We start from the raw sequence: 112655 nt of genomic DNA on the forward strand, positions 1-112655 counted from the left end.
GGGCAGGGCCGTACGGTGGACTTCCGCAACGCGATCCTGATCCTCACCTCCAACCTGGGCTCGTCGGTGATCGGCGACCTGACGCTGGCCGAAGAGCAGCGCCGGGAGGGCGTCCTGGCGGTGGTCCGCTCGCACTTCAAGCCGGAGTTCCTCAACCGCCTCGACGACATCGTGGTCTTCGCCGCGCTGCTCGGGGACGACCTGCGGGCGATCGTCGACATCCAGCTCGACCGGATGCGCAAGCGTCTCGCCGACCGCCGACTCGGCCTGGAGATCACCGAGCCGGCCCGGGTCTGGCTCGCCGAGCACGGGTACGACCCGATCTACGGCGCCCGCCCGCTGCGCCGCCTGGTCCAGACGGCGATCGGCGACCAACTCGCCAAGGCACTCCTGTCGGGCCAGATCCGCGACGGCGACACGGTCAGCGTCGACCTGACACCCACCACCGACGCCCTAACGATCACCCGGGCCTAACCCCACCCCCCACCCCCCACCCCCCACCCCCCACCCACCCCCCACCCCTTCACCGTCGCGTTGATCATGAAGTTGTTGTCGCGACACGCCGATTCGGCGGGCAACAACTTCATGATCAACGGGGTGGGGCGGGGGTGGGTGGGGAAGGGGGTGGGGGTTGGGGTGGGGAGGCGGTAGGGGGAGGGGTGGAGGATGTTCGGGATGGGGCGGAATAAGGATCGGGAGGTCGAGGCGGCCTTCGACGAGCTTCGGCGGGCCGAGACGGTGGCGTTCGGCGGGGTGGGGATCGCCGGGACGCTGCTGCCGGTGACCGAGGCGTACCGGCGGGTCGAGGCCGCGCTGGGCGACGATCCCGAGGATCTGCGGGGACAGCTCGACCGGCTGCTCGCCGAGGGCACCCCGGCGGGGCGCGTCTACGCCGCCACGCTGCTGGAGAGCGTGGACCCGACCGCCGGGCGCGCCGCCTGGACGGCGTTGCGCGACGACCCGGCCGAGTTCGGCACCTTCACGGGCTGCGTCATGGGCCGCACCACCCTGCGCGAGTACGCCACGGACCGCCCCGACGGGCCGTAGAGGCTCGAAGAGCGGGCCCGGGGGAGGGCAGTCGCCGGGCACGTGGGGTAACCGGCCTCTCACTCCCCGACCAGGCATTTTCCCCAGGTGCGCGGGGTTGTTACCGTCTGCGCCGACGTACCTGGGGAGGTGGTCGGGTTGAGCGGAACGCTCGCGTACGTGCTCGCGGCGATGGGTTGTCTGGTCGGAGTGGCGGGCCTGGTGGTGGCCGCGGTCGCCTGGAACCGGACGCGTTCCCGCCCGCAACGACGGGCCAAGGGGCCGGGTGACCCGCTGCGGGACCGGGACGCCGACGCGCTGCGCGGTGACCCGCGCCGGCTGAAGCCCGGCGACATCGTCGAGATCCGGGGCGTGTCGTACGCGGTGCGCGGCTCGATCCGCCTGGTCGAGGGCGGCTGGAGCTGGGCCGAGCACCTGCTCGACGACGCCGGCGGCGTGCGGCGCTGGCTCTCCGTCGAGGAGGACCCGGAGCTGGAGCTGGTGCTCTGGGGAGCCGAGCAGGGCGCCACCGTCACCCCCGGCGCCCCGACCATCGACTTCGCCGGCCGCCGTTACAACTGGAACGAGTCCGGCCAGGCCCGCTTCACCGCCGTCGGCAACACCGGGCTCGACCCGACCGGCACGATGCGGTACCACGACTACCAGGCCCCCGGCGGCGCCCGGCTCTCCTTCGAGGCGTACGGCGAGGCGGGCTGGGAGGTGGCGCTCGGTGAGCTGCTGCACCGCGGCGACGTGATGATCTATCCGCAGTCCGAGGTGGGCTGATGCTCGTCACCCTCGACGCCCCGTACGTCGACACCAGTGCCGCCGACCTCAGCCTGGCGCTCGACGACGTCGAGCGGCCCGCGCTGCACGTGCTCGACCTCGACCTGCCCGACGGCGTCCGGCTGCGGCTGCGGCTGCTCGGCGCCTCGCACCAGGTGGTCCTGCACGCGCCCGGCGCCGCGCTGACCGAGACGGTCGCCTGCCTGCCCGGCCGCCCGCCGGAGCTGCCCGGTGCGGTACGGGACGAGGCGAGCGGCTACCACTTCACGGCGACCGTGCTGCGCCCCGCCGGCGCCGGGCTGAGCGAGCAGGTCGCCGCCCTCCGCGCCGACCTGGCCGACGACCCGTACGCGCTGGTGGGCGTGTTCCCCGGTGACGTCGACGCGGTGACCGCGCTGGCGGTCCGCCCCGACCCGCCGGCCGGCACCCTCGCCTGGCGCACCTGGCACGCGTATCCCCAGACCAACGAGCTGGTCCTGACCGAGACGGTGGTGGCACTGCGATGACGTACCGACGCTGGTTCGTGGTGGGGGTGGCGTTCGCCGTCATCGGCGCCCTGGTCGCCGCCTTCGCGATCTTCTACGGCAGCTTCTCGCCGCGCGGCTACGTCGAGGACAAGTACAAGCGGGCGGCGAGCCGGGACATCGGCCGCAACGCCGTCGCCTACACCTCGCCCCGTTCGCCGAGCCAGGTGGCGAAGGAGGTCACCGACGCGTGGCAGCCCGCCGACCAGTACGTCGACGGCAGCGGCGTCTACCTGCGCTACGACGACGACTCGGTGGTGATCCTGCCGATCGCCGCCGGCTCGGTGATCCTGCTGGAGCGCATGAGCACCGCCTATCCCCGCTACCACTCCACGGTCGGCTCCCACTGGGGCTGGGGCCGTGGCAGCACCGTCCGGGGCGGCGGCCCCGGCAGCGGCAAGTGACCGCACCGACCCCCTCACCCTGGAGCCTCCTGTGCAGACCCTCGTCACCGATCTGCTGGTCACCCTCGCCTACGGGGCGGTCGGTGTCCTGCTGATGGGCATCGGCTACGTCCTGGTGGACCTCGCCACCCCCGGCAAGCTCAACCAGCTGATCTGGACCGAGCGCAACCGCAACGCGGCGCTGCTGCTCGCCTCCAACCTGGCCGGCGTCGGCATCATCGTGGTCGCCGCGATCGCCGCCAGCGACGACGACTTCGCGCTCGGCATCGTGGGCGCGTCCGCGTACGGGATCCTCGGCCTGGTGATCATGGCGGCGGCCTTCGTGCTGCTCGACGTCGCCACGCCGGGCAAGCTCGGCGAGATCCTGGTCGACCAGCAGCCGCACCCGGCGGTCTGGGTCTCCGCCGTCGTGCACCTCGCCACCGGCGCGATCATCGCCGCCGCGATCAGTTGATGGCGACGGCGAAGAAGCCCGGCGGGCAGCAGGCGGCGGTCGCGAAGGCGAACCAGGGCACCTGGATCGTCTGGGTGGTCGTCGGGGTGGCCGTCCTGTGCTGCGTGGGCATCGGCGTGGTCAACCGCAGCGGCGGCGGGGACGACGTGCTGCCGCCGACCTCGCAGGAACGCGGCGACACCGTGCCGATCCTGCAACGCTCCAGCGCCAGCCAGGGCATCTGCTACGGCTGGGTGCTGCGGGACTTCTACGAGTACACGGACCTCAGCGTCGGCTCGAACCTCGGCGAGGGGGTGGCGGTCGAGGAGAACGCGGCCTGCCCGCGCTGGGTGCAGGTGGTCGCCCAGGTCGCGTACACCTCGGAGAGCAGCGAGAGCAACGACTTCGCCCGCATCACGGTGGAAGCCTCCGACGACGTCTCCGCCACCGCCCAGCTGCGGATGGAGAGCGGGCTGGAACGGCTCGGGCTGACCGAGGACGCCTTCGTCGACGAGCCCGGCTGGGCGGTCACCCGGGCCGCCGTCTCGCTGCCGTTGCTCGCCGCCGAGGCGGGCCTGGTGGAGCCGGCTGCGACCCCGGCGGCTGCGACGGCCGACGCGCCACCGCTGCCGGACGCCGGTAGCGACCTCTGGCGTGACCGCTGGGGCTACCTGCTCGCCGCGGTCGGCCTGCTGCTGTTCACCGCGCTGCTGTTCGCCGCCGGCTTCTGGCAGCGCGGCCGGCAACGCCGCGAGGAGGCCCAGCGGCAGGCACAGGCGGGGGCCGGGATGCGGGACTTCAGGGTCGCCCGGCAGGCCGCCGCGCGGGACCCCAGGCGTACGCCGGAGGGCCGGTGACCGTCGACGCGCCGGCACCGCCCGCGCGGTGGCGGCTGTCCCGCGCGGCGGTGCTCGTCGCGGTCTTCGTCTGTGCCGCCTGCGGCCTGGTCTACGAGCTGGCCCTCGTCGCCCTGGGCAGCTACCTGATCGGGGACACGGTCGGGCAGGCGTCGATCGTGCTCGGCGTGATGGTGTTCGCGATGGGCGTGGGCGCGCTCGCCGCCAAGCCCCTGCAGCCCCGGTCCGCTCCCGCGTTCGCCGCGATCGAGCTGGCCCTGGCCCTGCTCGGTGGCCTCTCCGTGCTCGGCCTCTACGCGGCCTTCGCGTGGCTGGACCTCTACGGCCCGGCGCTGGTCGCCACCGCCTTCGTGCTCGGCCTGCTGATCGGCGCGGAGATCCCGCTGCTGATGGTGCTGCTGCAACGCATCCGGGAACAGGCGGCCGGCAGCGCGGTGGCGGACCTGTTCGCCGCCGACTACGTCGGCGCGCTGCTCGGCGGGCTGGCCTTCCCGTTCCTGCTGCTGCCGGTCTTCGGCCTGCTCAAGGGCGCGCTGGTGGTCGGGGCGGTGAACGCCGTCGCCGGGCTCGCACTGGTCTGCACGGTCTTCCGGCGGGAGCTGAGCCGCCGGGCGCGCGTCGCGCTCGGCGCCGGCAGCGTCGTGGTCTTCCTCAGCCTCGGGTACGCGTGGGTGACCGCGCACGACTTCGAGCTGACCGCCCGCCAGCAGCTCTACCGGGATCCGGTGGTGCACTCCGAGCGCAGCCGCTACCAGGAGATCGTGCTGACCCGCTCGGTCGCCGAGACCGGCCGCGCCGGCACCGACCTGCGGCTCTTCCTCAACGGCGACCTCCAGTTCAGTTCGGTCGACGAGTACCGCTACCACGAGGCGCTGGTGCATCCGGTGCTGAACGGCCCGCGCGGCGAGGTGCTGGTGCTGGGCGCCGGGGACGGTCTCGCCGTACGCGAGCTGCTGCGCTATCCCGACGTCCGGCGGATCACGGTGGTGGACCTGGACCCGGCGGTGGTGGCGCTGGCCCGCAGCGAGCCGCAGCTGCGCCGGCTCAACGGCGGGGCGCTCGACGACCCCCGGGTCCGGGTGGTGCACGCCGACGCGTTCGCCTGGCTGCGTACCGCCCCCGAACGGTTCGACGCGGTGGTGGCGGACCTGCCCGACCCCGACGAGACGGCCACCGCCAAGCTCTACACGGTCGAGTTCTACGCGCTGGTACGGGCGGTGCTCGCCGAGGGCGGGCGGCTGGTGGTGCAGTCCGGCTCGCCGTACTTCGCGCCCCGGTCGTACTGGTCGATCGAGGCGTCGCTGCGCGAGGCGGGCTTCGCCACCACGCCGTACCACGTGGACGTGCCGTCCTTCGGCGACTGGGGTTTCCTGCTGGCGGCCCCCGGCCCGACCGCGCCCGCCCTGGCCCTGCCGCCGGACGCGCCCGCGCTGCGCTTCCTCGACGCGGCGACGCTCTCCGCCGCCGGGTCCTTCCCCGCCGACCGGGGCCGGGTGGACGTGCCGGCCTCCACCCTGCTCCAGCCCCACGTGCTGGAGTACGCCCGCGCGGAGTGGCGCGGCTACTGAGGTGCCGCCCGTGGCCCGCGATCGCCGCCGTCCCGGCGGGTCAATGCCCGTCTGACGTGCCGGACTGGCTCGACCTGGATACGGTGTGACCGCGATCTAGGGAAGGAGAATCATGGTCGATTCCCACAACACGCCGGCCCGCACCCGGCCGGGTGTGGTGACCATATCCACGTATCTGCTGTGGCTGTTCGCGCTCACCCAGCTGATCGGCCTCATCATCACGCTCTCCACCGTCGGCACCATCTCGGAGGTGCTCGACGAGGCGTACCGGGGCACCGACGCCAACGGCACGCAGAACCTGGCCGACATCACCACGATGATCACCATCGGTGGCGCCGTCTTCGTGCTCCTGCTCGCGGTCGTGCTGGCCGTGCTCGGGGTGTTCAACAACAAGGGCAGCAACGGATCGCGGATCACCACCTGGGTGCTCGGCGGCATCATGGTCTGCTGCATGGGTGGCGGACTGGTCAGCGGAGTGGGCGGCGGCATCGGCACCGGTCAGACGACCGGCGACGCGCCGAGCCCGGAGGAGATCCAGCGCCGCCTCGACGAGGCGCTGCCCGGCTGGTTCACCCCGGTCACCACGCTGCTCAGCGTGCTCGGGCTGCTCGCGCTGCTCGCCGCGCTGATCCTGCTGGCGCTGCCGAAGGCCAACGAGTTCTTCCGCAAGCCGAAGCAGGGCTGGGAGCCGCCGGTCCCGGGTGCGGCCTACCCGCAGTCCGGTGGCCAGCCCGGTTACCCGCAGTCCGGCCAGCCCGGCTACCCGCCCACGCCGGGGTACCCGCCGACGCCGGGCCAGCCGCAGGCCTCCGACCAGCCGGGCTACCCGCCGGCCCCGGGCGACCAGCCGCCGTCCACGCCGTACGGCGGGGACCAGCCGGGCCAGCCGGGGTCGAACCCGGGTGGCGAGCAGCCCGGGTCGGACCGTCCCGGACCGACCCCGCCGCCGGTGAGTTGACGGGTCGATAACAGCGACGCCGACAGTCCCTCCGAGTAGGTTGCAACCCGACGCCTACCGGAGGGACTCGTCGTGTCGCACCCCGATCGGGCACCGGCCCGCCGCCCGGCCGTCGTCACGGCGGCCGTGGCGCTGCTGGCGCTGATGGCGGTCGCCGCCCTCGCGTACGCCGCCGCCGGTGTGGCGATCCGGGGCGGCACCGTCGACCGGTTCCGCGCCGCCGCGGCGGACACCTCGGCACTCCCGGACCAGATCGACGGGACGGTCACCCTGCTGAGCGTGTCCACCGTGCTGACGGCGATGGTGAGCCTGCTCGCGGGGCTGCTCCTCGCCGGTCTCGCCCTCGGCCTGCGGGCCGGCCGGGACGGCGCCCGCACCGCGACCTGGGTGGTCTCCGGGCTGGGGCTGATCGCCGGGTGCTGCGGGCTCGCGCTGCTGGTCGGGCAGCGCGCCACTCCGCTCGGATCGGGCGAGGACGAGCGGGCGACGGCGGAACTCCTCGGCCTCCTCGCCGACGCCTACCCGTCCTGGTGGATTCCGCTGGGCGCGGGGCTTTCCGTCGGCCAGGTGCTCGGTTACCTTGTGGTAGCCGTGCTGCTGGCACTGCCGGCGGCGGGCGCCTGGTTCCGTCCGCGGCCCGCGTCGTCCGCCCCGCACCACCCTCCGGCGTCGCCCGCGCCGCCACCCGTCCAGCCCCCGCACCAGCCGCCCGGGGCGCCGCCCGCGCCCCCGTACCCGCCGAGTGAGGACCGCCCGTGACGCTCGACCAGTCGGCCAACGAGCGGCGGGCCCTGATCACCGGAGCGACCGCCGGCATCGGTGCCGCCTTCGCCCGCCGGCTGGCCGCCGACGGTTGGCACCTGGTGCTGGTGGCCCGGGACGCGAACCGGCTGGCCGCGACGGCCGCCGAGCTGACCGGGCGGCACGGCCGGGAGGTCGAGACGATCCCGGCCGACCTGTCCACCGACGACGGTTGCGCGACGGTGGAGCGGCGGCTGGCCGAGGGCCCGCCGATCGAGTTGCTGGTCAACAACGCCGGGATCAGCCTGAACACCCCGTTCCTGCGCTCGTCCGCCGAGGACGAGGCGCGGCTGCTGCGGCTCAACGTGCACGCCGTGATGCGGTTGACCCTCGCGGCCCTGCGTCCGATGACCGAGCGGCGCCGTGGGGCAGTGATAAATGTCTCTTCGGTGGCGGGGTTCGGCGCGGTCATGCCGGGTTCGACATACTCCGCCAGCAAGGCGTGGGTCACCAACTTCAGCGAGTCCGTCGGCCAGTCCGCCCGGCCCTTCGACGTGCGCGTGATGGCGCTCTGCCCCGGCTACACGCGTACGGAGTTCCACGAGCGCGCCGGCATCAACATGTCGAAGACGCCGGAGTGGATGTGGCTGCGGGCCGACGACGTGGTCGACGAAGCCCTGCGTGACCTGCGGAAAGGCAAGCTGGTCAGCGTTCCCGCGTGGAAGTACAAGCTCGCCGTGGCGGGGCTGCGGCACGCGCCCCGGCGGCTGCTGGAGGCGGTGTCCCGGGACACCCGGGGCCGGATCGGCCGCGACGGCGGCTGAGCGGCGGGTCGGGGCCGGCTCGGCCCGTCGACCTCCGTCGATCGTCCGATATGTCCGGCTGAACGGTCGCTCAGCGTAGCCGGGCATCGCCACCCGTCGGTCGCCCCCAGGGCTGATGCCGGTGGACCCCGCACACGACTCCCAGACTTGAGCAGTACCCTCTATCGGCATGGGGGACCACGACGACCTGCGTAAATTCATCACTGACCTGGCGGTGGTCCACGGCCGGGTGGTGCTCTCCTCAGGCCGCGAGGCCGACTGGTACGTCGATCTACGTCGCGTCACGCTCCATCACCAGGCCGCTCCGTTGGTGGGGCGCGTGATGCGCGACCTGACGGCCGACTGGGAGTACGACGCGGTGGGCGGGCTGACCCTGGGTGCCGACCCGGTGGCGCTGTCGATGGTGCACGCCGCGTCCGGGACCGACCGTCCGGTGGACGCGTTCGTGGTCCGCAAGGCGGGTAAGACGCACGGTCTCCAGCGTCGGATCGAAGGGCCGGACGTGGCCGGCCGGCGGGTGTTGGCGGTGGAGGACACTTCCACTACCGGGGGAAGTGTGTTGACGGCGGTCGAGGCCCTTCGCGAGGTCGGGGCCGAGATCGTGGGTGTGGCGGTTATTGTTGATCGAGGCGCCGGCGACGCGGTGCGAGCCGCCGGATTGCCGTATCGAGCGGCCTATACGTTGGCTGACCTCGGCCTTGTGGCGTAAAAGTCTGCCGATTCGGATCCGCCGATATGCAGGCGGATCGATGCTGCTGGTGGAAGGATGGAATACGTGGGAACTGCGTTGGCCGAAATGACTATGCCTCAGATCTCGCCGCTTGCCGGCGAGCCGATCGAACGTGCCGATGCCGAGCGTCTGGCGGGGGTCCTCAAGGCCCTCGCCGACCCTGCTCGACTTCGGCTGCTCAGCCTGATCCAGTCGGCGCCCGAGGGTGAGGCGTGCGTGTGCGATCTGACCGCACCCCTCGGCCTCTCGCAGCCGACGGTCAGTCACCACCTGCGTATCCTCACCGAGGCCGGCTTGCTGGAGCGGGAGAAGCGCGGTGTCTGGGCGTACTACCGGCTGGTGCCGTCGGCGATCGCCACGATCGCCGATCTGCTGACCCCGCCGCGCAAGCGCGCCACCAAGAAGGCGCGCTGACCTTCACCGATCGTCCGGTGCCATCCCCCACCGGGGGCGGCACCGGACGGCCGGTCGGTCAGTGCTTGCCGTAGTGCTCGCGGGTCTCCCGGATCGCCTCCTCGGCGGCGGCCCGTTCCTGCGCGCTGGTGCCACGCTTGGCGGCCATCCGCGCCCGCAGCAGCTCGACGGCGATCGGGACCACCGAGATCAACACGATGGCGATCAGGATCATCTCGATGTTCGCCTTGACGAACGGGATCTGGCCGAGGAAGTAGCCGAGCACGGTCACGCCCGTGCCCCAGAGCACGCCGCCGATCACGTTGTAGATCACGAACGTGCGGTAGTTCATCCGGCTGACCCCGGCCACGATCGGCGTGAACGTCCGCACGATCGGCACGAAGCGGGCCAGCACGATGGAGCGCGCGCCGTACTTCTCGAAGAACTCGTGCGCCTTGAGCACGTTCTCCTGCTTGAACAGCTTCGAGTTCGGCCGGCGGAACAGCGCCGGGCCGACCTTGCGGCCGAACGCGTACCCGACCTGGTCGCCGGCGATCGCCGCGATGGTGATGAGCAGGCAGACCAGCCACAGCGGGTAGGTGATGTACTTCCCGTCCGCGGTGAGCAGCCCCGCGGTGAACAGCAGCGAGTCGCCCGGCAGGAAGAACCCGATCAGCAGGCCGGACTCGGCGAAGACGATCACCAGGATGCCGATCAGCCCGAACGTCGAGATCAACACCTCTGGATCGAGCCAGCTCGGCCCCAGGGCCAGGGTGGTGGTGGGCGTCGGCACGAGGCGACCTCCGATGTATGCCGGTCGGTGACGGAACGTCCGTAGTCTAGGTGGCCGCCGGCCGGCCCGGTGCTCGACGTCACAGCGCGCGAGGCGGCGCCAGCCCGGTCGGGCAGGCACATCCGGCACCGGGGCCCGACCCGATGCGCCGCCTCAGCGGGGAGCGACGACGAGCGTCTGCACGGCCCCACCCACGGTGCCGTCGGCGTCGGCCAGCCGGCTCGCCGCCACGCCCGAACCGTGCGGCCCGATCGTGGTGGCCGAGTCGAGCAGGAGCCACTCGCCGCGCGGCGGCCGGTGCAGGGTCACCGTCAGGTCGACGTTCACGAACAGCCACCGGGCCAGGTCCAGGCGGGCACTCACCCCGCTGCCCGAGTCCGCCACCAGCAGCGCCAGCTCCGCCGGGCCGACGGGCTCGCCGGGCAGCAACGGGATCCGGGGCCGTACCCACACCCGGGCCGGGCCCGGCTCGACGAACGCGCCGGAGACGAAACGCCACTGCATGGCCGACAGATAACCGGCGGAGTGCGCGGCGGCCCAGTGCTCCGGCTCGGCGCCCGCGTCCGGCCCCGGCACCGGTGGCCCGTCGTCGGCCGTCGCGGGCGTCGGCTCGGCCGGGGCCAAGACGCGCCAGCCCCGGGCGTGCAGCACCTCCTGCCCGCCGGCCTCCGCGATCCCCTCCACCAGCGTGATCCGGCGGCCGGCCCGGACCGTACGGACCCGCAGCGTCACCTCCGCCACCGGCACCGGGCGCAGGATGTCCACCGACACGCGGGTGAGGAGCTGGCCGTCGACCGGGTCGTGACCGGCAAGCGCCCGGGCGAGCAGGGCCGACGGCGGGCCGGCGTGCTGGGCGGCCGGATCCCACGGGCCGGCGGTCGCCGGCGTCGACCCGAACCGACCACCGCCGGCCGGCTCGTAGAACGCCTCGTACGTCATGGCCGGCGACCATACCCGCGGTCACCGACAGCCGCGGACCGGCGGTCACGGGTGACGGCCGCCGTCGACCGCCGTCACCCGTCACGCCTCGTCACAGCCGGGGGTCGACCGGCTCGGACTCGCAGGCCAGGATCGCGAAGACCAGCTCGTGCCGGCGCCACAGCGGAGCACCGGCGACCAGCGCGTCCAGCGCCGCCAGCCCCAGCCCGTGCTCGCGCAGCGCCAGCCCCCGCTTGCGCCCCAGCGACCGGCGGCGCAGCGCGGCCAACTGCTCCGGCTCGTCGTAGCCGGGACCGTAGATGATCCGCAGGTACTCCCGGCCCCGGCACTTGATGCCCGGCTGAAGCAGCGAACCCCGCTCGGTGCGGGCGGCCGGGCCGGCGTACGGCTTCACCACCATGCCCTCGCCGCCGGCCGCCGTCAGCGCCAGCCACCACTCGGTGGCCGCCGCCTCGGCGGCCGGATCGGCCAGGTCGACGACCTGGCGGCGCGTCGGCGTGAAGAACTCCGGGTCGGCGGCGCAGAGCCGGTCGGCCAGCCCGAGGTGCCAGCCGTGGTCCCGGTCGGCGTAGCTGGCCTTCGCGCCGGCCAGCACCGCGAACGGGGCCAGGGTCACCCCGCGCAGCCCGTCGGTCGGCCCCACGTACGCCCGGTAGGCGTCCGAGTAGGCCATGATCTCGTCGCGGCGACGGGCCATCCGGTCACGCAGCTCACCCACGGGCAGCCCTCGCCCAGCCGCCGCCTCCAGCGCGGCCAGCGCCGCCGGCAGGGCGGCCCGGCCGGCGGCACCGACCCCGGCGTACTGCTCGCGGATCAGTCCGCCCGCCTTCGCCGACCAGGGCAGCAGCTCGCAGTCGAGCAGCAGCCAGTCCGTCCCCAGCTCGTCCCACAGCCCCGCCCCGCCGACCGCCGCGCGCACCCGGTCGAGCAGCTCGTTGTCGAGCGGCGCGCCGAAGAACGGGCGGCCGGTGCGGGTGTGCACCACCCCGCCACCCGGACCGAAGGGCCCGCCGTCGGGCTCCCGGCAGACCAGCACCACGGCCCGCGAGCCCATGTGCTTCTCCTCGCAGACCACCCGGTCCACGCCCGCCGCGCGGTAGTCGGCGAACGCCTGCGCCGGGTGCTCCAGGAAGCCGCCCGACGTCGCCGTCGAGCAGGGCGCCATCGTCGGCGGCAGCCAGGCCAGCCAGCGCGGGTCGACCGCGAAGCGGCTCATCACCTCCAGCGCGGCGGCCGCGTTCTCCGCCGGCACGGTCAGCGACCCGTACGGGTGCTCGACGTGCCGCCGGCCGGTCACGTCGGTCAGCTCCAGCACCTGGTCGGGTCGGGCCGGCGCGGCGGCCAGCGGGCGGGTCGGCGCGTACCACTCCCGCTCCGCCGGCACCGAGACCAGCTCCTTCTCCGGGTAGCGCAGCGCGGTGAGCCGGCCGCCGAAGACGCAGCCGGTGTCGACGCAGATGGTGTTGTTCACCCACTCCGGCACGGCGGCCGGGGTGTGCCCGTAGACCACCATCGCCGAACCCCGGTACTCCCGCGCCCACGGGTAGCGCACCGGCATCCCGTACTCGTCGGTCTCGCCGGTGGTCTCGCCGTACAGCGCGAAGGAGCGCACCCGGCCCGACGCGCGGCCCTGGTACGCCTCCTTCAGCCCGGCGTGCGCAACCACCAGCCGGCCCTCGTCGAGCACGAAGTGGCTGGTCAGGTCGTCGATGAAGCCCGCCACCTCGGCCACGAAGGCGTCCGGCTCGGCCGCCAGCTGCTCCATCGTCTCGGCCAGCCCGTGGGTGAGCCGCACCTCGCGGCCGCGCAGCCGGCGCAGCAGCTTCTGCTCGTGGTTGCCGGGCACGCAGATCGCGTGCCCGGCGGCGACCATGCCCATCACCAGGCGGAGGACACCGGGGGAGTCCGGGCCGCGGTCCACCAGGTCACCGACGAAGACGGCGGTACGCCCCGACGGGTGCGTCGCGTCCACCGGCCGGCCCCGCTCGTCGCGGCGCAGCTCCCAGCCGAGCCGGACGAGCAGCGCCTCCAGCTCGGCGCGGCAGCCGTGCACGTCCCCGACGATGTCGAACGGCCCGGTCAGCTCCCGCCGGTCGTTGAACAGCTTCTCGTAGCGGATCTCGGCGGCGTCGATCTCCTCGACGCCGCGCAGCACGTGCACCTTGCGGAAGCCCTCCCGGGCCAACAGCTTGTACGACCGGCGCAGGTCGCGCTGCATCCGGGCGAGCACGTGCCGGTTGAAGGTGCGGTCGGCGCGACCCTCGGTGCGTTCCCACGCCAGCGCCTCGGGCACGTCCAGCACGACGGCCACCGGCAGCACGTCGTGCTCGCGGGCCACCCGCACCAGGCCCGCCCGGGCGTGTGGCTGGAGGTTGGTCGCGTCGACCACCGTGAGTCGGCCCCGGCGCAGCCGCGTGGCGGCGACGTGGTGCAGCGCGTCGAAGGCGTCGGCGGAGGCGGACTGGTCGTTCTCGTCGTCGGCGACCATCGCCCGGAACGTGTCCGAGGAGAGCACCTGGCTGGGCGCGAAGTGCCGGCGGGCGAAGGTGGACTTGCCGGAGCCGGAGACGCCGACGAGTGCGACCAGGGCCAGCTCGGGGATGTCGAGGGTGGTCACGGGTTCTCCTTCCGGGTCAGCACGACGAGCTGGGTGGGGGCGCCGACCTCGGGATCGTCGTCGCCGACCCCGCTGATCGCGGCGGTGTAGCCGTACGTGGTGGACACCCGGTCGACCCAGGCGGCGAACTCCGCGCGGGTCCACTCGAAGCGGTGGTCGGCGTGCCGGAACCGCCCGGCGGGCAGCCCCTCGTAGCGGACGTTGTACTCGGCGTTCGGCGTGGTCACCACGACGGTCGCCGGGTTGGCGTGACCGAGCACGGCGTCCTCCAGCGCCGGCAGCCGGGGCGGATCGACGTGCTCGATCACCTCCATCAGCACCGCCGCGTCGTACCCGCGCAGCCGGTCGTCCCGGTAGGTCAGCGCGGACTGCCAGAGCCGGATGCGGTCCCGCTGCCGCTCGGGCAGCCGGTCCAGCCGCAGCCGCCGGGCGGCCAGGGTCAGCGCGTGCGTGGACACGTCGGTGCCCACGATCTCGGTGAACCGGCGGTCGCCGACCAGCGCGGCGAGCAGGGCACCGCCGCCGCAGCCGAGATCCAGCACCCGGCTCGCACCCGCACCGGCCAGCGCGCCGAGCACCGCCTCCCGCCGGCGCGCGGCCAGTGACGCCCGGCGGGCCGAGACCCGCCCGCCCTCCCCGGTCGCCCCGTCCGTGGTCGTGCCGTCCCCGGTCGCCTCGTCCGCAGTCGCCTCGTCGGCGGCCGGCTCGTCGGTCGGGCGTCGCTCGGCCAGGCGGGCCAGGGCCAACCCGGCCAGCGCCCGCCGGTGTGCCAGGTAGCGGCGGGTGATCATGTCGCGTTCCGGGTGGTCGGCCAGCCAGCCCGCGCCGGCCCGCAGCAGCTTGTCGACCTCGTCCGGGGCGACCCAGTAGTGCTTGGCGTCGTCCAGCACCGGCAGCAGGACGTAGAGGTGGTTGAGCGCGTCGGCGACGCGCAGCGTGCCGGTCAGCGTCAGGTCGACGTACCGGCTGTCGCCCCACTCCGGGTGCCGCTCGTCGAGCGGGATCGGGGCGGCGGTCACCGCCCAGCCGAGCGGGCCGAACATCCGGACCGCCACGTCCGCGCCACCCCGGCAGCGCAGCACCGGCACCCGCACCTCCAGCGGGATCGGCGTACGGGCCAGCTCGGGGCGCTCGCGGGACTCGCCGCGCAGGGCCGAGCGGTACACCTTGGACAGCGCGGAGGAGAGCAGGCTGGACGCCGCGTAGGGCCGGTCGTTGACGTACCGCCCGAGGGTGAAGCTGTCCGGGGTCGGCGCCTGCTGCCGGCCACGGCCGCGCGCGCCGGCCAGCCGCAGCGGGTCGACGTCGAGCAGCAGGGCGGCGGTGCAACGCTGCTCGTCCGCCTCCGGGTAGAACACGTGCGCGGTGCCGACCGGCACGTCGAAGGCGTGCGCGCGGTCGGGGTGCTTGATCAGCAGGTGTCCGAGGTCGGTGGCCGGGCGGTGCGTGGTGGTCAGGGTGAGCAGCACGCGCCCAATGGTGTCAGTCGCGCCGATCTTGCGTCGTCCCGTTTTTGGTTGCTCGTGGGTCGGTGGGTTCCGGGGGGTTCGCTGGTGGGGCTCCCCGGAAACCCGTTGTGGTTGCGGTTCGTCGGCCGCTCGGACGGGGGCGCGTGCCGTCGGTGGGTGTCTGTGGGTGGGCGGCGCGTGCCGCGTCGGGGTGGGTGGCTGGGGGTGGGGCGTGGCGTCGGGGTGGGTGGCTGGGAGTGGGGTGGGGTGGGTGGAAATGGTGGTGCCCCGCCGGCCAGGGGTCGGCGGGGCACCGGGGGTGCGGGTGGGTCAGGCGACGAAGTGGGTCTTGCGGCGCTTGGTGACCACGTAGCCGCCGACGCCGGCGACGAGCAGCAGCCCGCCGATGCCGGCGATCAGGCCGGTGGACTCACCGGTGATCGGCAGCGTGCCGCCGTCACCGTCACCGTCACCGCCTCCGCTGCCGCCGCCGTTGCCGGCCGCGTTCACCAGGAGCTTGGCGGTGTCGTTGGCCGGCTTCAGGTCCTTGGAGAAGCCCCCGTCGCACTGGCACGGGATGTTGATGTCGACGGTGCCGGTCGCGTTGGCGACGACCTTGTCGATCCGGAGTCCGAACTCGAAGGTCTCCGCGTCGCCGGCCTTGAGGAGCGGCTGGGCGTAGCAGAAGTAGGTGCGGGCGCCCGGCTCGCCCGGCTCGCCCCGGTCCTCGCCCTTCACGGGCATGCACTCGTCGGGGGCGTCGACCACGGTGGTGCCCTCGGGAATCGCGACCTCCATGTAGGTCACGGAGGACCCGCCGCGCTGGTAGTCGAGGGTGGCGGGACCGTTGTTGCGGAAACCTACGGTCGCGGTGACCCGCTTGCCCGCCTTCGCCGTCACCGAGTCGCCGACGGCTTCGAGGTCGGTGCCGTTCGTGCCGGTGGCGGTGACCTCCAGGCTCGACCAGTTGTTCTCCGGGTTGATGTCGACCTGGGACGAGCGGGCCCGGACGTTCGGAGCCGAGAGGCTCAGGGGCTCGCCGTCACCCGGCTTGCCGACGGAGACGCCGTTGTCGGTCAGGTACTTGCTGAAGTCCTCGAACTCGGCGACAGTCATCCAGTTGTAGTAGCCGTAGTCCCTACCCGGGGCGTAGGTGTCCGCGCCCAGCTGGTACGCCAGGGAACCCGAGTGGACGGCCCCCGGGGCCACGTCGGCCGAGAAGCGGCAGGTGCGGAGGTAGTCGCCCTCGTAGGTGCAGTTGCTGTGCCGCTTGTCGGCACGGATGGCGTGGTCGTTGTCGAAGACGGCGACCGCGCCCTTCGCGGTGGTCTGACCGGCGTTGCCGAGCACGATCGGCGCGGTGAACCGGCTGCCCGGTGCCACCGAGACCTCCGTCTCCGTGCCGCCGGCCAAGTCGACGCCCTCACCGATCCGGATCTGCGACGTGTGGCTCGTCGGCGCCAGGCCGTCGGCGCTCACCGTGACCTTGACCTTGCCGGCGTCACCGTCCTTCGCCTCCGCCGTGGGCACGACGGCCACGTTGAAGTAGCCGGAGGCCCAGTCGTACAGGTCGTGCTCGAAGAGGTCCGTGCACACCAGGACGCCCGCCTCCGGCGACGTGCACTCGGACTCGAACTCCGACTTGATCTGCACCTTGTCCGCGAAGTCGCGGTAGTCGAACCGGGCCGTCAGGCCGAACACGGTGACGGGCTCGGAGGCGAACATGAGGGGCGATTCGTACTTGCCCTCGGATCCCGCCGCGACGGTCAGGTCGCTGAAGTAGACGCCGAGCTCGACATCGGTGTCCTCGGCGGCGGCGGGGGAGGCGGAGGCGGCGACGAGCGCGCCTGCGACGCCCAGCCCGGCCAGCCAGCGCCGAGTGGAGTGCTTGAGCATGTGGGGGGTTCCTCCCGTGGGAATGCCAGGAGTGGCCAGCGGATCTTAAGGACTCCTTAAGAACCGCCGCTGCCCGGTCGGCCTCCGGCGGGCAAACATCGACCGAACGGCTGAACAGGATCGCCGCAACGTTCCGGCCGCCCGCATCCGTCATCAGGAGCAGGAGTCCGGGAGGTGCAGTGACGTACGAGGAGTTCGCCGACTCACGGCTGGCCGCGCTGCTGCGGTACGCGGTCATGCTGACCGGCGACCCGCACCAGGCGCAGGACCTGGTGCAGGACACCATGGTCCGGGTCCAGCTCAACTGGCGCCGGGTGGCCCGTGCCGACTCGCCCGAACGCTACGTCCGCCGGATGCTGACCAACCAGTACGTCGACTGGCGGCGGGGCTCCTGGATGCGCCGGGTGCTGCTGCGCGCCGAGCCTGACGACGCGGTGCCGGCGCCGGCCGACCACGCCCAGCACGCCGTCGACCGGGACCAGATCTGGTCCTGGCTGTCCGGACTGCCGCGCCGGCAGCGGGCCACGCTGGTGCTGCGCTACTACGAGGACCTGCCCGACGCGGAGATCGCCGACATCCTCGGCTGCGCCGTCGGGACCGTCCGCTCGTCCATCTCCCGCGCCCTGGCCACGCTGCGCGCCGAACACGTGGAGGCCTGCTCATGATCGAGGACGAACTGCGGGCCGCCTTCGCCCGGCACGAGGCCCTGACCCCGCCCGCCGGCCCGCTGCGGTCCGCCATCGACCGGCTCGCGGCTGCCCGCCGCCGTCGCCGGCTGCGGCTCCGGGCCGGCGGTGCCGCGCTGGCCCTGCTCGGCGTGCTGGGCATCGGGGTGCCACAGCTCACGCCGGACCGGGTCGCCGAGGACGCCACCCTGCTCGCCGAGCCCGCCGGACCGGCACCGACGGGCGCGCTGAACATCCTGCTGCTCGGCGTGGACGGTACGGCGAAGGAGCCCACCCGGCTGGCGGACTCCGTACTGCTGGTGCACATACCGGCGGACCGCAGCCGGCCGTACCTCATCTCGCTGCCCCGCGACCTGGCGGTGCCGATTCCCGGTCGCGGGATCGACAAGCTCAACGCCGCCTTCCTGTACGGCGCCGGCAAGGGCCGGCCCGACCTGGGAGGCGGCTACCTGCTGACCCGCCAGGTGGTCGCCGACCTGACCGGCGTACGCGTGAACGCCGGCGCGGTGCTCACCTACCCGGTGCTGCGCCGGCTCACCGACGAGGTCGATGGCGTGGAGGTCTGCCTGCCGCGCGAGGTGCGCTCCTTCCACACGGAGCGGGTCTTCCCGAGCGGCTGCCAGCGGCTCGACGGCGCCGCCTCGGTCGACCTGCTGCGGCAGCGGCGGGAACTGCCCGAGGGCGGGCTCGACCGGGACCGGCACGCGCAGCTCTTCGCCGCCGGGCTGATCCGGCGGGCCGGCGAGCAGGGGGTGCTGACCGACCCGGTCAGGCTCCTCGCCCTGGTCGGCACCGTCGGCGCGGAGCTGGTCGTGGGCAGTGACGGCTCGCCGCTGGTGGATCTGCTGAAGGTGCTTCCGGATCTGAGGTCCGTCGACCCGATCGGGCTCAGTCTTCCGGTCGGGCCGCCGGAGGGCCTCGGCTGGCGACTGTCACCGGACCCGACGGAAGCCCCCGCGTTCCTGGCCGCGCTGCGGGAGGACCGGCTGGCGCAGTGGGTGGCGCAGCATCCGGAACGGGTCAACCGCATCCGCTGACGCGCGGGCCGGCCGTCACCGGGATCGTCCGGAGGCGGCCGGCCCGCGTACGACTCAGCGGTAGTCCTCCTCGTCGGGGGCGACCACCCGGGCCTGCTCCATCGCGTCCCAGTCGTCGACCTCCAGGCCACGGTGCGGCTCGGTGTCGGCGTCGCCGGGGTCGATCGCGGCGGCCTGCTCGATCGCGTCGGCCGGCTCCGCCTCCATGTCGCGTTCCTCGGGGCTGAGGTGGTCGCTGGGTGCGAAGTCCTCTTCGGGCTGACCCATATCAGTCCCTCCCGGGATCTCAGCGGACAGTTCCCCACACACCGTACGGGTTGCGCCCGCTCGCCGCTCGGAAGCCGAGTCGACCGAATCGACCCACCGGCCGCCGCCCCCGGTGCCAGGATGGGACGGTGGGCTTCCTGATCCGGTCGGCCGCCGCCGTCGCGCGGCCGCGTCCCGGGGTGCCGTCGTGCTGGCCGTGGCGACCTGGCTGATCGGCGTCTTCCGCGCCCGACAGGTGGGAGGGGCGGTGGGGCGGTGGCCAGGGACCGGGCGCGTACCGGGTCGGTTGTGCCGGCACCGGTCTTCTACGGGATACTGCCGACGGTGGACAGCGCGGTCCGGCGCACCCAGGGACAACAGCGGCCGGTGACGGCCGACAGCGGTAAGTAAGGAGCGTTCGACATGCCCATCGCTTCCCCCGAGACCTACGCGGAGATGCTGGACCGCGCCAAGGCCGGCCGGTACGCGTACCCCGCGATCAACGTGACGTCCTCGCAGACCCTGAACGCGGCGCTGAAGGGCTTCGCCGACGCGGAGAGCGACGGCATCATCCAGGTCTCGACCGGTGGCGCGGAATACCTTTCCGGCTCCTCCGTCAAGGACATGGTCACCGGCGCGGTGGCGTTCGCCGCGTACGCGCACGAGGTGGCCAAGAAGTACCCGGTCAACATCGCCCTGCACACCGACCACTGTCCGCAGGAGAAGCTGGACAAGTTCGTCCGGCCGCTCATGCAGATCTCCAAGGAGCGGGTGGCCGCCGGCCAGGAGCCGCTGTTCCAGTCGCACATGTGGGACGGCTCGGCCGTGCCCGTGGCGGAGAACCTGGAGATCGCGGCCGAGCTGCTCGACCGGGCCGCCGAGGCCAAGATCGTCCTTGAGATCGAGGTCGGCGTGGTCGGCGGCGAGGAGGATGGCGTCGAGAACGCCATCAACGACAAGCTCTACACCACGGTCGAGGACGGCCTGGCCATGGTCGAGGCGCTCGGCCTGGGCGAGAAGGGCCGCTACATGGCGGCGCTGACCTTCGGCAACGTGCACGGCGTCTACAAGCCGGGCAACGTCAAGCTCCGCCCCGAGATCCTCAACCAGATCCAGGAGGCGGTCGGCGCCAAGTACGGCAAGGAGAAGCCGCTCAGCCTGGTCTTCCACGGCGGGTCCGGCTCGCTGCTCTCGGAGATCCGCGAGGCGCTGGACTACGGCGTGGTGAAGATGAACATCGACACCGACACCCAGTACACCTTCACCCGGCCGGTCGCGGACCACATGTTCCGCAACTACGACGGCGTGCTCAAGGTGGACGGCGAGGTCGGCAGCAAGAAGCTGTACGACCCGCGGGTCTGGGGCAAGGCCGCCGAGGCCGGCATGGCCGCCCGGGTGGCGGAGGCCTGCGAGCACCTGCGCTCGTCCGGCACCACGCTGGCCAAGTGACGCGCTGAGCGGCCTCCACGCAGCACAGTGACGCGCTGACGCGTACCGCCGACGGCCGGCTCCCCACCCGGGGGCCGGCCGTCGCTTCGGTCAGGAAGGGCACCTTGCACATCGGAATGCGACAGGAAGGTGCCCCTCCTAGCCGGCGGTGAGCACCCGGACCGCCTCGTGGACGTCGTCCGTGAGGTGCACGGAGGACGACAGGTCGCCGAACGGCGAGGCGCCCAGCAGCGGCCGCAGCAGCGACTCCACCGGAAGCTCGTCCGTCCAGTACGCGCGGTCCAGGAAGACGTACGCGCCGCTGGCCCCGTCGGTGCCGTAGTAGGTCTTCGTTGCGGCCTGGAACACCTCCTGCACGGTGCCCGCCCGGCCGGGGGCGAAGACGATCCCGCCCCGGGCCAGCCGCAGGATGGTGTCCTCGCGGATGGCGTTGGAGAAGTACTTGGCGATCCGGCCGGCGAACAGGTTCGCCGGCTCGTGCCCGTACAGCCAGGTCGGGATGGCCAGCCCGCCGGCACGCGCCCAGTCCACGTCGCCGCCGGCCAGTGCGGCCGAGTCGGCGCGGGACGCGCTGCCGGGGTCGGCGGCCCGGGGCCGGGGCGGCACCACCGGCTGGCCGTAGCGCTCCCGGACTTGCAGCGCCGCCGCCGTGTAGCGGTCGTGGTCGGTGAAGTCCGGCGCCCCGGCCAGCAGGTCGATCGCGGCGTCCAGGTCCTCGACCGGCCGCAGCGCGAGGTGGGCGCCGAGGTTGGCGGCCTCCATCACCCCGGGGCCGCCGCCGGTCACCACCAGCCGGTCGGCCCGCGCCAGCTCCCAGCCCAGCACCGCCGCCATCCGGTACGGCGCGCTGCCGCGCGGCACCGCGTGGCCGCCCATGATGCCGACCACCGACTGCGGCCCGTGGGTGGCCAGCCAGGCGCGGGTGGCGTCGGCCAGCGCGTTGTCCACGCCGTGGTCGTGCAGCCGTTGACCGAGCGCCTCCCGGACGTCCGGCAGCGCCCCGCCGTGCGCCCGGAAGTGCTCGTAGACGCGGGTGTCGTACATCCCGGCGAACCCGCCCTCGGCGAAGCCGGCGGCCAGCTCCTCCGGGGTGTAGAGGTGGGACGGCTGGGTCGGGTAGGGCAGCCCGGAGAACGGCGGCACCACGTTCGCGCCGCGCCGGACCAGGTCGGCGCCGACCTCCCGGGAGGCGAAGCGGCAGCCCACGAAGAGGGTGCCGGTCACCTCGACGGCGGTGAGGTCGGGGACGGGATCGAGGTCGAGCCGTAGCCCCTGCACGGTCAGCCCGACGAGGCTGCCGGTGGTCAGCCGCCGCTCGAACTCGGCGCGGGTCTCGATCTCGTCGGTGCAGGTGTGCGGCTCGATGACGTCCGCGGGAGGTGGGGTCGGCACCCTGGCCATCCTGCCCCGCCGGGTCAACCGGCCAAACCTGGGAGCCCTCCGCGCTCCGGCGACCCTGCCGCCGGAGGTCGCCCGACCCGCGCGGCACCGCACCCGCGCTGGACCGACGGGAGCCCGGCGGCCGTGACCACCGGGCTTCCGCGGTACCGGGTCCTGGGGAGGCTCCCGACCAATAGTTGTAGTCGAAAGCATCTGCCCGGGGCATGGGCCGCAGGCGTGACCAACTCCTCAGCCGTTCAGCCAGTCGGCTCGCCCAACCCCCTCGCGCGCCCCTGGGCGAAGCGGGTTGAATGGGGCGATGCAGAACCTGTTGCCGGAACCACCGGCCACTCTCCTCCCCGCGCACGACGAGGCCGACGCCGCCCTGGCCGCCGCCGAGCAGGCCGGCAGCGACGAGGCGTACGCCCAGGTGGCGGCGCGCTTCCCGACCTACAGCGCCGGCTGGGGTGCGCTGGCCGCGCGGGCCTTCGCCGCCGGCCAGGTCATCCCGGCGTACGCCTACGCGCGCACCGGCTACCACCGGGGCCTGGACCAGCTGCGCCGCAGCGGCTGGAAGGGATTCGGTCCGGTGCCGTGGTCGCACGAGCCGAACCAGGGCTTCCTGCGCTGCCTCTACGTGCTGTCCCGGGCCGCCGACGAGATCGGCGAGGCGGACGAGGCGGCCCGCTGCGCCCAGTTCCTCCGCGACTGCGACCCGGCCGCCGCGGACGCGCTCGCGAGCAACTGACGTCCGAGCCGACGGCCGGCGCGGCGTCAGTCCCGCCGGCCGTCGGCTCGTCCAAGTCCACCATCCCGCCGCGCCGGGCGAGGGCCTACAGCCCCTCCGCGACGGCGGCGGCGATCTTCAGCCAGGCGTCCCGCGCGGCCGCGGAGAGCCCCCCGTACCGGATCGGCTCGCCGGTGTCGATGAGCCGCTCGTACGGCGCGAGCAGCACCGCCCGGGTGCGCGCCGCGAAGTGCTCCTGGATCGCCGGCAGGTCGATCTCCTTGCGCGACGGCGGCATGGAGACCACGGTGACCGCCTGCCGTACCAGCCGCTGCCGGCCGCTCTGCTCCAGGTGGTCCAGCATCCGGGCGGCCGTCTCCGCCGAGTCGTTGCGGGCCGACATGGTGACCACCAACTGGTCGGTGGCGTCCATGGCGGCCTGCCAGTTCTGGGCCCGGACGTTGTTGCCCGTGTCCACGAAGATCAACTTGTAGAACCGGCTGACCACCTCGCGGATCTCGGCGAAGGCGGCGGCGGTGAGCATCTCGCCACCCGTGGCCGACTCGTCCGAGGCGAGGACGTCGAACATCCCCTCGCCCTGCGAGCGGACGTACTGCGACAGGTCGCCCACCCGCCCGTGCGCGCCCTGGAACTGGCCCAGGTCCCGCAGCATGTCCCGCACCGTACGGGAGTGGAAGTCCTGCTGGGCGCGCATCCCGAGGGTGCCCTGGGTCTCGTTGTTGTCCCAGGCCAGCACGTAGCCGCCGCGCTTCTGGCCGAACGTCATCGCCAGCAGCAGGATGGCCACCGTCTTGCCGGCCCCGCCCTTCGGGTTCACCACGGTCACCTGGCGCAGCCCGCCGAAGTTGCGGCGTACCGTCTCGATGTCCCGCCGCATCTCCTGCTCGTGCCGCCCTGGCGGCAGCCGCAGCCCCATCCGGTTGGCCACCGCCCGTACGCCCATCGTGGCCACCGGGTCGGCGGGCCGGACCTGCCGGCGGCGCGCGAAGTCCTCGGCCGTCGGCGGGTCGGTGATCGCCGGGCGCCAGTTCGGGTCGGGCTGTGCCGGCGGCACCGCGACGACCCCCTCCGCCGGCTGGTACGCCTGCTGCGGAGCCGGGGCGTGGCCCCCCGGAACGGCCTGCTGCCAGGGCGGCGGATACCAGCCGGGCGGGTACGGCCCGGGCGGCGTCGGGCCCTGCTGCGGCGGGTACGGCCCCGGCGGACCGCCCTGCTGCGCCGGGTAGGGGCCGCCCTGCTGCGGTGGGTAGGGCCCGGGCGGCGCGGACTGCTGTGCCGCCGCCGGGTCGGCCCCGAAGTCCTGCTGTGGCGTCGGGTCGGCCCCGAAGTCCTGCTGCGCCGCCGCATGGTCCGGTCCCAGGCCCTGCTGTGTCGTCGCCGGGGCGGGTTCGAAGCTCTGCTGTGTCGTTGCCGGGGCGGGTTCGAAGCTCTGCCGTGGCGTCGCCGGCTCGCGCCCGGGGCTCGGCGCAGGGCTCGGCGTGGGGCTGACCGGCACGCCCTGCCCAGCCGAATCGCGTGGGAACGGCACCTGGGGTGCACCCGCCAGGGGCGGGGCCTGCTGGAGTGGGCCCTGGTCGGCCGGATCCGGCGGGGGGAGGGCCTGGCCGGCCGGGCCTGGCTGGGCCGGTTGCTGGTGGTGGAGGGTCCGTCGGAGCGCGGCGCCCTGGTGCGTGGGCGCGGGATCGGTCGCGCCGGGTCCCGGTCCGGGCTCGACGGCCGCCGTGGCGGGCCGCTGCGGCGGCTGCGCCCACGGCGACTCGGCCGGCATCCGCGCCCCGCCGCCGTTGGCCTGGCCGCCGCCCGTCGCCGCCCCGCCGGCACCCCCGTTCGCGGGAGCGCCGGCACCGTCATTCGCGGCACTACCGGCACCCCCGTGCGTCGGACCGCCGGCACTCCCGTGCGTCAGACCGCCGGAACCGTCATCGGTCGGCCCGCCGGCACTGCCCTTCGCCGGGTCGCCGACACCGTCATCCGCCGGGCCGCCGGCACTGCCCTCCGTCGGGACGCCGCTACTCCCATTCGCAGGGCTGCTGATGATGCTCCCGTTCGCCGGGCCGCCGGTCCCGTTCCCGCCCATAGCCGGCGAGCCGGCCGTCGGGGCGTCGCCGGTCCGGTGGAGGCCGTCAGCCCCGGCGGATCCGCCGGGGCCGGGCGCCGTGTCGTGGGACGACGGCCGACCATCCGGGAAGGCGTCGGCCGTGGCGTCCGGCGAGGCACCGTCCTGCCGCTTGGCGAACCCCTGGGCCGGCTCGCCCGGACCGCTGGGACGAGTCGAGTTGGCCGGCGCTGTGTCGGTCCGGGCGGTGCCCACGGGCTGCGGGGACGCCACCGGAACCGGTACGACCGGCTGGTCGAGGCTGAATGGCATGTCGAGGTCGACCGGGGCGGGCCCGGTCTGCGGAGCCCGAGGAGCCGGTACGCCACCTCCGGCGGCCACCGACGGACCTCTGCCCGCCCCGACCGCCATGCGGTCGCCGGCAGAGCCGGGGGCAGGCGCACCGACCGCGCCGAGGCCTGGGCCCGGGGTCGGGCCAGAGGTCGAGTTCGGGCCTGGGGTCGGGCTCGGGCCTGGGATCGGGACCGGCGGGACCGTCGGGCCCGTGGGGGCGTTCGGGGTGGCCGGTGTGGCCTGCGCGGTGGGCGTCGGCGGTGCCCAGGCCGAGGCGTCCGGCCCCCATCCCCCCGCCGTGGCCGGTGGGGGACCAGAGGCCTCGACCGGTGGACGGGCCGGGGCCCCGGTCGCTGGACGGCCCGAGGCGGCGGCATGCGGAGGCCCAGGAGCCACGGCCGGTGGAGGTCCCGGAACTGCTGTTGGCGGAGGCCCCGGGGCTGCGGTGGGCGGAGGCCCTGGGATCGCGGCCGGTGGAGGTCCGGGGATCGCGGCCGGTGAGGGCCCCGGGACTGCGGCCTGAGGGTGGCCCGGGAGTGCGGGTGGTGGGGGCGACCAGCCGGTGTTCGCGCCCTGCGGGGCGGTCGCCCCCGCGTCGGGGAGCGGCACCCCGCCGTGCAGGGACGGGTAGTCGGCCGGCGAGGGTGGGTGACCCGGCCGGCCCTGGGGCGGGACGGGGGACGCGGGCGCGGCAGTCGACGCCCAGGGCGGTGTGTCGGTGCCGTCGATCTGCTCCGGCGGCCAGAGTGGTTCGATGTCCCGCTCCGGCATCGGCTGCTGGCCGGGCCCGTGGACCCGGTCGACGTTCTCGTCCACCACGGTTCCTCCCCATTCCTCCTGCCGAGGATAGGCCCAGTGACCGCGCCGGGTCGGCCGTCGCGGGCCGGCCGCGTCGGTCGCGTCGGGGACGCCGAGGTCAGCCCGCCCAGACCGCCCAGGCACCCGGCTCGGTCCACCAGGACCGCTTCCGGCTCAGCTCGCCCTCGGCCCCGTCGTCGAGGAACGGGACCTTCCCCTCGCGGGGCAGCACGGCCACGGCCCGCCCCCGGGCGCGTCGTACCTCCAGCCGGACCCGCTTCCTGCCCAACGCCGAGCGGGTCACCACGGGAACGGCGACCGCCACCTCGACCAGCCCGTCCGTCGGGTCCGGGTCGCCGAGCAGGGCCACGTCGTCGAGCCGGGCGTACCCGCCCGCGTTGCCGATCGCGCAGGCCAGCAGCGGATCGTCGCCGTTCGAGAGCACGGCGTCGTCCACCTCCACCCGTCCGCGCCAGTGCAGCGGCCGGCCGCTGTCGTCGGCGGCGCCGAGGAGCGCGCCGTCCAGGGTCACCGAGCCGCCGTCGTTGCGCAGCAGGTCGAGCCGGCGGGGCGTGCCGTCCAGCACCGCGGCGGCCACCGCCGCCGGGTCGCGGGGCAGCCCGAGCTGCGCCGCCAGGTCACGGTGCGTCGTGCCCCGTGCCGGATCGAGCGGGAGTACGCCGATCGGCGGCAGGTCAGGCACCGTCCGGTTGCCGGGCAGGTCGTCGGGACGGCGGCTGGGCGGTGGGGCGTACCGCCGGACGAGCCGGCGCACGACGGCGCGCAACTGGGCGTCGCTGGCCGCGGCGACCACGAGCCGGGCCTTGGAGTCCGGGTCGGGCCAGGTGAGGCCGTCCGGGCGGGGCGGGCCGTCGAACCGGGCCAGCACCTCGTCGATCTCGGCGTCGGAGCGGGCGGTGACCGTCTCGACCCGGGCGCCCCGGGCGGTGAGCGCGTCCGCGCAGGCCAGCACCGGCACCCGCGGGGTGTCGCAGCGCCCGTCGGCCGTAGCGTCACCGGCCGCGCAGGCGTCGGCCGTCGCGCCACCGGCGGGGGCGCAGGCGTCGGCCGTCGCGCGGCTGGCTGTCGTGCCGCCGTCGGTCGTGCCGCTGGCGGGGGCGCCAACGTCGGTCGTCGTGCCGTCGGTCGCGTCGGCGGCGGTCGGGACGGCCCCCTCCTGAGGCGCCGCGCCGCAGCCGCCGCTGCCGCAGGCCCCGCCGGACGCGTCGCGGTCCGAGCCGAGGGTGAGCAGCACCACGTCGTACACGGAAAGGCCTCCTGCCTCCCGACGCGACCCCTGCCGGCCGCGCCGCCACTACTTGTTAGCCTGACACCCCGGGCTCGCTGACCGGTCGCCACCTGGCACCCGAGCCTTCTGGAGGCGAAGAGATGCCAGCGATCGTGCTCCTCGGTGCCCAGTGGGGCGACGAGGGCAAGGGCAAGGTTACCGACCTGCTGGGTGGGCGGGTCGACTACGTCGTGCGCTACTCCGGCGGCAACAACGCCGGCCACACGGTGATCACGCCGGACGGCCAGAAGTACGCGCTGCACCTGATGCCGTCGGGTGCGCTCTCCCCGAGCGCGATGATCGTCATCGGCAACGGTGTCGTGGTCGACCCGAAGGTGCTGCTGGCCGAGATCGACGGGCTCGCCGAGCGCGGTGTCGACGTCAGCCGCCTGCGGATCTCCGGCGACGCGCACCTGATCATGCCGCACCACCGGGCCCTCGACCGGGTCGTCGAGCGCTACCTCGGCAGCTCCCGCATCGGCACCACCGGCCGGGGCATCGGCCCCGCGTACGGGGACAAGGTCGCCCGGATGGGCATCCGGCTGCAGGACCTGCTCGACCCGGGCATCCTGCGCAAGAAGCTGGAACTGGCGCTGCGCGAGAAGAACCAGCTCCTGTTCAAGATCTACAACCGCAAGGCGATCGACGTCGAGGAGACCGTCGAGGAATACCTGCGGTACGCGGAGCGGCTCAAGCCGTACATCGCCGAGACCCGGGTCATGCTCTGGGACGCGCTGGACCGCGGCGAGACCGTCCTGCTGGAGGGCGCCCAGGCCACCATGCTCGACATGGACCACGGCACGTACCCCTTCGTGACCTCGTCGAACCCGACGGCCGGCGGGGCCTGCGTGGGCGCCGGCATCCCGCCGACCGCGATCAGCAAGGTGATCGCGGTCAGCAAGGCGTACACCACGCGCGTCGGCAGCGGGCCGTTCCCGACGGAGCTCTTCGACGACAACGGGCAGCACCTGCGCAAGATCGGCCACGAGTACGGCACCACCACCGGCCGGGAGCGGCGCTGCGGCTGGTTCGACGCCGTCGTCGCCCGGTACGCCTGCCGCCTCAACGGCGTCACCGACCTGGTCGTCACCAAGCTGGACGTGCTCACCGGCCTGCCGAAGGTGCCGATCTGCGTCGGGTACGAGATCAACGGCGAGCGCTTCGACGACATGCCGATGACCCAGACCGACTTCCACCACGCGACTCCGATCTACGAGGAGCTCGACGGCTGGTGGGAGGACATCACCAAGGCGAGGACCGAGGACGAACTCCCGGAGAACGCCCGCCGCTACGTCGCCCGCATCGAGGAACTCTGCGGCACCAGGGTGAGCGTCGTGGGCGTGGGCCCGGGCCGCGAGGAAAACGTCCTCCGCCACCCCCTCCTCCCCTAACCCCAACCCCCAACCCCTCACCCGCCCCCCACCCCGTTGATCATGAAGTTGTTGTCTTCGGCACCGGCGTGTCGCACCAATAACTTCATGATCAACGGGGCTGTAGGGGCGGGCGGAGGCTGGGTGAGGGCCGGGTGGGGCGGGTGAGGCCGTGGGGGTTGTCCACAGGGAGCGGGTGGGTTATCCACAGGGGGTTTCGTCGGTCTTCGGCTGGCGGGACAGTCGTTCGGTGTGGAGACGAGTCCGCTGGCGGTCGTACGGTTGATGGCTGGTGCGCGCGACGGCATCGTGACGTTGGCGCAGGCGCGTGCGGCCGGGCTCTCGGTGCACGAGGTACATCGGCTCTGTCGATCCGGTCGCTGGCGTGCGGTGATCCGTGGTGGCTACCTCGTCGATGCCGACCGCTATGACGGCATCCCGCGACGGGCGCGGATCAGGGCGGCTGTCGCATCCTTCGGTACGCGTGCCGCCGCCGTCCTGACAACGGCCGCCGAGCTGCACGGCATCGCGGGCCCCCGGGCGACTGAGGTGATCCACCTGTCGATGCCTGGTCCGGTCGCGAAGCCCGCCCGACTGGCCAGTCCCGACGTGGTGGTGCACCAGTTGACGGTCGCGCCGGGGCAACTGGTCCGGGTCGACGGCATCCCCGTCACCTCACCGTTGCGGACCGTCGCCGACCTGGTCCTCCGGGAAGACCGCTACGCGGCGGTCTGCGTGCTGGACTCCGCGCTGAACCGTGGGCTCGTCACCGACGATGATCTGCTCGCCGTACCGCGGATGATCAGACGCCGGCGCGGCGCGGTGGCGGCGCGCTCCCGCCTGGCGGAGGCGGACGGTCGGGCGCAGTCCCCGCTGGAGACCCGGACGAGGTTGCGTTGCGTCGACGGCCGGGTGTCACCGGACGCCCTCCAGCTCGAGGTGCGCGACGACGACGGGTACCTGCTCGGGATCGGGGATCTCGGGTGGCGGGGCCCGAGGGTGATCGCCGAAGCCGACGGACGGGGCCCGCACGGCACCCCCGAGGCCGTCCACGCCGACCGCCGCCGGCAGAACCGTCTGGTCAACGCCGGCTGGACGGTGCTGCGCTTCACCTGGGCCGACACCCTGGACCCCGCCTACATCCCCCACACCGTCCGCCAGGCCATCGCCGCCGCCCGGCTCCGTTGATCATGAAGTTGTTGCCGTCCGCGTCGGCGTGTCGCGACAACAACTTCATGATCAACGGGGTGGGGGGGTGGGGGTCAGTAGGATGCCGGTGTGCGGGTTCTTCTTCTTGGTGGTGGGGGGCGGGAGCATGCGCTCGCGCTCGGGTTGGCTGCGGATCCGGCCGTCGAGCAGTTGATCGCGGCGCCCGGTAATCCCGGGATCGCCTCGGTCGCCTCGGTGCGGGCCGTCGATCCGTGCGATCCGGCGGGCGTTGCCGCGCTGGCGGTGGAGACCGGGGCCGACCTGGTGGTGATCGGGCCGGAGGCGCCGCTGGTGGCCGGTGTCGCCGACGCCGTACGCGCCAAGGGGATCGCCGCGTTCGGGCCGTCCGCCGAGGCGGCCCGGCTGGAGGGCTCGAAGACGTTCGCCAAGGACGTCATGACTGCCGCAGGCGTACCGACCGCCCGCGCGTACACCTGCACGGACGCGGAGAGCACCGGCAGGGCGCTGGACGAGTTCGGCGCGCCGTACGTGGTGAAGAACGACGGGCTCGCCGCCGGCAAGGGCGTCGTGGTGACCGACGACCGCGCCGCCGCGCTGCGGCACGCCGAGGAGTGCGGCCGGGTCGTCGTCGAGGAATACCTGTCCGGCCCGGAGGTCTCCCTCTTCGTGGTCACCGACGGCGAGGCGGCGGTGCCGCTGCTGCCGGCGCAGGACTTCAAGCGGGTCGGCGACGGCGACACCGGCCCGAACACCGGCGGCATGGGGGCGTACGCGCCGCTGCCCTGGGCGCCGTCCGGACTTGTCGACGAGGTCATGCGCGACGTCGTGCACCCGACCCTGGCGGAGATGGCCCGGCGGGGCACCCCGTTCGCGGGGCTGCTCTACGTCGGGCTGGCGATCACCGCCGAGGGCCCCCGGGTGATCGAGTTCAACGCCCGCTTCGGTGACCCGGAGACGCAGGTGGTGCTGGCGCTGCTGGAGACCCCGCTGGCCGGGCTGCTGCACGCCGCCGCGACCTGCACGCTGGCCGGGCACCCGCCGCTGCGCTGGCGCGACGGTGCCGGCGTCACGGTCGTGGTGGCCGCCGAGGGCTACCCGGCCGCCCCGCGCACCGGCGACGTGATCACCGGGGGCGAGGGGCCGGGGATCATCCACGCCGGCACCCGACGGGGCGCCGACGGGGCGCTGCTCTCCTCCGGCGGCCGGGTGCTCTGCGCCACCGCCACGGGCGCCGACCTGCCTGCCGCCCGGGACGCCGCGTACGCGCTGGTCGCCGGGGTGGAGCTGGCCGGCTCGCACCACCGCACCGACATCGCCTCCGCCGCCGTCGAGGGTCGGATCACGATTCCGGGCTGACCGGGCAACCCACACCCGCCTCGTCTCCGTCTGAGCGGTGCGGCGAGGAGGCGGCGGGATCGCCTGCCGACATCGAGGGCTACCGCGAGTACGTCGGGGCGCGGCTGGAACCGCTGCGCCCGGGCTGACGCTGCATCCCTGACCCGGGGCCGTCACCCCCGCACGGGCGCGTCCCGGTGCGTGGCGGGCGTCCACAGTCCCTCGACCCGGACGCGCCCCTGTACGCGGGGCGTGTCCCGGCGCGTTGCGGAGGCGTACTGGCCGTTGAGGGGCACGAGCTCCTCCGCCCGGTCGCCCGGGCTGCCGGGCGGGGCGGGCGGGTAGCGAGGTGGATCGTCCAGCGCCCGCAGCACCGGCAGCGGCGCGGCGACCAGTACCGCCAGCAGCAGCGCCCCGGCCAGCGCCAGGAACGCGGGGCGTAGCCCGATCCGTTCCACCAGCGGCCCGGCGAGCAGGTAACCGGCCGGGCCGGCCGCGTACGCGAACGAGGTCATCACCCCGACCACCCGGCCGCGCAGGCGTTCCGGGGTGCGGGTCTGCATGGCGTAGTTGGACAGCGGGTTGACCGGCCCGTACGCGAGCCCGATCCCGGCGGCGAAGCCGATCATGGCCGGGAACGGGGGCAGGGTGGCCAGGCCGACCAGCGACACCCCGATGACCAGCAGGGAGGCCACCAGCAGGGTGCGGCGACGGACCCGCCGCCCCGCCGCGCTGGAGGCGAGCGCTCCGATCACGCCCGCGGCGCTCATCGCCATCAGGATCGCGCCGAGCCGGGCGGGCTCTCCCTGGGCCACGAACCACGCCGGCAGCAGCACGCCCTCGACAGGCAGGTAGAGCGCGGCCAGCACCATCGTGAGCAGGGCGATGGTACGCAGCAGCTTGTCCCGCCAGACGAACCGCAGCCCCTCGGCGGTGCCCTGCCACAGGCCCTCCGGGGGGCGTTCGGGGCGGCCGGCCCCGGGCAGCCGGACGGCGGCGATCATCACGACGGCCAGCGCGAACCCGGCGGCGGTGACCCAGAGCGTCGGGCCGGGGCCGATCGCGGCGATGAGGATGCCGCCGACGCCGGGCCCGATCAGGAAGGCGAGCCCCCAGACCGCCTCGTGCACCCCGTTGGCCCGTTCGATCCGCCAGCGGGCGGCCTGTGCGGCGGCCGGCAGCAGCGTCTCCCGGGCGGTCAGCCCGGCCGGATCGAACACCGCGCCGAGCACGGCCAGCGCCACGATCCAGCCGAGGTTCAGCCCGAGCAGGGCGTCGACCACGGGGATCGCGGCGACCGAGGCGGCGGAGAGCGTGTCGGAGACCAGCGCCGTACGCCGCCGGCCGAGCAGGTCCACGATGGTGCCGGAGACGAGGCCGGACAGCAGCATCGGCAGCGCGGCGGCCGCCGCGACCACGCCGGCCGCGGTGGCGCTGCCGGTACGTTCCAGCACCAGCCAGGGCAGGGCGATGTTGGCCACCCCGTTGCCGGTGTTGGAGAGCAGGGTCGCCGCTTCGACCAGCAGCAGCGGTGCCATCCGTGGTCCCGGCTGGCGGTGACGGGGATGGTGGCGGTGACGGGCACGGCGGCGTGGTCCGGAGCCGATCATGGTGCCGTCAGCCTAGGGGCGGCCGGGCATCCGGGCAGTAACGGGCGGGGAACGGTCAGCCGTAGTAGCGGCGCAGCTCGCGGGCCAGCACCTTGCCCGTGGCGTTGCGGGGCAGGTACTTCACGAAGACCACGTCCCGGGGTACGGAGAACCGGGCCAGGTAGTGCCGGACGTATTCGCGGACCGCCTCCGGGTCGAGCGTCTCGCCGGGGTGCAGGGCGAGGAACGCGGCGAGACGCTGGCCGTACTCCTGGTCCGGTACGCCGATCACGGCGGCCTCGCGTACCTGCGGCAGCCGGGCGATCAGGTCCTCCACCTCGGCCGGGAAGACGTTCTCCCCGCCGGAGACGATCATGTCGTCGGCCCGGCCGTCGACGAAGAGCAGCCCGTCGGCGTCGAGCCGCCCCAGGTCGCCGGTGTCGAGCAGGCCGTCGCGGTGCTCCCGGACGGCCCCGGAGGTGTAGCCCTCGAAGAGCATCTCGTTGCCGACGAAGATCCGGCCGACCTGCCCGGCCGGCACCGGCTCGCCGGCCGCGTCGAGGATCTCCAGCCGGGTGCCGTGCGGCGGGCGGCCGGCGGTGGTCGGAGCCGCACGCAGGTCGGCGGGGCCGGCGATGGACGCCCACGAGACCTCGGTGGAGCCGTAGAGGTTGTGCAGCACGTCGCCGTAGACGTCCATGAACCGCAGGGCGAGGCCGCCCGGCAGCGCGGAACCGCTGGCCGCGACCACCTTCAGCGGGGGACGGGGGTCCGGCGGCGGCACCTCCAGCAGCCGTTGCAGCATCACCGGCACGGCGAAGAGCGCGTCGCAGCGCTGCGCCACGAGGGCGGCCAGCGTGGCGGCCGGGTCGAACCGGCGGTGCAGCACGACCGTGGCCCGCAGGGCGAAGCAGACCTGGAGGGCCGCGTACCCCCAGGTGTGGAAGAGCGGCGCGGCGATCATGACGGTGTCCCGGGCGTGCAGCGGGATCCGGTCGATGATGGAGACCAGCGGGCCGAACCCGTTCGGGGTGGGGCGCCGGGCGCCCTTGGGGACGCCGGTGGTGCCGGAGGTGAGCACGATGATCCGGCCGTCGCGCTCGGGGGGACGCAGCTCGCCGGGGACCGCGCCGACGACGAGCGCCTCCCGGGCGCGCTCGTCGAGCCGCTGCACCTCGGCGGGGAGGTTGGCGACCCGGTCGGCGAACTCGGCGTCGTGCGCCAGCACCCGCAGCCGCTGCTCCTGCGCGACGGTGGCGAGCTGCCCGGCGGAGAGCCCGGTGTTGACCAGCACCGCGTCCCCGCCGAGCAGGGTGGCGGCCACGATCGTCTCGACCAGGCCGTGGTGGTTGCGGCAGAGCACGCCGACCCGGTCCCCGGGGCGCACCCCGAGCGCCGTCCGCATTCCCCGGGCCAGCTGCTCCGACCGGTCGAGCAGTTCGGCGTACGTCAGGCCGGTGCCCTGCTCGTCGACGACGGCCGCCCGGTCGGGGTCGCGGGCGGCGGCCTGGCGCAGCTCGCCGGCGATGTTCCAGCCCCACCTGCGCAGCGCCTGGAGCTGCGAGGCGACGCGGATCGGTCGGCCGGGGGCGAGCAGCCCGCGTCGGGTCAGGGTGGCGACGACGAACGGCAGGTCCATGACGCGGCCTCCTCGTGCGGTGCGCGTGGGGCCCCCGGGTCGGGGACCCCACGCGGGCGATCTGGAGATCGAGCGCGCAGCGGTACGGGCGCGGCGGACGTCCGGGCCTGGTGCGGCCCCCTGGACGGCGCCGGCGCCGGCGGTCGGTCAGCGGATCTGGACGCCGGAGATGGCCCGGGAGATGACCAGCCGCTGGATCTCGGAGGTGCCCTCGAAGATGGTGTAGATCTTGGCGTCCCGGTACCAGCGCTCGACCGGGTGGTCCCGCAGGAAGCCGGCCCCGCCGAGCAGTTGCACGGCCCTGTCGGTGACGGAGACGGCCACCTCACCGGCCTTCAGCTTGGACATCGAGCCCTCGCCGGCCGTGAAGGGCCGGTTGTTGCGGCCCATCCAGGAGGCCCGCCAGACCAGCAGCCGGGCGGCGTCGATCTCCATCTTCATGTCGGCCAGCGCGAACGCGACCGCCTGGTTCTCGATGATCGGGCGGCCGAACTGGACCCGCTCCTTCGCGTAGTCCAGGGCGTACTCGTAGGCGGCCCGGGCCACGCCCAGCGCCTGCGCGCCGACGGTGGGTCGGGAGAGCTCGAAGGTGCGCATCGCGGCCTGGCCCGAGACGCGCTTGCCGGAGCGGGCCCGGTCGAGTCGTTCGAGCAGGGCCTCCCGGCCGCCGAGCAGGCAGCGCCCCGGCACGCGTACGTCGTCGAGGAAGACGTCGGCGGTGTGCGACGCGCGCAGGCCCAGCTTGCGTAGCTTGCGGGTCGCGGCCAGGCCGGCGGTGCCCGGCGGTACGACGAACGCCGCCTGCCCGCGGGAGCCGAGCGTCGGGTCGACCGAGGCGGTGACCACGTGCACCCCGGCGATTCCGCCGTTCGTGGCGTACGCCTTCTGCCCGCTGAGCACCCACTCGTCGCTCGCCTCGTCGTAGACGGCCCGGGTGCGCATCGCGCCGACGTCGGAGCCGGCCTCGGGCTCGGTGGTGCAGAACGCGGCGACGGCCGGCTCGTCGACGGTGCCGAAGCACTGCGGCACCCATTCGACCATCTGGTCGGGGGTGCCGGCGCCGTAGATCGCGGCCACCGCGAGGGAGGTGCCGAAGATGCCCAGCCCGATGCCGGCGTCACCCCAGAAGAGTTCCTCGCTGGCGATCGGGAGGGAGAGGCCGGTGGGGTCGGCCCAGCAGGTGGCGAGGAACTCGAAGCCGTAGAGGCCGACCTTCGCCGCCTCCTGGATGATCGGCCAGGGGGTCTCCTCCCGGGCGTCCCACTCGGCCGCGGCCGGGCGCACGACCTCGGCGGCGAAGCCGTGCACCCAGTCGCGCAGATCCCGCTGTTCCTCGTTCAGGTCTAGCGAGAACTCGGCCATGTCAGGCCTTGGGGATGTCGAACAGGTTGGCGATGTTGGCGGCCAGGCCCAGGTCGCCCTTGGCCTTGAGCTTGCCGGTCATGAACATCATGACGGGGTTCGCGCCACCGGAGACGATCTTCAGGAACTCGACCGGGCCCATCGTGAGGCTGAGCTTCGGGTCGTGCTGCGGGGTCTCGTTGACGGTGCAGGCGCCGTCGGCGACGACCACCTCGTAGGTGTCGGTGCCCCCGTCGGGACGGCCGGTGATGTTCCAGTGGATGACCGCGTTGGTCGAGCCGGCCCGGTCGGCGCGGAAGAGCTGCGGCATCCGGCCGAAGACCTCGCCGAGGATCTTGCCGCGCAGGTCGCCGGACATCACCTCGGCGATCTTGTCGTCCGGGGTGGACTTGACCAGCTGGGCGAACTCCTTGGGGCCGACGTTCGCGAAGTTGGCCGGGTCGAAGTCAGTCATGGGGCTGCACCTTCCGGGTATTGGCTACTCGTGCGTAACCTTACGGGCGAGTAGGTATGCTCGCAAGGTGTCCACCCCACCCACCTTCAAGCGCCTCCCCCGCGCCGTACGCGAGCAGCAGATGCTCGACGCGGCCGTGAAAGTGTTCTCACGCAGGGGCTTCCACGCGGCCAGCATGGACGAGATCGCCGAGGACGCCGGCATCTCCAAGCCCATGGTCTACGCGTACCTCGGCACGAAGGAAGAACTCTTCGTCGCCTGCCTGCACCGGGAGGGCACCCGGATGATGCAGGCCATCGCCGGGGCGGCCGCCCCCGAGCTGCCTGCCGACGAGCGGCTCTGGCGCGGGCTTCGCGCCTTCTTCGGCTTCGTCGGGGCGCACCGCGACGGATGGGCGGTGCTCTACCGGCAGGCCCGGGGCGAGCAGCCCTTCGCCGGCGAGCTGGCCGGCATGCGGGCCCGGCTGGTCGAGGTGGTCGCCGGGATGCTCGACCACGCGCTGCGCGCCGAGGGCCGCGAGGTGGGCGAGACCGACCTGGAGGTCGTCGCGTACGCCCTGGTGGGGGCGACCGAGTCGCTGGCGGACTGGCTCGCCGACCACCCGGAGGCCGACCCGGAGAAGACCGCCACCCGGATGATGAACGTCGCCTGGCTCGGTGCCGGTCAACTCCTGCACGGCGTCACCTGGCACCCACGGGTCACCCCCGGCTGAGCGGCGGCGGCTCCACGGTCGCGCGTTCAGCGGTGGGATGTGGCGCGGCGCCGGCGGTGGTACAGCCAGCGGGCGGACTCCAGCAGCAGGGTGATCGCCAGCGAGAGGCCCACGCCGGCGAGGATGCCCTTGACCGGGTCGCGTTCGAAGGCCAGCCCGCCGAAGTAGCCGAGCAGGGTGCAGTAGAGCGCCCAGCTCACCGCCGCGATGGCGTCGAAGAGCAGGAACGACCGGAGCGGGTAGCGGACCGCGCCCATGGTGAGGGTGACCGCCGTCCGGCCACCGGGGACGTACCGGGACGTGGTCAGGATCAGCCCGCCGCGCTGGTGCACCGCCCGACGGGCCCACTCGGAGCTGGCCCGGCGCCGGCTGTCCGCCGGGAAGCGGGCGAGCCGGCTCGCGCCGCCGCCGCGCCCGATGGCGTACGAGACGTGGTCGCCGACGCATGCCCCGAGCGCGGCGGCGACGATCACCCACCCCAGGTCGGGGTTGCCGCCCGTGGCGAGCACCGCGGCGGTGATCACGGCCGTCTCGCCGGGTACGGCGGGGAAGAACGCGTCGACCGCGGTGAGCCCGAAGATCAGCAGGTACACCCACGGTGAGGCGACCAGCTGCCGGAGCAGGTCGAGCACGGACTCCATGCCTCCCATGCTCGCCGGGTGCGACCCGCCCGGTGGTCGAGTCGCCGGATCGACCCGCTCGGGACTCCGGCGCGGCCCGGCGTCACACCGACGCCTCGGCGGGCGTTCCGGCCGGTGCGAGGGGGCGCGGGGCGAGCAGCGGGCCGTGCGGCGTCTTGTCGTCGGCGGTGGGCCCCCGGGAGGTCAGCACCACGGGCGCGCCCAGCTCCTCCCGCACCGCCGCCGTCCAGTCGGGCGGCGGGGCGTCGTCGTACACGGGGCGGGCGCGCAGCAGGCGGGCGGTGAGCGCGGCCTGCCGGTTCAGGTCGCCGGGCGGGCCCGGGGTGAGCCGGTCGGTGCTGTCGTAGCGGCGGCAGATCCGCAGCCCGGGGCCGGCGAGGTCGAGGTGGGTGAGCGCCAGGCCGTCGACCCCGCCGGCCGCGGCGAGGGCGTACCGGTGGGCGACCGCGTCGAAGTGGCCGAACCGGAACCGGCCCTGCCACGGGTTCGTCGGGTTGTGCGGGTCGGCCAGCGGCAGGGCCGGGTCCTCGGTCACCAGCGGGCCGGGCCCGTGCCGGGTGGTGACCACGCGCAGCACTCCGATCCGGGTGACGTCGCCGGCCTGGCCCGCCTCGGCGAGCAGGCCGTCCACGTTGGCGAAGGTGGTGGTGCTCCACGTCGTGTACGGGTGGAAGCCGTGCCACTCGTCGAGCAGCACCCCCTGCGCGCCCTCGAAGACGCAGGTGCCGGCCCGCAGCGCCCCGGCCAGCCAGCTCCGGTCGACGATCGCGACCCGCCCGGCGAAGCCGGTGAACGCGGGCAGGCAGTCGGCGACGGGCGGCGCGTCCAGCGGGCCGAGCTCGGCGGTCAACCGGTCCCGCAGGGCGGTCAGCCGCCGCCGCAGCAGCGCCGGGTCGGCGCAGTCGGCCACCCGGGGCGCCTCGTCGGGGTGGGCGAGACCGTACGCGACGGTCTCGCCCACCCCGAGCCCGCAGGAGCCGTGCCGGTCGGCTCCCCGGGCGATCTCCCGGGCCCGGTTCGCGGCCCGGTGGTACGGGGTGGCGAGCAGCGCCTCCCCGTCGACGGTCAGCCGGTCGAGCGCGTCGGGCACCCCGACCGAGGCGAGGTGGTCGGCCTCGGCGGCCAGCGCCAGCGGGTCCACCACCACGTGCCGCGACAGGTGCGTACGGACGCCGGGGTGGAACGTGCCGGCGCCGAACTGCGCGAACGTGTGGTGCCGGCCGTCGCGCAGCACGACGTTGTGCGCCGCCTGCGCGCCCCCGTTGAAGCGGACCACCGTGTGCACGGGCCGGGTGGCGCAGAGCCAGTCCACGACCGTGCCCTTGCCAGCGTCGCCGTAGCCGAGGTCCACCACCGCGACGTGCCTGCTCACCGGACCTCCCCGCCGCCGCAGCGGCAGCCGCAGCCGGAGCTGCCGCAGCCGCCGCCGACCGCCGTCACGTGGTTCACAGCCGGGTCACCTCGCCGCCGGTGTCGCGGAACGCGGGCAGCGTCGACACCTCGGCGCGCCGCCCCCCGCGCAGGCGGGCCAGCGCCTTGGAGACGGTGCCGGTGGCGCCCGAGCCGGCCCGGTCGAGGTCGCGCAGGCCCTCGTCCAGGTCGATGGCCTGTTCGCCGAGCCCGATGGTGAGCGCGATCGTCTCGCAGACCGCGTCGAGGTCGTCCAGCACGACGGCGTTCTGCCCGAGCAGGTCCCGCCAGAAGTCGAGCACCTTGGCGTTGCCGGAGTAGTGGCTGCCGGCGGGGAGCAGGTAGTAGGTGTCCCAGCGGCGGGTCACCTCGTCGACGACCTGCCGCAGCGGCACGTCCTCGCGCACGTCGTCGCCGACGACGCGGGCCACCTCCCGGGCCTTCACCTGCGGGTACGCCAGCTCGTCGCCGATGATGAACAGGTAGCCGCGCCGGCCACGCTTCTCCCAGGAGTCGGTCACGGTGTGCCGGGCCATGAAGTACATGGCCAGCTCGTACGACTCGGTCATCTGCCCGCCGCCGCCGCCCTCCAGGACGATCCGGCCGAGGTCGTCGTCCATCCGGTTGTCCGACTCGAACTGGCCGACCTGCAACGGCACCCGGTCGCAGGTGGCGTCACCGATCGCGCCGAACATGATCTGCGGGTCGCTGGCGTAGCCCTGCCGTTGCAGCAGCCCGAGCAGCTGCGGCAGCTTGGTCTGCAGGACGCGCGGCACGTTGCGCATCGAGCCGGTGACGTCGAAGAGCACCGCGATGGGCGTCGACCGGGGGTGCTCGTCGGAGTCGCGGCTCTCGCGCGTCGTGTCGCGCGGGTCGAGGGCGGGGTGCACCTTGCGCGCCCCGCTGTCGCTGTAGGAGAACGCGCTCTTGCCGGTCTTCCGGCGGTAGCGGTCGGCGGCGTCGTACACGTCGGTGGACCACATTCCACTGCCCATGACAGCTCCTTACGGGTTGAGGGTGAAGGGTCGGAAGGTGCGTGGCCCGTAGAGCCGGTCCAGCACCTCGTCCAGTTCGCGCAGCAGCCGCCACGCGTCGTCGGGCCGGGCGTCCAGGGCCCGCTGGCGGCAGCCCCGCGCGAAGGCGTCCAGCTCGCGGGGCGCGCGCGGCCCCATCAGCCAGCTCATGCATCCGCTGGCCATGGCGATGTCGGTGCCCGGCCCGCAGGGCCGCTTGCGGGGGATCTCGTCGGGGTACCAGTTCGCGTCGTAGCCGGGCACCAGCGCGGGGACAGTGCCGCCGACGGGGGCGGAGAAGCACCAGTCGACAAGCACCACGCCGTGCCCGTCCGGCTCGATCAGCACGTGCGGCGGCAGGACCGCGCCGTGCACGATGCCCGCCCCGTGGGCCAGGCCGAGCGCCACCAGCAGCCGGCGCCACATCCAGGCCACGTCGCGGGCGTCGAGCCCGTCCGGGTACGCGCGCCGGACCTCGTCGAGGTCGTGCAGGCCAGGCGCGGTGGCGAGCACGTTGATCCGCCGTTCGGCGCCGGTCGCGGCGTCGAGGTGCCGGAAGTCCTCGACCAGCCGGGGCACGTACGGCAGGTAGCGCGGGTCGCCGCGCTCGGCGATGGTGCGCAGGGCGTTCGCCTCGCGGGCCATCAGGTCGTTGTCGGCGGGTCGCCGGGGCAGCTTGAGCAGCCGATCGGCCCCGACGTCGTAGAGGTCGGCCAGGTCGCCCGAGTAGGCCGGCGTGCCGAGTCGGTAGTCGCCGAGGACGGTGACCTGCCGGGCCCGCCAGCGGGTGGTGACCTGGACGAACGCGTCGGTGGCCTCGGCGCGTACCGCCGGGTCGGCCGGCAGGCGGTCGGGGTGCAGGGCCGCGACCAGCTCGCGGTAGCGCCGGGCCGGCTGGTCCGTGCCGAACAGGTCGGCGTCGGTGCGGGCCGCCGCGACCAGGCGGACGGCTTCGGCGGTCCTCATCGGACCGTCTCCTCCCGGGCGGGGCGCAGCAGCGCCGGGTGCAGCAGCCGGGCGTCGCCGGCCCGGTAGAGCTTGGCGCGGGGGCCGCCCCGGGCGCCGCCGCGCTCGGTGCTGGTGCCGGTGCTCTCGACGAAGCCCGGCACCGAGAGCACCTTGCGGTGGAAGTTGCCGGCGTGCAGCGGGTGGCCCCAGACCGTCTCGTAGACGGCGCGCAGCTCGCTGATCGTGAACTCGCCGGCGAGGAAGCGCGTGGCGAGCGGGGTGTATTCCAGCTTGGACCGGGCCCGCTCCAGCGCGTCTTCGATGATCCGGCCGTGGTCGAAGGCGAGCTGCCGGTTGGCCAGCGCGGTCACCGGCAGCCAGCCGGCCTCGTCGGCGTCGGTGCCGGCGGCCGGGTCGGGCAGGTCGGGGGCGAACGCGAGGTGGGCGACCGAGACGACGCGCATGCGCGGGTCGCGGTCGGGGGTGCCGTAGCTGCCCAACTGCTCCAGGTGTACGCGGCGCAGCCCCTCGCCGCCGAGCCCGGTCTCCTCGGCCAGCTCCCGGCGGGCGCCGGCGGTGAGGTCCTCGTCGGGGCGGACGAAGCCGCCGGGCAGCGCCCACCGCCCCTCGAAGGGCGGCTGGCCGCGCCGGATCAGCAGCAGGTGCAGCGCGCCGTCCCGAATGGTCAGCGCCACCACGTCGACGGTCACGGCGACCGACGGGTAGGCCCCGGGGTCGTACGCGGCCAGGAAGTCCTGCTCGTCAACCATGTCTCTCTCATTCTGAGAACATCTCGATATGAGAAGAACTTAGCGCACGAGAACGCCCCTGCCAAGTCCGGGACGGGATTCGGCAGGGGCGTACTCAGCTCCGGCGGGGGCGCCTCAGCGCACGAGGCCCGCCAGGTGCGGTCGGCCGCGCGAGTCGTGCAGGGCGAACCCGCCGTCCGGCAGCAGGCCGAAGCTCACCGTGCTCGGCAGCGGCACGGGCAGCTTGAAGGCCACCTCGACCGTGTAGGCGTCCGGCAGCCGGTTCTCCAACGCGGCCAGGCAACGGGCCTTGCTCCACATCCCGTGCGCGATCGGCCGGGGGAAGCCGAACAGCCGCGCGCCGAGGCGGGAGGTGTGGATCGGGTTGTGGTCGCCGGAGACCCGCGCGTAGTCCGTACCGACGCGGGGATCGACCCGCCAGCGGGCAGAGCCGGCCGGCGTCGTGGGCCGTCCGGCCTGCTCGCGCCGCCCGCCGCCGCCCCGCTTGCCCTCCCTGCCGAGGTACGTCGAGACGCCGCGCCAGACCTCCGCCCCGTCGACCGAGCCGACCAGCACCACGTCGACCTGCCGCCCCCGGTCGTGCGGGCGCAGGTTCTCGGCGTACGCGCGGAAGTCGAGGGTCTCGTCGGCGGTGACCGGGCGGTGCACGGTGATCCGGTTGCCGACGTGCACCACGCCGGTCAGCGGGATGGGAAACTCCGGCGCGGTCATCAGCCGCAGCGCCAGCGGGAAGCCCATGACGTGCGGGAACGTCGCGGGCAGCCGGTCGGTGAGCCGGAACCCGCAGACCCGGTCGTAGTCGGCGAGGTGCGTCCGGTCGACGGCGATCCCGCCGACGGCCAGCTCGACCGCCGGGAGGCCCGCCGACCGCCGCCCACCGCCGAGGCCGGGCAGCGCGCCGAGCAGCGCCCGCCGGTAGAGCGCCCCGGCCGCCGGCATCCGGGGCAGCTCGACGCGCTCGCGGGCACCCGTCCCGGCCGGGCCCCCGCCCGAGAGGTCCCGCGTCGCCTCGGCGGCGGAGGCGGAGAGGTCGTGCGTCTCTTCGAGGCTCAGGTCGTGGCCGGACGCCGCCGGCCCGCGGATCGCGTCCAGGGTGTCCTGCGACAGGATCTCGGTCGGGCCGTCGATCAGCTCGTGCACCGACAGGTCGTCCGGCTCCGGCGCCGGTTGTCCTCTCCTCGCCATCACGCCCCCAGCAGGCTCTGGCCGCAGACCCGGACGACGTTGCCGCTGACCGCGCCGGAGGCCGACCACGCCAGCCAGCCGATGGTCTCGGCGACGTCCACCGGCAGCCCGCCCTGGGACATGCTGTTCATCCGCCGGCCCGCCTCGCGGATCACCAGCGGGATGCGCGCGGTCAGCCGGGTCTCGATGAAACCGGGGGCGACCGCGTTGACGCTGATCTGCCGTTCACGAAGCGCCGGGGCGAGCGACTCGACCAGCCCGATCACGCCCGCCTTGCTGGTGGCGTAGTTGGTCTGGCCCCGGTTGCCGGCGATGCCGGCGATCGAGGAGACCGAGACGATCCGGCCGCCGGCCGGGATCAGCTCCCGCTCCAGCAGCACGTCGTTGATCCGCTCCTGGCTGGAGAGGTTGACGTCGAGCACCGAGTCCCACCGGTCGGCGTCCATCCGGCCGAGGGTCTTGTCACGGGTGATCCCGGCGTTGTGCACGACCACGTCGACCCGCCCGTGCCGCTCGGCCAGGTGCTCGGCGAGCCGCTGCGGGGCGTCGGGGGCGGTCAGGTCGAGCTGGACGGCGGTGCCGCCGATCTCGTTGGCGACCGCCGCCAGCTCGTCCCCGGCCGCCGGAATGTCCAGCGCGACGACCCGGGCGCCGTCGCGGGCCAGCACCCGGGCCAGCGCCGCGCCGATGCCCCGGGCCGCCCCGGTGACCAGGACGACCTGCCCGTCCAGCGGGCGGTCCCAGTCGGCCGGCGCCCCGGCCGTGCCGGCGCCGACCCGGACCACCTGCCCGGAGACGTACGCGGACCGGCCCGAGAGCAGGAACCGCAGGGTCGCCTCCACGCTGGTCCAGGTGCCGGCGTCCGGGTCCTTCGTCACGTGGACGAGCTGGGCGGTGACGCCCCGGCCGAACTCCTTGCCGATGCTGCGGGTCAGCCCCTCCAGGGCCCGCTGGGCGGTCGCCTCCCGGGGGGAGCCGCACTCGTCGGGCGGGGTGCCGAGCACGACGACCCGGCCGCTGGGCAGCACCGACCGGGCGCGCGGGTGGAAGAAGTCGTACAGCTGGCGCAGCTCGGTGGAGTCGGTGATGCCGGTGGCGTCGTACACCAGGGCGGCGAAGCGCTCGGTGGACTCCACGGCGGCGGGATCGCGCAGCTCGACCCCGGCGGCGGTCAGGACCTTGCCGGCCCGCTCGGCGAGCCGGCCGCCGGTCGCGGCGCCCAGCAGGACGGGGCCGGGCACGATGGGATCGCCGGGGGTGTGCCGGCGCAGTCGCGGCGGGTCGGGCAGCCCGAGGCGCTTGACCAGCGTGCGGCCGGCCCCCGATCGGACGAAGCTCGCGTACCTGTCGGTCATAGGCGTAGCCTACTGGCGAGTAGGTTGAGGGCAAGTCTTTCGAGGAGGCGGGATCGTGCAGAGCATCCGGCGGGTGGCGGTCATCGGCGGCAACCGCATCCCCTTCGCGCGGTCCAACTCGCGGTACGCCAGCGCGTCGAACGCCGACATGCTGGGCGCCGCGCTGGACGGGCTCGTCGCCCGGTTCGGCCTGGCCGGCCAGCGCGTCGGCGAGGTGGTGGCCGGCGCGGTGCTCAAGCACGCGAAGGACTTCAACCTGACCCGCGAGGTGGTGCTCGGCTCGAAGCTCGACCCGCACACCCCCGCGTACGACATCCAGCAGGCCTGCGGCACCGGGCTGGAGGCGGCCATCCTGGTCGCCAACAAGATCGCCCTCGGGCAGATCGACGTCGGCATCGCCGGCGGCGTGGACACCACGTCCGACGCGCCGCTCGCCGTCAACGAGGAGATGCGCCGCACGCTGCTCCGGCTCAACAGCGCCCGCACCCTCGGCGAGCGGCTGAGGATCGCCGCGAAGCTGCGCCCCACCCAGCCGTTCAAGCCGGAGATCCCGCGCAACGCGGAGCCGCGTACCGGGCTGTCGATGGGGGAGCACGCCGCCCGCACGGCGCTGCGCTGGCAGATCGACCGGCAGGCGCAGGACGAGCTGGCGCTGCGCTCGCACCAGCGGCTCGCCGCCGCGTACGACCGGGGGTTCTTCGACGACCTGCTGACGCCGTACCTCGGGCTGACCCGGGACGCGAACCTGCGCCCCGACACCAGTCTGGAGCGGCTCAACGCCCTGAAGCCGGTCTTCGGCGCGAAGGGGCCCGACGCCGAGGCGGCGACCATGACGGCCGGCAACTCGTCACCGCTGACCGACGGCGCCTCGACGGTGCTGCTGGCCAGCGAGGAGTGGGCCCGCGCGCACAGCCTGCCCGTGCTGGCGTGGTTCTCCTGGTCGGAGACCGCCGCCGTCGACTTCGTGCACGGCGACGAGGGGCTGCTGATGGCCCCCGCTTACGCGGTGCCGCGGATGCTGACCCGGGCCGGGCTGACCCTCCAGGACTTCGACTTCTACGAGATCCACGAGGCGTTCGCCTCGCAGGTGCTGGCGACCCTCGCCGCCTGGGAGTCCCCGGAGTTCTGCAAGGACCGGCTGGGACTGGACGCCCCGCTCGGCGCCATCGACCGGGAGAAGCTGAACGTCAACGGCTCGTCGCTGGCGGCCGGGCACCCGTTCGCGGCCACCGGCGGCCGGATCGTGGCGACCCTGGCGAAGCTGCTCGCCGACAAGGGCAGCGGCCGGGGCCTGATCTCCATCTGCGCCGCCGGCGGCCAGGGCGTGACCGCGATCCTGGAGCGCTGAGCCGGCAACCTGCCCCGCAAACGCTGAGCCGGGCAACCCGCCCGGCCCCGCGCTCCGTCCCCTGGGCATGAGGCGACGAAGGCGGAACGCGTGAAGTCGGCCGACGAGGACGAGTACCGGCAGTTCGTCGAGGCCCGGCTGGAGCATCTGCGCCGCACGGCGTACCTGCTCTGCCGGGACTGGCACACCGCCGACGACCTCGTCTCCATCACCCTGGGCAAGCTCTACCGGGCCTGGACCCGGGTCCGCGCGGCGGAGAACGTCGACGCGTACGTCCGGCAGGTGCTCACGCGCGCCTGGCTGGACGAGCGACGGCGGCCGTGGCGGCGTGAACGCAGCACCGACGAGGTCCCCGACGACGCCGCGCCGGACACCGAGCCCGACCTGGCCGACCGGGAGCTGCTCCTCGACCTGCTCGGGAAGCTGCCCGAGCGGCGGCGCGCCGTGCTGGTGCTGCGCTACTACTGCGACCTCTCCGTGGAGGAGACCGCGCAGATCCTCGGCATCACCACCGGCACGGTGAAGAGCCAGGCCGCCAGAGCACTGGAATCGCTACGCCTGCTGGCCGCTGACCAGCCGGCCCTGAGCACGGGGAGGTTCGCGTGACGTACCGGGAGATCTTCGACGCGGCGATCGGCGACGCGCCGCCCTCCTCGATCGACCTGGACGGGTTGATCCTGCGGCAGCGCCGGCTGGTCCGCACCCGCCGGCTCGGGGCGTACGCCTCGGCGGCCGGCGGGGTCCTCGCGCTGGTGCTGGGCGCGGGCCTGGTGGTCGACCGTCCGGACACGCAGCCGGCGGCCCCGGCAACCGCCTCGCGGCCCCCGCACCGCAAGAGCAACCAGAGGCTGCCCACGGAGGCGGCCGAGCGCTACCGGGACGCGGTGGCGGCGGCCCTCGTCGCGCGGGCGTCGGGAGCCCGGTGGGTGGAACCGACCGTGGTACGCGGCGGCGTCTTCCCCACGGGACCGGCCGGCGACGCACCGGTCGGAATTGCGTCCGAAGACTTCCGCAACGTCGGTTTCTCGGTGCGCGCCTACCCGGTGGACCCCGCCGGCGCGTTCGGCAACGAGTTGTCCGTCCGGGCCCTGGCCGAGCCGCAGCCGGGCCTGAACCGCGACGTCATGGACTGCGGGAAGCAGAGGGTCGATTCGTGCGGCCTGTCGACGGGGCCGGACGGCGCGCGCGTCCGGGAGACCGCAGCCGTCTCGCACGAAGGGCGGGGTGGGGGTGTAATCCAACGCCGGCGGGTCGACGTCCTGTACCCCGACGGTACCTGGATCGTGGTCGGGCTGCACAGCCGTGACGGGCGGTTCGTGCTCACCCCGGAGCAGCTCCGGGACCTCGCCCTCGACCCGGCCGCCCGCCCCGCCTGGTGACCCGGGCCCGCGCGGGACGTGCGGCGGCGCGAATGGTGGCCGCGGGCGGCGGGGTCGACTGACGGCGACCATGCGGGCAGGGTGCAGTGGGCGGCGGAACCCCCGTCTGCTGAGCCGCGTGGACAGGGGAGGTCGGGGAGTGGACCGGCACGAGGTGCGTGACGCCCTGCTGGCGACCGGGATGTCACCGGACGCATTCGAGCTGGAAGGCGTGCACGAGCACGTGCCGGTCCCGCCCGACTTCTGGTTCCTGCGCCGCTCGGCGGGGGAGCGGTGGGAGATCGGCGCCTACGAGCGCGGACGGTACGACGTCCGGCTGGTGTTCGACACCGAGGAGGAGGCGTGCGCCGGGTTGTGGCGGGCCCTCACCGGCCGCCCCGTACCTACTTGATGGTGCCTGCCGGGGCGAGCCATCGCACGGGCTGACCGGTGACCTCGGAGATCTGGTCGAAGTCACGGTCGTAGTGCAGCAGGGAGAGGCTCTGGTACTCGGCCGTCGCCGCGATCAGCAGATCGACGGCGCCGGCAGACCGGTGGGTACCCCGAGCGGTGAGCTGCTCCTGGATCTCGGCCGCCCGCTCGTAGATCCGGTCCGGCATGCTCACCCAGTTGAACACCGTGCGAAGCCGGTCCCCCAGCCATCTGCGGTCGGCCAGCGAGCGGGCCGAATACAGGAACTCCAGTTCGACCAGCGGGCAGACCGCGAGCAGGCCGGCCGTGAGTGGCTGCTCCCATCGGGCCTGGGTGTCGGGGTCGCGCAGCAGCCGGACCAGCGCACTGGTGTCGACCAGGTAGTCGGCGAGTCTCACGACCGGTACGTGCTCTTGTCGAGCAGTTCGTCGAAGTCCCCGGCCTGGGCCCGCCCGCTGAGTTCCGCGAGGGCGCGGGCGCGCCGGAGGCGGGCAGCCCCTTCCCGCAGCGCGACGTTCACCGTGTCCTTCTTGGTCTTGGTGCCGAAAGCCGCAGCCGCGTCGGCGAGCGCCTCGTCATCGACGTCCACCAGGATCTTGGTCATTGCGCGCCCCCTATATACCCTCCGCTTGCCGAGTATATCCAGCGCCGCGCTGGTCCGACGCGGGTCGAGGCTCGCGCCGCGGCCTCGATCCGGCCGGACCGGCAGATGGGGCAGGTCCACGCCGTTTGCCCGGGTCTCGCATCCGCCCGCCGGGTCAGGCGGTGGCGCCGCCGTCGATGGCGATCGACGCGCCGGTGATGTGCCGGCCGCCCTCGCCCACCAGGTGGCTGACCGTCGCCGCCACGTCCTCCGGCGTGCCGTAGCGACCGAGGGCGATGTGTGACCGCTGGGCGTCCGCGCCGGCGCTGTCCGCGCGGTTCATGTCGGTGTCCGTGGAGCCGGGCAGGACCAGGTTGACGGTGATCCCGCGCGGGCCGAGTTCGCGGGCGAGCGCCCTGGTCAGGCCGTTGACGGCGGTCTTGGTCATGGCATAGACGCTCACCCCGGGAGCCGGTACGCGGCTGGCGAAGCTGCTGCCGATGTTGACGATCCGCCCGCCGTCGCGCAGGTGGCGTACCGCCGCCTGGGTGGCGAGGTACACCCCGCGCACGTTGACGGCGATGGCCCGGTCGAGATCGTCGAGGCCGACCTGTCCGATCGGCCCGGACGAGAACACCCCGGCGTTGTTGACCAGGATGTCCAGCCGCCCCAGTTCGGCGACGGTCCGCTCGACCGCGTCGACGATCGCCGTACCGTCGGTGCTGTCGGCGCGGATCGCCAGGCCGGTGCGGCCGTACGACGTGATGTCGGCGACGACGGCCTTCGCGCTCTCCTCCGCGCTGCGGTAGGTGAACGCGACGTGGGCTCCGTCCTCGGCCAGCCGGCGTACGACGGCGGCGCCGATACCGCGGCTACCACCGGTGACCAGGGCGACCCTGCCGGTTAGTCTGGACACTCTTCCTCATTCCCGTCAGTCGGCTCAGCAGGGTGATCACCATAGCCAGCCGGCAACCCTGCCGATGCGGTGCGGGCGGGTCCGGGAGAATGAGCGCCGTGACGACGATCCCGAACGTGCTCGCCAACCGGTACGCCTCACCCGAACTGGTCGCCCTCTGGTCGCCGGAGGAGAAGATCAGGATGGAGCGGCGGCTCTGGCTCGCCGTGCTCCGGGCCCAGCGGGACCTCGGCATCCCCGTGCCCGACGGCGTGGTCGAGGCGTACGAGGGGGTGCTCGACCAGGTCGACCTGGCCTCGATCGCCGAGCGGGAGCGGGTCACCCGGCACGACGTGAAGGCCCGGATCGAGGAGTTCAGCGCGCTCGCCGGGCACGAGCACGTGCACAAGGGGATGACCTCCCGTGACCTCACGGAGAACGTCGAGCAGCTCCAGGTACGCCGTTCGCTGGAGCTGATCCGGGACCGGGTGGTCGCCACCCTCGCCCGGCTGTCCCGGCTCGCCGTCGAGCACTCCGACCTGGTCATGACCGGCCGCTCACACAACGTCGCGGCGCAGGCCACCACGCTGGGCAAGCGCTTCGCGTCGGCCGCGGAGGAGCTGCTCATCGCGTACGAGCGGCTCGACGACCTGATCAACTGGTACCCGCTGCGGGGCGTCAAGGGCCCCGTCGGCACCGCCGCCGACCAGCTCGACCTCTTCGACGGCGACGCCGACAAGGTGGCCGAGCTGGAGCGCCGGGTGGCCGGGCACCTCGGGTTCTCCCGCGTGCTCGACAGCGTCGGCCAGGTCTACCCGCGCTCGATCGACCTGGCGGTGCTCGCCGCGCTCGCCCAGATCGCCGCCGCCCCGTCGTCGCTGGCGACCACCATCCGGCTGATGGTCGGCCAGGAGTTGGCCACCGAGGGCTTCAAGCCGGGCCAGGTGGGTTCCAGCGCGATGCCGCACAAGATGAACACCCGCTCCAGCGAGCGGGTCAACGGCTTTGCCGTGATCATCCGGGGTTACCTGTCGATGGTCGGCGAGCTGGCCGGCGACCAGTGGAACGAGGGGGACGTCTCCTGCTCGGTCGTCCGCCGGGTCGCCCTGCCGGACGCGTTCTTCGCCGCCGACGGGCTGTTCCAGACCTTCCTCACCGTGCTGGACGAGTTCGGAGCGTACCCGGCGGTCGTCAACCGGGAGCTGGAGCGCTTCCTGCCGTTCCTGGCCACCACGAAGATCCTGGTGGCGGCGGTCCGGCGCGGCGTCGGCCGTGAGGTCGCCCACGAGGCGATCAAGGAGCACGCGGTCGCGGTGGCCCTGGCCATGCGCGAGAAGGGCGCCGCCGAGAACGACCTCTTCGACCGCCTGGCGGAGGACGGCCGCCTGGGCCTGACCCGCGCCGAGATCGACACCCTCGTCGCCGACCGCACCGCCTTCGTCGGCGCAGCCCCGGCCCAGGTCGAGGCGGTCGCCCGCCGCATAGCCACGGTAGTGGACGCCCACCCCGAGGCCGCCACCTACACCCCACCCCCCATCCTCTAACCCCCACCCACCAACCCCCACCCCACCCGCCGCCCGTCCCTCCCGGGCCGTTGATCATGAAGTTGTTGTCGTGACACGCCGATGAATGCGGCAACAACTTCATGATCAACCGACCGGAGCGCCCCGGAGGGGGTGGGTCGGGTCAGTCTCGGGTGGGGGTTTCGGCGGCCGAGCGGAGGTTGGGGGCGCTCGCCGGTTCGGCGATGCCACCCGGGGACTCGGCGAAGGCGGGGTCGTGCGCGGTCTCCGCGGCGACCAGCGGCTGGTCGGGCGGCATGACGTCGGGCATCTTGGGCGCCACGACCACGGCCGTGCCGTACGCGCAGATCTCCATCCACATCTCGCCGCAGTCGCGGCTGTCGAAGCGCATCCCCACCACGGCGTTCGCGCCGATGCGGCGGGCCTCCTCGCCGAGCCGGGCCACCGAGTCCGTACGCCACCGGGTGAGGTTGTCCGGGGCCATCGGGTCGTACGCGCCACCGCGCAGGTTCTTGACCCCCTCGCGGTATGGGTTCCGCGTCCTGGCCATTGATGACACCACTTCGCCGAGGATCTGGCGGATTTCGTACCCGGGTAGTTGCTCCGTCGTCACGACCAGCACGTTTCCGATGGTCTCAGGGTTGCGCGCACCCGATCGTGAGCCGTGTTCACCTGATCGGATGCTGCAAAACGGCGCGGCGCGGACGGCCGGCGCGCTGCCGACCATCCGCGCCTGGCGCGGCGCTAACCGTCAGACACCGGCAGTCTGGGTGATCCAGGCCCGGTTGTACGCGACGCTGCCGTAGTTCTGGATGCTCTGGCCGTCGGCGGTGGAGGCGACGCCGACCTGCGCGCCGTTGTAGAACTGCGGGCCGCCCGAGTCGCCCCGCCAGGCGTTGCCGTTGACCCGGGTGCTCCGGATCGCCTGCCCGCCGTACGCGTCGGTGACGCTGTTGCTGGTCACCCGGACCGACGCGGTCTTCAGCTGGGTCGAGGCCGAGCAGCCGCTGTAGCAGGTCATGCCCCAGCCGTAGATCGAGTTGGTCGAGTTGAGCGGCGGGTTGCTGTTGGCGAGCGTGACGTACGAGGTGCTCACCGAGCTGGACAGGCGCAGCAGGGCCAGGTCGTACCGGCTGTAGCTGGCGCTGACGGTGCGGGTCTGGCCGCCGGAGGTGCGGTTGACGCTGCCGACCCGGACGGACATCGTGCCGTTCACGCAGTGCCGCGCGGTGAGCACCCACTGCGGCGCGATGATCGTGCCGGAGCAGGTGAACGAGCCGTTGCTGAGCACGGCGGCGGCCCACGGGGCCGACGAGACGGTGCTGCCGCCGATGATCGGCTGTGGGCCGGCCGGGGCGGCGAGGGCGCCGGAGCTGGCGCCGAGCAGGCCGGCCGCTGCGGTGGCCAGCACCGCGACCATGGATCGGATGCGCATGGGGGCTCCTTCGGGGACGGGGCCCGGGTTCACCGGGTCGAGCTGTCGGCCGGCGGGCGGGGTGGCCCGACGACCGATCGACGTACGACGATGTACGGTAGGGCCCCTGAGATGTCGTTCACAAGAGATCCATCGGAAATGATGGATGAGACGGTATGGCGGGCCGGGCGGCGGGCGGTGTCCCGACGATCCGGCGGAGCGGGGCGAAACGGGTCGGTCGGCAACGGATGGGCATCGGGATCGCAACGAACCCGCATCGGTCCCCGGGCCCCGCGCCGGGAATGTCGATCACCGCCTGAACTGCGTCCGGCCGGTGCGTCCGGGGCGGTATCTGCCAGGTAGGCTGGCTGCGCTCGCCCGTTGTGGGTCGGCACCCAACTGCGTACACAGTCAGGAGTGCCCAGTGCCTCGCGTCGTCGTCGACGTCATGCTCAAGCCCGAGATCCTCGATCCCCAGGGCCAGGCCGTCGCAAACGCGCTGCCCCGGCTCGGCGTCAGCGACGTCGCCTCGGTTCGGATCGGCAGGCGGATCGAGATCGAATTCACCGGTGAACCGGACCTGGACCGGGCCCGGGAGATCGCCGACAAGCTGCTCGCCAACCCGGTCATCGAGGACTTCACGGTCCGCGTGGCCGAGGCCGACGAGACCGTGGACGCACGCTCGTGACCGCCCGGGTGGGTGTGGTCACCTTCCCCGGCTCGCTCGACGACGGGGACGCGGCCCGGGCCGTCCGGATCGCGGGCGCCGAACCGGTCCGCCTCTGGCACGGTGACCCGCAGCTGCACGGGGTGGACGCCGTCGTCCTGCCCGGCGGCTTCTCCTACGGCGACTACCTGCGCTGCGGCGCCATCGCCCGGTTCGCCCCGGTGATGGGGACGATCGTGGACGCGGCCCGGGGTGGCCTGCCCGTGCTCGGCATCTGCAACGGCTTCCAGATCCTCTGCGAGGCCCACCTGCTGCCCGGTGCGCTCACCCGCAACCAGCACCTGCACTTCCGCAACCGCGACCAGGTCCTGCGCATCGAGTCGGCCGGCACCGCGTGGACCAACGCGTTCCAGCCCGGCCAGGAGGTGCTGATCCCGGTCAAGAACGGCGAGGGCTGCTACGTCGCCGACACCGCGACGCTGGACCAGCTCGAAGCCGAGGGCCGGGTGGTCGCCCGCTACGTCGGCGGCAACCCCAACGGGTCGCAGCGCGACATCGCCGCGATCACGAACCCCGCCGGCAACGTGGTCGGCATCATGCCGCATCCCGAGCACGCGGTGGAGGCGCTCACGGGCCCCTCCCTGGACGGTCTCGGCTTCTTCACCTCGGTGCTCAAGCACCTGGTGGGGACGCCGGCGTGACCGTGCGCGGCATCAACGGTCGGCTCACCCGCCCGTCGGGCGGACGCGAGCGCAGCGAGGAGAGGTCATGACCACCCATCCGGACGAGGTACGGGATAACCCGGAGGCCTTCCCGGCCGCCCCGGCGCAGCCGGTGGAGCCGCGTCCGGCCGGCGTCGTGCCGCCGGCCGGGCGTCCCGGGCCGGCGACCGCCGACTGGGCCGACGGACTGGACACCGTGCCGCGCGCCGGGGACACCCCCGGTGAACTCCAGCCGTACGCCGAGCTGGGGCTCCGCGACGACGAGTACGAGCGGATCCGGCACATCCTCGACCGGCGGCCCACCCAGGCCGAGCTGGCGATGTACTCGATCATGTGGAGCGAGCACTGCTCCTACAAGTCGAGCAAGGTGCACCTGCGGCAGTTCGGCGAGAAGGCCCCGCCGAGCGACCGGCTGCTCGCCGGCATCGGTGAGAACGCCGGCGTCGTGCAGGTCTCCGACGAGCTGGCGGTGACCTTCAAGGTCGAGTCGCACAACCACCCGAGCTTCGTCGAGCCCTACCAGGGCGCGGCCACCGGCGTCGGCGGCATCGTGCGGGACATCCTCGCCATGGGCGCCCGCCCGGTCGCGGTGATGGACCCGCTGCGCTTCGGCGCCGCCGACCACCCCGACACCGCCCGGGTGCTGCCCGGCGTGGTCGCCGGCGTCGGCGGCTACGGCAACTGCCTGGGTCTGCCGAACATCGGCGGCGAGGTCGTCTTCGACCCCTGCTACCAGGGCAACCCGCTGGTCAACGCGCTCTGCCTCGGCGTGCTGCCGGTCGACCGGCTCCAGAACAAGGCCGCCGCCGGCCCGGGCAACGTCGTCGTGCTGATGGGCGCCAGGACCGGCCGGGACGGCATCGGCGGCGTGTCGGTGCTGGCCAGCGCCACCTTCGACGAGGGCAGCGAGAAGCGCCGCCCGTCGGTGCAGGTCGGCGACCCGTTCATGGAGAAGCTGCTCATCGAGGCGTGCCTGGAGCTCTACGACGCCCGGCTGGTCGTCGGCATCCAGGACCTCGGCGGCGCCGGCCTCACCTGCGCGCTGACCGAGACCGCCGCGGCGGCCGGCACCGGCATGCGGGTCTGGCTGGAGCGCGTGCCGCTGCGCGAGGCCTCGATGGAGCCGCACGAGATCCTGGCCAGCGAGTCCCAGGAGCGGATGCTGCTGGTCGTCGAGCCGGAGAAGCTCGAAGCGGTGCTCAAGACCGCCGAGAAGTGGGGCGTCTGGGCCACCGCCATCGGCGAGGTCACCCCGCCGGCGCCGGACGGCCAGCCGGGCCGGCTGCTGATCACCTGGCACGACCAGCTCGTGGTGGACGTGCCGCCGGGCTCGCTGGTCGACGACGGTCCCGTCTACGCCCGCCCGATGCGCGAGCCGGCCGACCTGATCCTGCTCCAGGCCGACCGCGCGGAGACGCTGCCCCGGCCGGCCGACCCGGAGGCGCTGCGCGAGACCGTGCTGCGCATGATCGCGTCGCCCAACCTGGCCGACAAGACCTGGGTCACCGAGCAGTACGACCGCTACGTGCTGGGCAACACCGTGCTCGCCCAGCCGGAGGACTCCGGCGTGATCCGGATCGACGAGCGGACCGGGCTGGGCGTGGCGCTGTCGGTGGACGGCAACGGCCGGTACGCGCGGCTCGACCCGTACCACGGCACGAAGCTCGCCCTGGCCGAGGCGTACCGGAACGTGGCCGTCACCGGCGCGAAGCCGATCGCCGTCACCAACTGCCTCAACTTCGGCTCGCCGGAGGACCCGGGCGTGATGTGGCAGTTCGCCGAGGCCGTCCGCGGCCTGGCCGACGGCTGCGCCGAGCTGGGCATCCCGGTCACCGGCGGCAACGTCAGCTTCTACAACCAGACGGGCGCGGCGCCGATCCACCCGACCCCGGTGGTCGGTGTGCTCGGCGTGCTCGACGACGTGGCCGACCGGGTGCCGATGGGCTTCGTGCCCCGGCCGAGCGGCGACCACGACCAGATCTTCCTGCTCGGCGAGACGCACGTGGAGCTCTCCGGCTCGGAGTGGGCCTGGGTCACCCACGAGCACCTCGGCGGCGTACCCCCGCAGGTCGACCTGGCCCGCGAGCGGCTCCTGGCCGACCTGCTGGCGGAGGCCGCGCGGGTCGGGCACCTGAGCGCCGCGCACGACCTCTCCGACGGCGGCCTCGCGCAGAGCCTGGTGGAGTCCTGCCTGCGGCGCGGCGTCGGCGCCCGGATCGCGGTGCCGGAGCGGTTCGACGGCGGCTCGATGCCGTTCGTCTACCTGTTCAGCGAGTCCGCCGGCCGGGCCCTGGTATCGGTGCCGCGCGGCCACGAGAAGGCGTTCACCGCCCTCTGCGCCGAGCGCGGCGTGCCGTTCGAGCTGATCGGCGTCACCGACCCGACCGGCGGCGCGCTGGAGGTGCACGGCCAGTTCCGCATCGGCCTGGACGAGTTGCGCGCCGCGCACGGCGAGACGCTGCCGCGCCTCTTCGGGGGCGCGGGGGTCGTCGAGGTGCCCGCGCCGGCCACCGGTGTGGCGGGTGCCGTCGAGGCCGTGCCGCTGCCCGTCGCCGAATCGGCGGGCGTGGAGCCGGTGGACCCGTCGGCCGTCGTGAGCGAGCCGATCGCGTCGGCCGGGCCGGTCCCGTCGACCGGCGCCGTCGAGCCGGTGGCCCCGGCCGAGGCGGCAGCCCCGGCGGAGGCCGTCGTGCCCGGCCCGGAGCAGCCGGCGGCCGAGGCCGCCGACCGGCCGGCCGAGGCCGGCGGGGCGTCGGCTCCCGAGCCCGGCGACACCGAGCCTGGTCAGCGCTGAGGTGGTGGCCGCGGCCGTCCACGTCCAACCCGGTTCAGGCGCCCGCTTCGACTGGGGGTTGACGGGGGCGGCCGAGCTGGGCCGGGTGTGCGCGGTGCTGGTGGTGGTGGACGTGCTGTCGTTCACCACCGCCGTGGACGTCGCGGTCGGGCGCGGCATGCGGGTGCACCCGTTCCCGTGGGGCGAGCAGGCCGCCGACTACGCGCGGCGGGTCGGCGCGGTCGCGGCGGTGGGCCGCCGGCAGACGACCCCGGAACATCCGTGGTCGCTCTCGTCGGCGGCGTTGACCACCGCACCGGTCGTCGCCGACCTGGTGCTGCCGTCGCCGAACGGGTCGGCGATCAGCGCGGCGGCCAGCGCCACCGGGCTGCCGGTGGTCGCGGCCTGCCTGCGTAACGCGCAAGCCGTCGGCCGTTGGCTCGACCAGCAGGGGTACGGCTCGACGGACGCGCCGATCGGCGTGATCGCCTCGGGCGAGCGCTGGCCGGACGGCTCCCTGCGCCCCTGCGTGGAGGACCAGCTCGGGGCGGCCTGCGTGCTGGACGCCCTGTCGGGTGTGCCCGGCGGCCTCTCCGTGGAGGCGGCCGTGGCCCTGGCCGCGCTCGCCAGCACCCCCGACGTGCCCGCCGCGGTCTGCGGCAGCGTGTCCGGCCGGGAGCTCATCGAGGGTGGCTTCGCCGGGGACGTGGAGGTCGCCGTCCGGGTCGGCGTCTCGGACGTGGTCCCGGTGCTGCGGCAGGGCGTCTTCTCCGCCGCCTGACCTCCCCGCGACCGCGCGTCCGACCCGGTCGGGGCGGGCCGGAACGGCGCGAGGGCCGCCCGGAGATCCGGACGGCCCTCGCCGTGGTGCTGTCGTCGGGGGCCGGCCCCCGAGCGGGTCAGTCGTCCAGCCAGTCCAGCCGGCGGCCACCCCGGTCCTGCTGCGGTGGGCCGTCCGGGCGACCGCGACCGGTCTGCGGGTCGTCGTAGCCGCCCGGCTGGCCGTAGCCACCCTGGCCGTAGCCGTCGCGGTCCTCGTAGCCGCCGCGCTGCTGCGGGGGCTCCTGACCGTAGCCACCCTGGCCGTAGCCGCCCTGGTTGTCGTACGAGGTGGGCTGGTCGTAGCCGCCCGGCTGGCCGTAGCCGCCGCGTGGCGCCGGGGGCTCCTGACCGTAGCCACCGGGCTGGCCGTAGCCGCCCCGCTCGTAGCCGCCGCCCGGTTGGTCGTAACCGCCGGTCTGCTCGCCGCCCCGGCCGTACGCGCCCGGGTCGGACTGGCCGTAGCCCTGACCCTGCTCCGGCTGGTAGACGCCGGTGGCGTACGGGTCGGCCGGGGCCGGGTACTGGGTGGCGTCGCCGGTGTAGCGGCCGGTCGGCTCGTCGTACCGCTCGCCGTGGCCCCGGCCGCCGCCCGCCGGCGGGTAGCCCGCGGCACCCGCCGTGCCGGCCGCACCTGCCGGAGCGCCGTAGTCGTTGCTGCCGTAGCCGCCGCCCGAGGCGGGAGCGTTGCCGTAGCCGCTCCCGGACGAGGGCGCGTTGCCGTAGCCGCCGCTGCCGCTGCCGTAGCCGCCGCCGGAGGCGGGAGCGTTGCCGTAGCCGGCACCGCCGTAGCCACCCGCGCCGGCCGGCTCGTCGCCGTAGCCGCTGCCGCCCCAGCCCTGCTGGTTGCCCGCCGCGCCGTAGGGCTGCGGGGGAGCGCCGTACGGGTCCGGCGGCACGTCGTCGACCACGGGGCGGTGCATCATCGTCGGGGCGTCGCTGAGCGCGGCGCCGCCCACCATCGTCGGATCCGGCGTGGTGCCGACCCGGTTGACCACCCGGGTCTGGTCGTCCGCACCGCGGAACGCCCCGCGGGCCGCCGGGACCGCGCCGGCCGCGGCGCCCGCCGGGGCGTCGTCGTCGGCCTCGTCGCCGTTGTCCTTGCGCCGCATCAGGAGCAGCACGATGGTGCCGACACCGGCGGCGACGAGCAGGCCGCCGAGCAGGATGATCAGCCAGGAGCCCATGCCGCCGGAGTCCTCGTTGCTGGCGTTGGCCGCCGCGCCCGGGGTCGCCTCGGTGCTCTCCTCGGGCGTCTCCTCGACGGGCTCGTCGGAGGGGGGCGGCTCCTCGCTGGCCGACGGGGTGGGGCTCGGGGTCGTCTCGACCTTGATCGCCAGCGCGATGCGCTGGCCGGTGACGCTCTGCCCGGCGGACGCGTCGAAGCTCTTGGTGGCGTAGACCTCACCGACGCTGGCACCGATGGCGAGCCGGCCGGGCGCGATCGGCTTCTCGCTGTTGCCGGAGAAGCGGAAGTTGCCGTCGTCGTCGCTGATCGTGTCGATCTTCTTGCCGGCGCCGTCCTGGAGCATGACCACGGCGTTCGGCACGGCCTTGCCGTTCGCCTGCACGACCACCTTGCCGGAGACCGACTTGACGGTCTGCGTCTGGGGCGGCTGGGACGGCTGGGCCCGGCCCTTGACGCCGAGCTGGAAGGTGGCGGTGCCGGCGCCGGACTTGTCGCCCTCGGCCGCCACCGTCACGGTGACGTTGGCGTCGCCGGCGTTGTCGCTGGCCCTGATCCGCAGCAGCTGGGACCTCGGCCGGTCGTTGTTGACGTCGATCTCTCCGCAGCCGCCCGCGCAGCTCACGCCGCCCGGCAGGCCGGCGAGGCTGATCTTGACCTTCTCGTCGCCTTCGCGGGGGGTCACCTGCACGGTGACGGCGGCGTCGCTGCCGGCGTTGACGGTGACCGAGCCGGGCGACACGGTGACGTCCGCGGCCAGGGCTGGTGTGGCGGGGACGGCGAGCAGAGCGCCGACAACCAGCGCCACGACCACACCGGCCCGCTGCTTCCAGGCACGTCGGTGTGTTGACACGTCCACCGCCCTTCCGGACTGACTTCCCTCGGCGGCGGGGCGCCGGGCCGGGGATCATCACGGTACGAATACGCCGTCGGCAACTATGCCTTGTCTGACCGGATCGGCGCGACCCAGGGCCAGCGTCAGGCGCGGCGCGTTGAAGCCGTATCGTCCCGTCGTGTCCTCTCCGCACACTAAGTCCGCCGCGGTCGCGGCGGCGTTGTCGGCGCTCGACGAGGGGCGTACGCCCGAACGGCCGGTCCTCCGGGAGGCGGTCCGTGCCCTGTTGACCGTCCTCGCGGAGCGCGCCCCCGGCCGATCGGTGGAGGTGCGGGTCCCACCTTACGGCGCAGTTCAGTGCGTTCCCGGTCCCCGACACACCCGTGGCACCCCCGCCAACGTCGTCGAGATGGAGCCCGAGACCTGGCTGGCGGTGGCCACCGGACGGCTCGACTGGGCCGACGCGATCACCCAGGGTCGCGTACGGGTGAGTGGAATCCGAGCGGACCTCTCCGCGCACCTGCCGCTCTAGCTGGGGCGATACGCATCGACCGGTCACACATCGGAGCCGGATCGTGACTTTCTGTATCGACACGGATTCGCGTACACTGTCAGGCGACGACAGTGGTCCCGGCCGAGGAGTGCGGATCCGCCCCCCGCGTGATTCCGCAAGGCCGGTCCAGATCAGCATGAGGGAGCGCAGGTGCCCCGAGGCGACGGCCGGCTGAGCCACGACCTTGATCCCCAACGACCAGGCCCCCAGGACGCGTGCGGCGTCTTCGGCGTCTGGGCGCCCGGGGAGGAGGTCGCCAACCTGACCTACTTCGGGCTCTACGCCCTCCAGCACCGTGGTCAGGAGGCCGCGGGCATCGCGGTCAGCGACGGCTCGGGCGTCGTGGTCTACAAGGACCTCGGCCTGGTCGCCCAGGTCTTCGACGAGCCGACCCTGGCCAGCCTGCGCGGGCACGTGGCGATCGGGCACGCCCGCTACTCCACCACCGGCGGCTCGACGTGGGAGAACGCCCAGCCGACCATCCGGTCCACCACCTCCGGCACCACCATCGCGCTGGCCCACAACGGCAACCTGGTCAACACCGCGGAGCTCCAGCGCGAGGTCGCCGAGCGGGGCCTGGTCGCCGACGGCTCGACCAACGACACCTCCCTGGTGACGATGCTGCTGGCCAGCCGCCCGGACCTGTCGGTCGAGGCGGCGGCGCTGGAGGTGCTGCCGCGGCTGCGGGGCGCGTTCAGCTTCGTGTTCATGGACGAGTCGACCCTCTACGCGGCCCGCGACCCGCACGGCGTACGCCCGCTGGTGCTGGGCCGTCTGGAGCGCGGCTGGGTGGTGGCCAGCGAGACGGCCGCGCTGGACATCGTCGGCGCGAGCGTGGTCCGCGAGGTCGAGCCCGGCGAGCTGATCGCGATCGACGAGGACGGCCTGCGCTCCAGCCGGTTCGCCGCCCCGGAGCCCAAGGGCTGCCTCTTCGAGTACGTCTACATCGCCCGCCCGGACGCCACCATCGCCGGCCGCAACGTGCACTCCGCCCGGGTGCAGATCGGCCGCCAGCTGGCCAAGGAGCACCCGGTCGAGGCCGACCTGGTCATCCCGGTGCCGGAGTCCGGCACCCCGGCCGCGATCGGCTACGCCGAGGAGTCGGGCATCACCTACGGCGCCGGCCTGATGAAGAACCCGTACGTCGGGCGCACCTTCATCCAGCCGTCGCAGACGCTGCGCCAGCTCGGCATCCGGCTCAAGCTCAACCCGCTGCGGGAGAACGTCCGGGGCAAGCGGCTGGTCGTGGTCGACGACTCGATCGTGCGCGGCAACACCCAGCGGGCGATCGTGCGGATGCTGCGCGAGGCCGGCGCGCTGGAGGTGCACGTGCGCATCTCCTCGCCGCCGGTCAACTGGCCGTGCTTCTACGGCATCGACTTCGCCACCCGCGCCGAGCTGCTGGCCAACGGGCTGGACAACGACGGCATCCGGCGCTCCATCGGGGCGGACACGCTCGGCTACGTGTCGCTCCCGGGCCTGATCGCCGCCACCGAGCAGCCGAAGACCCGGCTGTGCCGGGCGTGCTTCGACGGGGAATACCCGATCGAGCTGCCCGCCGGCAACCTGATCGGCAAGCACGTGCTCGAAGGGGTGGGCCGGCGGGTCGCCGCGCAGGCGGCCGACACTCCGGAGCACACCGCCCCGCTCGTCGCCACTCCGGGCGGCGTGACCACACACCGCCCGTAGCACCACCCGGCGCGGCCCGGCCACCGCCGGCGCGGCGCCAGAACCAAGGGGGAGAACCGTGACGCACGTGTCCGAGCGCAGCGGCGCAGGAAGCAGCCCGTCCGGCGCCGGCGGCGACCGCCAGCCCTGGACGGCCGGCACCGGCCGCCAGGCGCGCAAACGCTCGGTCTCGTACGCGGACGCCGGCGTCTCGATCGAGGCGGGCGACCGCGCGGTCGAGCTGCTCAAGTCGAAGGTGAAGCAGACCCGACGCCCCGAGGTGATGGGCGACCTGGGGGGCTTCGCCGGCCTGTTCCGGCTGGACACGAAGAAGTACAAGAACCCGATCCTGGCCTCGTCCACGGACGGCGTGGGCACCAAGCTGGTGATCGCGCAGCAGATGGACATCCACGACACGGTCGGCATCGACCTGGTCGCGATGGTCGTCGACGACCTGGTGGCCTGCGGCGCCGAGCCGCTCTTCCTGCTCGACTACATCGCCACCGGCGAGGTCGTACCGGACAAGGTCGCCGAGATCGGCGCCGGCATCGCCGACGGCTGCCGCTACGCCGGCTGCGCCCTGCTGGGCGGCGAGACCGCCGAGCACCCGGGCGTGCTCCGCCCGGACGAGTACGACATCTCCGCCACCGGTGTCGGTGTGGTCGAGGAGAGCGACATCCTCAGCCCGGACCGGGTCGAGGTGGGCGACGTGGTCATCGCGATGCGCTCCTCCGGCCTGCACTCCAACGGCTACTCGCTGGTGCGCCACGTGCTGCTGGGCGCCGGCCGGATGCGGCTCGACGTGGTGATCGACGACTTCGGCCGGCAGCGCACCCTCGGCGAGGAGCTGCTCACCCCGACGAAGATCTACGCGCAGGACTGCCTCAAGCTCATCGCCGAGGCCGAGGTGCGCTCCATCGCCCACGTCACCGGCGGCGGCATCCCCGGCAACCTGGTCCGGGTGCTCCCCGAGCACGTCGACGCGGTCGTCAACCGGTCCACCTGGAAGCCGCAGCCGATCTTCGACCTGATCCAGTCCAAGGGGCGGATCGAGGACCCGGAGATGGAGGCGACCTTCAACATGGGCGTCGGCATGTTCGCGATCGTCTCCGCCGAGGACGCGGACCGCGCGCTGGCCACCCTGACGGGCCGGGGCGTCGACGCGTGGCAGGCCGGCGAGATCATCGAGGGCTCCGGCAACGTGCAGATGGTCGGCCAGCACACCCGGGGCTGATCGACTCCCGGTGACCGTACGGGCACCTGATCAGGGCTTCACCCGAGTGGCCGTCGCCGCCTAGCCTGAAGGGCACCCTCAGAGCTGTCGGGGCCGCCTGCCCGGTTTCCCCGACAGCCCTTCAGGCGCGGAGGAGGGCAATGGCTGCTCGGGGACTGTCGTTCAGCGGGATGCGCGGCCTGGCCGCCGTCCCCTCGTACGTGGTCATGCAGCCCACCACCCTGTGCAACCTGGACTGCGCCTACTGCTACCTGCCGTTCCGCGCGGCCGACCGGCGGATGCCGGTGCCGGTGGCCGAGGCGGTGGCCGCGTCGGTCAACCCGTGGGCGGCGGCGGGCCGGTTCTCGGTGGTGTGGCACGGCGGCGAGCCGCTGGCCGCCGGACGGGAGCACCTGGCCGCGCTGATCGCGCCCTTCGGGCCCGGGGTCGAGCACCACGTGCAGACCAACGCCACGCTGATCGACGACGCCTGGTGCGCGTTCTTCGTCGAGCACGGGGTGCGGGTGAGCGTGAGCGTGGACGGCCCGCGGGAACGCAACGGCGACCGGGTCACCCGGGGCGGCGGTCCCGCGTACGACCGGATCCTGCGCGGGGTGGCGGCGCTGCGCCGGCACGGCCTGCCGTTCTCGGCGCTGGCGGTGGTGGGTCGCCCCGGGCCGGGCCTGGCCACCGAGCTGTACGACTACTTCCTCGACCTGGGCTGTGACGTGCTGGGCGTCAACATCGAGGAGACCGAGGGGGTCAACCTCCGCGACAACTCCCACGACGCGGGGCTGGTGACCGCCTTCTGGGCGGAGCTGGTGGCGGCCTGGCGCCGGGAGCCCCGGATTCACCTGCGCGAGGTCGAGTGGTCGCTGCGGTACGCCGCGGCGGTGCTCGACGGCAGCGCCGACGACCTGCTTCCCCGGCGGTTGGACCCGATCCCGACCGTCGGCCACGACGGCTCGGTGACCGTGCTCTCGCCGGAGCTGGCCGGCTTCACCGATGTCCGGTACGGCGACTTCAGCAGCGGAAACGTGCTGGCCACCCCGCTGGTCGAGATCCTCGCCCATGCGGACCGGACGCCCTGGGTCGGCGAGTTCCTCGCCGGCGTCGAGGCGTGCCGTGCGTCCTGCCCCTACTTCGGGTTCTGCGGCGGCGGCCACGCGGCCAACCGCTACTTCGAACAGGGGCGTTTCGACGGTACGCAGACCGCGCACTGCCGCAACAGCAAGATCCACTTACTGGAGGGAGTGTTGGAGCATGCCCGAGACCACCAGTCACCGGCATCCTGACCGGAGGACGGACACCCCGGACGAGGTCGCCGACCGGGTGCGGGAAGCCGCGCCGGGACTCACCGCACTCCTCCACGAGGCCGAGGCCGCGCGGCGACTACGGGCCGAGGTGGCGGGCGGGGACGGCGCGAGCGCCGTGTGCGCCTGGAACCACTTCGAGAACATCCCGACGTTCTACAACTGGAACAACCGCCCCCGCTGAGACAGACCGTGATCAGGGACCTGCCGATCGTCCGGAGGGTTGTCCGGGCGGGGCAGGTCCCTGATCGTCGGTCTTGGCGCCGCTTCGATGGGCACATGCGTGAGCACGCGGGCGATCACCGCGTGCTCAGCTGCTACCGGAGGTCAGCGGGGCGGACGTACCCAGGGATCCGGGTCTTCGTCCGCGTGATCCTCATCATCGTCGTCGACATACTCTTTGTAGTCGTCGTCGAAGTTGTGCTCAGACTTACCAGCACCCGCCAGTTCGCGCTGCAAGGCGGTGAGGTCGGTGTTCGGGGAGTGGTACTTCAACTCCCGCGCCACCTTCGTCTGCTTGGCCTTAGCACGGCCGCGCCCCATGGCTCGACCCCCTCGCACAGAATGCGGGGCAGCCCGAAGGCGGGCCCCGATGACGTCAGGCATCTCTCGTGGCTCTTACGGTACATGGGGATGCCACCGTTCGGCACCTCGGGTTACCGTCGACCGACACCGCGCGTCGCGGTCATCCGGCCGTCACCGATTGTACCCGGTAAGGAGCGGCGCCGGGAGCGCCCGTGACACCGGGCAGAGCCATGCGAAACCACCCTAACGGGACGGGCCACCCGCCGGGCCGGGGGCGGAACGACCGCTCCGCCCCCGAGGCGCTCAGCGCAGGTGGATCGTGCGCAGCCGGCCGACGTCGGCCATCCGCCGCTCCGCCAGCCGGTCCGCCGCCACGGCCGGCGGCACGCCCTCGGCGTCGGCCAGTCGCAGGATCTCCCGGGTGGTGTCGTAGATCCGGGTCGCGCGCAGCTTGGCCCGGTCGAAGTTGAAGCCCTCGATCTCGTCCGCCACCTGGATCACGCCGCCGGCGTTCACGACGTAGTCCGGGGCGTAGAGGATGCCGCGGTCGGCGAGGAGCTTCTCGATGCCGGAGTGGGCGAGCTGGTTGTTGGCCGCGCCGGCGACCACCTTGGCGCGCAGCGCCGGCACCGTGTCGTCGTTGAGCGCGCCGCCCAGGGCGCACGGGGCGTACACGTCGATGTCGGCGGCGACCAGCGCGGCGGCGTCGTCGACCAGCGCGACCTGCGGGTGGGTGGCGCGGGCCCACTCGAGGGCCTTCGGGTTGACGTCGGTCGCCACCACCTCGGCGCCGTCGTCGACCAGGTGGCCGACGAGGTACTTGCCGACCTTGCCCAGGCCCGCCACGCCGACCCGTCGGCCGGCGAGGGTCGGGGCGCCCCAGACGTGCTCGGCCGCGGCCCGCATGCCCTGGAACACGCCCCAGGCGGTGAGGATCGAGGAGTCGCCGGCGCCGCCGTGCTCGACGCTGCGGCCCGTGACGTAGGAGGTCTCGCGGGCGATCACGTCCATGTCGGCGACGTAGGTGCCGACGTCGCAGGCGGTGTAGTAGCGCCCGGCGAGGGACTCCACGAAGCGGCCGTACGCGCGCAGCAGCGCCTCGCTCTTGATCCGCTCGGGGTCACCCCAGATGACCGCCTTGCCGCCGCCCAGGTCCAGCCCGGCGAGGGCGTTCTTGTAGGCCATGCCCCGGGAGAGGTCGAGCACGTCGGCGAGGGCGTCGGACTCGCTGGCGTACGGGTAGAACCGGGTCCCACCGAGCGCGGGGCCGAGCGCGGTGGAGTAGATGCCGATGATCGCCTTGAGGCCGGTCTGCTTGTCCTGGCAGAACACGACCTGTTCGTGACCGCTGGACCCCGGGTCTTCGGTGGTGGCGAATACGCCCATGACTCGCTCCTGGTGTGGGGTGCGCCCTTGTGGGACGCGGACCGGTGGACCGCCGGCGGGATGCTGCCGGTGCCGCTGAGCCTAGTATCGGCCGACGCCGTCCGGCCGCCCACGGCACGCGTGATCGCGCTGCCGACGACGGCCGAGTTCCAATTCGTGGGAGGATCGCGCCGTGCCGTCGCTCTTCGCTTCATACCTGCGCGTGTACGAGCCGCTGACCGCCTTCGACCGGGACCGCCAGGCGTACTGGCGGCGCTACGTCGAGCAGGGGCGGGCGGTGGCACCGGTGGAGGGGCCGGGCCGGCAACGGACGTCGGTGCTGGAGGCGCTCGGCGCCGGCTGGACCCGGCTGCCCGACCTGCCGGACGAGGCGTACGTCCTGGAGACCGACGAGGCCCTGCTGGTCTGCCCGTGGAACCTGCGCATCCGGGTGGCCGAGGCGGCGTTGAACGCGCGCGACGGGGTGCCGCCGGTGCTGGCCGACGCGTTCGTGCCGCCGGTGCTCGCCGGGCAGGCGAAGGCCGTGGTGGAGGACTGGCGCAGCGGGGCGCGGGTGCTGGAGCACGGCGTGCCGCGCGTGCACGAGCAGATCGCCACGTGGGGCGTACCGCTGCGCTGGTTCGTGCTCTTCGGCCCGGAGGAACGGCACCACGTGACCCACCCCGGGCGGCGGGCGCTGCACTACCGGACGGAGATCTCCAAGGCGCGGCGGCGTTCGTCGCGGGCCCTGTCGGTGCTGCGCAAGTCGATCGGCGACGCGCCGATCACGGAGGCGGTCGAGGAGGCCGCCCGCTGGCTGGAGGAGTTCCACCCCCGTTCGATGGTGGAGCTGGACTACGGCGGCCTGGTCGAGCTGCTGTCGGACGAGACGCTGGCCGCCGACGACTCGCCCCAGCTGGTGGCGAGCGGGCTCGCCGGGCTGTCCCGGGGCGAGGCGGAGGAGGCCTCGGCGGCGTACGACAAGCTGGTCGCGCGCTGGCGGGCGATCCAGTTGCTGGAACGGTGCAATTAGTACGAAAGCGCCCAGGGAGCGCTCCCATGCCGAGGTGAGTTCGTAGTCGACGCATCACGAACCGTGATCATGAGTCCGAATAAGGTACTTTCTGCCGTGTAAAAGTCGCATAAATCGGGCATGGTTCATCCGTCCGTCTAGGGACGTTCGGCCGTTCGGCCCATGTCGGACATCGGGGACTAGCCGGACCATGGGAGACGCGTCGACCGGCGGGACCCCGGCCGATGTCTATACATGTGGAGGAGTGACCGATGGCATCGCGAACGCACGAACCAGAGCCGCTACTCACACCGGCCGAGGTGGCGTCGATGTTCCGTGTCGACCCGAAGACGGTGACCCGGTGGGCAAAGGCGGGCAAGCTCAGCGCCATCCGCACGCTGGGTGGACACCGTCGGTACCGGGAATCGGAGGTCAGGGCCCTGTTGCAGGGACAGATCCCCCAGCAGCGCCAGGGGGACTGACCGACCGGGATACAAACGGGTGTGAACGGAGGGCGGCGGACATGGTCCGCCGCCCTCCGTCGTGTCCGGACCCCGCCCGCGTACGGACGACGGGCGTGGGATCAGGCGCCAGCCGGCGGCCGGTCCGCGAGGACGACCCGGATGCCGACCGTGCCGCTCTCGCCGCGACGCAGGCGGCTGCCGAGCAGGCTGAGCCGGCCGATCATCCGGTACTTCTGCTTGATCAGCTCACGTACCCGCCGGGTGCCGGCCGCGTCGCAGAGGGTCGCGTGGGCGGCGACCGCCTCGCCGTGCGGGCGGCCCCGGACGTCGCACGGGGCCACCGTGACGTCGCCGCTGCGCCGGATCCGCTTCACCTTGCCGGCGTCCGCCGCCGACCACACCCAGAGCGCGTCGCCGTCGCGCACCGCCCAGACCGGGGTCGGCACCGCCCGACCGTCCTTGCGGAACGTCGTGAGCAGGATGTACTTCTCCGCGCCGAGGCGGTCCAGGGTGGTCACCCCGCCAAGGATACGGCCGGTGCGGCTGACTGACCGGCCGGATAGCGTGAAGCCCGTGACGGGACAGCCACGGATCGGTGACGTGTTCGGGGAGATGCTGCGCGACGCGTACGCCGTGGCCACCGGGGTCGGCCCCCGCCCGCTGGCCGGCGGGCGGCTGCCGCGACCGGTCATCGAGATCATCGAGCGGGACGACGGGCTCATCAACGGCGCCCCCGCCGCGCACTACCTGGACGGGCCGGCCGACTGGCAGCCGTACGACCACCGGGCCGTGGACCAAGTCCGGGGCGCGACCCTGGACGTCGGCGTCGGGGCGGGCCGGATCGCGCTGCTGCTCCAGGAACGGGGCGTGCCCGTCACCGGGCTGGACACCTCGGCCGGGGCGCTGGCCGTCTGCCGCCGCCGGGGCGTACGCGACCTGGTGCACGGCACGGTCGACGCGCACGTGGCGGACGGCTGCCGCTACGACACGTTCCTGCTGCTCGGCAACAACGTGGGCCTGCTGGAGGGGCGGGAACGCGGGCCGGCGCTGCTGGCCGCGCTGGCGGCGCTGGCCCGGCCGGGAGCACAGGTCATCGCCCACGGCACCGACCCGTACGGCACCCGGGACCCGGTCCACACGGGCTACCACGAGCGCAACCGGCGTCGGGGCCGGTTCGGTGGGCAGCTCCGGCTCCGACTGCGCTACCGGGAACTGGGCACCGAGTGGTTCGACTACCTGGTCTGCTCCCCGGACGAGCTGGCCGAGCTGGTCCGGGGCACCGACTGGCGGCTGACCGACGTGGACGATCGGGACGCGCCGTACTACCTGGCGACCCTGCGCCTCGCCGGCTGACGACCGGCCCCGACCGCGGACCCCCCGACGCCGACGCCGGATTCCCGCCGGACGCGGGAACCCGGCGCGGGTGTCAGACCTGGACGGTCGGGGGGAGCTGCTCGGGCGGCAGGCCGCCGTCGCCGTCGACCACCTCGTCCGGGGTGCCGTCCTCGTCGAGGTCGACCATCGTGATGTCCACCTTGCCGTCCCCGTCGGTGTCGAACTGGAACAGGTCGGGCTTGCCGTCCCCGTCGGTGTCGACCACCCAGACGTCGGTGCGGCCGTCGTTGTTGGTGTCGGCGCGCAGCAGGTCGACCCGCTCGTCCCCGCGGGTCTCCACGGTCTCCGCCGCGTCCGCGGCGTGCACGGTCTCCGGTGCCTGGCTCATCTGGGCCGTCCTTCCCTCGGTTGCGTGCCGTGGTACCCGATCCGGCGCGCCCCCACGCATGCCGGGAAGATCGCCGCTGCATAGGGTCGGGCCCATGAGCGAGTGGAGCGGACGGCGGGGCGCGGGTCGACCCCGTCCCGCCACCGGAGACAGGGAGGCGTCATGAGCGACCGCTTTGTCGTCGTCGGGGCCGGCACGATGGGGCTCGGCATCGCGTACGTGGCGGCCGGAGCCGGCCACGCCGTCGAGCTGGTCGAGGTGGACCGGGCCCGGGGCGCGGCGGCCGTCGAGCGACTCGGGGAGCTGTGGGACAGGGCGGTGGAGCGCGGCAAGCTGGACGCCGACCGGGCCGCGACGAACCGGCAGCGGGTGACGCTGCGCTCGGGGCTCGCCGAGGTCGCCGAGGAGCCGGCCGTCGTGGTCGAAGCCGTACCGGAGCGGCCGGAGCTGAAGCGGGCGGTGCTGCGCGAGGCCGAGGCCCTGCGACCGGCGCTGCTGGGCAGCAACACCTCCAGCATCCCGATCGCCGAGCTGGCCGAGGGGCTGGCCCGACCCGAGCGCTTCCTCGGGCTGCACTTCTTCAACCCGGTCTGGGCGATGGCCCTGCTGGAGGTCGTGGTCGGCCCGGCCACCGCCGAGGAGACCACCGCCGCGGCGGTCGCGCTCGCCGGGCGGCTGGGCAAGGACCCCGTCGTCGTACGCGACATGCCCGGCTTCGCCACCTCCCGGCTCGGGGTCACCCTCGGGCTGGAGGCCATCCGGATGGTCGCCGACGGGGTGGCCAGCCCGGCCGACATCGACAAGGCGATGGTGCTCGGCTACCGGCACCCGGTCGGCCCGCTGGAGCTGACGGACATCGTCGGGCTGGACGTGCGGCTCGACATCGCGCGCACCCTCCAGGCCGCGTACGGGGACCGGTTCGCCCCGCCGCCGCTGCTCGCGGAGATGGTGGCCGCCGGCCGCCTGGGCAAGAAGTCCGGCCAGGGCTTCTACCGCTGGGAAGGCGGGGTGCGCTCGTGAGCGTGAGGAGTGAGCTTGCGAGCCCCGCAGTCGCGAACGGAGGGTCGGCACGGGTGAGCGTGAGGAGTGAGCTTGCGAGCCCCGCAGTCGCGAACGGAAGGGGGGCCTGCTCATGAGTGGGCTGCGGATCGAGGAGCAGCCGGACCGGCTGGTGGTGACGCTCGACCGGCCGGAGAAGCGCAACGCCATCGACGCCGACCTGATCGCCGAGCTGCACCAGGTCTGCGCGGAGCTGGAGGCGCGGCCCCGCCTGCTGCTGCTCACCGGCGGCGCCGAGGGGATCTTCGCCGGTGGGGCGGACATCGGGCAGCTTCGTGAGCGGGGCCGGCTGGACGCCCTCGCGGCGATCAACTCGGCGGCCTTCGCCCGGATCCGGGCGCTGCCGATGCCGACCGTGGCGGCCGTGGACGGGCCCGCGCTGGGCGGGGGCGCCGAGCTGGCGTACGCCTGCGATCTGCGGGTCTGCACGGCGCGGGCGGTGTTCGGCCAGCCGGAGGTCCGGCTGGGGATCCTGGCCGGCGCGGGCGCCACCCACCGGCTGCCGGCGCTGGTCGGGGAGGCCCGGGCCAAGGAACTGCTCTTCACCGGCCGGCGGGTGGACGCCGAGGAGGCGCTGCGGATCGGGCTCGTCAACCGGGTGGTGGCCGAGCCCGGCGAGCTGCTGCCCACGGCGCATGGGCTGCTCGACGAGATGGCGAAGGGGTCCGCGCTGGCGCTGCGGCTGACCAAGCTGGCGGTCGACGCGCCGGCCGCCGCGCACCCGCACCTCGACCTGGTCAGCCAGGCGGTGCTCTTCGAGGACGAGGAGAAGCACCGGCGGATGACGGAGTTCCTCGAGCGGCGACGCCCCCGCTGAGCCCCGGACGAGACGACGGCCGCACCGGTCACCGGTGCGGCCGTCCGTGTCCCACGGGTGGTGACTCAGTGCCGGATCTGCACCCCGGCGTCCGCGAGGGCCCGGATCACCTCTGCGGACTCGGCGAAGCCGATGACCAGCACGGCCTCCGCGCCGAAGTCCTTGATCTCCTTCGCGCCCGCGACGAAGTCGATCGGGTTCGCCTTGGCGTCCGCCGGCGGGTCGTAGGTCAGCAGCTTGAGCCGGTCACCGCCGATGCCGGCCCGCTCCAACTCGGCCCGGACGGTGCCCTGGAGGCCCTCGCCGTAGGAGTCCTTACGGGCGACGATGGCGATCTTCTGCGGGCCGTCGCGGAGGATGACGTCGGCCAGCGCCCGGCCCTGGAGGCTGTCCGGCGGGGCGGTGCGGAAGTAGAGGCCGTTGTCGTCCAGCTCGGTGAGGCTGGCATCGGTGTTCGACGGGGAGAACAGCACCTTCCCGGCCTGCACCACGTCGGGCAGCACCGCGCGGGAGATGCCGGAGGCGCTGGCGCCGATGATGACGTGGACCTTCTGCGCGACGTGCCTCGCCACGGTGGCCTTGGCGACCGCCGGGTTGGTGCCGTCGTCGCCGTCGATCCAGACCACCGGCTCGCCGAGCACCCCGCCCGCCGCGTTGATCTCCCTGATCGCCAGCTTGGTGCCGGCGGAGATCGGCGGGTACGCGAGGGCCAGGTCACCGGTCTGCGACAGCAGGCCGCCCAGGACCAGCGGCGAGCCGTCGCTGCGGTCGGTCCGGCCGCCACGCTGCTTCTTCGCCTTCGGCGGGGCCTTGGTGCTCGCCGCCGACTCGTCCCCGGCCCCGACGAACTCCGTCTTGCCGTCGTTGAGCCGCTGGCCGTCGAAGTGCAGCGTGCCGTAGCTCGCGGTGGACGGCTCGCCGGCGTCGGTGAAGCCGGCCCGGGTCAGCGAGACGCTGCGGTACTCCACGTCCCGGCCCGCGCGGGCCAGGGTCAGGCACTCCGCCACCCGTTCGCAGCGCTGCCCGTCGTTGGTGACCCCGACGATCTGCTTCGCGATGGCGGCCGGATCCGTCGTGCCCGCGAGCTGGGCGGCGATCGCGCTGATCACCACCGCGTCGTACGCCTCGGCGGAGTAGAGGAAGTCGCCCAGCTTCGGGTCGACGGACCGGAGCCGGTTCTTGAAGTCCTCGGGCAGGGGCGTGAGCGGCGTGGTGCCCTTCATGCCGTCGACCAGGCTGGCGCGGTCCTTCAGCTCGGCAGGGTACGAGTTCAGCATGTTGCCGTCGGTGCCGTAGAGGCGCACCTGTTGGGTGGCCGCCTCCTCGGGCTCTTCGGTCCCGCAGGCGCTCGTGGCGAGCAGGAACGTCGCGCAGGCAGCCAGGGTGGCCGCCCGCGAGGCGCGTGACTTGAACATGGTCGTCCTTCCTCCGGCGAAGGTCCGCTGCGCACATTAGCGTGCTGGGCCGTGCGGCGGGACCACGGATGCGGCTCAATCCGCAGGTCGCCCGCCCTGATTACGGAGCGTGACCGCTGGTGGATGGCTTGACCCTCCCCTCTACCGTGCTGTGGGTGACGGACTCACCACAGCAGACGCTTGACGACGCGACCGCCGTGCTCCGCTCGGCGCTGGCCGGGGACGGCGACGCGGTGGCGGGGGCGTTCGACGCGGTCGTCGACCGGTCCGGCCTGGCCGGCGCGTACGGGGTGGCCTGGTGTCTTGCCGCCACCATGGTCGGCGATCCGGTGCCGCCGGGCACGTGCGCGCTGGACTTCCCCGGCATCGAGGAGGCGGGCTACGACACCCGCTGGGTGGCGCGCTTCGTGAGCGCGTACGCCAACGCCGACGACGACACCGGCGAGGCGCTGTTCGGCGCGGCGGCGGCCGACGGGCTGCTGCCGGAGTGCCTGCTCACGCTCGCCGGCTCGACCGTGGCAACGCTGCGTAGCCGGACCACCTGACCGTTCGTGCCGCCCCGACGGCACGGACCGGGACGACGGCGCACGCCGGCCGGACGGTTGGGCGCCCGGCGGCCCGGACGGGTGGGCGCCCGCCAGCCGGACCGTCGCCCGCCCGCCCGCCGGCCCGGACGTGGCGCGGCGGGGCCGGACCGCCGTGACAGGCTGAGGGCATGTCCGACGCCATGCTCAGCAAGGTGCGCAAGCTGCTGGCCCAGGCCGAGGACCCGGCCTGCACCCCCGCCGAGTCGGCCGCGTTCACGGCCAAGGCGACCGAGCTGATCGCCCGCTACGGCGTGGACCGGGCGCTGCTGGCCGCCCGGGACCCGGCCACGGACCCGGTCGGCGACCGGGTGGTCGAGGTCGTCGCCCCGTACGCCCGGGACAAGGCCGGCCTGCTCGCCGCGGTCGCCGATCCGCTGCGCTGCCGCTGCGTCCGCCGCCGGGAGGGCGCCGGCTTCGCCATGCACCTGTTCGGCTTCGCCAGCGACCTGGAACGGGTCGAGCTGCTCTTCACGTCGCTGCTGGTGCAGGCCGCCCACGGGCTGGCCGGCGTCGAGGTGCCGGCCGGCGCGCACGTCGCCGCCTTCCGGCGCTCGTGGCTGGCCGGGTTCGCCCAGGTGATCGGCGTGCGACTGCGGGCGGCGGAGGCCGGGGCGGTCGCCGAGGCGGGCGCGCCCTCGGTGGCTCTGGTCCTGGCCGACCGGTCGGACCGGGTCCAGCACCGCGTCGCCGAGGTGTACCCACGCCTGCGTACCGCCGCGCCGCGCCGGCTGGCCGGCGGCGGGTTCGGCTCGGGTGCCGAGGCGGGCCGCCGCGCCGACCTCGGCGGCCGGGGCGTCGCCACCGCGCCGGGCGCCCGTCCCGGCCTCGACCGCTGACCCGCCGCAGCCTCTGGCGGTGCGTGACGGTGGCGGATGGTATCGGTGGCGCGTGGCCGGGCGGCGGTGGCGCGTGGTGCGGGCGGTCGGGCCGCGGCCGCTGATTCGCTCGGAAGCCGGTCAGTCGGCGCTGTGGTCGGCCACTCTGGCGGCGTAGCGGGTGAGCAGCTCGTGCCAGCCGGCGGTCAGCGCCTGCCGGTAGCCCTCCGCGGCCTCGCCGTGCCGGTCGAAGTGCCGGTGTTCGACCGCCACCCGCGTCCGCTCCGGCCCGTCGGCGTGGAAGAGCACCTCCACCTCGCTCGCCTTCGCCGGGTCCGGCACCGGTGCCCGGTCCGCCCCGATCTGCCAGGTGAAGACCAGCCGCTCGGGCGGATCCCAGGTCAGCACCCGGCCCCAGTCGCAGCGGAAGCCGTGCGGACCGATCTCGTAGAGCATCCCGCCGCCGCGCGGCTCCATGCCCAGGTCGGCTAGCTGCTCCGGCCCGGACCAGGTGTATTCCACCACCCACCACTGCGCCAGGGCGCCGGTGAACACCTCGAACGCCCGCTGCGCGGGAGCGGGGACCAGGAGGGCGCTGCGCAACGCGAATCGTTCGGACTCCTGCCGGATGCCGGCCGGGTCAGCCATCTCCTGTCCCATAGGCCCGGACCATACCGGCTCATGCCCGGGTGCGCAGCTTCGTGATTGCTGTCTTCGGGCCGCCCATCCGTACGCCGGAAGACGCCCGCGCGCCCCGCCCGTGACCGGCCGGGTCGCCGTGCCGGCGGGATGTTCGGCCGGATAGCGGGTACCCGCGCCGAACGGTCCCGGCCGGCCCGGCCGGAGAATGCGGAGCGGGGAGCATGAGCGAGAACGCGCAGCAGCGGGACGACGACCGGACCGGCGGCCGATCGAGGCGACGTGACGGGGAAGCGGAACCCGCCCGCCGGGGTGGGGAGAACGAGCCGGACGTCCTGCTGGACATCCCGGAGGTGTCGGTCGACTCGATCCGGCTCGCCGTGGACGGGCTGGACGCCGACGTCTCCCTGCGGGCCAGGCTGGCCAACCTCCTCCAGCTCGACGCCGGGGTACGGGTGCACCTGGAGGGCGTCGAGCTGGACATCACCGGGGTGCACGCCGAGGCGTTGCTCAAGGTGCGGCTGGAGAAGCTGGTGCAGATCCTCGACCGGGCGCTGACCACCATCGACCGCAACCCGCAGGTCATCCAGACGCTGTCGGGTACGGCGACGGCCTCGATGGACGACGTGAACCGGGCCAGTCAGCAGATGGCCAACCTGAGTGAGCAGCTCACCGGCCCGGGGGAGCGGGGCGGCGGGGCTGAGCAGCTCACCGCCCTCGGGGAGCAGCGCCCGCTGGAGCGGGCCGGCGGCGCGACCGACGATCTCGGTCAGCAGGTGGGCGCGATCGGTGCGGTCGCCGACCAGTCACTGCGGGAGCCGGGCGGCCCGGGCCGGGGCGGCAGGCCCGGCGCCGGCCAGGGCGGGGAGCCGGGCGGCCGAGGGCAGGGCGGGGAGCCCGGCGCCGAGCAGGCCCAGCGGGGTGGTGGCCTCGCCAGTGGGTCGGGCGGCGGCGGCGAGCAGGGCCAGGCGCAGCGCGCACGCGAGCAGGAGGGCGACGAGGCGGCCCGTCGGGAGCCGGGCGGACCCCAGGAACGGGAGCAGGGCCAGGGCGCCCCGGAGCAGGGCGGGCAGCGGCCGGATGGTTCGCCACAGGGCGGCGCCGAGCAGGGCGAGCAGCAGCCGGGCGGTTCGCAACAGGGCGCGGAGGGCGGCGAGCAGCAGCAGGGCGGCGAGCAGGGTGGCGGGCAGCGGCCGGGCGGCGGGCAGGGTGGCGGGCAGCGGCCGGGCGGTTCGCAAGAGGGCGGCGCGGAGCAGGGCGGCGCGGAGCAGGGCGGGCAGCGGCCGGGGCGCGCGGAACAGGGCGCTCAGCAGCCGGGCGGCGAGAGGGTCGGTGGGCCCGGGGGCGGTACGGCCGGAGCGGGCGGCGGGGACCGGGGTGCCGGCGGGTCCGGTGGCGGGCCGCAGGCCGGGCAGCGTGAGTCGTCGGGCGGCCCGTCCGAGGGCGGGCAGGGCCGGCAGCAGCCCGAGACCTCAGGCGGTGGCGGTGGTGGCGCACCGAGCGCCGCCCAGATCGCCGAGCAGGCGGGGGAGACGCTGAGGCAGGCCGGCCGGAGCGTCTGGGAGGCGATCCAGGGCGGGATTGCCCAGCACCGCCAACAGCGGCGCTGACCCAGCGGACGGGCCCGCCTGCGGCCCCGTCGTGGACGTCCACGGGCCGAGGGCCGGCCCGGTGTGGCGGCGGCCCGGTCTGGCGGTCCGGCGCCCTGACGCATCCGGAGTATCCGTGGTTCGAGGAGCCGACGGGGAGCCCCGCCGGCCGACGGATCAGGTGCTGGTCACCGCCGCCTGATACCGGGCGATCCACTGCCGGTTGAGTTCGTCGGCCTGGCGTTGGTGACGTGCGATGACGGCACAGCCGTCCTCGGGCACGTCGAGCCCCAGGAAGTCGAGGACGCCGCGCGTGGTGGCGGCCATGTCCTCGGCCAGGTCTTCGTAGCGCACGACGTGCGGTTGGATCCCGCACGAGGCGAACCACGCCTCCCAGGCCGCGTTGTGCTCCCGGATCTCCTCGATGTAGTGCCTGATCCCGTTCGCGTCGAAGCGGGGCGCCTGCCCGTTGCCCACGTCGCCGCTGATCTCCCCACTGCCGCCGACGAACCACCTGCCGGTCTGCTCGGCGCGCAGCCGCGACACCGCCTGCGCCAGTACGTCGTCGCGTCGCAGGAAGACGAAGCCGGTGCGGCCGAATGCCCGGTTCAGTAGCGCGACGTCGTCGCCGTCGAGGTCGGGATGGACCGCTGCGAGCTTCGCGACCACCTCCTCGAGCGTGCCCCACATGAGCTTCGCGCCGAACACGCCGTTGCCGGTCCGGCCCGCGGCGAGCGCGGCCCGTACGAAGTCCGCGTAGTCGAAGCCGCCGTCCGCCCCGCGGGGAAGCTGCCACCGGTCGGCCCACAGCGGCTCGTCCGGGGAGCGGAAGTAGGCCTGAGGGCGACCGGCGAGACCGGTGGATTCCAGCAACCCGAGCAGGAGCGAACTGCCGGTGCGCGGGGTGCCGCAGACGAAGTACGAGTCGACACGGTCCGTAGGCATGGCCGCACACAACCGCAGGGCAGGCACCCGTCGCAACCGAATTCGTCGATGCCGTCGCCCCGGCCCCAGGTGTCCGGGCCCGCGCGACCGGGATGATCAGTCGAGGGCCCGCAGTGCGCCCGTGACCACGACGAAGAGCGCGATGGCGGCGGCGGAGGCGATCCGTGCCTGTCGCGACCGGGTGAACAGGCCCACCACCAGTGCCGCGCCCAGGCCCAGCAACCAGTGACCGACCTCGGGGTGCCGGTCGGGCTCGAAGCCGAGGTGGCCGAGGGCGGCACGCCCGTAGCCGACGAGTGCGGCACCGCCGACCCAGACGAGCAGGGTCCAGCCGCACCGGCGCCCGGGGCTCTCGGTCAGCAGCGACCCGTGGCGGGTGAGCGTGCCGAGCAGGTAGGTCAGCGTCAGCAGCGTCGCAACGCCGGCGAGCAGCACGGCGTGCACCCCCACGAAGAAGGCGAACAGCAGCCACGGGCCCCCGTCGGTCCCGCGCAGGAACAGGACGGCCGTCGCGCCGACCACGACCATCTGCCCCACCGCCAGGCGTCCTGAGTTCACGACCAGCGGTGCCGACTGTGCGGTCGACTGCTCGGCCACGCTCCGCCCCCCCGTCGCGCCGGCCCGCCGCAGACGGAACCAGGGCGGGTCGGTGAACAGCCTGGCAGAACCGGGCGGCCTACCGCTGTCCCGGATCCGTCCGCCGACAGGAGTCGGGGCGGGCGGACGGCAGACGCGCCGTCAGGCGGAGGTCGCGGCGACGCAGAACTCGTTGCCCTCCGGATCGGCCATGACGACGTGGTGCCCGGTGAACTCCTCCAGGACGCTCCCGCCAGCCTTCACCAGCCGCTCGGACTCGGCCCTGATCCGCGCCCACCGCTCGTCGGGGGTGCCGTGGCCCGGCACCCGGACATCGATGTGCAGTCGGTTCTTCGCCGTCTTCGGCTCGGGGACCCTGAGGATGGAGAGCGCGGGCCCGACGCCGGCGGGATCGCACAGCCACGCCACGTCGTCCACCGGGTCGTCCTCCGGCAGGTGGAAACTCGCGTGCCACTCCGCGCGGGTCCGGAAGGGCGCGGGCGGCGGCTCGTCCACGTAACCCAGCGCCGTCTTCCAGAACTCGCCGAGGAGTTTCGCGTCCGCGCAGTCGAGGGTCAGGCTGATTCTGGCTGCCATGGCAGGACCGTACTGCGTGCCCCCGACAGTCGCGGCCGAGCCGAAAGGGCGGGCACCGCCGGTACGGCCTGGGACCTTGACGTTCCCTGCATGATGGGCCGCATGAGCCTGAGTGATCCGGACCCGGTGTGGATCGCCGTACGCCTCGTGATCGTGGTCCTCAGCCTGGCCATGATCGCTCTCGGCGTGCGTGTCGCCGTGTCGGGACGGTTTCCCTCGGCGTGGGTGCGGGTCGCCCGTCTGACGGCGAGCCAGCGGTCCCAACCCGCCCGGATCGGCGGTAGCCAGGCGCTGTTCGGCGCGTGCCTGCTGGTCCAGCAGGCGCCGTTCCTCGTTCCCATGCCCTTCCTGGCCGGGCGCACCCTGTTCGTGGTGGCACTCCTCCTTGCCGTCACCGGGGCGGGATGGTTCGCCCTGCTCCGGCGCTAGAGCACCGGCTCCGTGCCGTGTCGCTGGCTGATCCTGCCCAGGCCGGGCAGGAGGCGGTCATTCCGGCCGCGTGGCGGCGTAGGCGTCGCGAAGATGGGGTTACGGCAACGGTCGTCAGCCGCCGTCCGTCTCGTCGAAGAAGTCGCGGGCGGAAGCGACGAGGTCGGGGTTCGGGTGGCCGTCGTTGAGGAGGTCGATGCTGCGCACCGTGAGATGCGCGTTGCCATCCGTGTCCGTGACGAACAGCACGGGGTGCCATGCGGGGTTGATGTCGGCGATGCTCGCCCGGACGCGGTGGTCGCCCAGGGCGTCATCCAGCGTCGCGCGGGCCCGGAGGCACCATTCGCCGTGAGCCTCGTCGTCGTCGCCGAGCGAGTCGTGGGTGTCGAACATGTCCCGGCTGATCTGCACCATCGACTCGACGCCGGGCTCGGCAGCCCCCTGGTCGTCCGTGACAGCCCACTCGTCGGGCCACCAGCGGTAGCCGTCCGCGTACGCGTCGTCGGCCTCGACGAGCACCTGGAGGGCCTCTTCGGTGTGCGCCAGCAGGGTCACCGTGACGACGTCGCTGTCCGTGGTGAGCGCCACCGCGTACAGCTCCTCCGATGCACGTCCCTCGAGCATCGGGCCGATCGTCGCGCAGATGCTCGCGACGATCCGCTCGCGCAGTGCGGGCATGTCGACGGTGGGCACCGCGCTCCTCCCCGAGGCTCTCCTCGTCCTGGTCGCCGGGACGCCGGCCGCCCCGGAAGACGCAACGTAGCAGGGGTGCCGCCACGTCGAGTACTGCGGCAGCCAACGTGCGATTGCGCCGACTCCATTCGGATCGCGGCTGGGTGGATGACCTGTGCTGGTTGCCTGGGTGGTGCGGAACGCAGGTTGATGGTCATCCGCGCACTTCACCAGGTGGCCCACCCGGACGAGAACCTCGGACAGCCGCAGCACCTGCCGCCACCCGCGTCCCCGCCACCAACCCGGGGGCAGGACCAACCGGACCATTTCTGCGCCTCGATCTGGCCACCTGGCCCGGTCGCGGGTGCCCACAATGAGGAAATGACAGCGCAGAGGTACCTGAAGAGGCATACAGCCGTCCCTCTCCGTCGTGCTCGTGCTCGGAAGAGGCAACAAGCCGTGAAGCGTCGTACTCCATGGCCGCTGATGGCGGGGCTGCTTGCGGCGGGAGCGGCCGGAGCCGAGGCGATACGGCGCCTCAGACGCGCCCGGCGCACCGGACCCAGCGGAGCCGGGGCGACAGGTGACGTCCGCCAGCCCGGTCCTGCCACCGACGCTGCCCGGACCGTCAGCTCCGAAGGAGCCACCCAGCGCTGGCCTCAGGGAAGGTGAAGCAGAGTCCCCTCCGGCGTCGAACCGGAAGCCTCCCGATTTTCAAGCGCCCACATTTCCGCAGGTCAGAAGCCCGCCGTAGCCTGCCGTAGCGTGCAGATGCCGGCGTGCCGCAGCCATGGACGAGTGCCCGAGCCGCTTCATCAGGTCAGCCAGGGTCGCGTCGGTCTGCGCGGCGAGGGTCTGTCCGGTGTGCCGCAGGTCATGGAAGGTAACCACGGGCAACGCCGATCGATGCGCCAGAAGGGCATACAAGAAGATCCCCACCGGCGTTTCCGCTGGTGGGGACCTCTTTAGCCCGGCGAAAGGCTATGTGGCCAGGGGCGGGGTCGAACCGCCGACCTTCCGATTTTCAGTCGGACGCTCGTACCAACTGAGCTACCTGGCCGTGTTGCTCGGTTCATGCTACCCGCACGGCGGGTTCTCCGCCGGAAGGGTCACATGCCCCGATACGCAGAACGCCGCGCAGGGCGCGGCGTTCTCCGCTGGCGGTCCTGACGGGACTTGAACCCGCGACCTCCGCCTTGACAGGGCGGCGAGCACTCCAACTGCTCCACAGGACCTAGCTTTGTTGCCTCCGGCCGAAGCCGGACCGTGCCCCCAACGGGATTCGAACCCGTGCTACCGCCTTGAAAGGGCGGCGTCCTGGGCCGCTAGACGATGAGGGCGGCCCCGCCATCATTGCACACTCGCAACTTCAAGCGGACTTGCTCCCATCCGGCCCCGCCGGAGGCTTGGATAGCTTACGTGATGGTCGGTCTCTCGACCAAACCGGTATGGCCCTGGCCACAACGGCGCACGAATCCGCAGGTCAGAGGGGTCTAGCGGAGCCGGGCGACGCCGTAGCGGCGCTTCAGGTCCGCGATCAGGCGGGGGCTGGCGGCCAGCGTGGCCGCCCGATCGCCGCCGCCGTCGTGCAGCAGCACGATCGAGCCGGGGCGGGCCGCGGCGCGTACCCGCTTGGCGATCGTCGCGGCGGTCGGCTTGCCCCAGTCCTGCGGGTCGACGTGCCAGTGCAGCGACCGCATCCCGAGCTGCTTGGCGACCGTCACCACCTCGGCTGTCCACCGGCCGCCCGGCTGCCGGTAGAACGGCACCTTGGCGCCCGGCACCGCCGCCCGGATGGCCGCGTTGGTGCGCAGGAGGTCCCGCCGGATCTCGGCGGCCGGACGCCGGGCGAGTTGCATGTCGTGGTTCCAGCTGTGGTTGCAGAGCTGGTGGCCCTCCCGCACGATCCGCCGGACCAGCTCGGGGTGGCGCCGGGCCTGCTTGCCCACCACGCAGAAGGTGGCGGTGACCCTGGCCGCCCGGAGGCGGTCGAGGACCTTCGGCGTCCAGGTCGGGTCCGGCCCGTCGTCGAAGGTCAGCGCCACGGTCCGTGCGCCGGTCGTGCGACGCAGCCCTGCTGGCAGCTTCGGTGGCAGCGGCCGGACCAGGCGCCTGGGCGGGGTGCCGCGGGTCGGTCGCGGGGTGGCCGACGGAGTCGGCTCGGCCGGCAGCGGGGCCGAGGCGACGGGGTCGGGGCCGGCGGCCCGCCGATCTGTCGCGGTGCCGTCGCCGCAGCCGCCGAGGAGGATCAGGGCCAGACCGGTGGCCAGCACGGCGCGTAGGCGCATCGTTCGCTCCCGGAGGGGTCGGGGTCGGCGGAACTCCCGACGCTAGTGGACGGCGTCCCGCCCGCGGCACCCCCGTCAGTCCGCCGTCGCCTGGTCCAGGGAGTCGCGTAGGGCGAGCGCCAGCGAGACCGCCTCGGCGAGGTCGACCGGCCGCACCACACCGGCGGGCAGCGAGTCCGCCAGCCAGCCCGGCCCGGCGGCGAGCACCAGCAGCGGCCGGCGGGGCGCGGCGAGCAGGGCGTTGAGCTGGGTGGGGTCGGCGGTGTCCCGGGTGTGCGACCAGATCACCACGGCGGCCGGCCCGGTCCGGTTGACGGCCTCGAGCAGCGCGGGCAGCGGCATCCGGGCGCCGAGCATCCGGTAGCCGACCCCGGCCTCGGCGAGCGCGGCGGCGAGCGCCTCCAACGGCAGGGTGTGCTGCTCCTCGTCGGCGCAGGTGAGCACGATGCGTGGTGGGCCGGCGGGCGCGCCGGCCCGGGCGGCCACCGCGAACGCCTCCGAGACGCAGCGCGACATCAGGTGCTCGACCTCGACCAGTCCACCGGTGGCGGCGTGCCGCTCCCCGATGCCGAAGAGCACGGGGCGCAGCAACCCGTCCCAGGTGGCGATCACGCCGTCTGCCTGGACGGCCCGGGCGATCGTCTCGCCGATCGCGACCGCGTCGAGCCGCATGGCGGCGCGGGCCAGCCCCCGGGCCGCCGGACCGGCCCGACCGACCGGGATCGTCGAACCGCCGCCGTCCCGGCCGGCGACGGCGCGCACCCGTGGGGGTACGGCGGCGTCGGCGGGCACGGCGTCCGGTGTCCGGCGGGCCCAGCGGGCCGCCTCCGCCGGGGTGACCCCCTGGGCGGTGAGCCGTCGCATGATCTCCAGGCGCGCGAGGTCGGCCGGCGTGTAGCGCCGGTGGTGCCCGGGTACGTGCTCGCTGGGCCCGAGGCCGTAGCGCTGGTGCCAGGTGCGCAGGGTGGTCACGGCGACGCCCAGCCGTCGGGCGACGGCTCCCGCGCTCAGCGCCTCATCGGCCACCCGACCGCTCCGACGCGTCGTTCGCCGGCGGACCGGGCGGGGTGACGGCCGGACCCGGCGGACCGGGCAGGCTGGCGGCCGGACCCGAGGGGGCCAGCAGGCGGTTCACCACCCCGCCCAGCCACGGTGCGTACGCGCGGGGGTCGGCGTCGAGGTCGGCCGCCAGCGAGAGGGGGTCCACCCAGCGCAGCTCGGCCACCTCGTCGGGGTCGGGCAGCAGCGGGTCGTCCGGTCGGAACTCGCCCCGCAGGACGTGGTCGTACTCGAACTCGACCCGACCGGTGACCGGGTCCTCGGCGTAGTAGACGTACACCCCGACCTCGGTCAGCTCGACCGGGCCGGCGCCGAGCTCCTCGCGCAGCCGGCGGTTGGCGGCCTCGACGAGGGACTCGCCCGGCGTCGGGTGGCCGCAGCACGAGTTGGCCCAGCGCAGCGGGAAGCGGGTCTTCACCGGCGCCCGTCGTTGCAGCAGCACCCGGCCGTCGGGGTCGACGAGCAGCACCGAGAAGGCGCGGTGGAGCTGGCCCGGGGGCTGGTGGGCGGCGGCCACGGTGGTCTCGCCCTGCGGCCGCCCGGCGTCGTCGACGAGCTCGACGAGATGCTTCTCGCGGGTGGTCACGGCAGGTGTCTCCAGGGTCCGAGGGGGAGGGCCATCAGGCTGCCCCGGTGATGCGGCCGGCGGCGAGCTTGCCGGAGATGAGCACCATGGGCACGCCGACGCCGGGCTGGGTGCCCGAGCCGACGAAGACGACGTTCGGCAGCGTCCGGTGCAGGTTCGACGGGCGGAACGGGCCGGTCTGGAAGAGGCTGTGGGCGGCGGCGAACGGAGTGCCGGCGGCCATGCCCTGCTCCGCCCACTCGGCCGGGGTGACGGCCCGCAGCACCTCGACGCCGGCCCCGAAGCCGACGTAGCCGCGCTCCTCCAGGGTCCCGACGAGCTGGTCGGCGTAGCGCCGGGTGAGGTCGCCCCGCCAGTCGAAGGGGGCCCGGTCGAGGTTGGGCACCGGGGCGAGCACGTAGTAGGTGTGCCGCCCGGCCGGAGCCACCGACGGGTCGGTCCGACTCGGGTTGGTGACCAGCAGGGACGGGTCGCTCATCAGCTCGCCCCGCCGGATGACCTCATCGAAGGTGCCCTTCCACGACCGTCCGAAGTGGATGTTGTGGTGGGCGATCTTCCCATACCCCTGCGTCGAACCGACGTGCAGGACCACGCAGGAAGGGGAGTAGGTGAGCCGGCGCGGACGGCTCGGCGGCAGCAGGTCGCGGTAGGCGACCGGCAGGTCGGGGTTGAGCACGACCACGTCGGCCGGGATCAGCTCGCCGTCTGCGGTCACCACGCCGGTGGCCCGGCCGTGCGCGGTCTCCACCCGGGTCACCGTGGTGTCGTAGCGGATCTCGACGCCGTGCTTCTCGGCGGCGCCGGCCATGCCCCGGGAGACCGCGTGGATGCCGCCGCGCGGGAAGTAGACGCCGGCCACCGAGTCGAGGTACGCGATGACCGCGTAGATGGCCAGCGCGTCGTGCGGGGCGAGGCCGGCGTACATCGCCTGGAAGGAGAAGATCCGCTGGGTGCGCGGGTCCCGGAAGAACTGGTTGATCTTCGTCTGGAGTCGGCGGAAGGCGCCGCCCGCCAGCAGCTTGACCAGGTTGCCGGTGAGCAGGTCGGTGGGTGCGTCCAGGTTGCGCTCGATGAAGTCGGCGCGCTCCCACTGCCAGAGCCTGCGCGCGTAGTCGACGAAGCGCAGGTAGCCGTCGGCCTCGCGCGGGCCGCAGACCCGGGCGATCTCGGCGGCCATCCGGGTGGTGTCGGTGATGACGTCCAGCGTCGACCCGTCCGGGTAGTACGCCCGGTAGGCCGGGTCGAGCGGGGTGAGGTCGAGCCAGTCGTCCAGCTCCTCGCCGACCGCGCCGAGCGCCTCGGCGATCAGGTCGGGCATGGTGAGCACGGTGGGTCCGGTGTCGAACTCGTAGCCGTCCACGCCGAGCCGGCCGGCCCGGCCGCCCGGCACCGGCTCGCGCTCCAGCACGGTCACCTGCCGACCGCTGCCCGCCAGGTGCAGCGCGCAGGCCAGCCCGCCCAGCCCGGCGCCGACGACGACCACCCGGTCCGTACGCCCGTCGACGGTGCGCACGCGACCACCTCCTTGTGCGAAGTTGCCCATCATGCCCGCCGGTTGGTGGCGGCGGTGGCGAGGCCGGTCAGCGCGGTGCGCGCGGTCTCGTCGATCGACGCGGTGCCGAGGGCCGTCAGCGCCTCGTCGACCCGGTCGGAGATCATGCGTTCGACCCGGTCGACCGCCCCGGTGTCGGCGACCACCTCGGCGAGGCGGGCGACCTCCGCGTCCCCCACGTCGGCGCCGAGGCCGTCCAGCGCGCGCCGCTGGGTCGGCGTGGCGAGCTGCCGGGCCAGCATGAGCAGCACGGTCGGCTTGCCGGTGCGCAGGTCGTCCCCGGTCGGCTTGCCGGTGGTCGCCGGGTCGCCGTAGACGCCGAGCAGGTCGTCGCAGAGCTGGAACGCCTCGCCGACGGCCAGCCCGTAGCGGGTGTACGCGGCGGTCAGCGGGGCGTCGCCGCCGACGCCGGCCAGACGGGCGCCGAAGAGCAGCGGCCGCTGCACCGTGTAGCTCGCGGTCTTGTAGCGGGCAACCCGCAGCGCCCGGTCGACCGACCAGTTCGCCGCGTCGCTCTCGCCGAGCACGTCGAGGTACTGCCCGGCGATCGTCTCCACGCGCATCTGGTCGTAGCAGCGCCGGACGTCGAGCAGGCGGGCCGGCGGCAGCGTCGCGCGCGCGAGGAGCCGGTCGGCCCAGACCATGCAGAGGTCGCCGATCAGCACGGCGACCGCCTCGCCGAACCGACGCGGGTCGCCCTGGTGGCCGGCGGCGGCGTGCCGGGCGGCCAGCGCCACGTGCGCGGTGGGCCGGCCACGGCGGGTCGCGGAGGCGTCCATCACGTCGTCCTGGACGAGGGCGAAGGTGTGCAGCAGCTCCAGGGCGGCGAAGGCGGGCAGCACCGCCGGCAGCGGACCCGTGCCGTCCGGCGCGCCGCGCCACCCCCAGTAGGCGAACGTGGGGCGGACGCGCTTGCCGCCGGCCAGCACGCAGTCGCGCGCTGTCGCGGCGAATCCGCCCATCGCCGCGTCGATCTCGCGCAACGCGTCGACCTCGGTGGCCAGGAAGGCGGCGAGGGTGTCCTGCACCGCCGTGACCAGGTCCTTCGTGTACGCGGCCAGGACCGCCCGGACCGGGTCGTCCCCGTCGGTCGGGTCGGCGGGGGCCACGCGGAGCGAGTTACCCGCAACTGCGTCGTTGGCCATGTGACCGAGCGTACCCTAGGCTTACGAGTTGCGTCGATTTGTGCGTCGATAATTGAGGAGGGCCGGTGGACACCGATCTCACCGCTGCCTATGACCGCTGCCGTGAGCTGCACAAACGGCACGGCCGCACCTACTATCTCGCCACCCGGCTGCTGCCCGCTTGGAAACGGCGGCATGTGCACGCCTTGTACGGATTTACGCGCTACGCCGACGAGATCGTCGACCGCACCGAGGAACTTCCCCCGGCCGAGCGCGCCGCCCGGCTCGACGACTGGGCCGGCCGATTCATCGCCGGACTGCACGGCGGACCGGTGGACGACCCGCTGCTCCCCGCCGTGCTGCACACGATCGCCGTCTTCGATCTCGACCGCGACGACTTCGCGTCGTTTCTCAAGAGCATGGCGATGGACCTGACGGTCACCTCGTACCGCACCTACGACCACCTGCTCCACTACATGGAGGGCTCGGCGGCGGTGATCGGCACCATGATGCTGCCGATCCTGGGCAGCTCCGACCCGGCGGCGGCCCGGGAGCCGGCCCGCCAGCTCGGCTTCGCCTTCCAGCTCACCAACTTCATCCGGGACGTGGCCGAGGACCTCGACCGGGGGCGGACCTACCTGCCCGACGACGACCTGGCCCTGTTCGGCGTCACCCGGGAGGACCTGGCCGAGGCGCGCGCCCGGGGCCGCGCCACGTCCCGGATCCGGGAGCTGATCGCGTACGAGGTGACCCGCGCCCAGGCGCACTACGTCGCCGCGGCTCCCGGGATCACCCTGCTCGCACCCGCCTCGCAGGCCTGTATGCGCACCGCGTACGCGCTCTACGGCGGGATCCTGGACGAGGTGGCCGCGCGGGACTACGACGTCTTCGTCGACCGGGCGCTGGTGCCGCAGCGCCGCCGGCTGGCGGTGGCCGCCCGCGCCCTGCTCACCCCCGCCGGCACGCCGGTGGTGATCCCCGGCCCCGCCCGGGTGCCCGGCCCGCTGGCCGTGCCGACCCCGTGACGGCCGCCCGCCGCTGACCGTCAGCCCGTCCCCCCGTCAGCCCGTCCCCCCGTCAGCCGGAGGCCGGCGGCAGCCACGGCCAGCCGGCGGCGCTGGCCGGAGCGGGCCGGGGGTGGCAGTGGTCGGAGATGACGAGCTGGTCCCAGCGCCCGGCGCCCAGCGCCCGGCGCCAGTCGCCGGCCGTGCGGTCAGAGGCAGGAGTGCAGGGCGTCCGCCAGGGCGTCGACCCGGTCGTGGTCGGCCAGGTGCGCCGTGGCGTAGGCGAAGGTGTAGCCGCGTCCGGGATCGGCCCTGGCGGAGCTGCCGCCGATCCCGCCCATGCCCCAGCTGCCGTCCTCCTCCCACTGCATGCCCAGCGTCCAGCGGGTCCGCCGGCCGAGCAGCAGGTCGTCGCCGTCGTACTGGACCCGGGTCGCCTCGGCCACCAGTTCCCGGCTGAACAGCCGTACGCCGTCGAGGACGCCGCCGGCGAGCAGTCCCGCGTAGAGGCGGGCCAGGGCGCCGGCGGTCGAGTGCAGGTTGACGGCCGGCACCTCGGCGCCGCGCCAGAGCGGGCTGTTCACCACCGCCGGGTCCCGGCCGCCGGGCGGGTTGTCCAGCGCCCGCGCCCAGAGCGAACCCGGCTCGCCGGCCGCCCGGTCCGGCCACCCCGGATCGCCGTGGCGCAGGTCGGCGCAGCGGCGCTGGTCCGCCTCGCCCAGGCCGAAGCCGAGGTCCAGCCGCCACGGACCGGCGATCTCCTCGGCCAGGAAGCGGCCCACCGATCGCCCGTCGACCCGCCGCACCAGCTCGCCGACCAGGTGCCCGTACGTCCAGGCGTGCTCGCCCGCGACGGACCCGGGCGGCCATTCCGGCTCGGCGGCGGCGAGGTCGGCGCAGAGCAGGTCCCAGTCGGCGACGGCGGCGGCCGGCCGGGGCACCGGGAAGGCCGGCAGCCCGGCGGTGTGCGCCAACACCTGGCGGACGGTGGCCGGGGCGCGGAAGCCGGGCCAGTGGTCGACGACGGGGTCGCCCAGGTCGAGCCGGCCCCGGTCGACCAGCGCCAGCAGGCAGAGGGCGGCGACCGGCTTGGCGACGGAGTAGACGTTCACCAGCGTGTCCGGCAGCCACGGCTGCCCCGGTGACCGCTCGCCGCCGACGATGTCGACCACCGGCTCGCCGTCGTACCAGATCGCCAGGCCGGCCCCGGTCTCCCGGCCCTCGGCGAGCAGTTCGGCGAAGCAGTCGTGGACGGCGGAGAAGCGGGTGCGCATCCGGCCACGGTAGGAGGCCGGGACGCCGGCGGGCAGCGGATTTCCGGCTCGACCCGCTGGCCGGCCGCCGGGCGGTGCGCGATGCTGGCGGGATGGCGGATCCGGAACTGGTGGACGTGGTCGTGGTCGGGCTCGGGGTCGGCGGCGAGGAGGTGGCCGGGCGGCTCGCCGAGGCGGGGCTGAGCGTCGTCGGCGTCGAGCGTGATCTGGTCGGCGGGGAGTGCCCGTACTGGGGGTGCGTGCCGAGCAAGATGATGATCCGGGCGGCCAACGCGATCGCCGAGGCCCGCCGGGTGGACGGGCTCGCGGGCACCGCCGAGGTCCGGCCCGACTGGGCGCCGGTGGCGAAGCGGATCCGCGAGGAGGCCACCGACACCTGGGACGACACGGTCGCGGTGCAGCGGTTCACCGGCAAGGGCGGGCGGTTCGTCCGGGGCACCGCCCGGCTCGACGGCCCCGGCCGGGTACGCGTGGGCGAGCGGGTCTTCCAGGCCCGGCACGGGATCGTGCTGGGCACCGGCACCAGACCGTCCGTGCCGCCGGTCGACGGGCTGGCGGACACGCCGTACTGGACCAACCGGCAGGCGATCGAGGTCGAGGAGCTGCCGGAGTCGCTGCTGGTGCTGGGCGGCGGGGCGATCGGGCTGGAGCTGGCGCAGGTCTTCGCCCGGTTCGGGGTCCGGGTCACCGTGGTCGAGGCCCTGGACCGGGTGCTCGCCGTCGAGGAGCCCGAGGCGTCCGAGGTGGCCGCCGCCGCGCTGCGGGCCGACGGGGTGGAGATCCACACCGGGGTGCGGGCGGAGCGGGTCAGCCACGACGGGCGCGGCTTCACCCTGCACGCGGCCGGTGGGGCGCGGTTCACCGCCGAGCGGCTGCTGGTGGTGACCGGTCGCCGGGCCCACCTGGACGAGCTGGGCCTGGACACCGTCGGGGTGGACGCCGGCCGGCGCTACCTGGCCGTGGACGACCGGCTGTACGTGACGGAGGGGATCTGGGCGGTCGGCGACGTCACCGGCGAGGGGGCGTTCACGCACGTCGCGATGTACCAGGCGGGGATCGTCGTCGCCGACCTGCTCGACCACGCCCGGCGCGCCGCAGGCGGGCCCGACCCCAGCGGCACCGCGAGCGCGACGGGTGGCGCGTCGGGCACCACCGGCGTGCGCGGTTCCGCCGGTGCGGTGCCGCGCGCCGACTACCGGGCGCTGCCCCGGGTGACCTTCACCGACCCCGAGGTCGGCGCGGTCGGCCTCACCGAGTCGCAGGCCCGCGAGCGGGGCGTCAACGTGCAGGTCGGCCTCGCCCGGTTGCCGTCGTCCGCCCGGGGCTGGATCCACAAGGCCGGCAACGAGGGCTTCGTCAAGCTGGTCGCGGACGCCGACCAGGGCGTGCTGATCGGCGCGACCTCGGTGGGGCCGGCCGGTGGCGAGGTGCTCTCCGGTCTGGCGGTGGCGGTGCACGCAGCCGTGCCGCTCGCCCGGCTCCGGCAGATGATCTACGCGTACCCGACCTTCCACCGGACGATCGAGGACGCGTTGCGGAACATGTCCTGACGACCGGGCCGCATGCCGGATGCCGGATGGCGGGCAGCGCGCGGCAGCGGAAGGCAATCGTGCGGCAGATGGCTGCTCATTTCTTTCATCGGGATGACGTACGATTGCGGCCGTGACGAAGCGGTTGACCGAAGTTGCCAAGAAGGCGGGCGTCAGCGAGGCCACCGTCAGCCGGGTGCTCAACGGCCGGGACGGGGTCTCCGAGGCGACCCGGACGGCGGTGCTGACCGCGCTGGACGTGCTCGGCTACGAGCGGCCCACCAAGCTGCGCGGCGAGCGCGCCCGGCTGGTCGGGCTGGTGCTGCCCGAGTTGCAGAACCCGATCTTCCCGGCGCTCGCCGAGGTGGTCACCGGATCCCTCGCCCAGCGCGGGTTCACCCCGGCGCTCTGCGCCCGCACCATCGGTGGCGTCTCCGAGATGGACTACGTGGAGATGCTCCTGGACCACCAGGTCTCCGGGGTGATCTTCGCCGGTGGGTCGTACGCGCTCGCCGACGCCCGGCACGACCACTACCGCCGGCTGACCGACCGGGGCCTGCCGGTGGTGCTGGTCAACGCGGGGGTGGACGAGTTGGGCTTCCCCCGGGTCTCCACGGACGACGCGGTGGCGGTGGAGCAGGCGTACGGGCACCTGCGCTCGCTCGGGCACGAGCGGATCGGGATGGTGCTCGGCCCGGAGGGGCACGTGCCGTCCCGGCGCAAGCTGGACGCGATGGCCCAGGCGGCGGGCTGGGGTGACGACACGGCGTACGTGGAGCGCTCCAGCTTCTCCATGGAGGGGGCGCGGGTCGCCGCGACCAAGCTGGTCGAGCGCGGCGTGACCGGCATCGTCTGCGCCAGCGACGTGCTGGCCCTCGGCGCCATCCGGGCCGCCCGGCGGCTGGGTCGGGTGGTGCCGACCGACGTGTCGGTGGTGGGCTTCGACGACTCCGCGTTCATGACCTGCACCGACCCGCCGTTGACCACCGTGCGGCAGCCGATCGAGACCATGGGGCAGGCCGCCGTGGACCTGCTGGTCACCCAGATCGAGGGCGCCGGCGTGCTGCACGACGAGCTGCTGTTCGAGCCCGAGCTGGTCGTCCGCGGTTCCACCGCGCCCGCCCCCGGTCGCTGACCCGGGCCCGCCCCCCGCCCACCCGAACGACGGAACGGCCGTCGACCGCTGCCCGCGGTCGGCGGCCGTTCCGTTCTGCCTGCCCGGTGGCAGGAACCAGTCGGGCCAAAGCCGCAAATAGGCTGCCTTCCAAGATCCTGTCAAATTCTGTCGCCCCAAAGTCTCGTCTTTTCAGCAAGAGATCGATACCTTGCTGGGACAAGTTCGCTTGGCTACAGTGACCCCACTCACACCTGGCCCCGGCGCAGCTACCCGGGGTCAGGTCGCTTGGCAGATGCAGATCAGTGCCGGCGCATCGGCGCGGTGACGACCACCGGGCATCAGCGCAGGTCATGGAGACACCGTTCCCGAAGGGATGGACAGATGTCCGTACCGCAGTACCGGAAGACTGCGGCGTTGGCGCTCGTGGCCGGCCTGGGGCTCAGCCTTGCGGCCTGTTCGACGAAGAGCGACGACGCGACAGGCAGCGCAGGCGGCAAGGTCACCGTCACCGTCGACTGCCAGCCGGTCGGCTCCCAGAAAGAGCTGTTGAAGAACTGGAACGACGACGTCGCCGAATTCCAGCGGCAGAACCCCGACATCGTCATCAAGAGCGTGAGCGTCGGCGAGCAGTGCAACAACCCGCCGGACTTCACCGCCCGCCTGGCCGGTGGCACCGTGACCGACCTGTTCTACGGGTACATGACCGATCTCCAGCAGGTGCTGGACTCCGGCCAGGCGATGGACATCAGCGAGTACGCCGACAAGGACACGGTCCCCACCTGGGACAGCGTCGACCCGGCGCTCAAGGAGGCCTTCAGCCACGACGGGAAGCTCTACGCCGTCCCGGCGAAGAACTACTCGATGGGCCTGGTCTACAACAAGGTGCTGTTCCAGCAGGCGGGGCTCGACGTCAACAACCCGCCCAAGACGTGGCCCGAGGTCCGGGCGGCCGCCAAGAAGATCTCCGCGCTCGGCAACGGGATCGCCGGCTACTCGGAGTACAGCGCCGGCAACACCGGCGGCTGGCACTTCACCTCCCTGCTCTACTCGCAGGGCGGCCAGATGCTGACCGAGGACGGCAAGAAGGCCGACTTCAACAACGCCATGGGCAAGCAGGTCCTGCAGAACCTCAAGGACATGCGGTACGGCGACAACAGCATGGGCAGCCGCCAGCTGCTCCAGTGGGGCGACCTGCTGACCAACGCCGCCGCCGGCAAGGTGGGCATGTTCATCGGCGCGCCGGACTCCACCCAGGCGATCGTCAGCCAGTTCCAGGGCAAGTTCCAGGACTGGGCGATGGCCCCGCTGCCCGGTCAGGACGGCGCGGCGAAGGGCACGCTCGGCGGCGGCGAGGGCTACTTCTTCAAGAAGGGCCTCTCCCCGGAGCAGGTCGAGGCCGGTCTGAAGTGGATCGCCTACCAGAAGCTGACGCCAGGCAAGGGCCAGTTCGACTACGTCCGGGCCAAGCCGCAGAACTACCCGGTCGGCCTGCCCCAGCCGCTGCTCTTCGCCAACGGCAGTGACGCGCAGAAGCAGGAGCTCGAACTGCGCAAGGCGAACGCGAACGTCGACACCGCCAACTTCGCGCTCTTCGAGGCCACCCCGGTGCAGATCAAGGGCGAACCGCGCAACGCGCAGGCGATCTACGCGGTGCTCGACGCGGCGATGTCCGGGGTGCTGACCAACCCGAACGCGAACATCGACGCGCTGCTCAAGACGGCCGAGGACAAGGTCAACCAGCTCCTCGCCGCGGCGAGCTGACCCGACGGTGGGGGCCGGTGCGCCGGCCCCCACCCCGTCCGCACCGCCCGTCCGGTCACCGACTCACCAGGAGTTGCCTTGGCGATCCTCTCCGCCCCGGGGACCACCAGAGACACGGGTCGTCCCGCGTCGCCGTCCCCGGTCGGGCCACAGCGTACGAGCCTCGGCCGCAAGGTGCGGGACAACCTCACCGGCCACGCGTTCCTGATCGGTGCGGTGCTCTGCTTCGTGGTCTTCTCCTGGTACCCGATGATCCGCGGCATCGTGATGAGCTTCCAGCGCACCCGGCGCGGCGAGACCACCTGGGTGGGCTGGGACAACTACGCCCGCATCCTCGACGACCCGAGCTTCTGGACCGCCTGGAAGAACACCTTCTACTTCACGGTCCTCGCGCTCGTCCTCGGCTACGTGGTGCCGTTCTTCGTGGCGATCCTGCTCAACGAGTTCCGCCACGCCAAGGGGTACCTGCGGATCCTGGTCTACCTGCCGGTCATGCTGCCGCCGGCCTCGGCGCTCTTCCTGTTCAAGTTCTACGCGTACGACCCCAGCGACGCGGGACTCCTCAACGCGATCCTCAAGGCGCTGCACCTGCCGACGTCGCAGTGGATGCAGTCCCCCGAGATGACGATGCCCGCGATGGTGCTGGCGTCGACCTGGATGAACATGGGCAGCGCGGTGCTGATCTACCTGGCGGCGTTGCAGAACATCCCCGGCGAACTCTACGAGGCGGCCGAGCTGGACGGGGCCGGGATCTGGCGGCGGATCCTGCACGTGACCGTCCCGCAGACCCGGCTGATCCTCGCGCTCCTGGCGATGCTTCAGATCGTCGCCACCATGCAGCTCTTCATCGAGCCGCTGATCCTCGCCAACGGCGCGGGCGCGGAGGACTCGGCGACCTCGGTCGCGTACCTCATCTACCAGCACGGCTTCTTCCAGAACGATCTCAACGGCGCCGCCGCGCTCGGCGTGATCATGCTCGTGGTGCTGGCCGGCTTCTCCGCCGTCTACGTGCGGCTGACTGCGAAACAGGACTAGGACGGACGCGGAATGGCACAGGACTCCGGGACCCGGACACTCGTCTCCCCCGCCCAGCTCAGGCGGGGACGCGGCAGGGTGATCTACTGGGCGCTGCTCGCCGTCGTCGTGACGGGCTTCACGCTCGTCTTCCTCGGGCCCCTCTACTGGATGGTCACCGGCGCGCTCAAGTCCGGCCAGGAGATCGCGCAGACCCCGCCGTCGCTGTTCCCGCAGGATCCCCAGTGGCAGAACTACGTCGACGCGTGGCAAAACCTGGATCTCGCCAAGCTGCTGTTCAACACGTTCTACTACGCGACCGGCGCGGTGCTGTTCCAACTCGTCCTCGACACCGCCGCGGCGTACTCCCTGTCGAAGCTCCGGCCGATCTTCGGCAACGTGATCCTCGGCCTGATGCTGGCGACGCTGATGATCCCCGCGATGGTCCTCATCGTCCCGCAGTACGTGACCGTGATCGACCTGCCGATCCTGCACGTCAACCTGCTCGACTCGCCGTTCGCGATCTGGCTGCCCCTGGTCGCGAACGCGTTCAACATCTTCCTCCTGAAACGGTTCTTCGACTCGATCCCGGAGGAGCTGATGGCGGCGGCCCTCATGGACGGGGCGACCCCGCTGCGCACGCTCTGGTCGATCGTCCTGCCGATGTCCCGCCCCATCCTCGGCGTGGTCTCGATCTTCGCCGTGACCGCGGTCTGGAAGGACTTCCTCTGGCCGAAGCTGGTCATGCCGTCACCCGAGACCCGGACGGTCAGCGTCGGCATCTACGCCTTCTCGGGTGGTACGCCCATGAACGTGGTGGTCGCCGCCTCGGTCATCGCCGCGATCCCGACCGTCATCGTCTTCCTGATCTTCCAGCGCAACATCATGTCCGGCCTGACCACCGGGAGCCTCAAGGGATAGGGCCGGCGCACCGACGCATCACCACCACCGAAACCCCGTCGGCGACCAACGACCGTTCGCCCGACACACATTCAGGTCCGGCGACAACGCCGACGTGCCGACGCAGAAAGCAGGTGTCCGTGTCCACAGCAGACAACAGTCCGTGGTGGCGTGGAGCGGTGATCTACCAGGTGTACCCACGTAGCTTCGCCGACGGTGACGGCGACGGCATAGGCGACATCGCCGGCATCCGGTCCCGGCTGGATCACCTGGCCGCGCTCGGCATCGACGCGATCTGGTTCAGTCCCTGGTACCCCTCCCCGATGGCCGACGCCGGCTACGACGTCTCCGACTACCGCGACATCGACCCGGTCTTCGGCACCCTGGCCGAGGCCGAGGCGTTGATCGCCGAGGCCCACGCGCTCGGCATGAGGACCATCGTCGACGTGGTGCCGAACCACTGCTCCGACGCGCACCCCTGGTTCCAGGCGGCCCTCGCCGGTGGGCCGGACGCGCCCGAGCGGGAGCTGTTCTGGTTCCGGCCCGGCCGGGGCCCGAACGGCGACCAACGGCCCACCGACTGGGTCGGCGAGTTCGGTGGCGAGACGTGGACCCGGACCACCAACCCGGACGGCACCCCCGGCGACTGGTACCTGCACCTGTTCACCGCCGAGCAGCCCGACTTCAACTGGGACCACCCCAGGGTGCGGGCGGAGTTCGAGGACATCCTGCGGTTCTGGTTCGACCGGGGGGTGGACGGCATCCGGATCGACTCGGCCGGGCTGCTGGTCAAGGACGGGACGCTGCCCGAGACCCTGCCGGACCGGCCACACCCGTTCCGCGACCTGGACGGCGTGCACGAGATCTACCGCGCCTGGCGGCGGGTCGCCGACGAGTACCCGGGCGACCGGGCGCTGATCGGTGAGGTGTGGATGCCGGACCGGCAGCGCTTCGCCAACTACCTGCGCCCGGACGAGTTGCACGCCGCGTTCAACTTCGACTTCCTGGGCTGCGCCTGGGACGCCACGGCGTTGCGCGACAGCATCGACGGCACGCTGAGCGCGCACGCGCCGGTCGGCGCGCCCGCCACCTGGGTGCTCTCCAACCACGACGTCACCCGGCACGTCACCCGCTACGGGCGGGAGGACACCACGTTCAGCTTCGCCGCGAAGCGCGAGGGCATCCCCACCGACCTGGAGCTGGGCACCCGCCGGGCCCGGGCCGCCGTGCTGCTGTCGCTGTCGTTGCCCGGCGCCGCCTACGTCTACCAGGGCGAGGAGCTGGGCCTCTGGGAGGTCGAGGACATCCCGTTCGCGCTGCGCCAGGATCCGATGTGGGAACGCTCCGGCCGGATCGACCCCGGCCGGGACGGCTGCCGGGTGCCGCTGCCCTGGGCCGGCGACGAGCCGCCGTTCGGGTTCAGTCCGGACGGCGCCACCGCCCCCTGGCTGCCCCAGCCGGCCGGGTGGAAGGACCAGACGGTCCGGGCGCAGACCGGCGACGCGTCCTCGATGCTCGAGCTGTACCGGGCGGCGATCCGGATCCGGCGGGCCGAGCCGGCGCTCGGCGACGGGACGATGAGCTGGCTGCCCGCCCCGGACGACGTGCTCGCCTACCACCGTCGGCCCGGCTTCACCTGCCTGGTCAACCTCTCGGACGTCGCGGTGCCGCTGCCGCCCCACACCGGGCGGCTGCTCGCCAGCGGGCCGCTCGACGACGACCTGCTTCCGCCGGACACCGCCGTCTGGCTGCGCACCGCCGAAGAAGACCCGGCCGGACCCGAAACGGTCTGACCACCCGCGCGGTGCCGGCGGCCCGTCCCGGCCGTCGGCACCGCGGCACCCGCACCCGCACCCGCACCCGGGAAGGAGGTACGCAGCTCCAGCGCCACGTTGTACCGCACGGGGGGACCACCGACGACAGGGAGAAGTTCGCCGATGCCCGACCACACCACCGCCACCCCGCACGCGCCCCCCGGAACCAGGACCCGGGCGGGTATCGCCGCCCTCGCCGGCCTCGCCCTCACCGCGACCTCGCTCACCGTCATCGCGTTGACCAGCACCGCCACCCCCGCCCAGGCGGCGGGGCTCTCGCCGTTCGACATCCCGGGGCGGGGCGCCACCGTCCCGTTCGTCGAGCAGGAGGCGGAGGAGGTCGCGCACACCGGCACGAGGATCGGCCCGGACCGCCGCTACGGCACGCTGCCGTCCGAGGCGTCCGGCCGGGAGGCGGTCACCCTCGACGCCGTCGGCGAGTACGTCGAGTTCACCCTCACCGCGCCCGCCAACGCGGTGACCTTCCGCTACAGCCTGCCGGACAACGCCGCCGGCACCGGCCGGGACGCCAGCATCGACCTGCGGGCCAACGGCACCCTGGTCAAGGCGGTGCCGGTGACCTCGCGGTACGGCTGGTACTACGGCGGTTACCCGTTCAACAACAACCCGGGCGACACCAACCCGCACCACTTCTACGACGAGACCCGGGCCATGTTCGGGACCACGTACCCGGCCGGCAGCAAGATCCGCCTCCAGGTCTCCTCGACCGCCCAGTCGCCGACCTTCACCATCGACCTGGCCGACTTCGAGCTGGTGGGCGCCCCGATCGCCAAACCGTCCGGCGCGCTCGACGTGGTCACCGACTTCGGCGCCGACCCGACCGGGGCGACCGACTCCACCGCGAAGTTCCAGGCGGCGGTGGACGCCGGCAAGGCCCAGGGCCGGGCCGTCTGGATCCCGACCGGCACGTTCACCCTCTGGGACCACGTCGTCGTCGACGGGGTGACGCTGCGCGGGGCGGGACCGTGGTACTCGGTGCTCGGCGGGCGGCACCCGACCGACCGCAAGCGGGCCGCCGGCATCTACGGCAAGTACGTCCCCGGCGGCGGCTACAGCGGTGAGATCCGGCCGCACGAGGCCGGCGGACCCAGCCGCAACGTCACGCTGCGCGACTTCGCCATCATCGGCGACATCCGGGAGCGGATCGACGACGACCAGGTCAACGCCATCGGCGGGGCGATGTCGAATTCGGTGGTCGACAACGTCTGGATGCAGCACACCAAGGTCGGGGCCTGGATGGACGGCCCGATGGACAACTTCACCATCCGCAACAGCCGGATCCTCGACCAGACCGCCGACGGGGTGAACTTCCACTGGGGCGTCACCAACTCCACGGTGACCAACACGTTCGTACGCAACACGGGTGACGACGCCCTCGCCATGTGGGCGCAGAGCGTGCCGAACGTGAACAACTCCTTCACCCGCAACACGATCGGCGTGACGATCCTCGCCAACCACCTGGTGACCTACGGCGGGCGGGACATCAAGATCACCGACAACGTCACCGCCGACTCGGTCACCAACGGTGGCGGCATCCACGTCGCCAACCGCTACCCGGGCGTGACCGGCCCGACCGCCGTCTCCGGGACGATCACCGTCGCCCGGAACACGCTGATCCGCAACGGCAACTCGGACTACAACTGGCGCTTCGGCGTCGGCGCCATCTGGTTCTCCGCGCTCAACGAGCCCATCCAGGGCGCGGCGGTCAACGTCACCGACACCGACATCCTGGACAGCTCGTACGCGGCGCTGCACTGGATCGAGGGGCAGTCCAGCGGGATCAGCTTCAACAACGTACGGATCGACGGCGCGGGCACGTACGCCCTCCAGGTGCAGGCGCCCAGCCAGGTGTCGTTCACGAACGTGCGGGCCACCGGGATCGCCCAGTCCAACCCGATGCACAACTGCGTCGGCAGCGGCTTCCAGATCACCCAGGGCACCGGCAACTCCGGCTGGTACACGTCGACGCCGTACTGCGGGCCGTGGCCCGAGCCGCAGTGGGGCGGCGGCCCCACCAGCCCGCCCCCGACGACGCCGCCGACCACCGCGCCCCCGACCACCCCGCCGCCCACCACGCCCCCGCCGACCACCCCGCCCCCGACCGGCGGGAACCTGGCGCAGGGGCGGCCCGTGACCGCGACGAGCGCCAACCAGAACTACGTCGCGACGAACACGGTGGACGGCAACGCGGCCAGCTACTGGGAGAGCGCCAACAACGCGTTCCCGCAGTCGCTGACCGTCGACCTGGGCGCGGCGCGCACCGTCGACCGGGTGGTGCTGAAGCTGCCCGCCGGCTGGGAGAGCCGGACCCAGACGCTGTCGGTGCTCGGCTCGACCGACGGCTCCTCGTGGGCCACCCTCGCCGGGTCGGCCGGGCGCACGTTCGACCCGGCCGGCGGCAACACGGTGTCGATCAGCGTGCCGGCCGGCGAGCGCCGGTTCGTCCGGCTGACCGTCACCGGCAACACGGGCTGGCCGGCGGCGCAGCTCTCCGAGTTCGAGGTGTACGGCGGCGGCACCACGCCGCCTCCGACGACCCCGCCGCCGACGACCCCGCCCCCGGCCGGGAACCTGGCGCTCGGTCGACCGGCCGCGGCGACCAGCCACGCCGACGTGTACGTGGCGGCCAACGCGGTCGACGGCAACCCGAACACCTACTGGGAGAGCGCCAACAACGCCTTCCCGCAGTCGCTGACGGTGGACCTGGGCGCCAACCGGACGGTGTCCCGGGTCGTGCTGAAGCTCCCGCCGTCCTCGGCCTGGCAGACCCGCACCCAGACGCTGTCGGTGCTCGGCTCCACCAACGGCTCGTCGTTCACCACCCTGAAGGCGTCCGCAGGCCACACCTTCAACCCGGCCAGCGGCAACACGGTCACCGTGACCTTCGCGGCGACCAGCCAGCGGTACCTGCGGCTGACGTTCACCGGCAACAGCAGCTGGCCCGCCGGCCAGCTCAGCGAGTTCGAGGTCCACTCCAGCTAGCCCGATGGCCCCCGCCCGTCCCGGCGGGGGCCGTCCCGGTCCCGGGCGGCCCGACGCAGCGCCGCCCCGACCTCCACCCCGCACCGTCCCCCACCTGTCGCGGCACGACGGGCGTACCCCTGCGCCCGTCACCGGGCAACGCACCCGCACCCCACCCCCGAAAGAGGTGTAGCGACCCATGTCCAGAAACGGCACCAGACCCGGGACCGCGCCGGCCGGCGCGCCCCGTCCCGTCCCCCGGTCGACCCGCCCGGCCAACCGGCGGCTGCTCGCCGGCGTGCTCGCCGGGCTGCTCCTCACCGCCGTCCCGGCCGTCACCCCGGCCGCCGCCGCGCCACCGGCGGACCCGGCCGCGACCGCCGCCCGCGCCGCCCTGCTCGCCGGGCTCTCCGCGACCATGACCGCCAGCAGCCACAACCAGAACTACGTGGCGAGCAACGCCAACGACGGCAACGCGGCCACCTACTGGGAGAGCGCCAACAACGCGTTCCCGCAGTGGATCCAGGCCGACCTCGGCGCCACCGTCACCGTCGACCGGGTGGTGCTCAAGCTGCCGCCCTCGTCGGACTGGCAGACCCGCACCCAGACGCTGTCGGTGCTCGGCTCCACCAACGGCTCGTCGTTCACCACCCTGAAGGCGTCCGGCGGCCACACCTTCAACCCGGCCACGGGCAACACCGTCACCGTCAGCTTCACCGCGACCAGCACCCGGTACGTGCGGGTGCAGGTCACCGGCAACACCGGCTGGCCGGCCGCCCAACTCTCCGAGGTCGAGGTCTACGGCGCCGCCGGCAACCCCGACACCCAGGCCCCCAGCGTCCCGGGCAACCTCGCGTACACCCAGCCCGCCAGCGGGCAGATCCGGCTCACCTGGTCCGCGTCCACGGACAACGTCGGGGTCACCGGCTACGACGTGTACGCCAACGGCGCGCTGCGCGGCAGCGTCAACGGCTCCACGCTGACGTACACCGACAGCCAGCCGAACAGCGCCACGGTCTCGTACCACGTCCGGGCCAGGGACGCCGCCGGCAACCAGTCGGCGAACAGCAACACCGTGACCCGGACCGGCACCGGCAACCCGCCGGTCGGCACCAACCTGGCGGTCGGCAAGCCGATCACCGCCTCCGGGCACGTGCACACGTTCGTGGCCACCAACGCCAACGACAACAACGTGGCCACCTACTGGGAGGGCAGCGGCAACCCGAGCACGCTGACCGTGCAGCTCGGCGCCAACGCCAGCCTCAGCCAGGTCGTGCTGAAGCTGAACCCCGACTCCGCCTGGGGGGCGCGTACCCAGAACATCACCGTCCTCGGGCGGGACCAGGGCTCCTCGACCTTCACCACCCTGGTCGGCGCGGCGAACTACGCCTTCAGCCCGGCCAGCGGCAACACGGTGACCATCCCGGTCTCCGGCGCGGCGGCCGACGTGCGGCTCTCGATCGCCTCGAACACCGGCGCCCCGGCCGGTCAGATCGCCGAGTTCCAGGTCATCGGCACCCCGGCGCCGAACCCGGACCTGACCGTGACCGGCATGTCGTTCAGCCCGTCCGCGCCCGTGGAGACGAGCACCGTCACGCTCTCGGCCACCGTCCGCAACGCCGGCTCGGCGGCCTCCGGCGCCACCAACGTCAACTTCTACCTCGGCACCAACCGGGTGGGCACCGCGCCGGTCGGCGGCCTGGCGGCCGGCGCCTCGGCCACGGTCACCGCCAACATCGGCAACCGGGACGCGGGCAGCTATCCGCTGAGCGCGAAGGTCGACGAGTCGAACACCGTCGTCGAGCAGGACGACACCAACAACAGCTACACCAACCCGAGTCCGCTGGTGGTCAGCCCGGTCGCCAGCTCCGACCTGGTCGCCGCCGCGGTCGCCTGGTCGCCGGGCACCCCGGCGGCCGGCAACACGGTCACCTTCTCGGTGTCGATCCGCAACGCCGGCAGCGTGGCCTCCGCGTCGGGCGCGCACGGCATCACGCTCACCGTGCTCAACGAGGCGGGCACGGTCGTGCGTACGCTGACCGGCTCGTACTCCGGGGTGATCAACGCCGGGGCCACCGTCGGCCCGGTCAACCTGGGCACCTGGACGGCCGCGAACGGCAAGTACACCGTCCGGGTGGTGCTCGCGGCCGACGGCAACGAGCTGCCGGTCAAGCAGGGCAACAACACCAGCGACCGGGCGCTCTTCGTGGGGCGCGGCGCCAACATGCCGTACGACATGTACGAGGCCGAGGACGGCGTGGTCGGCGGCGGCGCCAGCGTCGTCGGGCCGAACCGGACCGTCGGCGACCTCGCCGGTGAGGCGTCCGGCCGGCGGGCGGTGACCCTCAACTCGACCGGCAGCTACGTCGAGTGGACCACCCGGGCCAGCACCAACACCCTGGTCACCCGCTTCTCCATCCCGGACGCCCCGGGCGGCGGCGGGATCAACTCGACGCTGAACGTCTACGTCAACGGCGCGTTCCACAAGGCCATCGACCTGACGTCCCGGTACGCCTGGCTCTACGGCAACGAGGCCAGCCCGGGCAACTCGCCGAGCGCGGGCGGACCGCGGCACATCTACGACGAGGCCAACGTCATGCTCAACTCGACCGTGCCGGCGGGCAGCCGGATCCGTCTCCAGAAGGACCCGGCCAACACCACCACGTACGCGATCGACTTCATCAACACCGAGCAGGTGGCGCCGATCGCGAACCCGGACCCGGCGCGCTACGCCACGCCGACCGGCTTCACCCACTCCGACGTGCAGAACGCCCTGGACCGGGTGCGGATGGACACCACCGGCAACCTCGTCGGGGTGTACCTGCCCGCCGGCAACTACTCCACCGCGTCGAAGTTCCAGGTGTACGGCAAGGCGGTCAAGGTGACCGGCGCCGGCCCCTGGTACACCCGGTTCAACGCGCCCTCCGGCCAGGACAACACCGACATCGGCTTCCGGGCCGAGAACTCGGCGGCCGGATCGTCGTTCGCGAACTTCGCCTACTTCGGCAACTACACCTCGCGGATCGACGGGCCGGGCAAGGTGTTCGACTTCTCCAACGTGTCGAACATCGTGATCGACAACATCTGGAACGAGCACATGGTGTGCCTCTACTGGGGCGCGAACACCGACCACATGACGATCAAGAACTCCCGGATCCGGAACATGTTCGCCGACGGCATCAACATGACCAACGGGAGCACCAACAACCTGGTCAGCAACAACGACGCCCGGGCCACCGGCGACGACAGCTTCGCGCTGTTCTCGGCGATCGACGCGGGCGGCGCCGACATGAAGGACAACGTCTACGAGAACCTGACCTCGACGCTGACCTGGCGGGCCGCCGGTGTCGCCGTCTACGGCGGCTACGGCAACACGTTCCGCAACATCTACATCGCGGACACGCTCGTCTACTCCGGCATCACCATCAGCTCGCTCGACTTCGGCTACCCGATGAACGGCTTCGGGGCGAGCCCGCCCACCCGGTTCGAGAACATCTCGATCGTCCGGGCCGGTGGGCACTTCTGGGGCGCGCAGACCTTCCCGGCGATCTGGGTCTTCTCCGCCTCGAAGGTGTTCCAGGGCATCCGGGTCAGCGACGTCGACATCGTCGATCCGACCTACAGCGGCATCATGTTCCAGACCAACTACGTCGGCGGGCAGCCGCAGTTCCCGGTCACCGACACGGTCTTCACCAACGTCTCCATCAGCGGAGCCCGCAAGAGCGGTGACGCGTACGACGCGAAGTCCGGCTTCGGCATCTGGGCCAACCCGATGCCGGAGACGGGGCAGGGCCCGGCCGTCGGGTCGGTCACCTTCAACAACCTGCGGCTGAGCAACAACGCGGTGGACATCCAGAACACCACCACGACGTTCACCATCAACCGCAACTGACCCACCCCGGTCGCCCGGGCGGCGGCCGGTCCACCGGGCGGTGCGGCCACTCGACACCGAGTGGCGGCACCGCCCGGCCCGTCGAGATGTCCCGCCCGGTCAGTCGGCCGGGTCGCCGTGCCGACCGGCGCCGGCGGCGAACCGGGCCGCCCCGGCCGCCGCGTCGGCGGCCAGCGAGGCCATCCCGTACGCCAGTTCGCCCGCCATGGCCTCCGGCTCGGGCCGGCCGGCGCCGGCGAGCAGCGCCGCCCGGTCGTTGCGCAGGCAGGTCTGCGGGTGCCGGGCGATCTCGGCGGCCAGCCGCTCGGCCGCCGCCCGGGACTCACCCGGCGCGACCAGCCGGTTGACCAGGCCCATGGCGTACGCCTCCTCGGCCGGCACCGGCCGCCCCGTGAGGATCAGGTCCATCGCCCGGCTCTCGCCGATCAGCCGGGGCAGCCGGACCGTGCCCCCGTCGATCAGCGGCACCCCCCAGCGGCGGCAGAAAACCCCGAGCACCGCGTCGGCTTCGGCGACCCGCAGGTCGCACCAGAGCGCCAGCTCCAGCCCGCCGGCCACCGCGTGACCGGAGATCGCGGCGATCACCGGCTTGCTGAGCGTCATCCGGGTCGGACCCATCGGGCCGTCCCCCTGCGCCTCGACCCGGTTGCCGCTCGGGGTGGCGATGGCCTTCAGGTCGGCCCCGGCGCAGAACGTGCCGCCGGCACCCCAGAGCACGGCCACCGCCGCGTCGGGGTCGGCCTCGAAGGCGCGGAACGCGTCGGCCAGCGCCCGTGCCATCGGCCCGTCGACCGCGTTGCGGGCCGCCGGGCGGTCCAGGATCACCGTGGTCACCGCCGCGGCGCGTTCGACGCGTACGCCCATGCCGACAGCATGCCCCCGGCGGTGCCGGCGGCGCCAGGCGTCAGGGCGCGGCGGGCCGCTCCCGGCGGACCAGGGTGGCGCCCAGCGCGGCGCCGACCACGCAGGCCACCCCCGCCGCCTGCGGCCAGGCCAGCAGCTCGCCGAGCAGAACCAGCCCGACCAGCGCCCCGATCGCCGGCTCCAGGCTGAGCAGGACCGCGAAGACCCGGGCCGGCATCCGGCGCAGCGCCGCCATCTCCGCCGAGTACGGCAGCACCGACGACAGCAGCGCCACCGCCGCGCCCAGCGCGAGGGTCCACGGGTCGAGCAGCGCCGCACCGCTGCCGGCGACCCCGAACGGCAGCACGGCCAGCGCGGCGACGGCCATCCCCAGCGCGAGGCCCCGGCTGCCCGGCACCCGGGCGCTGACCGCCTTGCCGAGCAGCACGTAGCCGGCCCAGCCGACCGCGACGGCCACGCAGCACAGCAGCCCCAGCCGGTCCATCCCCGTCCCGCCGAGCCCGCTGATCAGCAGCACGCCGCCGCCGGCCAGCGCCGCCCACGCCACGTCGGCGAGCCGGCGGCTGCCGGCGAGCGACACCAGCAGCGGCCCGGCGAAGCCGATGGTGACCGCGACGCCCAGCGGCACCCGGTGCAGGGCCGCGTAGAAGGCGAGGTTCATGACCGCCAGGGCCAGCCCGAACGCCCCGACCAGACCGGCGGTACGCCAGCCCAGGCGCAGCCCCGGCCGGACCAGGACCAGCAGGATGAGCGCGGCGAAGCCGAGCCGCAGCGTGGTGGTGCCGCCGGCGCTGGCGCTGCCGAAGAGCTGCTTGGCGACGGCCGCCCCGACCTGGGTGGAGAGCATGCCCAGCAGCATCAGCAGCGGGGGCGGCACGGCCCGGGGCTGCCCCAGCGCGACGCTCAGTCGGCTCGCCGGTCGACCGGCCGGCAGCGGGCGGGAGGAGAGTGCGTACACCCGGACCACAGTGGTCGTGGACGGTGCGGCCCGCGACCGGATTTCCACGCCCGCCGACCTCGGTGGGGACGTCCCGTTACGGGCCGGTGGGGGCGCGACCACGTACCGCTGCGGATCCGTCACCGCCGACCGGTTTGCGGGGGCTCCTGCCGGGAAGTCGGTACGGGTGCGAGCACTCTTGACGAAGATCGAGCAGGCATCCGGTCTGGACCGGGTCGGCGACCGGTTGCAGCGTGCCGTCCAGGCCACCCTCCGACCGCAGCGGGTCCGCGACCTGCTGCACGGCGTCTGGCTGGGCCATCCGCTGCACCCGGCGATGGTGCAGGTGCCGGTGGGCGCGTGGATCAGCACGGCGGTGCTGGACCTGATGCCGGGGCAGCGCCGGGCCGCCGCCACGCTGTGCGCGGTGGGCACCGTCAGTGCCCTCCCGGCTGCGGTCACCGGCCTCAACGACTGGGCGGCACTGGCTCGTGACCAGCGCCGGATCGGCCTGGTGCACGCCGCGTCCAACAGCGTCGGCCTGGCGTTCTACGCCGGCTCGGTGGCCGCCCGGATGACCGGTCGGCACAACCTCGGCCGTACGCTCGGCTTCCTCGGGCTCGGCGCCGCCAGCATGGGGGCCTACCTCGGCGGGCACCTGGCGTACAAGCAGGGCGCGCAGGTCAACCAGAGCATCTCCGAGCTGCACCGGATGAGCGACGGCTGGCACTCGATCGCGGACATGGCTGCCCTGCCGGAGCGCACGCTGATCACCCGGGACGTCGACGACGTCTCGGTGATCCTCTACCGGCACGGCGACGAGGTCACCGTGATGCTGGAGCGCTGCCCGCACCAGAGCGGCCCGCTGGGCGAGGGCGAGGTGCGCGAGATCGACGGGCACGACTGCGTGGTCTGCCCGTGGCACGGCAGCGCGTTCCGCCTCAACGGCGGCGAGGTCGTGCACGGCCCCTCCGGCAACGACCAGCAGATCCTGCCGACCCGCGTCGTCGACGGCGTCCTGGAGACCCGTCTGCCCTGACCGGCGCCCGGCGGCCTCTCGGCCCCCGGGAGTCAGGGGCGGCGGTGGCGGCCGATCGCCGTGTCGTGGGACGAATCCGCACGGGTCCGGCCGTGGCCGGTCGGAACGCTGTCGTGGGTACCGGTCCCCGTGCCCCGGTCGACTCCGATCGCGCTGCCGCGTGGGGTGGTGCGGATGTCCCGGTGACCCGTGCCGCGCCTGGCCGTGGTGGTGCCGCGCGCGGTGCTGCCCCGACGGGCGGCGGCCGTGGTCCGGGCCGCGCCGGCCGGTACGTGGGCCGGGCGGCGGCGCAGGCCCAGGACCGCGCCGATCTGCGCGCCGACGATGCTCGCCACCGCCAGGACGGCGGAGACCGCGAGGGGCCGGTTCACCCGGTCGGGCTCGCCGGCGCGGGCGGCGCCCACCGTCACCGTCGGGGCCTGACCGGCGTCCCTCTCCGCCGGGGGCGGCACCGGGGCCTCGGCAGCCGGCGGGGGCGGCGTGGCCCGCTCGGGAGCGACCTTCCCAGGTGCCGGCTGCGGGGCCGGCCGGGCGGGCGCGGGTGGGGTCGGGCGGGCGACGAGGCGGCCGGTCGCGTGCCGGCGGGCACCCCGGTCCTCTGCGTCCCCGGGCAGCCTCAACAGCTGACCCGGGTGGATCCGGTCGGGGTCGCCGAGCCGGTTCAGCTCGGCCAACTCCCGGTAGTCGGCGAATTCGTCCAGGTAGCGCTGGGCGACCGCGCCCAGGTGGTCGCCCCGGGCCACCCGGTAGACCGCCACACCGTCGTCCGAGGCGGATGAGGTCACGGGAGCGGACGAGGCGACCGGGGTGGACCAGGTGTGCGCGGCCGGACCCGGCCAGGCGGCCTCCGCAACCGTCCGCGCGGCTGCGGGCGGTGCCGCCGGCAGGGCGTACGGGCCGGCGACCGCCGCCGCCGCACTCGCCGCCGGGCTGGCCGCGAGGACCAGCGCGACCGAACCGACCAGCGCGGCGGCGGCCCGTTGCTGGCGACTCATCCCCGGCAGTCGGGGCGCCGGCCGGCGCAGCGCCTGCGCGCAGAGTTCGACCAGGACGGAGAAGGCGAACGTGGCCCAGCCGAACCAGCCGGCCAGCGCCAGCGCCCGCAGGAAGAGCCGCCCGTCGTCCCGGCTGGTCAGCGTCGAACCGATCTCCGCGACGCTGGGCAGGTGGTCGGGCAGCGGGTTGCCGGCGAGGGCGAGCAGCGCCACCGGCGCGCCGACCAGCACCGCGCAGAGCACGACGAGCGCGCCGAACCCGGTCAGGATGCGTCCGGTCCGCCGTACGACGGAACGCCCCGATGCGGCCATGGCTGCCTTCCCTTCCTACGGTGCCCCGGTGAGCGGCCGCGCGGTCGCCTCACCGGAGACGGTGACGGTCTCGTCGAAGCCGAGCAGGCCGAGCATGGATCTGCGGTGCGTGACGGTGACGCGTACCCGGACCCGGGTCTCCCCGTCGACGACCGGGAAGCTGACGGTGTGGCCGGCGGCGCCGGCGGCGGCGAGGTAACCGGCGACGGCCCGGCGGGCCTGGGGGCGGTCGATCCGGGTCGGCCCGCCCTCGATGGCGGTGGCCCGGTCGATGGCCTGGCCGCCGGCGCGGGCGGCCTCGGCCGCGAGGTTGTCGGCCCGCTGCAACGTGCGCAGCTGACCCGCGCCGTCGAAGGCCAGGCCGATGACGGAGAGGACGCCGACCATCGCCACCGCGAGGAAGATGCTGACCCGGCCCTGGTCGTGCCGACCGGCCACGGCGGTCATCCCCGGCTCCGGTAGCGGTCCAGCGGCGACGTGAAGTTCGCCGACACGCGCTTGCCGGCGGGCATCCCCGGCAGGACGGACAGGTGCAGGTCCCCGTAGGAGACGGTGCAGGCGACCCGGACGGTGACCGAGGCGTCCTGCCCGGCCGGGCTGCGGAACGCCGCGTCGAAGCTGGTGGGGGCGCCGCGTACCGCGCCGCTGAACGTCACCTCGGGAGTGCCGGCGCAGTTCAGGCCGCGCCAGTCGAGCTGCCGGCGGGCCGCGTCCCGGGCCTCGGCGCGGGCGGTGCGGGCGTCCCGGGAGATCGAGGCGGCGCGGGCGGCGTCGTGGGCGGCGGCGTCGATCGCCTCGGCCGCCACGGCGGTACGCCCGGCGACGCCGGCCAGCACGATCAGGGCGATGAACGCCGGGGCGAGCACCGCCACCTCGATCGAGACCGAGCCCCGCTCGGCGGTACGGCTCACGGCGCGGTCCACCGTTCCACGGTCCCGTGCGCGGACTGGTGCACCGGGAAGGTGACCCCGGGTACGACCGACAGGGACCGCCCGCGCACCGTGCAGGTCACCTCGGTCGCGGTGGTCTCGCAGCTCGGTGCGGGATCCTTCCAGCCGACCAGCCAGCCGCCCGAGGCTTTCAGGAACCGGACGGCCCGCGCCTCACCGGCCCCGGGCGGCGCCTGGTGCAGCCGCTGCGCGTTGACCGCGCTCTGCGCGGCGTTGAGCGCGGTGGAGCGGGCGACGAACCAGGCCGCTGCCTGGATCGAGGCGAAGAGCAGTAGCAGGATCACCGGCATCACCACCGCCAGCTCGACCGGGTTGGCCCCCCGGTCGACCCCGCCGGCCACGAGCCGCCGGGCGGCAGCCAGGGCGGTACGCCGGGCGACGGTGGCCGCCCGGCGTACCGGGGTGGGGTCTGCTCGGCGCACGGCCCGGCGCTACTTCGGGTTCGGGTCCTGGTGGGTCGGGATGTTGTCCATCCAGTCGTTGGCGGCGCCGAGGGCGGCGGCGGTGACCGCCATCGCGACGGCGACCAGACCGAAGATGATCACTGCGGTCGGTACGGGGCTGTCGCCCCGCTCCCCGTCCTCGCGCAGCTCGGCCAGGCGTGTCGACACGACGACGTGCAGTCGGGTGATGACGGACATGACGTGCTCCTTCTCTCGGGGGCGGATCACAGGCGGGCGATGAACGGATAGACGGCGAAGCCGAGCAGGACGAAGACGAGCAGCGCCCCGGGGATGTCGAGCCGGCTGGTCACCCCCTCGGCCCGGGCCAGGTTGTCGGTGCGGATCTGGTCGCGCAGCGAGTCGGCGCGGCTGCGCAGGGTCTCGTGCACCTGCGCGCCCTCGCTGCCGGAGGAGCGCATGATCGCCCCGACGTCGCCCAGTTCCGGGATGCCGATGCGCTCGGCGAGGTCGCGAAGCTCGTCCCACGGCGAGTGCATCTGCATCTGCGCGATCCGCAGCGACTCGGAGATGCGGTCGAAGACCCAGCCGTCGCAGACCGCCGCCGCCCGCTCCAGCGACTGCACCGGCCCGTGCGCGGCGGAGAGCTGGAGGGCGACCAGGTCGAGGTAGGTGCAGACCGCCTGGCGGAACTCGTCGCGCGCCTTGTCCGCCCGGTCCAACACCGACCGGTGCGCGATCAGGGCGCAGAGCAGCGCCAACCCGAGGCTGCCGAGGACGGGTACGACCACCGGCAGCCGGATGCCGACGGCGAACAGGGTGACGCCGAGCAGCGTCGGCGCGGCGAGCCCGATCAGCGCGGAGAGCAGCATCGACAGGGCGTACTGCTCGGGCGTCCGGTCGATCAGGGCGAGCTGCCGGTGCGGTGGCCGCAGCCAGCGGGACAGCCCGGTGAGCCACTCCAGCCGCCGGTCGGCGGGCGTGGCGAGCTGCCCGGCGCCGGCCGGTTGGTGCAGCCGGCGCAGCGCGGGCCCGAGCGCGGGCGTGGCCGGCACCAGCTCGCGGACCACCAGGAAGGCGCCCAGCCCGACCGCCGCCCCGCCGCACACGGCGACGGCGAGCTGCCAGTTGAGGACGACCGTACTCATGGGGCCACCTCCTCCGGGTCCGGGGCGGGCAGGAAGCGGGCCGGCCGGCGGGGCTGGCTCATCGACCGCACCCAGGCCAGCAGGCCGACGAAGGCCGCGCCGAGCGTCGCCATCACGAGCTGCCCGAAGGGCGTGCCGTACGGGCTCACGTACTCGGTGTTGAGCAGCCCGTACGCGACCGTGGCCAGGGTCATCCCGGTGAGGAAACGGACCGCGAACCGGGGCTGGGTGCGCTTCGCCTCGATCTCCCGGCGGGTGGCCACCTCGGCCGCCGCCGCCCCGGCGATCGAGCCGAGCACATCGCCGAGGCGTTCGCCCCGGTCGGTCACGTGCAGGATCAGCGCCGCCACCACCTGGTCGCAGACCGGATCGCCGATCTCGTCGGCGAAGGCGAGCAGCGCGGAGCGGGCCAACCAACCGGCCTGGAGGCGGGCGGCGAGCAGCCGTACCTCCTCCTGGATCTCCTCGGGCGCGGTGGCGACCGTGCCGATGATCGTCTGCTGGAGTCCCTGGCCGGTGGCGGAGACGTCCTTGAGCCGGCGGGTCCACTCGCCGACCGCCTCGATGCGGGCGATGGCCCGCTGCTCGGCCTTGCCGACGGAGAACAGCCACGGGGTGCCCGGGACGGCCACCGCGACCAGCAGACCGACCACCGGTAGGCCGGTGACCAGGAAGGCCAGCGCACCCGCGACCAGGGCGGCGACCAGCAGCGCCTGGTGGGCCCGCTGTTCGCGCGGGGTGGCGCCCGGGCCCTTCCAGAGCCGGTCGAGCCCACGGCCCGCGCCCGGGCCACCGGGCGGCCGGCGGGTGCCGACCAGCGCGACGACCGCCAGCAGCAGCCCGGCCACGCAGGCGGCACCGGAGGCCACCGCGACGAGTTCGACGTTGTCCAGCACCGAGGTCACCGCCGCCCGAGCCGGGTCTGCCGGGGCCGCCGCCACGCGCCCGTGCCGGCCTCGATCCAGCGGCTGAGCAGCCGGGCGTCGTAGCCGACCCGGAGGAGCTGGGCGCGCACCCGCTCGGGCAGGTGCCGGGGTACGGCCCGCCCGTCCGGCCCGGGCCCGAACACCTGGGTGGTGGTGATCCGGTTGCCGTCGCCGACGCCGATGACCTCCTCGACGTGCGAGACGAAGCGGTGCTTGCGCCCGCCGATCGCGGTCTCGTCCTCGACGGTGACGTAGACGATCAGGTCGAGCGCGTTGCCGGCCATCCGGCGGGCCTGGTCGACGGTCATCTCGCGGCCGTGCGCGAGCGCCAGCTCGATGATCCGCTCGCTGACCCCGGCGGGCGTACGGGCGTGGATGGTGCACATCGAGCCGCGGCTGGTCGTCATGGCCTGGAGCATCGGGACGATCTCCCGGGACCGGACCTCGCCGACGATGATCCGCAGCACGCCCATCCGCAGGGAGACCGGGATCAGGTCGGCGATGCTCACCTCGCCGGCCGGGCGGCCGTCCGCCCCGCGTTCGCCGTGCCCCTCCCGGGCCTCGAAGCTCATCACCGCCCGGTGCTTGAGGCGGCGGCGGGCCGGCAGCAGCTCGCGGCTCTCCTCCAGCAGCACGTACGGCTCGTCGGCCGGGATCTCGTCCATCAGCGCCCGGATGACTGTGGTCTTCCCGGCGCCCGCGAGGCCGGCCACCATGATGTTCAGCCCGGCGCGCATGGACGCGCGGAGGAAGTCGCGCACCAGCGGGTCGATCATCTCGTCCAGGTCGCCCCTGGCCCCGGCGAGGTCGTCGAGGCTCACGTCGAGGGTGTTGTGCTTGCGGATCACCGCGTACGGGCGGTGGCTGACCAGGAACACCGCAGCGAGCCGGCTGCCGTCGGGCAGTTGCAGGTCGAGGGTGGGCTTGGACGTCGACAGCGAGCGTTCGGTGGCCCCGGCCCGGCGGGCCGCCGCCTGGAGGATCTCCACCAGCTCGTCGTCGCTGTCGGCGATCGGCTCCACCCAGTCGACCCCGCCGCCGTGGCGGGTGACGCGCACCTGGTCGCAGCCGAGGATGTGCACCTCCTCGATGGTGTCGTCGACCAGCAGCGTCTGGAGGCGGCCGAGCCCGGCCAGTTCGGCGGTCACCTGGTCGAGCAGGAGCCGCTCCTCGCCGGCCGCCATCGGAGTGCCGGCCCGGCGCACCGCGTCCGCGTACTCGGCGACCACCGTCACCGCGAGCCGGGCGCGCTCGGTGTCCTCCTCGTCGACGGTGAACTCCCGGCCGCGCTGCCACAGGGCCAGCCGCTCGCTGAGTTCCCGGCGCAGCTCGCGGACCACCTGGAAGTCGACCCGGGGCCGGGGCGGCGGCTCGGGCCGCGGCGCGGTGACCGGCACCGGCAACGGGAGGGGATGGTGCCGTCCGTTGGGCGGGGCCAGCGGCGGCGCCGTGGAGGTGGCGCCGGGCGGCTGCCGACGCGGATCGCCGGAGACCGGTTCAAACCGCATCCGGCACCCCCTGCGGCACGGGCCAGGTCAGCCGGGCGCGCCGGCGTTCCAGCAGCGCCCCGACCGGCACCTCCAGGGCCCCGGCCGCGCGCATCAGGGGCCGACCGGCCCGCACGGTGCCGCCCAGGCCGAGCACCTCGGCCGTACGCGGATCGTGCGGCATCCGGGCGATCACCGGCAGCCGCAGCGCCTTGCTGACCTCGCCGCTGCCGTGGCCGTCGCCGACCAGCAGCAGCCGCAGGGTGCCCGGCGGCACCCGGTGCTCGGCGAAGTCCCGCTCGATCGTCCTGGCCATGGCCCGGGTGCCGGAGAGGTCGGGGAGCCGGGCGCCGCTGACCAGCAGCACCACCGAGGCGGCGCGCAGGATCGGCCACGGTGGACCGACGACGTGCAGCCGCCCGCAGTCCACCACCACGTCGTACGGCGGGTCGCCGCCCTCCAGGCTGCCGAAGAAGTCGGCGAAGCGCTGCCAGAGCGGGATGACGCTGCCGGCCTGGGCGGGATCGACGACGCCGGGCAGCAGCAGCCGCTCCCGCTTCGGCGCGTCCAGGTCGACCAGTTGCGACCAGAACGCCGACTCCAGGTTGCCGTCGCGCAACTCGCCGACCGCCAGTTCGCCGATGCCCCGGGGGCCGTCGAGCGCGCCGCCCAGGTAGCCGGCGAGGATCGACCCGCCGGCCGGGTCGCACTCGGCGAGCACCAGCCGCCGGTGCCAGGTCAGGGCGCACGCGAGGGCGGCGGTGGTGACGCCCGGGGAGCCCTTCGCCGACACCAGCGCGATGATCGCCATGGTCAGGCCGCCTCGGTCAGTACGAGAGCGATCCGCTCCTGGCTGGACAGCGCGACGACGGCCGGCACGTCCCGGACGGCGAGCGCCAGGTAGACCACCACCTCGTCGTCGTCGTCCGAGGTGACGGCGTCGATGACCGTCGCCTCGAATCGGGTGGCGGCGCCCGCAGGGCGGTCGTCGTCCCCGTCCGGCGTGCTCACCAGCAGGATCTTGTCGCCAGGGTGGAGTCTGCGGGCGGGCACCTCGGCGGGGCTCAGGCCCAGCGCGAGCTGCTGCTGGCCGGGCCCGAGCAGCGGGTCGTCGGTGAGCTGCGCCATGGTCAGCAGCGTGCCGGGGGTCAGCGCCACGGCGGCCCGCTTGCCGACCACCTCGTCGAGCCGCCCGGCGGGCACCGGCGACAGCCCTTGGCCGCCGGCCACCTGCACCGGGACCAGGTCGTCGGCGCTG

At 73.6% G+C, this 112655-nt stretch carries 109 protein-coding genes, 3 tRNA genes and 1 pseudogene (2 of these 113 only partly in view); 55 read left to right on the forward strand and 58 right to left on the reverse strand.

Annotated features, from left to right (window positions below; all coding sequences use genetic code 11):
• The 13 genes from clpB to OG989_RS07905 all read left to right on the forward strand — a co-directional run.
• On the forward strand, positions 1-474 hold the 3' end of the coding sequence (clpB, locus tag OG989_RS07845) for an ATP-dependent chaperone ClpB (RefSeq protein WP_327030123.1). The gene continues 2118 nt to the left of window position 1, outside the view; 474 of the gene's 2592 nt are visible here — the last part of the coding sequence; its start codon lies beyond the left edge, outside the window; its stop codon occupies positions 472-474.
• A 201-nt stretch (positions 475-675) separates the two neighbouring features.
• Positions 676-1047 carry a hypothetical protein gene (locus tag OG989_RS07850; RefSeq protein ID WP_327030124.1) on the forward strand — a complete coding sequence of 124 codons (372 nt, stop codon included), beginning with the start codon at positions 676-678 and terminating at the stop codon, positions 1045-1047.
• 138 nt (positions 1048-1185) lie between these two features.
• Complete coding sequence (locus tag OG989_RS07855; protein WP_327030125.1) at positions 1186-1812, forward strand: DUF4178 domain-containing protein; 627 nt, start codon at positions 1186-1188, stop codon at positions 1810-1812.
• Complete coding sequence (locus OG989_RS07860; protein ID WP_327030126.1) at positions 1812-2318, forward strand: DUF2617 family protein; 507 nt, start codon at positions 1812-1814, stop codon at positions 2316-2318. Before OG989_RS07855 ends, OG989_RS07860 begins: the two co-directional genes overlap by 1 nt.
• Positions 2315-2740 (forward strand): DUF4247 domain-containing protein, encoded by a 426-nt coding sequence (locus OG989_RS07865; protein ID WP_151457283.1) that lies wholly within the window; start codon positions 2315-2317, stop codon positions 2738-2740. Before OG989_RS07860 ends, OG989_RS07865 begins: the two co-directional genes overlap by 4 nt.
• Positions 2741-2771: 31 nt before the next feature.
• Positions 2772-3194: a DUF350 domain-containing protein gene (locus OG989_RS07870; RefSeq protein ID WP_101413564.1), complete on the forward strand. Its 423-nt coding sequence runs from the start codon at positions 2772-2774 to the stop codon at positions 3192-3194.
• Positions 3194-4030, forward strand: coding sequence for a hypothetical protein (locus tag OG989_RS07875; protein WP_327030127.1), 837 nt, complete (start codon positions 3194-3196; stop codon positions 4028-4030). The genes OG989_RS07870 and OG989_RS07875 overlap by 1 nt, the downstream gene beginning before the upstream one ends.
• Positions 4027-5598, forward strand: a complete 1572-nt coding sequence (locus OG989_RS07880) for a polyamine aminopropyltransferase (RefSeq protein WP_327030128.1) — start codon at positions 4027-4029, stop codon at positions 5596-5598. Before OG989_RS07875 ends, OG989_RS07880 begins: the two co-directional genes overlap by 4 nt.
• A 112-nt stretch (positions 5599-5710) precedes the next feature.
• The gene (locus tag OG989_RS07885; RefSeq protein ID WP_327030129.1) at positions 5711-6556 is read left to right on the forward strand and encodes a hypothetical protein; all 846 of its coding nucleotides are present in this window, start codon (positions 5711-5713) and stop codon (positions 6554-6556) included.
• A gap of 72 nt (positions 6557-6628) precedes the next feature.
• Positions 6629-7315 (forward strand): hypothetical protein, encoded by a 687-nt coding sequence (locus tag OG989_RS07890; RefSeq protein ID WP_327030130.1) that lies wholly within the window; start codon positions 6629-6631, stop codon positions 7313-7315.
• On the forward strand, positions 7312-8121 hold the full coding sequence (locus tag OG989_RS07895) for an SDR family NAD(P)-dependent oxidoreductase (protein ID WP_327030131.1): 810 nt from the start codon (positions 7312-7314) through the stop codon (positions 8119-8121). Before OG989_RS07890 ends, OG989_RS07895 begins: the two co-directional genes overlap by 4 nt.
• A 169-nt stretch (positions 8122-8290) precedes the next feature.
• Complete coding sequence (locus tag OG989_RS07900) at positions 8291-8830, forward strand: orotate phosphoribosyltransferase (RefSeq protein ID WP_121397268.1); 540 nt, start codon at positions 8291-8293, stop codon at positions 8828-8830.
• A 57-nt stretch (positions 8831-8887) separates the two neighbouring features.
• Positions 8888-9265, forward strand: coding sequence for an ArsR/SmtB family transcription factor (locus OG989_RS07905; protein ID WP_007454255.1), 378 nt, complete (start codon positions 8888-8890; stop codon positions 9263-9265).
• A gap of 58 nt (positions 9266-9323) precedes the next feature.
• Here the strand turns inward: OG989_RS07905 and OG989_RS07910 are convergent, their stop codons facing one another.
• The 5 genes from OG989_RS07910 to OG989_RS07930 all read right to left on the reverse strand — a co-directional run bounded on the left by OG989_RS07910 (position 9324) and on the right by OG989_RS07930 (position 16937).
• Positions 9324-10037: a DedA family protein gene (locus OG989_RS07910; RefSeq protein WP_151457172.1), complete on the reverse strand. Its 714-nt coding sequence runs from the start codon at positions 10035-10037 to the stop codon at positions 9324-9326.
• A gap of 153 nt (positions 10038-10190) precedes the next feature.
• Positions 10191-10976, reverse strand: a complete 786-nt coding sequence (locus OG989_RS07915) for a thioesterase family protein (RefSeq protein ID WP_327030132.1) — start codon at positions 10974-10976, stop codon at positions 10191-10193.
• A 91-nt stretch (positions 10977-11067) separates the two neighbouring features.
• A complete protein-coding gene (locus OG989_RS07920) occupies positions 11068-13593 on the reverse strand; it encodes a polynucleotide kinase-phosphatase (RefSeq protein ID WP_327030133.1) in 2526 nt (841 codons plus the stop codon).
• Positions 13590-15062, reverse strand: coding sequence for a 3' terminal RNA ribose 2'-O-methyltransferase Hen1 (locus OG989_RS07925; protein WP_327030134.1), 1473 nt, complete (start codon positions 15060-15062; stop codon positions 13590-13592). Before OG989_RS07925 ends, OG989_RS07920 begins: the two co-directional genes overlap by 4 nt.
• Positions 15063-15371: 309 nt before the next feature.
• Positions 15372-16937 carry an LPXTG cell wall anchor domain-containing protein gene (locus tag OG989_RS07930; RefSeq protein WP_327030135.1) on the reverse strand — a complete coding sequence of 522 codons (1566 nt, stop codon included), beginning with the start codon at positions 16935-16937 and terminating at the stop codon, positions 15372-15374.
• Positions 16938-17116: 179 nt separating this feature from the next.
• Here OG989_RS07930 and OG989_RS07935 point away from each other — a divergent pair, with 179 nt between their 5' ends.
• The gene (locus OG989_RS07935; protein ID WP_327030136.1) at positions 17117-17602 is read left to right on the forward strand and encodes a SigE family RNA polymerase sigma factor; all 486 of its coding nucleotides are present in this window, start codon (positions 17117-17119) and stop codon (positions 17600-17602) included.
• Positions 17599-18660 (forward strand): LCP family protein, encoded by a 1062-nt coding sequence (locus OG989_RS07940; protein WP_327030137.1) that lies wholly within the window; start codon positions 17599-17601, stop codon positions 18658-18660. Before OG989_RS07935 ends, OG989_RS07940 begins: the two co-directional genes overlap by 4 nt.
• Before the next feature lie 54 nt (positions 18661-18714).
• Here the strand turns inward: OG989_RS07940 and OG989_RS07945 are convergent, their stop codons facing one another.
• On the reverse strand, positions 18715-18927 hold the full coding sequence (locus OG989_RS07945; protein ID WP_151456894.1) for a hypothetical protein: 213 nt from the start codon (positions 18925-18927) through the stop codon (positions 18715-18717).
• A 402-nt stretch (positions 18928-19329) separates the two neighbouring features.
• Here OG989_RS07945 and fbaA point away from each other — a divergent pair, with 402 nt between their 5' ends.
• Complete coding sequence (gene fbaA, locus OG989_RS07950; RefSeq protein ID WP_327030138.1) at positions 19330-20355, forward strand: class II fructose-bisphosphate aldolase; 1026 nt, start codon at positions 19330-19332, stop codon at positions 20353-20355.
• A 138-nt stretch (positions 20356-20493) separates the two neighbouring features.
• Here the strand turns inward: fbaA and OG989_RS07955 are convergent, their stop codons facing one another.
• The gene (locus tag OG989_RS07955; protein ID WP_442791912.1) at positions 20494-21747 is read right to left on the reverse strand and encodes an LOG family protein; all 1254 of its coding nucleotides are present in this window, start codon (positions 21745-21747) and stop codon (positions 20494-20496) included.
• A gap of 307 nt (positions 21748-22054) precedes the next feature.
• Here OG989_RS07955 and OG989_RS07960 point away from each other — a divergent pair, with 307 nt between their 5' ends.
• On the forward strand, positions 22055-22483 hold the full coding sequence (locus OG989_RS07960) for a DUF3151 domain-containing protein (protein WP_132235196.1): 429 nt from the start codon (positions 22055-22057) through the stop codon (positions 22481-22483).
• Between the two features lie 85 nt (positions 22484-22568).
• Here OG989_RS07960 and OG989_RS07965 read toward each other — a convergent pair whose 3' ends face one another.
• Both OG989_RS07965 and OG989_RS07970 read right to left on the reverse strand, forming a co-directional pair.
• Complete coding sequence (locus OG989_RS07965) at positions 22569-24251, reverse strand: chromosome partitioning protein (RefSeq protein ID WP_327031126.1); 1683 nt, start codon at positions 24249-24251, stop codon at positions 22569-22571.
• Positions 24252-25788: 1537 nt separating this feature from the next.
• Positions 25789-26937, reverse strand: coding sequence for a hypothetical protein (locus tag OG989_RS07970; protein ID WP_327030140.1), 1149 nt, complete (start codon positions 26935-26937; stop codon positions 25789-25791).
• Between the two features lie 122 nt (positions 26938-27059).
• Here OG989_RS07970 and OG989_RS07975 point away from each other — a divergent pair, with 122 nt between their 5' ends.
• The 4 genes and pseudogenes from OG989_RS07975 (at position 27060) to purD (ending at position 30854) form a co-directional block, all read left to right on the forward strand.
• The gene (locus tag OG989_RS07975) at positions 27060-28349 is read left to right on the forward strand and encodes an adenylosuccinate synthase (RefSeq protein ID WP_327030141.1); all 1290 of its coding nucleotides are present in this window, start codon (positions 27060-27062) and stop codon (positions 28347-28349) included.
• Between the two features lie 264 nt (positions 28350-28613).
• Positions 28614-28727 (forward strand): annotated as a pseudogene (locus tag OG989_RS07980) (type IV toxin-antitoxin system AbiEi family antitoxin domain-containing protein); the annotation flags it as partial.
• Between the two features lie 165 nt (positions 28728-28892).
• Positions 28893-29516 (forward strand): endonuclease domain-containing protein, encoded by a 624-nt coding sequence (locus OG989_RS07985; RefSeq protein ID WP_327031127.1) that lies wholly within the window; start codon positions 28893-28895, stop codon positions 29514-29516.
• Between the two features lie 90 nt (positions 29517-29606).
• A complete protein-coding gene (gene purD, locus OG989_RS07990) occupies positions 29607-30854 on the forward strand; it encodes a phosphoribosylamine--glycine ligase (RefSeq protein ID WP_327030142.1) in 1248 nt (415 codons plus the stop codon).
• A 152-nt stretch (positions 30855-31006) separates the two neighbouring features.
• Here purD and OG989_RS07995 read toward each other — a convergent pair whose 3' ends face one another.
• The 4 genes from OG989_RS07995 to OG989_RS08010 all read right to left on the reverse strand — a co-directional run bounded on the left by OG989_RS07995 (position 31007) and on the right by OG989_RS08010 (position 35877).
• Complete coding sequence (locus tag OG989_RS07995; protein ID WP_327030143.1) at positions 31007-32371, reverse strand: MFS transporter; 1365 nt, start codon at positions 32369-32371, stop codon at positions 31007-31009.
• 127 nt (positions 32372-32498) lie between these two features.
• Positions 32499-34061, reverse strand: a complete 1563-nt coding sequence (locus tag OG989_RS08000) for an AMP-binding protein (RefSeq protein ID WP_327030144.1) — start codon at positions 34059-34061, stop codon at positions 32499-32501.
• A 147-nt stretch (positions 34062-34208) separates the two neighbouring features.
• On the reverse strand, positions 34209-35423 hold the full coding sequence (locus OG989_RS08005; protein WP_151455554.1) for an acyl-CoA dehydrogenase family protein: 1215 nt from the start codon (positions 35421-35423) through the stop codon (positions 34209-34211).
• Between the two features lies 1 nt (position 35424).
• Positions 35425-35877 (reverse strand): SCP2 sterol-binding domain-containing protein, encoded by a 453-nt coding sequence (locus tag OG989_RS08010; RefSeq protein ID WP_151455555.1) that lies wholly within the window; start codon positions 35875-35877, stop codon positions 35425-35427.
• A gap of 67 nt (positions 35878-35944) precedes the next feature.
• Between OG989_RS08010 and OG989_RS08015 the strand changes: the two genes are divergently transcribed.
• Positions 35945-36589, forward strand: coding sequence for a TetR/AcrR family transcriptional regulator (locus OG989_RS08015; RefSeq protein ID WP_151455556.1), 645 nt, complete (start codon positions 35945-35947; stop codon positions 36587-36589).
• Positions 36590-36615: 26 nt separating this feature from the next.
• On the opposite strand, the gene OG989_RS08020 is transcribed toward OG989_RS08015, so the two are convergent.
• The 7 genes from OG989_RS08020 to OG989_RS08050 all read right to left on the reverse strand — a co-directional run bounded on the left by OG989_RS08020 (position 36616) and on the right by OG989_RS08050 (position 43911).
• On the reverse strand, positions 36616-37230 hold the full coding sequence (locus OG989_RS08020) for a DedA family protein (protein WP_151455557.1): 615 nt from the start codon (positions 37228-37230) through the stop codon (positions 36616-36618).
• A gap of 82 nt (positions 37231-37312) precedes the next feature.
• Positions 37313-38602 carry an adenylosuccinate synthetase gene (locus OG989_RS08025; protein WP_327030145.1) on the reverse strand — a complete coding sequence of 430 codons (1290 nt, stop codon included), beginning with the start codon at positions 38600-38602 and terminating at the stop codon, positions 37313-37315.
• 73 nt (positions 38603-38675) lie between these two features.
• A complete protein-coding gene (locus OG989_RS08030; protein WP_327030146.1) occupies positions 38676-39635 on the reverse strand; it encodes a hypothetical protein in 960 nt (319 codons plus the stop codon).
• A 9-nt stretch (positions 39636-39644) separates the two neighbouring features.
• Positions 39645-40619 carry a J domain-containing protein gene (locus tag OG989_RS08035; RefSeq protein ID WP_327030147.1) on the reverse strand — a complete coding sequence of 325 codons (975 nt, stop codon included), beginning with the start codon at positions 40617-40619 and terminating at the stop codon, positions 39645-39647.
• The gene (locus OG989_RS08040; protein ID WP_151455561.1) at positions 40616-41371 is read right to left on the reverse strand and encodes an NUDIX hydrolase; all 756 of its coding nucleotides are present in this window, start codon (positions 41369-41371) and stop codon (positions 40616-40618) included. The genes OG989_RS08035 and OG989_RS08040 overlap by 4 nt, the downstream gene beginning before the upstream one ends.
• Before the next feature lie 114 nt (positions 41372-41485).
• Positions 41486-42310, reverse strand: a complete 825-nt coding sequence (locus tag OG989_RS08045) for a MaoC/PaaZ C-terminal domain-containing protein (RefSeq protein ID WP_225852295.1) — start codon at positions 42308-42310, stop codon at positions 41486-41488.
• A 245-nt stretch (positions 42311-42555) separates the two neighbouring features.
• Positions 42556-43911: a 3-oxoacyl-ACP reductase gene (locus OG989_RS08050; protein ID WP_327030148.1), complete on the reverse strand. Its 1356-nt coding sequence runs from the start codon at positions 43909-43911 to the stop codon at positions 42556-42558.
• Between the two features lie 55 nt (positions 43912-43966).
• Between OG989_RS08050 and OG989_RS08055 the strand changes: the two genes are divergently transcribed.
• From OG989_RS08055 to OG989_RS08070, 4 genes are all read left to right on the forward strand, one after another.
• The gene (locus OG989_RS08055; RefSeq protein ID WP_327030149.1) at positions 43967-45259 is read left to right on the forward strand and encodes an acetyl-CoA C-acetyltransferase; all 1293 of its coding nucleotides are present in this window, start codon (positions 43967-43969) and stop codon (positions 45257-45259) included.
• A gap of 90 nt (positions 45260-45349) precedes the next feature.
• Entirely contained in the window at positions 45350-45865 is a 516-nt protein-coding gene (locus OG989_RS08060) for a SigE family RNA polymerase sigma factor (protein WP_151455565.1), read from the forward strand.
• The gene (locus OG989_RS08065) at positions 45862-46638 is read left to right on the forward strand and encodes a hypothetical protein (RefSeq protein ID WP_327030150.1); all 777 of its coding nucleotides are present in this window, start codon (positions 45862-45864) and stop codon (positions 46636-46638) included. Before OG989_RS08060 ends, OG989_RS08065 begins: the two co-directional genes overlap by 4 nt.
• Positions 46639-46777: 139 nt before the next feature.
• The gene (locus OG989_RS08070) at positions 46778-47029 is read left to right on the forward strand and encodes a hypothetical protein (RefSeq protein WP_327030151.1); all 252 of its coding nucleotides are present in this window, start codon (positions 46778-46780) and stop codon (positions 47027-47029) included.
• On the opposite strand, the gene OG989_RS08075 is transcribed toward OG989_RS08070, so the two are convergent.
• The 3 genes from OG989_RS08075 to OG989_RS08085 all read right to left on the reverse strand — a co-directional run bounded on the left by OG989_RS08075 (position 47022) and on the right by OG989_RS08085 (position 48548).
• Positions 47022-47447, reverse strand: coding sequence for a PIN domain nuclease (locus OG989_RS08075; RefSeq protein ID WP_327030152.1), 426 nt, complete (start codon positions 47445-47447; stop codon positions 47022-47024). The genes OG989_RS08070 and OG989_RS08075 overlap by 8 nt on opposite strands.
• A complete protein-coding gene (locus OG989_RS08080) occupies positions 47444-47653 on the reverse strand; it encodes a type II toxin-antitoxin system VapB family antitoxin (RefSeq protein WP_327030153.1) in 210 nt (69 codons plus the stop codon). The genes OG989_RS08075 and OG989_RS08080 overlap by 4 nt, the downstream gene beginning before the upstream one ends.
• A 154-nt stretch (positions 47654-47807) precedes the next feature.
• Positions 47808-48548: an SDR family NAD(P)-dependent oxidoreductase gene (locus tag OG989_RS08085; RefSeq protein ID WP_151455567.1), complete on the reverse strand. Its 741-nt coding sequence runs from the start codon at positions 48546-48548 to the stop codon at positions 47808-47810.
• A 98-nt stretch (positions 48549-48646) separates the two neighbouring features.
• Between OG989_RS08085 and purB the strand changes: the two genes are divergently transcribed.
• The gene (gene purB / locus OG989_RS08090; RefSeq protein WP_327030154.1) at positions 48647-50071 is read left to right on the forward strand and encodes an adenylosuccinate lyase; all 1425 of its coding nucleotides are present in this window, start codon (positions 48647-48649) and stop codon (positions 50069-50071) included.
• 142 nt (positions 50072-50213) lie between these two features.
• On the opposite strand, the gene OG989_RS08095 is transcribed toward purB, so the two are convergent.
• Entirely contained in the window at positions 50214-50777 is a 564-nt protein-coding gene (locus OG989_RS08095; RefSeq protein ID WP_311412114.1) for a YbjQ family protein, read from the reverse strand.
• A 24-nt stretch (positions 50778-50801) separates the two neighbouring features.
• Positions 50802-51485, reverse strand: coding sequence for a S1 family peptidase (locus tag OG989_RS08100; protein WP_151457113.1), 684 nt, complete (start codon positions 51483-51485; stop codon positions 50802-50804).
• Positions 51486-51888: 403 nt separating this feature from the next.
• Here OG989_RS08100 and purS point away from each other — a divergent pair, with 403 nt between their 5' ends.
• The 4 genes from purS (at position 51889) to OG989_RS08120 (ending at position 56407) form a co-directional block, all read left to right on the forward strand.
• Entirely contained in the window at positions 51889-52152 is a 264-nt protein-coding gene (gene purS, locus OG989_RS08105; protein WP_121397234.1) for a phosphoribosylformylglycinamidine synthase subunit PurS, read from the forward strand.
• A complete protein-coding gene (purQ, locus tag OG989_RS08110) occupies positions 52149-52832 on the forward strand; it encodes a phosphoribosylformylglycinamidine synthase subunit PurQ (RefSeq protein ID WP_151457114.1) in 684 nt (227 codons plus the stop codon). The genes purS and purQ overlap by 4 nt, the downstream gene beginning before the upstream one ends.
• Before the next feature lie 67 nt (positions 52833-52899).
• A complete protein-coding gene (gene purL / locus OG989_RS08115) occupies positions 52900-55647 on the forward strand; it encodes a phosphoribosylformylglycinamidine synthase subunit PurL (RefSeq protein ID WP_327030155.1) in 2748 nt (915 codons plus the stop codon).
• A 4-nt stretch (positions 55648-55651) separates the two neighbouring features.
• Positions 55652-56407: a 2-phosphosulfolactate phosphatase gene (locus tag OG989_RS08120; RefSeq protein WP_151457116.1), complete on the forward strand. Its 756-nt coding sequence runs from the start codon at positions 55652-55654 to the stop codon at positions 56405-56407.
• Between the two features lie 118 nt (positions 56408-56525).
• Here OG989_RS08120 and OG989_RS08125 read toward each other — a convergent pair whose 3' ends face one another.
• Complete coding sequence (locus OG989_RS08125; RefSeq protein WP_327030156.1) at positions 56526-58484, reverse strand: hypothetical protein; 1959 nt, start codon at positions 58482-58484, stop codon at positions 56526-56528.
• A gap of 160 nt (positions 58485-58644) precedes the next feature.
• Between OG989_RS08125 and OG989_RS08130 the strand changes: the two genes are divergently transcribed.
• The 5 genes from OG989_RS08130 (at position 58645) to amcA (ending at position 63397) form a co-directional block, all read left to right on the forward strand.
• The gene (locus tag OG989_RS08130; protein WP_225852315.1) at positions 58645-58998 is read left to right on the forward strand and encodes a sterol carrier family protein; all 354 of its coding nucleotides are present in this window, start codon (positions 58645-58647) and stop codon (positions 58996-58998) included.
• A 171-nt stretch (positions 58999-59169) separates the two neighbouring features.
• Positions 59170-60708 carry an amidophosphoribosyltransferase gene (gene purF, locus OG989_RS08135; RefSeq protein WP_132235148.1) on the forward strand — a complete coding sequence of 513 codons (1539 nt, stop codon included), beginning with the start codon at positions 59170-59172 and terminating at the stop codon, positions 60706-60708.
• 58 nt (positions 60709-60766) lie between these two features.
• Positions 60767-61921: a phosphoribosylformylglycinamidine cyclo-ligase gene (purM, locus tag OG989_RS08140; RefSeq protein ID WP_132235146.1), complete on the forward strand. Its 1155-nt coding sequence runs from the start codon at positions 60767-60769 to the stop codon at positions 61919-61921.
• A 170-nt stretch (positions 61922-62091) separates the two neighbouring features.
• On the forward strand, positions 62092-63195 hold the full coding sequence (gene amcB, locus OG989_RS08145) for a cyclophane-forming radical SAM peptide maturase AmcB (RefSeq protein ID WP_327031128.1): 1104 nt from the start codon (positions 62092-62094) through the stop codon (positions 63193-63195).
• Positions 63164-63397, forward strand: coding sequence for a multiple cyclophane-containing RiPP AmcA (gene amcA, locus OG989_RS08150; protein ID WP_151455707.1), 234 nt, complete (start codon positions 63164-63166; stop codon positions 63395-63397). Before amcB ends, amcA begins: the two co-directional genes overlap by 32 nt.
• A 143-nt stretch (positions 63398-63540) precedes the next feature.
• Here the strand turns inward: amcA and OG989_RS08155 are convergent, their stop codons facing one another.
• Entirely contained in the window at positions 63541-63756 is a 216-nt protein-coding gene (locus OG989_RS08155; protein WP_089002617.1) for a DUF3073 domain-containing protein, read from the reverse strand.
• A 285-nt stretch (positions 63757-64041) separates the two neighbouring features.
• A complete protein-coding gene (locus OG989_RS08160; RefSeq protein WP_151455706.1) occupies positions 64042-65124 on the reverse strand; it encodes a Glu/Leu/Phe/Val family dehydrogenase in 1083 nt (360 codons plus the stop codon).
• A gap of 172 nt (positions 65125-65296) precedes the next feature.
• Here OG989_RS08160 and OG989_RS08165 point away from each other — a divergent pair, with 172 nt between their 5' ends.
• Both OG989_RS08165 and OG989_RS08170 read left to right on the forward strand, forming a co-directional pair.
• Positions 65297-66136: a hypothetical protein gene (locus OG989_RS08165; RefSeq protein WP_327030157.1), complete on the forward strand. Its 840-nt coding sequence runs from the start codon at positions 65297-65299 to the stop codon at positions 66134-66136.
• 251 nt (positions 66137-66387) lie between these two features.
• On the forward strand, positions 66388-66597 hold the full coding sequence (locus tag OG989_RS08170) for a BldC family transcriptional regulator (RefSeq protein WP_007073996.1): 210 nt from the start codon (positions 66388-66390) through the stop codon (positions 66595-66597).
• Between the two features lie 101 nt (positions 66598-66698).
• Here OG989_RS08170 and OG989_RS08175 read toward each other — a convergent pair whose 3' ends face one another.
• Positions 66699-67097 (reverse strand): PPOX class F420-dependent oxidoreductase, encoded by a 399-nt coding sequence (locus tag OG989_RS08175; protein WP_132235136.1) that lies wholly within the window; start codon positions 67095-67097, stop codon positions 66699-66701.
• Positions 67098-67152: 55 nt separating this feature from the next.
• Between OG989_RS08175 and OG989_RS08180 the strand changes: the two genes are divergently transcribed.
• Complete coding sequence (locus tag OG989_RS08180) at positions 67153-67932, forward strand: class I SAM-dependent methyltransferase (protein WP_327030158.1); 780 nt, start codon at positions 67153-67155, stop codon at positions 67930-67932.
• A gap of 73 nt (positions 67933-68005) precedes the next feature.
• Here the strand turns inward: OG989_RS08180 and OG989_RS08185 are convergent, their stop codons facing one another.
• A complete protein-coding gene (locus tag OG989_RS08185; protein ID WP_151455703.1) occupies positions 68006-68302 on the reverse strand; it encodes a hypothetical protein in 297 nt (98 codons plus the stop codon).
• A gap of 162 nt (positions 68303-68464) precedes the next feature.
• On the opposite strand from OG989_RS08185, the gene OG989_RS08190 reads away from it, so the two are divergent.
• A complete protein-coding gene (locus OG989_RS08190) occupies positions 68465-69322 on the forward strand; it encodes a 3-hydroxyacyl-CoA dehydrogenase family protein (RefSeq protein WP_327030159.1) in 858 nt (285 codons plus the stop codon).
• Between the two features lie 112 nt (positions 69323-69434).
• Positions 69435-70178 (forward strand): enoyl-CoA hydratase/isomerase family protein, encoded by a 744-nt coding sequence (locus OG989_RS08195; RefSeq protein ID WP_151455701.1) that lies wholly within the window; start codon positions 69435-69437, stop codon positions 70176-70178.
• Positions 70179-70243: 65 nt separating this feature from the next.
• Here OG989_RS08195 and OG989_RS08200 read toward each other — a convergent pair whose 3' ends face one another.
• Complete coding sequence (locus tag OG989_RS08200) at positions 70244-71593, reverse strand: ABC transporter substrate-binding protein (RefSeq protein WP_327030160.1); 1350 nt, start codon at positions 71591-71593, stop codon at positions 70244-70246.
• A gap of 155 nt (positions 71594-71748) precedes the next feature.
• Between OG989_RS08200 and OG989_RS08205 the strand changes: the two genes are divergently transcribed.
• Entirely contained in the window at positions 71749-72138 is a 390-nt protein-coding gene (locus OG989_RS08205; RefSeq protein ID WP_151455699.1) for a hypothetical protein, read from the forward strand.
• A gap of 170 nt (positions 72139-72308) precedes the next feature.
• Positions 72309-73016, forward strand: a complete 708-nt coding sequence (locus tag OG989_RS08210) for a DUF2786 domain-containing protein (protein ID WP_151455698.1) — start codon at positions 72309-72311, stop codon at positions 73014-73016.
• Positions 73017-73136: 120 nt separating this feature from the next.
• Here the strand turns inward: OG989_RS08210 and OG989_RS08215 are convergent, their stop codons facing one another.
• Complete coding sequence (locus tag OG989_RS08215) at positions 73137-73655, reverse strand: SRPBCC family protein (protein ID WP_151455697.1); 519 nt, start codon at positions 73653-73655, stop codon at positions 73137-73139.
• Positions 73656-73858: 203 nt separating this feature from the next.
• Here OG989_RS08215 and OG989_RS08220 point away from each other — a divergent pair, with 203 nt between their 5' ends.
• Complete coding sequence (locus tag OG989_RS08220) at positions 73859-75244, forward strand: hypothetical protein (RefSeq protein ID WP_327030161.1); 1386 nt, start codon at positions 73859-73861, stop codon at positions 75242-75244.
• A gap of 156 nt (positions 75245-75400) precedes the next feature.
• Here the strand turns inward: OG989_RS08220 and OG989_RS08225 are convergent, their stop codons facing one another.
• The 3 genes from OG989_RS08225 to OG989_RS08235 all read right to left on the reverse strand — a co-directional run bounded on the left by OG989_RS08225 (position 75401) and on the right by OG989_RS08235 (position 77341).
• Positions 75401-76168: a Stf0 family sulfotransferase gene (locus tag OG989_RS08225; protein ID WP_327030162.1), complete on the reverse strand. Its 768-nt coding sequence runs from the start codon at positions 76166-76168 to the stop codon at positions 75401-75403.
• 96 nt (positions 76169-76264) lie between these two features.
• On the reverse strand, positions 76265-76765 hold the full coding sequence (locus OG989_RS08230) for a hypothetical protein (RefSeq protein WP_327030163.1): 501 nt from the start codon (positions 76763-76765) through the stop codon (positions 76265-76267).
• A gap of 141 nt (positions 76766-76906) precedes the next feature.
• On the reverse strand, positions 76907-77341 hold the full coding sequence (locus OG989_RS08235; RefSeq protein WP_151456597.1) for a VOC family protein: 435 nt from the start codon (positions 77339-77341) through the stop codon (positions 76907-76909).
• A 102-nt stretch (positions 77342-77443) separates the two neighbouring features.
• Between OG989_RS08235 and OG989_RS08240 the strand changes: the two genes are divergently transcribed.
• Positions 77444-77770 (forward strand): hypothetical protein, encoded by a 327-nt coding sequence (locus OG989_RS08240; RefSeq protein WP_151456596.1) that lies wholly within the window; start codon positions 77444-77446, stop codon positions 77768-77770.
• 114 nt (positions 77771-77884) lie between these two features.
• Here OG989_RS08240 and OG989_RS08245 read toward each other — a convergent pair whose 3' ends face one another.
• The 10 genes from OG989_RS08245 to OG989_RS08290 all read right to left on the reverse strand — a co-directional run bounded on the left by OG989_RS08245 (position 77885) and on the right by OG989_RS08290 (position 85072).
• Entirely contained in the window at positions 77885-78715 is an 831-nt protein-coding gene (locus OG989_RS08245) for a DUF4303 domain-containing protein (protein WP_327030164.1), read from the reverse strand.
• Positions 78716-79156: 441 nt separating this feature from the next.
• Positions 79157-79381, reverse strand: a complete 225-nt coding sequence (locus OG989_RS08250) for a hypothetical protein (RefSeq protein WP_327030165.1) — start codon at positions 79379-79381, stop codon at positions 79157-79159.
• Between the two features lie 47 nt (positions 79382-79428).
• Positions 79429-79502 (reverse strand) — tRNA-Phe (locus OG989_RS08255).
• A 98-nt stretch (positions 79503-79600) separates the two neighbouring features.
• Positions 79601-79677 (reverse strand) — tRNA-Asp (locus OG989_RS08260).
• Between the two features lie 32 nt (positions 79678-79709).
• Positions 79710-79782: transfer RNA gene (locus OG989_RS08265), tRNA-Glu, on the reverse strand.
• Between the two features lie 153 nt (positions 79783-79935).
• The gene (locus OG989_RS08270) at positions 79936-80730 is read right to left on the reverse strand and encodes a polysaccharide deacetylase family protein (RefSeq protein ID WP_151456593.1); all 795 of its coding nucleotides are present in this window, start codon (positions 80728-80730) and stop codon (positions 79936-79938) included.
• A 75-nt stretch (positions 80731-80805) separates the two neighbouring features.
• Positions 80806-81756, reverse strand: coding sequence for a MerR family transcriptional regulator (locus tag OG989_RS08275; RefSeq protein ID WP_327030166.1), 951 nt, complete (start codon positions 81754-81756; stop codon positions 80806-80808).
• Positions 81746-82375 (reverse strand): isopentenyl-diphosphate Delta-isomerase, encoded by a 630-nt coding sequence (gene idi, locus OG989_RS08280; RefSeq protein ID WP_151456591.1) that lies wholly within the window; start codon positions 82373-82375, stop codon positions 81746-81748. The genes OG989_RS08275 and idi overlap by 11 nt, the downstream gene beginning before the upstream one ends.
• A gap of 34 nt (positions 82376-82409) precedes the next feature.
• Entirely contained in the window at positions 82410-83918 is a 1509-nt protein-coding gene (gene crtI, locus OG989_RS08285; protein ID WP_327031129.1) for a phytoene desaturase family protein, read from the reverse strand.
• Positions 83918-85072, reverse strand: coding sequence for a polyprenyl synthetase family protein (locus OG989_RS08290; protein WP_327030167.1), 1155 nt, complete (start codon positions 85070-85072; stop codon positions 83918-83920). Before OG989_RS08290 ends, crtI begins: the two co-directional genes overlap by 1 nt.
• A 65-nt stretch (positions 85073-85137) precedes the next feature.
• Between OG989_RS08290 and OG989_RS08295 the strand changes: the two genes are divergently transcribed.
• A complete protein-coding gene (locus OG989_RS08295; protein ID WP_327030168.1) occupies positions 85138-86076 on the forward strand; it encodes a phytoene/squalene synthase family protein in 939 nt (312 codons plus the stop codon).
• Positions 86077-86264: 188 nt separating this feature from the next.
• Here OG989_RS08295 and OG989_RS08300 read toward each other — a convergent pair whose 3' ends face one another.
• Positions 86265-87329: a serine hydrolase domain-containing protein gene (locus OG989_RS08300; RefSeq protein WP_327030169.1), complete on the reverse strand. Its 1065-nt coding sequence runs from the start codon at positions 87327-87329 to the stop codon at positions 86265-86267.
• 92 nt (positions 87330-87421) lie between these two features.
• Between OG989_RS08300 and OG989_RS08305 the strand changes: the two genes are divergently transcribed.
• From OG989_RS08305 to OG989_RS08340, 8 genes are all read left to right on the forward strand, one after another.
• Positions 87422-88879: a dihydrolipoyl dehydrogenase family protein gene (locus OG989_RS08305; protein WP_327030170.1), complete on the forward strand. Its 1458-nt coding sequence runs from the start codon at positions 87422-87424 to the stop codon at positions 88877-88879.
• Between the two features lie 112 nt (positions 88880-88991).
• Positions 88992-89993, forward strand: coding sequence for a LacI family DNA-binding transcriptional regulator (locus tag OG989_RS08310; protein ID WP_132235096.1), 1002 nt, complete (start codon positions 88992-88994; stop codon positions 89991-89993).
• A gap of 363 nt (positions 89994-90356) precedes the next feature.
• The gene (locus tag OG989_RS08315) at positions 90357-91736 is read left to right on the forward strand and encodes an ABC transporter substrate-binding protein (RefSeq protein WP_327030171.1); all 1380 of its coding nucleotides are present in this window, start codon (positions 90357-90359) and stop codon (positions 91734-91736) included.
• A gap of 78 nt (positions 91737-91814) precedes the next feature.
• Positions 91815-92771 (forward strand): carbohydrate ABC transporter permease, encoded by a 957-nt coding sequence (locus OG989_RS08320; protein WP_327030172.1) that lies wholly within the window; start codon positions 91815-91817, stop codon positions 92769-92771.
• A 12-nt stretch (positions 92772-92783) separates the two neighbouring features.
• Positions 92784-93671, forward strand: coding sequence for a carbohydrate ABC transporter permease (locus OG989_RS08325; protein WP_327030173.1), 888 nt, complete (start codon positions 92784-92786; stop codon positions 93669-93671).
• A gap of 119 nt (positions 93672-93790) precedes the next feature.
• Positions 93791-95443 carry a glycoside hydrolase family 13 protein gene (locus OG989_RS08330; RefSeq protein WP_151457108.1) on the forward strand — a complete coding sequence of 551 codons (1653 nt, stop codon included), beginning with the start codon at positions 93791-93793 and terminating at the stop codon, positions 95441-95443.
• 144 nt (positions 95444-95587) lie between these two features.
• The gene (locus OG989_RS08335; protein WP_327030174.1) at positions 95588-98467 is read left to right on the forward strand and encodes a galactose-binding domain-containing protein; all 2880 of its coding nucleotides are present in this window, start codon (positions 95588-95590) and stop codon (positions 98465-98467) included.
• A 178-nt stretch (positions 98468-98645) separates the two neighbouring features.
• Positions 98646-102338 carry a discoidin domain-containing protein gene (locus OG989_RS08340; RefSeq protein ID WP_327030175.1) on the forward strand — a complete coding sequence of 1231 codons (3693 nt, stop codon included), beginning with the start codon at positions 98646-98648 and terminating at the stop codon, positions 102336-102338.
• Positions 102339-102437: 99 nt separating this feature from the next.
• On the opposite strand, the gene OG989_RS08345 is transcribed toward OG989_RS08340, so the two are convergent.
• Positions 102438-103202, reverse strand: coding sequence for a crotonase/enoyl-CoA hydratase family protein (locus OG989_RS08345; protein WP_327030176.1), 765 nt, complete (start codon positions 103200-103202; stop codon positions 102438-102440).
• A gap of 40 nt (positions 103203-103242) precedes the next feature.
• Complete coding sequence (locus OG989_RS08350; RefSeq protein ID WP_327030177.1) at positions 103243-104160, reverse strand: EamA family transporter; 918 nt, start codon at positions 104158-104160, stop codon at positions 103243-103245.
• Positions 104161-104326: 166 nt separating this feature from the next.
• On the opposite strand from OG989_RS08350, the gene OG989_RS08355 reads away from it, so the two are divergent.
• Positions 104327-105178: a Rieske 2Fe-2S domain-containing protein gene (locus tag OG989_RS08355; RefSeq protein WP_151457166.1), complete on the forward strand. Its 852-nt coding sequence runs from the start codon at positions 104327-104329 to the stop codon at positions 105176-105178.
• A 32-nt stretch (positions 105179-105210) separates the two neighbouring features.
• On the opposite strand, the gene OG989_RS08360 is transcribed toward OG989_RS08355, so the two are convergent.
• The 10 genes in view from OG989_RS08360 to OG989_RS08405 are tightly spaced (at most 26 nt apart) and all read right to left on the reverse strand, a layout consistent with a single transcriptional unit that may run on beyond the window.
• Complete coding sequence (locus OG989_RS08360; RefSeq protein ID WP_327030178.1) at positions 105211-106485, reverse strand: LysM peptidoglycan-binding domain-containing protein; 1275 nt, start codon at positions 106483-106485, stop codon at positions 105211-105213.
• Between the two features lie 15 nt (positions 106486-106500).
• A complete protein-coding gene (locus tag OG989_RS08365; protein WP_151456963.1) occupies positions 106501-106932 on the reverse strand; it encodes a pilus assembly protein TadG-related protein in 432 nt (143 codons plus the stop codon).
• On the reverse strand, positions 106929-107408 hold the full coding sequence (locus OG989_RS08370) for a TadE/TadG family type IV pilus assembly protein (protein ID WP_151456964.1): 480 nt from the start codon (positions 107406-107408) through the stop codon (positions 106929-106931). Before OG989_RS08370 ends, OG989_RS08365 begins: the two co-directional genes overlap by 4 nt.
• Entirely contained in the window at positions 107393-107857 is a 465-nt protein-coding gene (locus OG989_RS08375; RefSeq protein WP_442791913.1) for a TadE/TadG family type IV pilus assembly protein, read from the reverse strand. Before OG989_RS08375 ends, OG989_RS08370 begins: the two co-directional genes overlap by 16 nt.
• Positions 107858-107866: 9 nt before the next feature.
• Positions 107867-108076 carry a hypothetical protein gene (locus OG989_RS08380; protein ID WP_327030179.1) on the reverse strand — a complete coding sequence of 70 codons (210 nt, stop codon included), beginning with the start codon at positions 108074-108076 and terminating at the stop codon, positions 107867-107869.
• Positions 108077-108102: 26 nt separating this feature from the next.
• Positions 108103-108984, reverse strand: a complete 882-nt coding sequence (locus tag OG989_RS08385) for a type II secretion system F family protein (RefSeq protein ID WP_327030180.1) — start codon at positions 108982-108984, stop codon at positions 108103-108105.
• Complete coding sequence (locus OG989_RS08390; RefSeq protein WP_327030181.1) at positions 108981-109925, reverse strand: type II secretion system F family protein; 945 nt, start codon at positions 109923-109925, stop codon at positions 108981-108983. The genes OG989_RS08385 and OG989_RS08390 overlap by 4 nt, the downstream gene beginning before the upstream one ends.
• Entirely contained in the window at positions 109886-111418 is a 1533-nt protein-coding gene (locus OG989_RS08395; RefSeq protein WP_151456968.1) for a CpaF family protein, read from the reverse strand. The genes OG989_RS08390 and OG989_RS08395 overlap by 40 nt, the downstream gene beginning before the upstream one ends.
• Positions 111408-112208 (reverse strand): ParA family protein, encoded by an 801-nt coding sequence (locus OG989_RS08400; RefSeq protein ID WP_327030182.1) that lies wholly within the window; start codon positions 112206-112208, stop codon positions 111408-111410. The genes OG989_RS08395 and OG989_RS08400 overlap by 11 nt, the downstream gene beginning before the upstream one ends.
• A gap of 2 nt (positions 112209-112210) precedes the next feature.
• A protein-coding gene (locus OG989_RS08405) for an SAF domain-containing protein (RefSeq protein ID WP_151456970.1) crosses the window boundary here: on the reverse strand, positions 112211-112655 show its 3' portion. The gene runs 215 nt beyond the window's last position; only the last 445 of its 660 coding nucleotides appear in the window; the start codon falls outside the window, past its right edge — the gene reads right to left on this strand; it ends in the stop codon at positions 112211-112213.

It is taken from the genome of Micromonospora sp. NBC_01740 (assembly GCF_035920365.1).
In the GTDB taxonomy this organism is placed as follows: Bacteria; Actinomycetota; Actinomycetes; order Mycobacteriales; family Micromonosporaceae; genus Micromonospora; species Micromonospora reichwaldensis.

Coding starts and splice junctions, on each gene's coding strand:
- OG989_RS07850 (WP_327030124.1), top strand. CDS start 676: ATGGGGCGGAATAAGGATCGGGAGGTCGAGGCGGCCTTCGACGAGCTT.
- OG989_RS07860 (WP_327030126.1), top strand. CDS start 1,812: ATGCTCGTCACCCTCGACGCCCCGTACGTCGACACCAGTGCCGCCGAC.
- OG989_RS07865 (WP_151457283.1), top strand. CDS start 2,315: ATGACGTACCGACGCTGGTTCGTGGTGGGGGTGGCGTTCGCCGTCATC.
- OG989_RS07875 (WP_327030127.1), top strand. CDS start 3,194: ATGGCGACGGCGAAGAAGCCCGGCGGGCAGCAGGCGGCGGTCGCGAAG.
- OG989_RS07885 (WP_327030129.1), top strand. CDS start 5,711: ATGGTCGATTCCCACAACACGCCGGCCCGCACCCGGCCGGGTGTGGTG.
- OG989_RS07900 (WP_121397268.1), top strand. CDS start 8,291: ATGGGGGACCACGACGACCTGCGTAAATTCATCACTGACCTGGCGGTG.
- OG989_RS07905 (WP_007454255.1), top strand. CDS start 8,888: ATGGAATACGTGGGAACTGCGTTGGCCGAAATGACTATGCCTCAGATC.
- OG989_RS07915 (WP_327030132.1), bottom strand. CDS start 10,976: ATGACGTACGAGGCGTTCTACGAGCCGGCCGGCGGTGGTCGGTTCGGG.
- OG989_RS07930 (WP_327030135.1), bottom strand. CDS start 16,937: ATGCTCAAGCACTCCACTCGGCGCTGGCTGGCCGGGCTGGGCGTCGCA.
- OG989_RS07940 (WP_327030137.1), top strand. CDS start 17,599: ATGATCGAGGACGAACTGCGGGCCGCCTTCGCCCGGCACGAGGCCCTG.
- OG989_RS07945 (WP_151456894.1), bottom strand. CDS start 18,927: ATGGGTCAGCCCGAAGAGGACTTCGCACCCAGCGACCACCTCAGCCCC.
- fbaA (WP_327030138.1), top strand. CDS start 19,330: ATGCCCATCGCTTCCCCCGAGACCTACGCGGAGATGCTGGACCGCGCC.
- OG989_RS07960 (WP_132235196.1), top strand. CDS start 22,055: ATGCAGAACCTGTTGCCGGAACCACCGGCCACTCTCCTCCCCGCGCAC.
- OG989_RS07965 (WP_327031126.1), bottom strand. CDS start 24,251: ATGCCGGCCGAGTCGCCGTGGGCGCAGCCGCCGCAGCGGCCCGCCACG.
- OG989_RS07975 (WP_327030141.1), top strand. CDS start 27,060: ATGCCAGCGATCGTGCTCCTCGGTGCCCAGTGGGGCGACGAGGGCAAG.
- OG989_RS07985 (WP_327031127.1), top strand. CDS start 28,893: ATGCCTGGTCCGGTCGCGAAGCCCGCCCGACTGGCCAGTCCCGACGTG.
- OG989_RS07995 (WP_327030143.1), bottom strand. CDS start 32,371: ATGGCACCGCTGCTGCTGGTCGAAGCGGCGACCCTGCTCTCCAACACC.
- OG989_RS08000 (WP_327030144.1), bottom strand. CDS start 34,061: ATGGACCTGCCGTTCGTCGTCGCCACCCTGACCCGACGCGGGCTGCTC.
- OG989_RS08005 (WP_151455554.1), bottom strand. CDS start 35,423: ATGGCCGAGTTCTCGCTAGACCTGAACGAGGAACAGCGGGATCTGCGC.
- OG989_RS08010 (WP_151455555.1), bottom strand. CDS start 35,877: ATGACTGACTTCGACCCGGCCAACTTCGCGAACGTCGGCCCCAAGGAG.
- OG989_RS08020 (WP_151455557.1), bottom strand. CDS start 37,230: ATGGAGTCCGTGCTCGACCTGCTCCGGCAGCTGGTCGCCTCACCGTGG.
- OG989_RS08030 (WP_327030146.1), bottom strand. CDS start 39,635: ATGGGCAGTGGAATGTGGTCCACCGACGTGTACGACGCCGCCGACCGC.
- OG989_RS08035 (WP_327030147.1), bottom strand. CDS start 40,619: ATGAGGACCGCCGAAGCCGTCCGCCTGGTCGCGGCGGCCCGCACCGAC.
- OG989_RS08040 (WP_151455561.1), bottom strand. CDS start 41,371: ATGGTTGACGAGCAGGACTTCCTGGCCGCGTACGACCCCGGGGCCTAC.
- OG989_RS08045 (WP_225852295.1), bottom strand. CDS start 42,310: ATGCCGGCGGCCGGGGCGCTCTACCGGCGGGCGCTGCTCGGCGCGCTG.
- OG989_RS08050 (WP_327030148.1), bottom strand. CDS start 43,911: ATGACCGACAGGTACGCGAGCTTCGTCCGATCGGGGGCCGGCCGCACG.
- OG989_RS08080 (WP_327030153.1), bottom strand. CDS start 47,653: ATGACCAAGATCCTGGTGGACGTCGATGACGAGGCGCTCGCCGACGCG.
- OG989_RS08095 (WP_311412114.1), bottom strand. CDS start 50,777: ATGGTCGGCAGCGCGCCGGCCGTCCGCGCCGCGCCGTTTTGCAGCATC.
- OG989_RS08100 (WP_151457113.1), bottom strand. CDS start 51,485: ATGCGCATCCGATCCATGGTCGCGGTGCTGGCCACCGCAGCGGCCGGC.
- purL (WP_327030155.1), top strand. CDS start 52,900: ATGACCACCCATCCGGACGAGGTACGGGATAACCCGGAGGCCTTCCCG.
- amcB (WP_327031128.1), top strand. CDS start 62,092: ATGCGCGGCCTGGCCGCCGTCCCCTCGTACGTGGTCATGCAGCCCACC.
- amcA (WP_151455707.1), top strand. CDS start 63,164: ATGCCCGAGACCACCAGTCACCGGCATCCTGACCGGAGGACGGACACC.
- OG989_RS08155 (WP_089002617.1), bottom strand. CDS start 63,756: ATGGGGCGCGGCCGTGCTAAGGCCAAGCAGACGAAGGTGGCGCGGGAG.
- OG989_RS08160 (WP_151455706.1), bottom strand. CDS start 65,124: ATGGGCGTATTCGCCACCACCGAAGACCCGGGGTCCAGCGGTCACGAA.
- OG989_RS08170 (WP_007073996.1), top strand. CDS start 66,388: ATGGCATCGCGAACGCACGAACCAGAGCCGCTACTCACACCGGCCGAG.
- OG989_RS08185 (WP_151455703.1), bottom strand. CDS start 68,302: ATGAGCCAGGCACCGGAGACCGTGCACGCCGCGGACGCGGCGGAGACC.
- OG989_RS08190 (WP_327030159.1), top strand. CDS start 68,465: ATGAGCGACCGCTTTGTCGTCGTCGGGGCCGGCACGATGGGGCTCGGC.
- OG989_RS08195 (WP_151455701.1), top strand. CDS start 69,435: ATGAGTGGGCTGCGGATCGAGGAGCAGCCGGACCGGCTGGTGGTGACG.
- OG989_RS08200 (WP_327030160.1), bottom strand. CDS start 71,593: ATGTTCAAGTCACGCGCCTCGCGGGCGGCCACCCTGGCTGCCTGCGCG.
- OG989_RS08210 (WP_151455698.1), top strand. CDS start 72,309: ATGTCCGACGCCATGCTCAGCAAGGTGCGCAAGCTGCTGGCCCAGGCC.
- OG989_RS08215 (WP_151455697.1), bottom strand. CDS start 73,655: ATGGGACAGGAGATGGCTGACCCGGCCGGCATCCGGCAGGAGTCCGAA.
- OG989_RS08220 (WP_327030161.1), top strand. CDS start 73,859: ATGAGCGAGAACGCGCAGCAGCGGGACGACGACCGGACCGGCGGCCGA.
- OG989_RS08225 (WP_327030162.1), bottom strand. CDS start 76,168: ATGCCTACGGACCGTGTCGACTCGTACTTCGTCTGCGGCACCCCGCGC.
- OG989_RS08235 (WP_151456597.1), bottom strand. CDS start 77,341: ATGGCAGCCAGAATCAGCCTGACCCTCGACTGCGCGGACGCGAAACTC.
- OG989_RS08240 (WP_151456596.1), top strand. CDS start 77,444: ATGAGCCTGAGTGATCCGGACCCGGTGTGGATCGCCGTACGCCTCGTG.
- OG989_RS08270 (WP_151456593.1), bottom strand. CDS start 80,730: ATGCGCCTACGCGCCGTGCTGGCCACCGGTCTGGCCCTGATCCTCCTC.
- crtI (WP_327031129.1), bottom strand. CDS start 83,918: ATGGGCAACTTCGCACAAGGAGGTGGTCGCGTGCGCACCGTCGACGGG.
- OG989_RS08290 (WP_327030167.1), bottom strand. CDS start 85,072: ATGGCCAACGACGCAGTTGCGGGTAACTCGCTCCGCGTGGCCCCCGCC.
- OG989_RS08300 (WP_327030169.1), bottom strand. CDS start 87,329: ATGCGCACCCGCTTCTCCGCCGTCCACGACTGCTTCGCCGAACTGCTC.
- OG989_RS08305 (WP_327030170.1), top strand. CDS start 87,422: ATGGCGGATCCGGAACTGGTGGACGTGGTCGTGGTCGGGCTCGGGGTC.
- OG989_RS08315 (WP_327030171.1), top strand. CDS start 90,357: ATGTCCGTACCGCAGTACCGGAAGACTGCGGCGTTGGCGCTCGTGGCC.
- OG989_RS08325 (WP_327030173.1), top strand. CDS start 92,784: ATGGCACAGGACTCCGGGACCCGGACACTCGTCTCCCCCGCCCAGCTC.
- OG989_RS08335 (WP_327030174.1), top strand. CDS start 95,588: ATGCCCGACCACACCACCGCCACCCCGCACGCGCCCCCCGGAACCAGG.
- OG989_RS08340 (WP_327030175.1), top strand. CDS start 98,646: ATGTCCAGAAACGGCACCAGACCCGGGACCGCGCCGGCCGGCGCGCCC.
- OG989_RS08345 (WP_327030176.1), bottom strand. CDS start 103,202: ATGGGCGTACGCGTCGAACGCGCCGCGGCGGTGACCACGGTGATCCTG.
- OG989_RS08360 (WP_327030178.1), bottom strand. CDS start 106,485: ATGGCCGCATCGGGGCGTTCCGTCGTACGGCGGACCGGACGCATCCTG.
- OG989_RS08365 (WP_151456963.1), bottom strand. CDS start 106,932: ATGACCGCCGTGGCCGGTCGGCACGACCAGGGCCGGGTCAGCATCTTC.
- OG989_RS08380 (WP_327030179.1), bottom strand. CDS start 108,076: ATGTCCGTCATCACCCGACTGCACGTCGTCGTGTCGACACGCCTGGCC.
- OG989_RS08385 (WP_327030180.1), bottom strand. CDS start 108,984: ATGAGTACGGTCGTCCTCAACTGGCAGCTCGCCGTCGCCGTGTGCGGC.
- OG989_RS08395 (WP_151456968.1), bottom strand. CDS start 111,418: ATGCGGTTTGAACCGGTCTCCGGCGATCCGCGTCGGCAGCCGCCCGGC.
- OG989_RS08400 (WP_327030182.1), bottom strand. CDS start 112,208: ATGGCGATCATCGCGCTGGTGTCGGCGAAGGGCTCCCCGGGCGTCACC.